Genomic DNA, 114,115 nt, shown 5'->3' with positions numbered 1-114,115 from the left:
CTGACGGGCTCACCCGTCTGGTCCATCGCGGCGCAGGTGATCCTCGTCGCGGGGCTCGTGGCCTGGACCCGCGGCGGCGCGCGACGCGTCGGGCTGCCCACGCGGGCGCCGCGCGGGGACGAGGAGGCTGCCGCCGCGCGGGCGCCGGGGACCACGGCGCTTCGTCGCTGGCGTCTCACGACCGCCGCCCTCGTGGCTCCGACGCTGCTGCTCGCGATCCTGACCGCCGGTGCCCTGGTCGATCGCGGCGCCGCACCCCACGGCGTCCTCCCCGCCGTGGTCGGCCTCCTCGTGGCCATCGCGGCCCTCCTCGCCTACCGACACGCGTCCCGGGCGCTGCGCGTCGCCCTCGACGTCGGCTCGGCCGCGGTGTCGACCGGGGCTCTGCTCGTCGCCGCCTCCTCGGACCCGACGCGCGAGGGGCGTGAGCTCCTGTGGATCCCGCTGCTCCTGCTCTCCGCAACGGCGCTCGTCCTCTCGGTCGCCCGCGACGGGCTGCTCCTGTCCCGGAGCGCCCGCCGTGCCTGGGGCTGGACGGCGCTCGCCACGGGGATCGCGGCGGTGTGGTCGCGGCTGCTGGCCACCGGGAACTCCTCGTCGGAGGCGTACTGGCTGCCGGTCGCGGGTGCGCTGCTCCTCCTCGCCGCGCTCATCCACCGAGCGGCGGTGCGCGCCGACGGAGACGGGACGGGGTCGTCGCTCGGGCCACGGGTGCGCAGGGGCGTCACGGCGCTGACGCTCGCGGGCATCCTCACGGCCGTCCTCCCCCTCGCCGCCGTCGGTCGTCCCGACGACGTGCTCCGTCCCTACCTCCTGACCGCCATCTGCGCAGCCCTGGCCCTGGGCGGCGCTGCGGTGCTGCGTCGCGCGGCGTCCCCCGTCCGTCCGCTGCTGCACGCCGTCGTGATCGGCGGGGGAATCGGCCTCCTGGTCGTCGGCGGCACGCGCGCGCTGCGCCTGGCCGGGGGCGACGTCGGCCGCCAGCCGGCCGTCGACCTCCAGCTGACGATCACGGCGGTGCTGCTCGTCGCGATCGGCGCGCTCGTCCTCCGCGGCGCGCGGGGCCCCGCGGATGCGCGCATCGCCGGATCCGCGTGGGCGGGTACGACCGCGCTCGTCGCAATCGTGCTGTCCGCGTCCGTCGGCTCCGGCGATGGCGTCGTCCGTCCGCTCGTCGCGAGCGTCGCCCTCGTGGCGGGAGCCGGTGCGCTGCTCGTGCTCCGATCCGTGCACCGGGGCGTGCTCGCCGCCTCCGCTGCGGGAGCGCTGCTCGGAGCGGTGGTGGTGGCGTTCCTCGCCTGGCGCGGCGGGTACGTGTCCGTCGACGCCGCCGCACTGGCCGTCCCGGCCATCGTCGCCGTGCTCGTCGCGGGGGTGGGTTCCGCCGACCGCCTCCGGAATCGGGCGGCGGTCCCCGCAGGCTCGTCCTGGCCGGGCGCCGGGCTCCTCCGACACTCCGCCGACGTGGCGACGGGCGTGCTCGTGGCCGGGACCGTCGCGGTCGGCGCGGCCGCCGATGCCGCGGGGCTCCCCGTCGCCCTGCTCCTCTCCGGGGTGGCCGTGCTCATCGCGTCGATGACGCCGGGGCAGCGCCAGAGGCGCCAGGTGGGCTGGATCGCCCTCGTCCTCGGCTCCGCGGCGCTGTGGCTGACGCTCGGCCGCGGTCGTGTCGACGCCGTCGAGCCCTACGTCCTGCCTCCGGCCGGCGTGATGCTCGTGGTGGCCGCGCTCCTCCAGAGGGGGATCCCCGGCCACCGTCGCGACGCGTCGCCGCTCCCCGCCGGGGCGTCCGGGGCGGCGCCCGTCCTCCTCGGCGCCCTTCTCCTGGCCGCCCTGCCGACGTCCGTCGCCTCGTGGACGGGGACGCCCGTCCGTCCGCTCGTCCTGGGGATCGCGGCCGCCGTCGTGTTGCTCCTCTGCGCCGCCGGCCTCCGCGGCGCCAGCTCGGCGTCGCCGACACGACCCCTCCTCCTGGCGACCGCGGCGGCGTCCGGGCTCACGGTGCCGCTCGTCGGCTTCGGGAGGGCCGTCGCCCAGCTGGACGCCTCCGAGCCAGCCTCCTTCGTGAGAACCGACCTCGGGACGCTCGTGACCGCCGCGATCCTCGTGCTCGCCGTCGGCCTCCTGCCCGCACTCCCGCAGGCGTTGCCCGGCACCCGCACGGACGCGCGACGAGAGACGACCCACCCGGCCGAGCCCGCCGCGGACCGAGCCGCACCCGCGAGCGAACCCCTCGGCGCGCGTGCCACCGAGGACGCCCTGCTCCGAGCGGCGTCCCGAGCCGCCGTGCTGGTCGCGCTGCTCGGGGCGGGAGCCGTGGGCACCGCGGGGATCCTCCGTGCCCATGCCGAGCGGATGCCCGATGCCGGACCGCGCGCCGCCCTCGTCGTGGGCCTGATCGCCGCCCTCCACGTCGTCTGCTCGGGATCGGCGCGCATGACGGCGCGCGTTCCGGCGGAGACGGAGGTGGACTCGTCGAGGAGCCGCCTCCCCGCCGCTCCCCTGCTGCAGGACCGCGTCCTCGCGATCGCGGCACTGGTCGTCGGCGGGCTGGTCGCCGCGGTGCTGATCGCGACCGGCGCCGCGGATCCGGTGGAGACCGTCACGGTGCCCATCGCCGCGGGGCTCCTCGTGGTCGGAGGTCGACGCCTGATCCGCGACGCGTCCGCCGGGAGCATGCGCCACCTGGCTCCGGGGCTCCTCGTCCTGCTCCTCCCGCCGCTCCTCGCCGACCTCGGCCCCAGCCCGGCGTGGCGCATCGTGAGCCTCGGCGTCCTCGCGCTGGCGACGCTGCTGATGGGAGCGCGCCTGAAGCTCCGGGCGCCCTTCCTCATCGGCGGCGGCGTCCTCCTCGTGCACGCGATCGCCCAGCTCTGGCCGTGGATCCGCGAGGCCTCGGTGACCGTCCCCTGGTGGGCGTGGGCGGGCATCGGCGGCGTCACCCTCATCGCGGTCGCGGCCCGCTACGAGCGCCGGATCCGGGACGTGAAGGAGGTGGCCGCACGCGTCTCCGCGCTCCGCTGACCGAGGATCGAGCCGGCTCCGGGGCCCGGATGCGACCCGGTAAGCCATGCCTCAGCTTGCTTGCGGGCAGCCGCGGGATGCGCGAGATTGGCGGCATCGTCCGCAGCCCGCAGACCCGTCCAGCCGCTCGAGGAGAGAACCCATGACCGACACCGTCCACGTCCCCACCAGCTCCGCATCGGCCGACGTCGCCGCCGGCGTCGCGCAGTTCCTCAGCCCCGTCGTCGTCAACCTCCAGGCCCTCGCCGTCAACGGCAAGCAGGCGCACTGGCACGTCCGCGGCGCGAACTTCATCGGCGTGCACGAGTTCCTCGACGTCCTCGTCTCCCACGCGCAGGGGTGGGCCGACACCGCCGCCGAGCGCGTCGTCGCCCTCGGCCTCCCTATCGACGCGCGCATCGAGACCGTCGCCGCGTCCACCACGACCGCGGCCCTCACGCCCGGCTTCCGCCCGTCGAGCGCCACCATCGCGGAGGTCATCGCGCAGATCGACGCCACGATGGAGCTCGTCAACCGCGCCGTGCAGGAGCTCGGCGAGATCGACGTCAACAGCCAGGACGTCGCCATCGAGATCGCCCGCGGGCTCGAGAAGGACCGCTGGTTCCTCTTCGCCCACATCAGCGAGTAGATCCCGGCAGCCGCCGCGACGGTCGAGGGGCCCGGATCCGATCGGATCCGGGCCCCTTCGTCGTGCGGTCGCCTGGCCAGTCCGCGTCGCGCGTCACGCCTGGCAGTACGGGCACCAGTACAGCTTCCGACCGGCGGCCTCCTCCATGACGATGTTCGTGCCGCACACCCGGCACGGCAGACCCTCGCGGTGGTAGACCCAGTGCCGGTCCGCGCGGTGGCGGAGCGCGGCGTCGAGCTTCTTGCCTCGCAGGCCGTCCATGGTCATCATCTGGCCGACCTCGACGCCCTTGCGCAGGAGCTTCGACCAGTCCTTCCACAGCCCGCGGACGACGTCCTCGGGCACGTCGCGTCCCGGCGTGTGCGGGTTCTGCCGTGCGCGGAACAGCAGCTCGGCGCGGTAGACGTTGCCGATCCCGCTGACCACGGACTGGTCCATGAGCAGCAGGCCGATCGCCGTCGGCTTCTTCCGCACCGTCGCCGTGAAGCGGTCCTCGGAGCGCTTGCCGCCGTCGACGAGGGGATCCGGTCCCAGCTTGTCGATGGCCTGCCGCACCTCCTCGGGGCTCGCGACGACGCACGCGGTGGGGCCGCGCAGATCCGCTACGGCGTGCTCGGTGAGGAGCCGCACGCGCACCTGGCCCACGGGCTCCGGCGGCCACGCGTCGGAGGAGAACGGGTCGTGCACCTTCTCCTGCTCGGCCATGCGGAGGCGCGCGCGCCGGGGCGCCCCGATGCTCGCGAGGGAGTCCTCCGCGTCGGCGTCGACGGGAGCGTCGTCGACGCGGTCGTCGACGGGTACATCGCCGCGCATCCCGTTCTGCCCCATCCGGTTGAGCGTCGAGACATCGCCCGCGAAGTCCCACGCACCGTAGAGGCCGAGGTGCACGCGCAGCCAGACGTCGCCGTCGAACTCGAGGAACATCTGCTTGCCCACGGCCTTCGCGGCGAGGAGCCGGCGGCCATCGAGGACGGGCGCGCCCTCCGCGAAGCGACCCTGCGGGGAGGACGCCTGCACGACGTCGCCCACGAAGTGCGCCTCGAACTGCTTCGCGATCCGGTGGATCGAATGCCCCTCGGGCACGGCGGCCTAGTCGGTGACGGGGTGACCGGCGATGGCCCCCGTCGTCTCGTACTCGGCGAGCTGCGCGATGCGGCGCGCGTGTCGCTCCTCTGCGGAGAACGGCTCCGCGATGAACGCGTCGATGAAGGCCGTGGCCTCCTCGACGGTGTGCTGGCGGGCGCCGATGGAGATCACGTTGGCGTCGTTGTGCTGGCGGGCGAGCACGGCCGTCGAGAGGTTCCAGACGAGCGCCGCGCGCACGCCATCGACCTTGTTCGCGGCGATCTGCTCGCCGTTGCCGGATCCGCCGAACACCACGCCGAGCGCGGCCGTGCCCGCGCGCTGGTCGGCGACGACGGCACGCGCAGCGCGGATGCAGAACGAGGGGTAGTCGTCGAGCGGGTCGTACGAGGTGGGCCCGTGGTCGACGACGTCGTGCCCCGCGGCGCCCAGGTGCTCGGCGAGGAACCTCGAGAAGTCGAGTCCCGCGTGGTCGGTCGCGATGTGGATGCGCATCGTGCACTCCTCCTGCCGCGCAGGCGGCGTCGTGCCCGCGGCGCGGGCGGTGCCGGGCGCGCCGCGGCCGGGCATCCGCGGACGCCCGGCCGCCGCGCACGCGACGGGAAAGGGTCAGTCGAAGATCGGGCCCACGGTGCGCGAGCGCTTGATCTCGAAGAAGCCCGGGTAGGCGGCGACGGCGACGACGCCGTCCCACAGCTTGACGGCCTCCTCGCCCTTCGGCGCCGGCGAGATGACGGGACCGAAGAACGCGACGCCGTCGACCGCGATGACGGGCGTGCCGACGTCCTGGCCGACGCGCTCGATGCCGTCGAAGTGGCTGGCGCGCATGGGCTCGTCGTAGCGGTCGGTGCGGCTCGTCTCGGCGAGCTCCGCGGGGAGGCCGAGCTCCGCGAGCACCTCGGGGATCACGACGTCGGCGTCCTTCTGGTCGCGGAGGTGGATCCGCGTGCCGAGGGCGTCGTAGAGCGGCTTGACGTGCTCGGCGCCGTGCTCGGCCTCGACCGCGGCGACGAGGCGCGTGAACCGGAGGGCGCGCGGGAGGAAGGCGGCGAAGTTCGGGTCGTCGGCCTTGTCCTCGTTGAGGACGGCGAGGCTCATGACGCGCCAGGTGATGTCGAGGTCGCGGTGGCGGGCGACCTCGTCGACCCAGCGGGAGGTCATCCACGCCCAGGGGCAGGACGGGTCGAACCAGAACTCGACGGCGGTGGTGCGGGGGGTGCTCTGAACGTCGGACATGCCGCAAGCCTAGGTCAGCCGACGCAATAGGATCGGCTCCGGAAGCGGCGCCGCTCCGCCCATGCACCCGCGGTCCCGACCGCCTGGGGCATCGTCACGCGAAGCGCGTCCGCACGCACGGCCCACCCACCTCACGGACGAGCAGGAGCAGCATGCCAGGAGAGAACCTCACCCGCGTCGAGGCCGAGGAGCGCGCCGCGCTGCTGGCCGTGTCCGAGTACGACGTGGCGCTCGACCTCACCCGCGGTGCGGAGGTGTTCGGATCCACCACGACCGTGCGCTTCACCGCCACGGCCGGGGCGTCCACGTTCATCGACGCGATCACCCGCACGGTGCATTCCGTGACGCTGAACGGCCGCGAGCTCGACCCGGCCGACGTCAGCGACGGCGTCCGCATCCGCCTCGACGACCTCGCGCAGGAGAACGAGCTCACGGTCGTCGCCGACGCCATGTACACGAACACGGGCGAGGGGCTGCACCGCTTCGTGGATCCCGTCGACGACGAGGTCTACCTCTACTCCCAGTTCGAGGTGCCGGACTCCCGCCGCATGTTCGCGGTGTTCGAGCAGCCCGACCTCAAGGCGGTCTTCCGCTTCACCGTCACCGCGCCCTCGCACTGGGAGGTCGTGTCCAACTCCCCCACGCCCGAGCCCACGGCCGCCGCCGACGGCGCCTCCACGTGGACCTTCGAGCCGACGCTGCGCATGTCGAGCTACATCACGGCGCTCATCGCGGGCCCCTACGGCGCCGTCCGCAGCGAGCTCACCTCGAGCGACGGCCGCACGATCCCGCTCGGCGTCTTCGCCCGCAAGTCGCTCATGGAGCACCTCGACGCCGACTACGTCTTCGAGAAGACCCGCGAGGGCTTCGCGTTCTTCGAGGAGCGCTTCGAGTACCCCTACCCGTTCCCCAAGTACGACCAGCTCTTCGTCCCCGAGTTCAACGCCGGCGCGATGGAGAACGCGGGCGCCGTCACGTTCGTGGAGAGCTACGTCTTCCGCTCCAAGGTCACCGACGCGGTGAAGGAGCGCCGGGTCACGACGATCCTGCACGAGCTCGCGCACATGTGGTTCGGCGACCTCGTCACCATGAAGTGGTGGGACGACCTGTGGCTCAACGAGTCCTTCGCCACGTACATCTCGACCCTGGCCACGGCCGAGGGCACCGAGTGGACGGGCGCGTGGACCACGTTCAACGCCGGCGAGAAGTCCTGGGCCTACAACCAGGACCAGCTCCCGAGCACGCACCCCGTCTACGCGACCATCAACGACCTGGAGGACGTGCAGGTCAACTTCGACGGCATCACGTACGCCAAGGGCGCGTCGGTGCTGCGCCAGCTCGTCGCCTACGTCGGCCAGGAGGAGTTCCTCGCGGGCGTGGCCGCGTACTTCCAGCGCCACGCGTTCGGCAACTCGACCCTCCGCGACTTCACGTCGGAGCTCGAGGGCACGAGCGGGCGCGACCTCGAGCGCTGGACCGACCTGTGGCTCAAGACCTCGGGCGTGAACACGCTGCGTCCCGAGATCGAGACCGACGAGGACGGCGTCATCACGTCGTTCGCCGTGCTGCAGGAGGCCGCGGAGGACTACCCGACGCTCCGCCCGCACCGCCTGGCGATCGGCTTCTACGAGCTGCGCGACGCGAAGCTGGTCCGCACCGACCGGTTCGAGCTGGACGTCGACGGCGACCGCACCGAGGTCGCCGAGCTCGTCGGCCGCCAGCGCCCCGCGCTCGTGCTGCTGAACGACGACGACCTCACCTACGCGAAGGTCCGCCTGGATCCCGCGTCGCTCGAGGTCGCGATGCGCCACCTCGCCGCGTTCGAGGACTCGCTCGCCCGCTCGCTCGTCTTCGCCTCGGTGTGGGACGCGACGCGCGACGGCGAGATCCGCGCCCGCGACTACGCCCGCCTCGTGCTCGACAACGTCGCCACCGAGGACGAGTCGACGGCCCTCCGCTACGCGCTCGCGCAGCTCACCACGGCCGCCGCGTCGTACTCGGCTCCGGATCACCGCGACGAGCTGCTGGCGACGGTCGCCACCGAGCTGTGGGCGCTCACGGCGCAGGCGGCGCCCGGATCCGACAACCAGTTCCAGTTCCTGCGCACCTTCGCGCAGGTGGCGGCCGAGCCCGCGCAGCTGGATCACGTGCAGGCGCTGCTCGACGGGACCGAGACGCTCGAGGGCGTCGAGATCGACGCCGACCTCCGCTGGGAGCTGCTGACCGCGCTCGTCGCGGGCGGTCGCGCCGGCACCGCCGAGATCGACGCGGCGCTCGCGGCCGACCGCACGGCGACGGGTGCGCAGTCGGCGGCCCAGGCCCGCGCGGCGCTCCCCACGGCGGAGGGCAAGAAGGCGGCGTGGGCGTCCGTGTGGGAGGCCGACACCGAGCCGAACACGATCGTGCGCACCACGGGGCTCGGCTTCCGTCGCGCGGCGGACACCGAGCTGCTGCGCCCGTATGTGGGCGCGTACTTCGACGCGCTGCAGGGCGTGTGGGAGTCCCGCAGCTACGCCATCGCGGCGGCGCTCATCGGCGGCTTCTACCCGTCGCCGCTCGCCGACGCGGAGCTGCGCGACGCGACCGTCGCCTGGCTCGACGCGAACCCGGAGCCGCCGGCGCTCCGCCGCCTCGTCAGCGAGCTGCTGTCGGGCGTCGAGCGGGCGCTCCGGGCGCAGGCGAAGGACGCCGAGTAGCCGGAGCTCCACCCGAGGGGGACGGTCGCGCACGCGGCCGTCCCCCTCGTCGTCCACCCCGCTCCTGCGGACGGACCCAGGGCCGGCCGGGGAGGTCGCCGGTACACTCGGCCGGATGACCTCCCCTCTCCTCATCCCCGTCGGAAGCGCGTCGCGATGGACCTGAGCATGGTGTGCTGCGGCGACGGCTCGTTCTTCTCCACCTGGGGCGTGCTGATCAGAGTCATCTCCTACGTCCTCGGCGGCATACTCCTGCGCTGGATCCTGCTGGTCGTCATCCGCCACACCGTCGACCAGATCGTCACGGGCGTGAAGAAGCGGCAGAACGTCGACGACACGCAGTCGATCCAGGCATCGCCGCTCACGGCCGTCCGCGTCGTGCAGCGCACCCGGACCCTCGGCAGCGTGCTGAGCAACATCACCACCGTCGTGATCGTGGTCATCGTGCTCGCGAGCGTGCTCTCCGAGGTGGCCCCCAACGTCACCAGCTCCCTCGCCCTCCTCACCGCCGCCCTCGGCGCGGGCCTCGGCTTCGGCGCGCAGAACATCGTCAAGGACATCCTCAACGGCCTGTTCATGGTCGTGGAGGACCAGCTCGGCGTGGGCGACGTCGTCGACGTGGGGCCCGCGACGGGCGTCGTCGAGACCGTCGGCATCCGCATCACGACCCTCCGCGACGTCAACGGCACGCTCTGGTTCGTGCGGAACGGAGAGATTCTCCGCGTCGGCAACATGTCGCAGGGCTGGGCCCGCGTGGTCATCGACCTCGCCGTGCCCTACGACACCGACGTGCAGGCCGTGCAGGAGCGCATGCTCGCGACCGCCACCGAGCTCGCGTCCACCCCGAAGTGGCGTTCGCGCATCGTCGAGAAGCCCGAGCTCTGGGGCATCGAGTCGATCTCCGAGTCGGCGGTCGTGATCCGGATCGTCGTCAAGACGCGCAGCAACGCGCGCGACGACGTCTCCCGCGAGCTCCGTGCACGGCTCAAGGCGGCCCTCGACGCGATGGGCGTCACCCTGCCCTCCCTCACCGCCGTCGTCCTCACGGGCTTCGACAGCGCGGCCAGCGTGGGCGGCGCGCACCCGCCGCGCACCGCGTCGACGCCCGTGCAGCAGCCCGAGCAGCCGGCTCCCCGCAAGCGCGCCGCCCGCAAGGTCGCCCCGCGCCAGCCCGGATCCCCGGCGGCCGGATCCGCCTCCCCCGTCGTCCGCGGCGCCGCCGGCTCCCGCCCCGACCCGCGCTCGACGCAGATGATCCCCGCCCAGGGCCCGGCGCCCGCGCAGGATCCCGACGAGGACGAGATCACCGCGACCTGGACCGTGCTCCCCGAGGACCCCGCGTCCACGGAGTCGACCCTGGACCCGGACAGCGGGTCCCAGGAGGCGGCTCCCCCGAAGCCCCCGCGCGCGCCGCGCCAGCCGCGGAAGCCCGCCACGCCGCCCGAGGAGTCCTGATGGCCGACCTGCTCGCGAGCTCGTTCTACGACGACGTGGGCGGCCGCCCCACCTTCGAGAGGCTCGTCCGGGAGTTCTACCGCGGCGTCGCCGAGGACCCCGTGCTCGTCGCGATGTACCCCGAGGAGGACCTCGAGGGCGCGATCCAGCGCCTCACCGGCTTCCTCGAGCAGTACTGGGGCGGCCCCACGACCTACAGCGACGAGCGGGGCCACCCGCGCCTGCGGATGCGGCACATGCCGTTCCGCGTCAACCCCGACGCCCGCGACCGCTGGCTCGCGCACATGCGCGTGGCCGTCGACTCGCTCGACCTGGCCCCGATGCACGAGGCGCAGCTCTGGGACTACCTGGAGCGCGCCGCCCACGCGATGGTCAACACGTTCGACGAGTCCTGAGCACGGCGGCACCGGGACGCGCCGGGGCTGGAGGGCGCGTTAGAGCCGCCGCACGAGCACGTGCCCGCGCGCCATGGTGAGTCGCGTCCAGGGTCCGGTGCGGAACACCGCGACGGGCGCCTCCGCGTCATCCGGCGCCGCGTCGGGCGCGGGATCCGGCCCGAGGAACCCGAGGCTGTAGGCCGCGAAGGCCCCGCCGGCCACCACGTCGGGCGCGCCCTCCACGGCGCGGCCCCACACCTCGCCGCGCACGCGCGACACGATCTGCTCGCCGATGCCCGACGGCACGGCGGCGGCGACCTCGTCGATCCCGGCCCGCGCGGCTGCGCGGAGGGAGGCGGCGGGCACGTCGACGACGCGCTCCCACCCGGCCCGCGGCGGCGAGATCCCCGCCCAGGGCGCGGTAGCCGTGTCCGGCGGCACGAGCACGCCAACGGGCTCGCCCGGGGATCCGGTGGCCGGCCCCTCGAGGCGCGCGAGCCGGTCGAGGAGCGCGCGGATCGGCACCACGCTGTCGACGGGCCCCTGCGTCTCGGCCGCGAACGTGCGGAGGCCGAGCACGGTGGGCGACCGGTCGAGGAGGCCGGCGGGCTGCAGCACCGAGGTGTAGACGGCGAGGACACCGCCGGATCCGATGAGGCGCACGGCACCGTCGTCGACGCGGGCGGAGCGCCCGAGGAAGGTCTGCAGATCGCCGAGGGCGAGGGCGTCCCGGAGGGCGAAGGAGGGCGTCATGGCGTGTCTAAGCTACTGGATGCGCCCGTGCGATCCGCCGGGCGCCCGGCCACCCGAGGCCGGCCCGCCAGGCGGAGGACCCATGACCGACCACGCATCCGACATCCCGGACGACGGCCCGCTCGCCGGCCTCCTCACCGCCCTCGACCTCACCGACACGGGCGCGCGCACGAGCGAGGACATCTCCACCGGTCCGTCGCAGTGGATGCCCATGGGCCGCGTCTTCGGCGGCCAGGTGCTCGCGCAGTCCCTCGTCGCGGCCATGCGCACCACGGACGCCGACCGCCGGCCGCACAGCATGCACGGCTACTTCCTGCGGCCCGGCGACGTCACCAAGCCCATCACCTTCTCGGTCGACCGGATCCACGACGGCCGCTCGTTCTCGACCCGCCGCACGCAGGCGTACCAGGACGGCCGTCCCATACTCTCGATGATCGCGTCGTTCCAGGACGCGGACGAGGGCCTCGAGCACCAGGCGCCGATGCCCGAGGGGATCCCCGAGCCGGAGTCCCTGCCGAGCGCGCGCGACGTGCTGTCGCGCATCGACCACCCTGTCGCCGCGCACTGGGCGAACGACCGCCCCTTCGACATGCGCCACGTCGAGCAGCCCGTCTACTTCGGCGCCGCGCCCGACCGCGTCGCGCACCAGGCCGTGTGGATCCGCGCCATCGGCCGCCTCCCCGACGACCCGGCCGTGCACCTGGCCTCCCTCGCCTACGCGAGCGACTACTCGATCCTCGAGTCCATCTACCGCCGGCACGGCCTCTCGTGGGCGACCCCCGGCATCAAGGCCGCGAGCCTCGACCACGCCATGTGGTTCCACCGCTTCGGACGCGCGGACGAGTGGATGCTCTACGTGCAGGAGTCGACCAGCGCGCAGGGCGGCCGCGGCCTCTCGCTCGGGCGGATCTACTCGCGCGACGGCGTGCTGCTCGCGAGCGTGGCCCAGGAGGGCATGGTCCGGGTCCCCCTCGGGGACCGCGCCTGACCGGCCTCCCTCAGCCGCGGCGGCTGAACGCCACCGGCTCCTCGAGGTAAGTCGACCAGGCGGCGCGCTCGTCCTCGGTGATCCGCCGCGGGCGCCCCATGGCGGCGTCGACGAGCACGATCGTCGTGGAGGCGCGCGCGTACAGCACGGCCGGTTCGACGCCCGCGGGCGACCGCAGCTCGTAGCACGCCTCGAAGCTGGACCCGCCGAGCCGCCCCAGCCACACCTGCACGTCGAGCGGACGCCGCCCGTAGGAGATGGGGAGCAGGTACTCGACCTCCTGCCGGGCGATCAGGGTCATGGTCGCCGCGCCCGCGGACGCGTCGATGAGCGCGAGCCCCGCGTCCTCGCCGTCGTCCTCGCCCTGCCAGAAGGCGCGCACGCGCGCCTCCTCCAGCAGCCGGAGGACCTCCACGTTGTTCACATGGTCGTAGGCGTCGAGGTCCGCCCACCTCAGGTGGATCGGGACGTGGACCCGGGTCACCGGATCAGTCCCGGGTCAGCTTGCGGTACGCCGAGCGGTGCGGCTTCGCGGCGTCCGCGCCCAGGCGCTCGATCTTGTTCTGCTCGTACGACTCGAAGTTGCCCTCGAACCAGTACCAGTTCGCCGGGTCCTCCTCCGTGCCCTCGTAGGAGAGGATGTGGGTCGCGATCCGGTCGAGGAACCACCGGTCGTGGGTGATGACCACGGCGCAGCCGGGGAACTCGAGCAGGGCGTTCTCGAGGCTGCCGAGCGTCTCGACGTCCAGGTCGTTGGTGGGCTCGTCGAGCAGCAGCAGGTTGCCGCCCTGCTTGAGCGTGAGCGCGAGGTTGAGGCGGTTGCGCTCGCCACCGGAGAGGATGCCGGCCTTCTTCTGCTGGTCGGGGCCCTTGAACCCGAAGGTCGAGACGTAGGCGCGCGCGGGCACCTCCTGCTTGCCGACCTGGATGTAGTCCTGGCCGTCGGAGACGACCTCGAACAGCGACTTCTCGGGGTCGATGCCGCCGCGGCTCTGGTCGACGTAGGAGATGTCGACGGTGTCGCCGACCTTGAGCTCGCCGGAGTCGAGCGGCTCGAAGCCGACGATGGTCTTGAACAGCGTGGTCTTGCCGACGCCGTTCGGGCCGATGACGCCGACGATGCCGTTGCGCGGCAGGGTGAAGGAGAGGTCGTCGATGAGGACCCGCTCGCCGAACTGCTTGTGCAGCTTCGTCGCGTCGATGACCTGCGAGCCGAGGCGCGGGCCGACGGGGATCTGGATCTCCTCGAAGTCCAGCTTCCTCGTGCGCTCCGCCTCGGTCACCATCTCCTCGTAGCGGGCGAGGCGCGCCTTCGACTTCGCCTGGCGGCCCTTCGCGTTGCTGCGCACCCAGTCGAGCTCCTCGGCGAGGCGCTTGGAGAGCTTGGCGTCCTTCTTGCCCTGGACGCTCAGGCGCTCCTGCTTCTTCTCGAGGTAGGTCGAGTAGTTGCCCTCGTACGGGTAGAGGCGTCCGCGGTCGACCTCGGCGATCCACTCGGCCACGTGGTCGAGGAAGTACCGGTCGTGGGTCACGGCGAGGACGGCGCCCGGGTACTTGGAGAGGTGCTGCTCGAGCCAGAGCACGCTCTCGGCGTCGAGGTGGTTGGTGGGCTCGTCGAGGAGCAGCAGGTCGGGCTTCTGGAGCAGGAGCTTGCAGAGCGCGACGCGGCGCTTCTCGCCGCCCGAGAGGTTCGCGACCGAGGCGTCGCCCGGCGGGGTGCGGAGCGCGTCCATCGCCTGCTCGAGCTGCGAGTCGAGCTCCCAGCCGTCGGCGGCGTCGATGGCCTCCTGCAGCGTTCCCATCTCGGCGAGCAGGGTGTCGAAGTCGGCGTCGGGCTCGGCCATGGCCGCGGCGATCTCGTTGTAGCGGTCGACCTGCGCCTTCAGCGGGCCGACGCCCTCCTGGACGTTCTCGAGCACGGTCTTCGACTCGTCGAGCTCGGGCTCCTGCATGAGGATGCCGACCGAGTAGCCGGGTGAGAGCTTCGCCTCGCCGTTGCTCGGGGTGTCGAGGCCCGCCATGATCTTCAGGATCGTCGACTTGCCCGCGCCGTTCGGCCCGACGACGCCGATCTTGGCGCCGGGGATGAACGACATGGTGACGTCGTCGAGGATCAGCTTGTCGCCGACCGACTTCCGGGCGCGGACCATCGAGTAGATGTATTCAGCCATGGGCACGAGTCTATTCAGTGCCGCGGGTGCCGGACGCCGCGCGTGGAGGCACCGGGACCGGGGTCACCAGTCGATCGCGCGGGTCTGGCCGACCAGGCAGCGGCCGGAGGAGAGCGTCGGCTCGACGTGGGCGGTGAAGCCGTCCTGCGCCCGCTGCCCGATGAGGCACGCGTCGGGCATGTGCACGGCGACGAGGATCGAGTCGACGGAGTTGCCGAGCGGCGTCGCGTCAGCGGTGACCTCCATGCGGTCCTTCGGGAAGCCGGCTGCCACGAGCGCGTCCACGAGGGCGCGACCCTGCGCGTTGGGGTCCGCGGCGACGACCGCTCCCGCCGTCGCCTCGAAGGCGGGCAGGTTGCCCTCGGCCGTGCCGTCCGGGTCGACGGGCGCGACGGTGGGTGTGGCGGGCGCGGCAGGCGAGGCGCCGGGCTCGGCGCTGCCGGTGACGGCGGTCGGGGTCGGCTCGGGCGACGCGGGCGTCTGCGTGCAGGCCGACAGGAGCAGGGCGCCGAGGAGCGCCGGCGCCAGGAGGGCGCGGGGAGCGCGGATCACGCGGCGGACTCGTCGGCGCAGGCCGTGTCGTCGTCGCGGTCGGGTGCCGCGGGGATGGCGAGGTCGTCGCCGCGGGCGCTCCCCTGGCCGTCGTCGAGGGAGGATGCGCTCATGCTGGCGAGGATATCCCGCGCGATGGCCTCGAGCTGCGCGGTCTGATCCGCGGTCAGCGGGTCGAACACCGTGCGGAGCACCTCCTCGGCGTGGCCGGGGGCCGCCGCCTCGAGGGTCGCGCGGCCCTCGTCGGTGAGCTCGGCGAGCAGGCTCCGGCCGTCGTGGGGCGAGCGCGAGCGGCGGACCCAGCCGAGCTGCTCCAGCCGGGTGACGGCGTGCGAGGTGCGGCTCGCCGAGGCCTGCAGCGCCCGGGCGAGGACGCTCATGGGGAGCGCGCCGCCCTCGGCCTCCGACAGCCGGACGAGGATCATGTAGTAGGCGTGCGGCATGCCCGCGTCGCGGAGGAGCTGCCGCTCGATGCGCTCGCTGACGTGGTTCAGCGCGACGATGACCGTCCGCCAGGCGCGCTGCTGATCCGGCTCGAGCCACCGGGGGGATCCGCTCATGGTGCGATCCTAGGCTCCGTCGCCGTGGTGACCTCCCCTGCCCGGCGTCGGGCCAGCACCGCATCGGCCACGAGCTCGATCACGTCGTGCTCCGGACGGGCGGCGCGTCGCGGGACGAGGCGGCCGAGGACGATCACCTCCTCCCCCGCCGCGAGGCGCGTCACGGCGCCCGCCGATCCGACGCCCGAGCACACGACGAGGACGGCACCGCCCTCCGGCACGCCGACGCCGACGTCGCCGGGCCCGAGGACGAGGCTCGCGACCTCCCAGCCCTCGACCGTGGAGATGCACCGCGGCCGCCGCGCGACCGCTCCGTGGACCACGACGGACACACCGTTCTCGCGCTCGTCGCCGTCGTGCTCCTCGCACCGATCCCGCACCGACGCTCCCCTTCCCGCGACCGCGTGACCGCCGGCCCAGGATGGACGGCCGCGGGCATCGAGCGGGACGCTCGAGCGGATCCCGCGCGCGACGCGACGGATGCGGGCCTGGGGAGGGGGGCGCGGAATCAGTGCTCGGTGAAGCGGAGCTCGTCGCCCCGGACCGCCCGGAGCGCGGCCTTCGCGATCTCCAGGGTGGGGTAGGTGCCGGCCAACACGCCGCGGCGCAGCGGCCGCACCTCGTAGCCGTCGTCATGGGAGTGGATGGAGGCGAGCGCCCCCGTGGCCCCGAAGGCCACCCAGGTCTTGCCCGCGATGCGCGGGAGGCCGGTCGTGCTCGTGCTGGTGGTCATCGACATCGTCGTCGCCTCTCCTCGCCGGGCTCCGTCGCCCGGACGTGCCGATGGTACGCCGACGCCCCGCGGCCGTACAGGCCGCGGGGCGTCGATGAGGGGTGGATCAGGCGGCGCGCACGTACTGCGCGAACGACTTCCGCACCTTGTTGACCTTGGGCACGGCGACCGCGTTGCAGTAGCCCTGACCGGGGTTCTTCGCGAAGAAGTCCTGGTGGTAGTCCTCCGCGTCGTACCAGGTGCCGACCGGCTCGATCGTGGTGACGGCAGTGCCGTCCCACAGCTCGCCCGCGCGGGAGATGGCGTCCCGGAACAGCTGCTCCTGCTCCGCGTCCGCGGGGAACATCGCCGAGCGGTACTGGGTGCCGACGTCGGCGCCCTGGCGGTTGAGCTGGCGCGGGTCGTGCAGCGTGAAGAACACGTCGAGGATGACGTCGGCGGGGATGACCTCCTCGTCGAAGACCACCTTCACCGCCTCGGCGTGCCCGGTCGCGCCCGTGCACACGGCGTCGTAGGACGGGTGGGCGGTGTGTCCGCCGATGTAGCCGGAGATGACGTCCTGGACGCCGTCGAGCGTGCGGTAGACCGCATCGAGGCACCAGAAGCAGCCGCCGGCGAGGATGAATGTCTGCATGAGAGATGAACCTACTTCCCGTCGATGCGCGCGAGGTCCGCGGCGGTCGACATGGGAGGGAACCGTCATCGGGCACCGCCCATTCCTGCCGGGCGCGATGTCGGTGGTCCCCCGTAGCTTCGGGGACATCGAGACACCGCCGGGCCGGCGGCACGCGGACGGAGGACACCATGCCCAGCATCACCTACACCCCCCTGTCGCGCTCGGCCGCCCAGGTGCGCGAGCTGCACGACGGGCTCCTGCGCGTCACCCGGCCCGACGGCGCCGTGCTCGGCTACGTGGAGCGCATGCACGAGCCGCAGGGCGAGCGCTTCCGCGCCAAGCGCCTCCGCCGTGACGCCCAGGGGTTCGTCCCCCTCGGCGACTTCTGGTCGCTGCAGGACGCGGTCGACTGCCTCCGGTTCTGACCGGCGGCCACCCCTGAGCGGGCGTCGCGACGCGCCCGCGCGACCTCCCGGATCGCGCCCGATGCCCGGGGTACGGTCGCCGCATGCAGTGGTGGAATGATCTCCTCGATGCCCTCGCGTCCGAGCGGGGCACGCAGCTCCTCTCCGGCGTCGTCGTCCCCTTCGTCGCCATCGTGGTGGCCGGCGTACTCGCGGCGTTCATCGCACGCGGTGCCACGCAGCGGATCCTCACCCGGCACGACCGCGAGGTGAAGGCGGCCGCCATCGGCGTGCTCGTCGACGCGGCGCGCCAGGCCTCGGTGTGGGACGGCCTCACGGCGCAGGAGCGCGTGCTCGCCGACCGCGCCGCGGGCGAGGCCGACATCCGGATCCGCCTCCTGCCGGTCAAGGGCGCGGCGACCGCCGCCACCTGGGCGGCCCACGAGATCACCGAGTTCAAGCGCGGCAGCGGCAGCTTCGGCTTCCAGTTCGACGCGCAGCTGGCCGAGTTCCGCGACCGCATGGTCGAGTGGCAGCACCACCCCGGTCGCGCTCGCAAGATCTTCCAGGGCGACATCTCCCGCTGGCAGTTCGAGGACGACCAGCCGGCCACCGACACGGCCGCCGCGAGCAGGCCGCAGGCCCGCCCGGACGAGGCGACCGCCGTCGCTCCCGTCCCGGTGCCGTGGCGCAGCGGATCCGACGACCAGCCCGCCGCGGAGCGCCGCGTCGAGTCACCGGACGAGCAGTACAGCCCGCCCGTTCCCTCGTCGTCCGCCGCGAACTCGCGCGCCGCGGAGGCCGAGCGGCGCTGATCGCCCTCTCCGACACGTGACGACGCCCCGCACCTCGACCGAGGTGCGGGGCGTCGTCACGTGGGTCAGGCGGGGATCACTTCCACCAGTCGTCGAACATGCTGGCGGGCACGCGCCGCTTGTGCTCCGTGCTCCGGTATCGCGCCTCGATCGCCTCGGCCACCTCGTCGGCGACGTCCCGTCCCTCGAGGAAGTCGTCGATGTCGGCGTAGGTGAGACCGAGGTTGGCCTCGTCGGTCTGGCCGGGGGTGTCGTCGAGGAGGTCCGCGGTGGGGGCCTTGAGGTACAGCCGCTCGGGGGCGCCCAGGTGCTCGAGCAGCGCCCGGCCCTGGCGCTTCGTGAGACCCGTCAGCGGCAGCACGTCCGCTCCGCCGTCGCCGTACTTCGTGAAGAAGCCCGTGACGGCCTCGGCCGCGTGGTCGGTGCCGATCACCAGCAGGCGGGCCTGCCCGGCCAGCGCGTACTGGGCGACCATGCGCGAGCGCGCCTTGACGTTGCCCTTGGTGAAGTCCGTCATCGCGTGCCCGGCGGCGTCGGCGTACTCCGCCTGGAAGCCGTCGACCGCGCGCTTGATGTCGAAGACGACGCTCGACTTCGGCTGGATGAAGGAGAGCGCGAGCTGCGCGTCCTCCTCGTCCGCCTGCACGCCGTACGGCAGGCGCACGGCGATGAACTCGGCGAGGAGCCCCTCCGCGGCGAGCTCCTCGATCGCGAGCTGGGCGAGTCGCCCGGCCAGGGACGAGTCCTGCCCGCCGCTCACGCCGAGGACGAAGCCCTCGGCGCCGGTGGACCGGAGGTAGGCCTTGAGGAAGTCGACGCGCTTCCGGACCTCGTCGGCGGGATCGATGGTCGGACGCACCTCGAGGGCGGCGATGATCTGTGACTGGATGTCGCGCATGTGCCCAAATCTACGGCCGATCCCGCGCGTCCGACAGTCGGTCCCCCCGGCGCGACTCGAACGCGCAACCGTCGGATTAGAAGGCCGATGCTCTATCCATTGAGCTACAGGGGGTCGTGACGAGGGTACTACGCGGGATCCGGGCGCCCCGAGGAGACCGCCGGTCCGGCGGGGGCCGTGCCGTCCATGGCCCGCACGACCGCCTGCAGCACCTGGGGCGCGGTCGGCACGCCCTCCGCGCGGAGCACCTCGCGGTCCCCGGCGCGCACGACGATCGTCGGCGTCGACCGGATGCGCTCCGCCTCGGCCAGGTCGGGGTGGGCCGCGACGTCGAGCTCCTCCACCGGGAGCCAGGGCAGCAGCCGCTGCACCTCCTCGAGCGTGCGCCGGGTGGCCTGGCACGGCACGCAGAAGAGCGAGGAGAACAGGAGGACGCGCACGCCCTCGGATCCCGCGGGCACGGAGTCCCCCGCCGGCCCGCCCTCTCCCGGGATCAGGAGGCGAACGCCGCGACGGCGGCGATGATCGAGACGAGGGCCAGGAGGAGCGAGACCGACACCAGCACGAGGTGCACGGTGAAGAAGGGCGTGCGGGACCCGTCGGCGGCGCGGGCGCGGGGATCCTTCGCCACGCGCTTGAGGAACTGCGGCCAGACGACGACGTTCCAGACGCCGTTGACGATGAGGAGGACGGCGAGGAGGGTGATCACTCCCCCATGGTAGGCGGCGCATCGGGGCGGCCCGGGCCCGCCGATAGGATCGGGGGATGGGCAACAACGCGGACCGGCTGGTGTGGATCGACTGCGAGATGACGGGGCTCGACCTCGCGATCGACGAGCTGGTGGAGGTCGCGGTGGTCGTCACCGACTTCGACCTCGTGCCCGTGGACGACGGCTTCACGATCGTCATCAACCCCGACCCCGCGGCGCTCGCCAACATGGGCGATTTCGTCACCGACATGCACCGGTCCTCGGGGCTGCTCGACGAGATCCCCGCCGGCGTCAGCCTCGCCGACGCGGAGTTCGCGGTGCTGGAGTACCTGCTGCAGCACGTGCCCAACGGCGGCAAGGCGCCCATCGCGGGCAACACGATCGGCACCGACCGCGCGTTCCTCGCGAAGTACATGCCCCGCGTGGACGCGCATCTCCACTACCGCAGCGTCGACGTCTCCTCCATCAAGGTGCTGGCGAAGGAGTGGTTCCCCCGGATCTACTTCAACTCCCCCGCGAAGAACGGCGGACACCGGGCCCTCGCGGACATCCTCGAGTCGATCCGGGAGCTCGAGTACTACCGCCGCGCGGCCTTCGTGCCGGCGCCGGGACCCGCGACCGAGGACGTGCAGGCCATCTCCGCGGACGTGACGTCCGCCTGGGCCCCGCGGCTGTAGTATCCTCGTCATGGCCGTCCGCGAGAGCGGGATCGGCCGCATGGTGGGCGTAGCTCAGTTGGCAGAGCGCTGGCTTGTGGAGCCGGAAGTCGCGGGTTCGAGCCCCGTCGTCCACCCCATCGGGAAGGGCCGGGATCCGAGAGGGTCCCGGCCCTTCCGCATTTCCCGGGCGTCTCCGACGCCCGTCGCCTGTGCGAGGCTGGATCCGTGCTGCACCTCGACCCCGACGACTTCGAGCGACTGGTGGTCGACGAGCTCGACGAGCTGCCGGACGAGATGGTGGACGGCCTCGACAACGTCGTGTTCGTGGTGGAGGACCGGCCCGAGGACGGGTCGCTCGACCTGCTCGGCCTCTACGACGGCGTCGCCATGACCGAGCGCGGGCAGTACGGCTTCGGCGAGATGCCGGACCGGATCGTCGTCTACCGCGAGCCGCACCTGCACGAGGCGGAGGACATGGACGCGCTGCGGGACCTCGTCCACGTCACGCTCGTGCACGAGATCGCGCACTTCCACGGCATCGACGACGACCGGCTGCACGAGCTCGGCTGGGCCTGAGGCCCGAGCGGCCGGACGCACGACGACCCCGGCAGCCGCGTGGCGGGCCGGGGTCGTGGAGGGGCGCTCAGGCGCCGGGCGCGCCGGGGATCAGAGCTCGAGGGACTCGTCGTCGCCCTCGCCGAGGACGTCGTCGCTGCCGTCCGCCACGTACGAGTAGGTGACGCGCTGCTCGCCCGCGACCTCGGACACCTCGCCGGCGCGGTACTGGAAGAGCGACTCCTTGCCCTCCACGGCCGACATGGTGCTGATGGTCTCGTCGTGCTCGCCGTCGACGAGGACGCGGGTCTCGGTGGTGCCCTCGAGGGGGCCGTCGGCGAAGACGGCGAGGTAGCGGACGTCGGACGGTGCGGAATCGGTCATGGCCTCAGGCTACCCGGCCGCCGCGACGGCGTCCGTGCGGACGACGACGTCGGCCAGGGCCCGCGGATCCTCGCGGGCGACGTGCGCGCGCCACTGCGCGTCCCAGCGCTCCCACTCCACGGCGAAGGACTCGCCGTCGCGGGCGATGGCGCGGGCCCGGCGCACGGCGTCGTCGGCCTCCACCCAGATGCGGCGGGTGGCGAGGCGCGCGGCGACCCGGGTCAGGGATCCGCAGCCCTCGACCACGAGCGGGCGCGCGGGATCCACGTCGTGCCACTCGGCGGGCGCGTCGGCGACCCAGTCCCAGCGGCGCCACCGCGGGGCGCCGCCCGGGCGCATCTCGGCGAGGACGAGGCGCTCGAGGTGCCGGGACGCCGCCTCGAGGCCGTCCCAGCCGGGGTAGACGTCGTCGAGCCGCAGGAGCTGCGCTCCCGGCGGCAGCCCCGCGTCCGGGTCGCCATCGCGCACGAGGGCGTCCGCGAGGGTCGACTTGCCGGAGCCCGATGGCCCGTCGACGAGGACCAGCGCCGGGCGCCGCTCCCCCGCATCAGGCCGCAACGAAGTCCCACGTCCCGGCGACGACGGCCGCCGACACCGCGCAGGCGGGGACGAGCACCGCGACGACGACGACGAGCGCCTCGCGGCGACCGACGACGCTGGGCCGGGCCCACGTGCGCGCGGTGGCGCCGCCGAAGCCGCGCGCCTCCATCGCGGTGGCCAGCTTGCTGCCGCGCCGGATCGAGAGCACGAGGAGCGCGAAGGCCTGGCCGGCGAACCGCCGGATCCGGCCGCGGTCGGCGACGCCGCGCGCGCGGCGGGCCAGCTCGAGCGAGCGCCAGTCGTCGAGGAGCAGGCCGACGAGCCGGACGCCCGCGAGCGCCCCGAGGACGAAGCGGGACGGCAGGCGCCAGACCTGGGCGAGGCCGTCGGCGAGGTCCGTGGGATCCACGTTCGAGAACAGGACGAGGGAGGCGACGCCGATGGCCAGCACGCGCAGCGTCGTCGCGACCGCGAGCAGCACGGACCCCTCGCTGACGACGACGAGCAGGAACTGGGCGTACACGTCGCCGGACGTGCGGCCGTAGAGCAGGATCGTGAGGCCGGCGCCGGGCGCCGCGATCCAGATGGGGATGCCCCGGACGAGGAACGCCCGCGGACGGATCCCCGCGACGGGCAGGAGCAGCAGCTCGAGCGCGAGCGCCGCACCCGCGGACACGACGTCGAGGCTCAGCACGAGCACGAGCGTCAGCACGAGGGCGGCCGCGAGGCGGGCCACGGGGTTGACGGCGGCGAGCCCGGTGGCGCGGGCGGCGGGCACGACGGCGGACGGCGCGGCGCTCATCGCACGACCTCCAGTCGCGCAGCCGAGCCCGGGACGGCGTCGAGACGGAGGACGTCGTCCGCCAGCGCGCGCACGAGGTCGGCGTCGTGGGTGACGGCGAGGACGCCGACGCCCTCGCGGTCGACGAGGTCGGCGAGGAGCGCGACGAGCTCGGCCCAGGTGCGGGCGTCCTGCCCGAACGTCGGCTCGTCGAGGACGAGCAGACGCGGCGCGGTCGCGAGGGCGGTCGCCACGGAGAGGCGCCGCTTCTCGCCGCCCGAGAGGGTGAAGGGGTTCGCCTGCGCGAGGCCGTCGAGGCGCAGGCGCGCGAGCAGCTCGTCGACGCGGCGGGCGGCGTCGGCGGGATCCATGCCCACGGCGCGTGGGCCGACCTCGAGCTCGGCGCGCACCGTGCCGGCGAGGAACTGGTGCTCCGGGTCCTGGAAGACGGTGCCGATGCGCGCCGCGAGCTCGCGCGAGCGCCAGGCGGCGGGATCCGCGCCGAGGCCGTCGGCCAGGCCCGCCTCCGCGACGACCCGGCCGGACAGCGCGGGCAGGAGGCCCCCGAGCGTGAGCGCGAGCGTGCTCTTGCCGCCGCCGTTCGGTCCGGTGAGGGCGGTCACGCGACCCGAGGCGAGCGTGACGCCGACGCGGTCCGCCACCGCGGTGCCGCGCGCGCCGCCCCGCCCGACGGCGAGGCCGTCCGCACGGAGGAGCGCCGCGGGTTCGGCTCGTTCGCGCACCGGCGCGGCCGGCTCGCGGCCCGGCACCCAGACGCCCGCGGCCGCGAGGGACGCGCCCTGGTCGCGGAGGACGTCGTCGGGCGCGCCGTCGGCCAGGATCCCGCCGTCGGCCCCGAGCACGACGACCCGGTCGACGAGGTCCTGCCAGACGGCGACCCGGTGCTCGATGACGACCAGGGTGGCCCCGCTCTGCTCGACCACGGACTCGACGGCGCGCCGGACCTCGCCGACGCCCTCGGGGTCGAGGTTCGCGGTCGGCTCGTCGAGCAGCAGGAGCCCGGGCCGCATCGCGAGCACGCCGGCGAGGGCGAGGCGCTGCTTCTGGCCGCCGGAGAGCGCGGTCGTGGACCGGTCGAGGGCCGCGTCGAGGCCCACCGCGTCGAGCGCATCGCGCACGCGGAGCCAGATCTCCTCGCGCGGGACGCCGAGGTTCTCGCAGCCGAACGCGACGTCGTCGCCGACGCGGGACAGGATCACCTGCGCGTCCGGATCCTGCAGCACGAGCCCGGCGCGACCACGGCGCGCGGCCGGATCCTGCCCGTCGACGAGCAGCGTCCCGCGGCTCTCCCCCTCGTCGTCGTCGCCGAGGACGCCGGCGAGGGCGTGCATGAGCGTGGTCTTGCCCGCGCCGGACGCGCCGAGCAGGAGGACCCGCTCGCCCGGCTCGACGACGAGGTCGACGTCGCGGACCGCCCAGGCGCTCCGGCCGGCATGCCGCCAGCCCCAGCCGGCGGCCCGGACGGATGCGCCGCCCGCGACGTCGGCCGCCGCCTCGGGCCCGGCGAGCGGCGCGCGCGACGCGCGCGGCGCGCGGGCATCCGCCGGTCGACGGCCCGGCCGCCGCACGGTCAGACGCGGGCCGCGGTGTCGCGGCCCGAGGCGAAGCGCGCGAGCGCGCCGGTGCGGGCGAGCGCCCGGGCGACGAGCCACGAGAGCAGCCCCGCGACGACCGCGCCCGAGACGAGCGCCGCGACCGTGTAGATCGTCGCGAACAGCGGGGTGGATCCCGGGTAGTAGGTGATGAGGTCGGTGATCGCCATGCCGAGCCCCGCCCCCATGCCCGCGAGCACGGCGACGTAGGCGCGCCAGTTCGCGTACAGGAAGACGAGGAGCACGAGCTCGGCACCGAGGCCCTGCGTGAGTCCGGAGAGCAGCGTGCCGACGCCCCAGACGTTGCCCACGAGCATCGAGACGAACGCCGCGAGCAGCTCGCCGTAGAGGGCGGCGCCGGGCTTGCGGATCACGATGCCGGTGAGCACGCCGGCGAACAGCCAGCCGCCTCCCGCGAGCGCCTGGAGGCCGGGGAGCAGCGGCTCGAAGAAGCCGCCGACGGGGACGGATGCCGTGTTCCAGATGACGAAGACGAGGCCGGAGGCGACGCCGAGGACGCTCGCGACGACGATGTCGATGACCCGCCAGCGGGCGCGGAGGCCCGAGCGGGGCGTGCGGGCGCCGGTGTCGACGCTCGAGGCGGATGCGGTGGACGTGGGTGATGCGGTCATTGGACGTGCCCTTCGGATGAGTGGAAGAGGGCACGGGTGCGAGATGGAAGCCTCCCTGCGCTGGCATGATCCAGATCAGGTACGACGGTCGAAGACTGGGTGTCTTCCTCTCAGCCCGGCTCACCGGACTCCCGTGTTCGAGGCGATCCTAGCGCGCGGTCGGGCTCCCGGCGCGCCCGGGATGCGCGGCCGGCCGGACGCACGGGAGCGCGGGTGCCCGAGGGCACCCGCGCTCCGCGGTGGTCGTGCGCGTCCGGGGACGCGCTGCGCTACTTGAGCGTCTTGATGAGCTTGACGAGGACCTTGCCGGAGATCCAGATGACGGGCGTGGCCACGGCGAGCAGCGCGATCACGTTGGGCTGGAACCGCACCTCGCCGTCGGTGGCGATGTACGCGCCGATCGGCCACGTGGCGCCGCCGCCCCCGCCGCCGCCCGCGACGTTGCCGTCGGAGTCGGGGAGGTCGCTGCCTCCGCCGAAGCCGTACCAGGCGAAGGCCACCGGCACGATGGTCGAGCCGTCGATGTCGAGGGGGTCGCCGTAGACCGTCCCCACTCCGGCGTTCTTCACGTTCTCTGCGAGCTGTGCGACGAGGTTGGTCATGCGTCCCACCGTACCCCGCGAGGCCCGGAGGATGCGGGCCGATCCGGGCGCCCACGGTAGCCTCGCCCGTGGTGCGTCGCTGCGTCGCATCCGGCCCCCCTGCCGCTGCGGCCCACGCGGATCCACCGCCTGCCCCGCCCCCGACGGACCCCGCGCGCACGACTGCGCGCCGCCGGCGGACGAGTCGACCCAACTGGAGGACCACTTGAAGACCTGGCCCGGAAACCCCTACCCGCTCGGCGCGACCTTCGACGGGAGCGGCACGAACTTCGCGCTCTTCAGCGAGGTCGCGGAGTCGGTGCAGCTGTGCCTCTTCGAGGAGGACGGCACCGAGACCCGCGTGGACGTGACCGAGGTCGACGCGCACGTCTGGCACTGCTACCTCCCGCACGTGCAGCCGGGCCAGCGCTACGGCTACCGCGTCACCGGGCCGTACGAGCCCGAGGACGGGCACCGGTCCAACCCCGCGAAGCTGCTGCTGGATCCGTACGCCAAGGCCACCTGCGGCGAGTTCGACTGGCACCCGTCGCTGTTCGCCTACGAGTTCGGCGACCCGGCGAGCCGCAACGACGAGGACTCGGGCCCGCACATGATGCTGGGCGTGGTGGTCAACCCGTTCTTCGACTGGGACGGCGACCGCCTCCCCCGCACGCCCTACAGCGAGACCGTCGTCTACGAGGCGCACGTGAAGGGGCTCACGCAGCTGAACCCCCGGGTCCCGGAGGAGCTGCGCGGCACCTACGCCGGCATCGCACACCCCGCCGTCATCGACCACCTGCAGAAGCTCGGCGTCACCGCCATCGAGCTCATGCCCGTGCACCAGTTCGTGCAGGACAACACGCTGCTCGAGAAGGGCCTCCGCAACTACTGGGGCTACAACACCATCGGGTTCTTCGCGCCGCACAACGCCTACTCGTCCACGGGCGAGCTCGGGCAGCAGGTGCAGGAGTTCAAGTCCATGGTGCGCGCGCTGCACGCCGCCGGCATCGAGGTCATCCTCGACGTGGTCTACAACCACACGGCCGAGGGCAACCACCTCGGGCCGACGCTCTCGTTCAAGGGCATCGACAACCAGGCCTACTACCGGCTCATGGAGGACGACCCCACCTACTACATGGACTACACGGGCACCGGGAACTCGCTCAACGTGCGCCACCCGCACGCGCTGCAGCTGATCATGGACTCGCTGCGCTACTGGGTCACCGAGATGCACGTGGACGGGTTCCGCTTCGACCTGGCTTCCGCGCTCGCGCGCGAGTTCTACGACGTCGACAAGCTCGCGACCTTCTTCGAGCTCGTGCAGCAGGATCCCGTGGTGTCGCAGGTCAAGCTCATCGCCGAGCCCTGGGACGTGGGCCCCGGCGGCTACCAGGTGGGCAACTTCCCGCCGCAGTGGACCGAGTGGAACGGCAAGTACCGCGACACCGTGCGCGACTTCTGGCGCGGCGAGGCCTCCTCGCTCGGCGAGTTCGCGGCGCGCATCACGGGATCGGCCGACCTCTACGAGCACTCGGGGCGCCGACCGGTGGCGTCGATCAACTTCATCACCGCGCACGACGGCTTCACCATCGCCGACCTCGTCTCGTACAACGAGAAGCACAACGAGGCGAACGGCGAGGACAACAACGACGGCGAGAGCCACAACCGCTCCTGGAACATGGGCGTGGAGGGGCCGACGGACGATCCGGCGATCCTCACGCTCCGCGGCCGCCAGCAGCGCAACATGCTCGCGACCATGATCCTGTCGCAGGGCGTGCCGATGATCCTGCACGGCGACGAGCTCGGCCGTACGCAGCACGGCAACAACAACACGTACGCGCAGGACAACGAGATCAGCTGGGTGCACTGGGACCAGGCCGACCAGCCGCTCGTGGAGTTCACGGCGTCCGTCGTGCGGCTCCGCAAGGAGCACCCGACCTTCCGCCGCGGGCGCTTCTTCGACGGGCGACCCGTGCGCCGCGGCGAGGGCGAGCCGCTGCCCGACATCGTGTGGCTCGACGCCGACGCGACCCCGATGGTCGACGACGACTGGGAGTCGGGCCTCCGCGCCATCGGGATGTTCCTCAACGGCAACGGGATCCGCGGGCGCGACCGCCGCGGCGAGGACATCTACGACACCCACTTCCTCCTCTACTTCAACGCGCACGACGAGCCGGTGTCCTTCACGCTCCCGTCGGACGAGTACGCGGACGCGTGGGAGACCGTGATCGACACCGCGGGCGTCGGAGCCGACTCGACGGCCCTCCGCGCGAGTAGCGTCGTGGACGTGGCGGCCAAGGCGCTCGTGGTGCTGCGCGCCTACACCGAGCCCGAGGTGGAGCCCGACCACTCGGTCGCGGCGAGCCTCGCCGTCCTCACCCACGCGCAGGCCGACCGGCCAGCCGCAGACCCAAGGAGCGACATCAGTTGAGAACCCCCATCTCCACCTACCGGTTCCAGGTGCGGGAGTCGTTCGACCTCGCCGCCGTGGCCGAGCAGCTGCCGTACGTGAAGGACCTCGGCGCGGACTGGGTGTACCTCAGCCCGATCCTCGCGGCCGAGCCCGGATCCGACCACGGCTACGACGTCGTCGACCACTCGCAGGTCGACCCGGCGCGCGGCGGCGCCTCGGGCCTGAAGCAGGTCGCGGACCGCGCGCACGAGCTGGGCCTCGGCGTGCTGGTGGACATCGTCCCGAACCACGTCGGCGTCGCGACGCCCGTGGAGAGCCTCTGGTGGTGGGACCTCCTCACGCACGGCACCGCGAGCCGCTACGCCGACGCGTTCGACGTCGACTGGGACTTCGGGCAGGGCAAGGTGCGGATCCCCGTGCTCGGCGACGGCGAATCCGAGCTCGAGGAGCTGAAGCTGGTGCGCGGCGACGACGGCACCGTCGAGCTCCGCTACTACGACCAGCGGTTCCCCGTGGCGCCGGGCACGGCCGAGGACGACGCGGACGCCCGCACCGTGCACGAGCGCCAGTCCTACGAGCTGATCAACTGGCGACGAGCCGACGCCGAGCTCAACTACCGCCGCTTCTTCGCGGTCAACACGCTCGCGGGCATCCGCGTCGAGCTGCCGCGGGTCTTCGAGGAGTCGCACGCGGAGATCTCGCGCTGGTTCCGCGAGGGCCTCGCCGACGGGCTCCGGGTCGACCACCCGGACGGCCTGCTCGACCCGAAGGGCTACCTCGACGACCTCGCGCGGATCACGGGCGGCGCGTACGTGCTGGTGGAGAAGATCCTCGAGCCCGGCGAGACGCTCCCCACCGACTGGGCGACGGCCGGCACCACCGGGTACGACGCGCTCGCCGAGATCGACCGCGTGCTCGTCGACCCCGACGGCCAGGTCGAGCTCGACCATCTCGAGGCGTCGCTCCGCGGCCTGCCGCAGGGCGAGCTCACCAGCTGGGCCGACATGATCCGCGGCACGAAGCGCGGCATCGCCGACGGGATCCTCCGCAGCGAGGTCCTGCGCCTCGAGCGCCTGGTGGACGACGCGCCGGCCGACGCCGCGGACGCGCTCGCGGAGCTCCTCGCGACCTTCCCCGTCTACCGCAGCTACCTGCCCGGCGGGCTCCACCACCTCGAGGAGGCCGCCGAGGCCGCGCGCGCGAGCCGCCCCGACCTCGTCGCCACGATCGACGCGCTCCTGCCGCAGCTGTCCGACCCGTCCACCGCGGTCGCGCAGCGCTTCCAGCAGACGAGCGGCATGGTCATGGCCAAGGGCGTCGAGGACACCGCGTTCTACCGCTACTCGCGCCTCGTCTCCCTCAACGAGGTCGGCGCCGACCCGTCGATCTTCGCGATCGACGTCGACGACTTCCACGCGCGCCAGCGGGAGCGGCACCGCGTCGCGCCGCACGCGATGACGACGCTCTCCACGCACGACACGAAGCGCGGCGAGGACGTGCGCGCCCGCATCGACGTGCTGTCCGAGACGCCCGAGGCCTGGCGCGACGCGCTCGGCCAGCTCCGCGAGGTCGCCCCGACCGGCGACGGGCCGTTCGAGAACCTGCTCTGGCAGACGCTCGTCGGCACCTGGCCCGCCTCGCGCGAGCGCCTGCACGCCTACGCCGAGAAGGCGTCGCGCGAGGCCGGCGACTCGACCACGTGGACCGCGCCCGACGAGGCCTTCGAGGAGCGCATGCACGCGCTCGTCGACGCGGCCTTCGACGACCCGCGCGCCCGCACGATCGTCGCCGGGCTCTACGACCGGCTCTCCGGCCCCGGGTGGTCGAACTCCCTGGCGGCCAAGGCCATCCAGCTCACGGCCCCCGGCATGCCCGACGTCTACCAGGGCAGCGAGCTGTGGGAGACGAGCCTCGTGGATCCCGACAACCGCCGCGAGGTCGACTTCGGCATGCGCCGCGCCGCCCTCGACGCCGTGCTCAAGGGCGCCGAGCCCGCCATCGACGAGACGGGGGCCGCCAAGCTCCTCGTCACGGCGCGCGCGCTCCGCCTCCGTCGCGAGCACCCGGAGCTCTTCACGGGCTACGAGCCCGTGCGCGCCACCGGCGACGCCGCGGCCCACGTGATCGCGTTCGACCGCGGCGGGGCGATCACGGTCGCCACCCGCCTGCCGGTCGGGCTCGAGTCCGGCGGCGGATGGGGATCCACCTCGATCACGCTGCCCGAGGGCGAGCTCGTCGACCACATCAGCGGCCGCCGCCTCGACGGCGGACGCGTGTCCGTCGCCGCGCTCCTCGCCGACTACCCGGTCGCGATCCTCGCGCCCGCATCCACCGCCGCCGACCTCACCCCCGGGAGCCGAGCATGACCGACGACCGCTTCGACATCTGGGCCCCGAAGGCCCGCACCCTCGCCCTCGCCGTGGGCGACGAGCGCCTGCCGCTCTCGCCTGTGGGCGACGGCTGGTGGACCCTCGACGCCGACCGCGCCGAGGCCCTGCCCTCCGGCGACCTCGACTACGGCTACCTCGTGGACGACGCCGACACCCCGCTCCCCGACCCGCGCTCGCGCCGCCAGCCCGAGGGCGTCCACGGCCGCTCGCGCACGTACGACCCGTCGTCGTTCGCGTGGACCGACCAGGCGTGGACCGGGCGCCAGCTCGCCGGCGCCGTGATCTACGAGATGCACATCGGGACCTTCACGCCCGACGGCACGCTCGACTCCGCCATCGACCGGCTCGACCACCTCGTGGCGCTCGGCGTGGACCTCGTCGAGGTGCTGCCGGTCAACGGCTTCAACGGCACGCACAACTGGGGCTACGACGGGGTCCTCTGGTACACGGTGCAGGAGACGTACGGCGGACCCGAGGCGTACCAGCGCTTCGTCGACGCGTGCCACGCCCGCGGCCTCGGTGTCGTGCAGGACGTCGTCTACAACCACCTCGGCCCGTCCGGCAACTACCTGCCCGAGTTCGGCCCGTACCTGCACGAGGCCTCGGCCAACACGTGGGGATCCAGCCTCAACCTCGACGGCGAGGACTCCGGTCCGGTCCGCGAGTACATCATCGACAACGCGCTCATGTGGCTGGGCGACTACCACGTCGACGCGCTGCGCCTCGACGCCGTGCACGCGCTCGTCGACGACACCGCGACGCACCTGCTCGAGGAGCTCGCGGTGCAGGTGGACGTCCTGTCCGCGCACGTCGGCCGGCCGCTCACGCTCATCGCGGAGTCCGACCTCAACGACCCGAAGCTGATCACCTCCCGCGAGGCGCACGGCTACGGGCTCGACGCGCAGTGGAGCGACGACTTCCATCACGCCGTCCACGTCGCGCTCACGGGCGAGACGACCGGCTACTACGAGGACTTCGCGTCGCTCGGGGCGCTCGCCAAGGTGATCACGCGCGGCTTCTTCCACGACGGCACGTGGTCGTCCTTCCGCGGCCGCGTGCACGGCCGGCCGCTCGACACCGAGCGGATCCCCGCGCACCGCCTCGTGGTCGCGAACCAGAACCACGACCAGATCGGCAACCGCGCCACGGGCGACCGCCTCACGGCGACGCTCGACGAGGGCGGGCTCGCGCTGGCCGCGGTCCTCACTCTGACGTCGCCCTTCACCCCGATGCTCTTCATGGGCGAGGAGTGGGGCGCGACGACGCCGTGGCAGTTCTTCACGTCGCACCCGGAGCACGACCTCGGCGAGGCGACCGCGAAGGGCCGCATCGCGGAGTTCGCGAAGATGGGCTGGGACGAGTCGGTCGTGCCGAACCCGCAGGACCTCTCGACGTTCCAGGACTCGAAGCTCGACTGGTCGGAGCTCTACGGCGCCGAGGCCGCCGACTCGCAGCACGCCCGCCTGTTCGCGCTGTACGGCGAGCTGATCCGACTGCGTCGCGCCCACCCCGACCTCACCGACCCCCGGTTCGCCGAGGTCGAGGTCGAGGTGCACGAGGAGGCGCGCCTGCTCGTGATGGACCGCGGCGAGCTGTCCATCGTCGTCAACCTGTCCGACGAGGAGCGACGCGTGCCCGTCGTGGGCGAGCGTCCCGCGCTGCTGCTCGCGACGGCGCCGGGCGTGACGCTCGGCGACGACGAGGTCGTGCTGCCCGCGCGCTCGGCCGCGATCCTCGGCCCGGTGGCGGACTCCGCGGAGGCCCTGCTGGCCTGATCGACCGCACCCGGGGCGGGGACCGACGCGGCGCAGGAGCGCGCGCCGGGCCCCGCCCCTGGCGCGTCACGTCACCGTGATACGGTGCCGACGCCGCGGCCCGACGACCGCATCGCCGGTCGCCCGGCGTCCGACCGGCGGCCCTCCCCACGACGCGAAGGACTCCCCCGTGCGCATCTCCGTCATCGGCTGCGGCTACCTCGGCACGGTCCACGCGGCGTGCATGAGCCGCCTCGGGCACGACGTCGTCGCGATCGACGTGGACGCCGCCAAGATCGCCTCGCTGCAGACCGGCGTCGCCCCGTTCTTCGAGCCCGGCCTGCCGGATCTCCTCACGGAGCAGCTCGCGACCGGCCGCCTCCGCTTCACCACCGACACGGCCGAGGCCGCCGGATCCCGCGTGCACTTCATCGCGGTCGGCACGCCGCAGAAGCGCGGCGAGAACGCCGCCGACATGACGTACGTCGACGCCGCGGTGGATGCGCTGATCCCCCACCTCGCGCCGGGCGACGTGGTCGCCGGCAAGTCCACCGTGCCCGTCGGCACGGCGCGTCGGCTCGCGGAGCGGATCGACGCCCGCGTCCCCGGCGCGACCCTGGTGTGGAACCCCGAGTTCCTGCGCGAGGGCTTCGCGGTCGAGGACACGCTCACGCCTGACCGCTTCGTCTACGGCCTGCCCGCGGGCGACGCCGGCGAGACCGCGCGCGCGGCCCTCGACGAGGTCTACGCCGCCGCGATCGGCACCGGCACCGCGCGCGTCACGACCGACTACGAGACCGCCGAGCTCGTCAAGGTGTCCGCCAACGCGTTCCTCGCGACCAAGATCTCGTTCATCAACGCCATGGCGGAGGTGTGCGAGGCCACCGGCGCCGACGTCACCCAGCTCGCGGACGCCATCGGCTACGACGACCGCATCGGCCGCCGATTCCTCAACGCGGGCATCGGCTTCGGCGGCGGCTGCCTCCCGAAGGACATCCGGGCGTTCATGGCGCGCGCGGGCGAGCTCGGCGCGGACCAGGCGCTCACGTTCCTGCGCGAGGTCGACTCCATCAACATGCGGCGCCGCGTCCGGGCGGTCGACGTGGCGCGCGAGGTGTGCGGCGGATCCCTGCTCGGCCGCAACATCGCCGTGCTCGGCCTCGCCTTCAAGCCCGAGTCGGACGACGTGCGCGACTCCCCCGCGCTCAGCATCTCCGCGCAGCTGCAGCTGCAGGGCGCGCGCGTGCTCGCGACGGATCCGTACGCGAACGAGAACTCGCGCCGCCGCTTCCCGGAGCTCACCTACGTCGACACCTGGCAGGAGGCGGCGCGCGACGCCGACGCCGTCATGGTGCTCACCGAGTGGAAGCAGTACCGGGCCATCGACCCCGCGGAGCTCAAGGCCATCGTGACGACGCCGGTGATCGTCGACGGCCGCAACTGCCTGGATCCCGTCGCGTGGCGCGCCGCGGGCTGGCGCTACCGCGGCATGGGCCGGCCCTAGCCGACCTGCACGACGCCGCCCGGCTGCGTGACGCGAACGGGGCGGCGTCGGCCCGGGTCAGCGCGGCGTGGTGGCCGCGATGCCGAAGAGCGTGCCGCCCGCGACGATGATCGAGAGCGCGATCGCGACGGGGATGAGCAGCAGCAGGCCGTTGAGGATGAGGCCCGTGATGGCGAAGCCGCGGCCGGCCGGCTCCTTGCGGATCCCGATGATGCCGAACACGAGCCCGATGAGCGGGCAGAGGAACGTCCAGAAGAAGAAGACCGAGACGAGCCCGAGGATCATCGACGTGAGGCTGAGGCCCTTGGGCGGCGCGACCGCGTAGACCGGCTGGCCCCACGCGACCGCCGCCGGGGAGGGCGGGACCGGCGCGGGCGCGAGGCCGTACGGCGCGGCGGCGGACGCCGACGGATGCCCGGACGGCCCGACAGGAGATGCCGGCGCGGCGGGAGGTGCCGCGGCCGTGGGCGGAGCGGGCGGTACGGGCGGGGTGACCGGGGCCGGGGCCGCTGCCTCCTGCCCTGCCGGGGCGTGGTCGTCGGGGGCGGGCGCGGCGGGATCGGTCATGGTGGTCCTCGTCAGTCGGGCGGGTGTCCGGGGAGGGTACCGCGCGCGGCCGCCTCCGTGCGCGGATCCGACACGGTGGCCCCCTTCGCCCCGGGCTTCCGCAGGAGCGACGCCGGGCCGATGGCGCCGCGGCCGAACCGCGCGGCCGCCTGGTCGACCGTCCGCTCGGCCTCGCGCCAGCCCTCGTCCGCGTCCCACAGGGCGACGGCGCGGTTGTCGGCGTCGTCGAGCTGCTCGGCGCGAACGCCCACCAGACGGATCCGGTCGCCGGGTCGCGCGACCTGCTCGTAGACGTCGCGGATCTCGTCGTAGATGCGGCGCGCGACGTCGGTGGGATCCGACAGCGTGCGGGACCGCGTGATGGTGCGGAAGTCGGAGTAGCGGAGCTTGAGCGAGACGGTGCGCGCGGTGAGGCCCGCGCGCCGCAGCCGCTCGGCGACGCGCGTGGCCTGGCCGAGGAGCTCGCGGCGCACGACGTCCGGATCCGTCACGTCGTCGTGGAACGTGTTCTCGTGCCCCATGCTCTTCTCCTCCCGGTGCGTGCTGACGCGCCGCGGATCCCGCCCCCAGGAGAGGTCGTGCAGCCGGGCGCCCGCGGACTCGCCGAGCATCGACTGCAGCGTGGGCAGCGGGGTGTCCGCGATGTCGGCGACCGTGCGGAGGCCGCGGCGGAGCAGCGCCTCCTCGGTCGTCTTGCCCACTCCCCAGAGCGCGCCGACCGGCAGCGCGTGCAGGAACGGCAGCGTCTCGGCCGCGGGGATGACGAGCAGGCCGTCGGGCTTGCAGCGGGTGCTCGCGAGCTTGGCGACGAACTTGGTGGAGGCCGCGCCGACCGAGCAGGTGAGGCCGGTCTCGGCATGCACGCGGCGGCGGATCATCGCGCCGATCTCGGCGGGCGAGCCGAAGAGGCCGCGGGCGCCCGCCACGTCGAGGAACGCCTCGTCGATGCTGAGCGGCTCCACGAGCGGGGTGACGTCGCGGAAGATGCCCATGACGACCCGGGACCAGTGCGCGTACTTCTCCATGTGGCCGCCGATGACCGTGGCCTGCGGGCAGAGGCGCAGCGCCTGGGCCATGGGCATGGCCGAGCGGACGCCGAAGCGACGCGCCTCGTAGGTGGCGCTCGTGACCACGCCGCGACCCGACGATCCGCCGACGATGACGGGGGTGCCGCGCAGCTCCGGCCGCTCGAGCAGCTCGACGGCGGCGAAGAACGCGTCCATGTCGATGTGCAGGATCGTCGCCTCGGAGTCGTCCGCGCTCGCGTCGGACGTGCGCCTGGTCGATCCGTCCTGCCTGCTCATGTCCTCCTCACGCTAGCCCGGGCCGCCGACATCGGCCGCTCGGGCGCCCGCCGACGGGTCGGCGGGATCAGGCCGCGGGCTGCGCGCGGTGCCCGGCGTCGTCGCCGCGTCCGGGGCACGGCTCCGCTGCGGTGTCGGAGGGCCGCGCGCTCGACCCGCCCTCCAGCCGCGCGATGCGCTTGAGCGCGGCCTCGTGGCTCGTGGACTGCTCGCCCATCACGCGCCCGGCGACGCCGAGCATCACGCGGGTCGAGGCGAGCGCCGGCAGCGGGAAGGGGCCGAACGACGCCTTGTCGAGCCCGAGGAGCTCCCGGTACCGCGGCTCGAGGGACGCGACGGCCCCGGCGAAGAGGACGCGGTAGGCCGGCAGCATGGAGGGCCGCAGCGGCGGCTCGCGGAGGAAGGAGATCGTCTCGCGCGTGCGCTCGTCGGCGCGGAGGAGGCCCTGGTCGTGGAACGCGTCGATCTGCGCGTGCAGCTCGGCGTGCGAGCGCGGCGGCGCCTCGACGCCCATGAGCTCGCCCGCCTTGGCCCACTCGGCCACGTACCGGTCGGGCCCGCCCGGGATCGGGGGCCCCCACTGCATGTGGGTGCTGAGGAACGCGTCGGTGAAGACCATGTGCACCCAGGCGAGGAGGTCCGGGTCGTTCGCGCTGTAGGGGCGCTCGACCCCGTGGCCGTCGACGAACGTGCCCTGCACCTTGCGGTGGTAGCCGCGGACGCGCCGGCTGACGTCGACCGCGGTGTCCCGGTCGCCGAAGGACGTGGTGATGACCCAGCGCACGGTGCCGGCGAGACGTCCGAGCGGATCCTCGCGGTAGCGCGACCAGTCGTGGACGCCGGCCATGGCGCCCGGGTGCAGCGTCTGCATGAGGAGGGCGCGGATCCCCGCCACGAGCGTCGGCATGCCGCCGTGCACGGCCCACACCGCGGAGCCGGGGCCGAACCAGCCGGCGTCGTCGCCGTGCTCGAGGTCCTGGATCCACTGGGGTCGCCCCTCGGAGTCCGCGGAGAACGTCTCCAGGATGTGGGACTTCCAGCGGTCCGCGAATCTGCTCACGTGCACGAACCTATCCCTCTCACCGCGTCACGAGGAGGCCCCCGCGCGCCCGACCCGGAACGGGGGCGCGACGGCTCCCCGCGATCACCCCCGTGCGGGGGACGCGCCGGGCGGGGATCGCGGTCAGGCGTCGAGGAGCGCGACGAGGGCGGCCACGGTGCGGGCGTTCCTGGCCGTGACGGAGGCCCCGAGGCCGCGCCAGAACGCCGGCGGCACGCGCGACGCCGACACGCCGTCGGGGTGCCAGGAGTAGACGGCGTCGCGCGCCACCTCGACCAGGTCGGGGGCGATCGCGGCGGCCGGCGGGGGCGCGGGCGGCGGATCCAGCGGGCGGTCGAGGAACGAGACGAGGAGGCGGGACGGATCGTCGGCGACGGCGCCGAAGGGCATGCCGGCGGCGATGCGGCGGAAGTCGGCGGCGGGGACGAGGTGGACGTCCGCGGTCACGCCCGTGGCGAGCCGCACGGCGTCCTCGATCGCCACCGCGGCACCCCGGCCGCTCGGGCGCTCGTGGTCGACGACGGCGTTCCCGCTGCGCAGGTGGGTGCGCACGCCGACGTAGCCGAGGCCCGTGAGCGCCGCGGAGAGCTCCGCCATGGGGACCTGCTTGGCGCGCCCCACGTTGATCCCGCGCAGCAGCACGACCGATCGCTCCATGCGGCACCCGCTCCCGGCGGCTCCGTCGCCGTCCGCCCCAGTGTGGCCCGCGGGGCGGCCGGCGTCACTCCCCCGACGGGCCGAACTGCTCGATGCGGATCGCGTCGCGGCCGACCCCGGCGTCGAGCAGCAGGCGCGTCGCCCCGCCCGCGAAGGCGGTGGATCCGCACACGAGGGCCACCTGCGCGCCCTCGGCGAGCCCCGCCACCTCGTCGGCGCGGAGGCGCCCGAAGCCGCGCGCGCCGTGCCGCTCCCGGGTCGTCACGACGAGCGCGCCCGCGTCCTCGAGCTCCGCGCGGCACGGGACGTCGGCCGCCGTGCGCCCCGAGACGGCCACGCGGACGAGGTGCGGGACGCCGAGGTGCCGCGCATGGCGGACCATCGCCACGAGCGGCACCGCGCCCGTGCCACCGCCGAGCGCGACCGCCGGGGTCGCGCCGTCCCAGACGAAGAAGCCGCCGATGGGCAGGCGCATCTCGATCGCGTCGCCGACCCGGGCGACGTCGGCGAAGAAGCCGCTCACCTCGCCGTCCTCGTAGCGCTCCATCAGCAGCTCGACGCCGTCCTCGTGCGGCGCGGACAGGATCGAGTACGAGCGCTGGGCCGTGTACCCGTCCTCCGCGCGCAGCCGGACGACGCAGTGCTGGCCGGGCAGGTGCGGGATCCGGTCGGGCACGTCGAAGCGCAGCAGGACCGTCGCGTGCGTCGGGTGCTCGAGCGCCGTGATCGTCGCCGTCCGCCACTCGCCGCCGACGGAGGCGGGGACCGCGGGCTCTCGAGCGGATCCCGGTCCGGGCGCGGGCGCGGGCGCCGACACCGGCGCGCTCAGCGGTCGCCCTGGTAGCGCTGCTCGCGCCACGGGTCGCCGCGGTCGTGGTAGCCGTTGCGCTCCCAGAAGCCCTGCTGGTCGCGGTCGAGGAGGGTGAGCCGGGCGATCCACTTCGCGCTCTTCCAGAAGTAGAGGTGCGGCACGAGGAGGCGCGCGGGTCCGCCGTGGTCGGGCGTGAGCGGGCGGCCGTCGGCCTCCCACGCGATCCATGCGCGCCCGCCGCGGAGGTCATCCAGCGGGAGGTTGGTCGTGTAGCCGGAGTGCGAGGTCGCGAGGACGAAGCGCGCCTCCGGGAGCGGGCCCGCCGCGTCGAGCAGCGTGTCGACGCTGACGCCCGCGAAGCGCGTGTCGAGCCGGGTCCACGTGGTCACGCAGTGGATGTCGCCCGCGTACTCGGATCGCGGCAGCGCGTGCGCCTCGTCCCAGTCCCACGAGGTCGGGCGCTCGACCAGTCCGTCGACGGCGATCGACCAGCGCGACTCCGGCAGGTTCGGGACGGCCTCGGCGGTGAGGACGGGCCAGCCGCCCTGGGTGTCGTACTGGCCGGGAGGGAGGCGGTCGGCCGGGCCCTTCCGCGGGCGGCCGACGAAGCCGCGGGTGATGCCGGTCATGGGCGCCTCCTTCAGGGGCGGGCGGTGGACGGGGTCCCGTCCATCATGGCGCGCCGGATCAGCGCGCGGCCGCGTCGGACGGATCCGGATCCACGGGAGCGGACAGCATGGCGACCGCATGGAGCCCGTCGGGGTCGACGACCTCGGCGAGGCGGACGAAGCCGAGCCGACCGTGGAAGGCGAGCGACCCGGGGTTCGGCGGCAGCGTGTTGACCTCGCACGTGACGGCCGGGCGCCCGGTCCGCCGGGCCTCGTCGAAGACGCGCGCGTAGAGGACCTGGCCGAGCCGGCTCCCCCGGTGGCCGTCGGCGACCACGATCCGGTCGACGTAGAGGCCGTCGACGCCGTGCTCCGCGAACCAGCGGTAGTTCGGGCTGTCGTAGGCGCCGCCGGGCTGCATCGCGAGGAGCATGCCGACCGGCGTCGCACCGGCCGCGTCGGCGTCGAGCACGGCGATCGCGAGGTCGGCGTGGCCCAGCACCTCGCCGAGGGACGCGGCGTCCATGGGCGGGACCGCGGGCACGGCCGCGTTGTTGAGGGGCACCATCCAGGCGAGGTCGGCGGACACGAGGTCGCGGGTGGCGGGGGTCACGCCTCGAGGGTACGGGAGCCGGGCGGCGGGTCCCGGCGCGGGGCCCGCGTACCGTTGCCCGGGTGACCGCATCGCTCGTGCTCCTCAGCGACACCCACCTCCCGAAGCGCGCGAAGGACCTGCCGCCGGCGCTGTGGCGAGCCATCGACGCCGCCGACGTCGTGGTGCACGCGGGCGACTGGGTCGACGAGCCCGCTCTCGACGCGCTCGAGGCGAGACCCGCCCGGCTCCTCGCCTGCTGGGGCAACAACGACCCGGCGGGGCTGCGGGCGCGGCTGCCGGAGACGGCACGGGCGGTGATCGAGGGGATCCGGTTCGCCGTCACGCACGAGACCGGAGCGTCGACGGGCCGCGAGCGGCGGATGGACGCGGCGTTCCCGGAGACCGACGTGCTCGTCTTCGGCCACAGCCACATCCCGTGGGACACCGTGACGCCCTCGGGCCTCCGCCTCCTCAACCCCGGCTCGCCCACCGACCGCCGCCGCCAGCCGGACTTCACGTGGATGACGGCGATCGCCGACGCGGGACGGCTCGACGTGGAGCTGCACCGGTCGGCGACGCGCGACTGACGCTCAGCCCTCGGGCGTCGCCCCGGCGCTCCCGCAGAAGTCGAGGATCGCGCCCTCGAGCACGTCCGCGAGCCGGCGGATCGAGTCGACCTCGGCCCACTCCTCGTCCGCGTGCGCGCCGCCACCGGTGACGCCCAGGAGGATGCACGGGATCCCGGCCTCGTGCACGAGCCCGGCGTCGGTCCAGAAGGGCTCGCCGCGATGCGGGACGGGCGAACCGATGACGCGCGCGCCGCTGTCGAGCACGGCGCGCGCGAGCGGCCCGTCGACGTCCGCCTCGAAGGCCGCGCGGGCGACGAGCACGACGAGCTCCGCGTCCATCGACGGCGTGCGGGCGGCGACCGCGTCGAGCGCCGCGCGCAGCTCGGCCTCCACATCCGCCGTCGACTGGCCGGGGAGGAAGCGGCGCTCGATCGTGAGGACGCACGAGTCGGCGACCGTGGCCGCGTCCGAGCCGCCCTGGATCCGGGAGACGCGCACCGCGCCCGTCCCGAGGAGCGGGTGGCGGGGTCCCGCGGCGAGGCGGTCGGCCAGCGCGTCGAGCTCGCGGAGCACGAGCCCGGCGTGCGCGATCGCGTCGACGCCCTGCTCCGGCATCGAGCCGTGCGCCGCGCGCCCGCGCAGCCGGATCTCGTACCAGCCGAAGCCGCGGTGGGCGACGATCGCCTCGGACTGGCTGGGCTCGGAGATCACGGCGCCGTCGATGCGCGTGCCTGAGTTGGCCAGCGCACGGAGCGCCTCCTCGGTGCCGATGCTGCCGAACTCCTCGTCGGCGACGAGCGCGAGCACGACGTCGCCGCGCGTCCCGAGCCGGCGGGCGCGGTCGGCCGCGACCATCATCGCGGCGAGGCCCGCCTTCATGTCGAACGCGCCGCGGCCGAGGAGGCGACCGTCCTCGACGCGCGCGAGCAGCCCGCCGCGCGCGGGGTCGCCGGGCGGCACGGTGTCGAGGTGCCCATCGAGGAGGATCGTCCGGCCGCCGCCCGTGCCGCGCGCGGTCGCGAGGACCGTCGGCCGGCCCGGCGCCTCCTCGAGGACGCGCACGTCGAAGCCGCGGGCGCGCAGCCACGCGGCGGCATGGGCGGCGACCGCGGTCTCGCCCGCGGCGCCCGGCACGAGGTCGGGGTTGGTCGAGTCGATGCGGATCAGCTCCGCGGCGAGGTCGACCGGATCCACGAGGCCCGCGGCGCCGGCGACGGCACCCGGCACGACGCCGCTCACGCGCGCGGCGGCAGGTCGTCGGCGGGCAGCGCCGAGACCGTCTCGTCGGCGTCGTCCACGAGGCGCAGGGCGCTCTGCGGCACGACGACCCGGCGGCCGGCCGTGCCGTTGTCGTCGGATCCGAGCTCCACGACCCAGGCGCGGCCGCGCGCGGTCGGCACGGGGCTGACGCTGCGCAGGCCGTCGGAGGCGGAGGCGACCACGAGGCCGACGGGCTCGCCGTCGAGCGCGGGATCGCCCGTGGCGGCCGCGCCGTCGAGGATCACGACCACGGCGCCGACCCCGATCGCGTGCGACCCGTCGCTCCCCCGCTCATCCTCGGTTCCGTCCCGGCCGCGTCTCATCCACATGTCCCGATCCTCCCATCGGCGGCCCGGGGAGGCCGTCCGGCGCGCGGCCCCTCGTCGCCCGCACGGGCGACGCCCGGCCGACGTCGCTAGCGTGGGGATCCCACCCGCAAGAGGAGTCCGCGTGCCCCGTCCCACCGACATCATCATCAGCCCGCTCGACGGGAAGCGCGCCGTCGTCACCGGCGGCAACAGCGGCCTCGGCCTCGAGACCGCGCGCCGGCTCGCCGCGGCCGGCGCCTCCGTCGTGCTCACGTCGCGCGATCCGGAGCGCGGCGAGGACGCGGCCGGCTCCATCCGCGACCGCCACCCGGGCGTCCACGTGGAGGTCGGATCCCTCGACCTCGCCGACCTCGCCTCGGTGCGCGCCTTCGCCGACCGCGAGATCGAGCGCGGGCCGATCGACATCCTCGTCGACAACGCCGGCGTCATGGCCCCGCCGGACCGGCGCGAGACGCGCGACGGCTTCGAGATCCAGCTCGGCACGAACCACCTCGGCCACTTCGCGCTGACCGGTCTGCTCCTGCCCGCGCTCCAGGCGGCCGACGCGCCCCGCGTGGTCGTCGTCTCGAGCCTCGCGCACTGGATGGGCCGCATCGCGTTCGGCGACCTGCAGTCCGAGCGGCGCTACAGCCCCTGGGCGGCGTACGGCCAGGCCAAGCTCGCGAACCTGCTCTTCATGCGCCGGCTGCAGGCGCTGTCCGAGGAGCGCGGCTGGGGCCTCACGGCCGTCGCCGCCCACCCCGGCGTCACCTCCACGAACCTCGCGAAGAACGGTCCGGGATCCGGACCCCAGGGCGTCATGAGCGACCTGGCGGCGAAGTTCGGGCCGGCGGCGATGGGCCAGGACGTGCGCGTGGGCGCCCTCCCGCAGATCCAGGCCGCGACGGGCCTCGGCGTGCACCCGGGCGACTACTACGGACCCGCGGGCGCAGGCGGGATGAGCGGCATGCCGCACCTGGCGGCGTCCAGCCCGTGGTCGAAGGACCCCGAGCTCGCCCGCCGCCTGTGGGACGCGTCCGAGCAGCTGACCGGGGTCGTCTACCCCGCGTAGCCCGCGACCGCCGCACGGCCGATGCGCCCGGGATCTCCCCGGGCGCATTCCCTATCGTGGGGACATGAGCATCGACGCCGACCGCCCCTGGGTACGCAGCTACGCGGACGGGGTGTCGGCCGACATCCCCCCGGTCATCGGATCCCTGGTCGACATGGTCGAGCGCTCCATCCAGCGGCACGCCAAGGCCGTCGCGCTCGAGTTCTTCGGCCGCGAGACGACGTACCGCGAGATGGGCGACCAGATCTCCCGCGCCGCCGAGGGCCTGCGCCGCCTCGGCGTGCGGAAGGGCGACCGCGTCGCGCTCGTGCTGCCGAACTGCCCGCAGCACGTCGTGGCCTTCTACGCGGTGCTCCGGCTCGGCGCGATCGTCGTCGAGCACAACCCGCTGTACACGCCGCGCGAGCTGCGGCACCAGTTCGAGGACCACGGCGCGCGCGTGGCCATCGCCTGGAACACGGTCGTCGGCACGATCCAGGACATGCCGCGCGACGTCCCCGTCGACACGATCGTCTCGGTGGACCTGCCCGCCGCCATGCCGCTCGCGACCCGCCTCAAGCTCCGCCTGCCCGTGCCCGCCGCCCGCCGCGCCCGCGCCGCGATCACCGCGCCCGTGAAGGACACCGTCACCTGGGAGGAGCTGGTCGACCACCGCCGCATCGCCGCGTCCCGCCCCAAGCCCGAGCTCGACGACGTCGCGATCCTGCAGTACACGAGCGGCACGACCGCGAGCCCCAAGGGCGCGATCCTCACCCACCGCAACCTGCACGCGAACGCCATGCAGGGCCGTGCCTGGGTGCCCGGCCTCGCCGACGGCGGCGAGACCGTCTACGGCGTGCTGCCCATGTTCCACGCCTACGGCCTCACGCTCTGCCTCACGTTCGCCATGGCCATCGGCGCCCGCCTCGTGCTCTTCCCGAAGTTCGACGTGGACCTCGTGCTCGCCGCCGCGCGGAAGCACCCGCCGACGTTCCTGCCCGCCGTCCCGCCCATCTACGAGCGGCTGGCGCGCGGCGCGAAGGAGAAGCGCGTCGACCTCACGGGCGTGCGGTTCGCGATCTCCGGCGCCATGAACCTGCCGGTCTCCACGGTGGAGCTGTGGGAGGGCCTCACGGGCGGCTACCTCGTCGAGGGCTACGGCCTCACCGAGACGTCTCCCGTCGCGCTCGGCAACCCCATCGGCCCGTCGCGGCGGCCCGGAACCGTGGGCGTCCCGTTCCCGAGCACCGAGGTGCGCGTCGTGGATCCCGAGGACCCGACCGTCGACCGGGCGCCCGGCGAGGAGGGCGAGCTGCTCATCCGCGGCCCGCAGGTCTTCCAGGGCTACTGGCGCCGCCCCGACGAGACGCGCGCCGCGCTCCTCGACGGCGGCTGGTTCCGCACGGGCGACATCGTGCGCGTCGACGCGGACGGCTTCACGACCATCGTCGACCGGATGAAGGAGCTCATCATCACGGGCGGCTTCAACGTCTCCCCCAGCGAGGTCGAGGACGTCGTGCGCGGCGCGCCGGGCGTGCAGGGCGTGGCCGTCGTCGGGCTGCCGTCGAAGGACGGCGGCGAGGACGTCACGGCCGCGGTCGTGCTGGATCCGGGCGCCCAGCTCGACGAGGCGGCCATCCGCGCCTACTGCCGCGCGCACCTCACCGCGTACAAGGTCCCCCGCCGCGTGGTGCGGGTGGATGCGCTGCCCACCTCCCTCATCGGGAAGGTGCTCCGCCGCCAGGTGCGCGAGGACCTGCAGCGCGAAGGCTGACCGCCGCCTGGCAGGACGGGCCGCGGGCACGGTCGGCGGGACACGACGGTCCTACGGTGGATGAGCACGCTTCGTGCACCAACCATCGAAGGAGCCACATGACTCGAGGCATCGCCGTCGTCACCGGAGGATCGGCCGGACTGGGCCGAGCGACCGTACGGGAGCTCGCGGACCGCGGCTGGGACGTCGCCGTCCTCGCGCGCGGCGAGGACGGTCTCGCGGGCGCCGTCGCCGACATCGAGGCACGCGGTCGCCGCGGCCTCGGCATCTCCACCGACGTCGCCGACCGCCTGGCCGTCGAGGCCGCCGCCGACCGCGTCGAGGACGAGCTCGGCCCCATCGACCTGTGGGTCAACGACGCCATGGTCGGCGTCTTCGGCGAGTTCCTCACCACGGATCCGGCCGACTTCGAGCGCGCCACCGCGGTCAACTACTTCGGCTTCGTCAACGGCACGCGCGCCGCGCTCAGCCGCATGGTGCCGCGCGACCGGGGCCACGTGATCCAGGTGGGCTCGGCGCTCGCCCACCGCGGCATCCCGCTGCAGGCCGCGTACTGCGCCGCCAAGCACGCCGTGCAGGGCTTCACCGAGTCGGTGACGACCGAGCTGATCCACAACGAGAGCAAGGTCACGATCTCCACGGTCGACATGCCCGCGCTCAACACGATCCAGTTCAACTGGGTCAAGTCGCAGCTGCCGCACCACCCGCAGCCCGTGCCGCCGATCTTCGAGCCCGAGGTGGGCGCGCAGGCGATCGCCGCCGTGGCGGAGAAGCCGAAGCGCCGCAACTGGGTGGGCGAGCCGACCGTCATGACGGTGCTCGGCAACCGCTTCGTCGCCAACTGGCTCGACGGCTACCTCGCGAAGACCGGCTACACGGGACAGCAGGCCGCGGACAAGACGCAGCCGATGCTCCCGACCAACCTCTACACGCCCACCGCGGGCGACCAGGGCGCGCGCGGCATCTTCAGCGACCGCGCCCGCATGATGAGCCCGCAGGTCTGGATCGTCCGCAACCGCGCGAAGGCCGTCGCCCTCGGCGCGGGGGCGCTCCTCTCGGGCGTCGTCGCCGGCACCGCCGCCCTGCGTCGCCGATAGCCTCGACGCATGGGTGACATCGACGCGATCGTGGTCGGCTCCGGGCCGAACGGGCTGGCCGCGGCCGTGACGATGGCCCGTGCGGGCCTCCGGGTCGAGGTGCACGAGCGGGCCGACACGATCGGCGGCGGCAGCAGGACGGCCGAGCTCACGCTCCCCGGCTTCCACCACGACATCTGCTCCGCCGTGCACCCGATGGCGCTCGCGTCCGGGTTCTTCCGGGCATTCCAGCTCGACCGGCGCATCGAGCTCGTCGTCCCGGAGATCTCCTACGGGCACCCGCTGGACGGCGGCGTCTCGGGCATCGCGTACCGCGACATCGACCGCACGGCCGACGCGCTCGGCGTGGACGGCCGGGCGTGGAGGCAGCTCATGGGGCCGCTGGCCGCGACCGCGGACCGCGTCGCCCAGTTCACGAACGGCCCGCTGCTGCAGGTGCCGCGGCATCCGCCGACCGCGATCCGCCTCGGCCTCCGCGCCCTCGAGCAGGGCTCGCCCGCCTGGAACGCGCGCTTCCGCGGCGACGTCGCGCCCGCGATGTTCACGGGCGTCGCCGCCCATGCGATCCAGACCATGCCGAGCGTCTCCACCGCCGCGGCCGCGCTCTCCCTCGGCGCGTACGCCCACGCCCGCGGCTGGCCGGTCCCCATCGGCGGCAGCCAGTCCATCGTCGACGCGATGGTCGCCGACCTGCGGGCCCACGGCGGCGAGGTCGTCACGGGATCCGAGGTGCGCACGCTCCGCGAGCTGCCCGCCGCCCGCGCCGTGCTGCTCGACACCAGCGCCCGGGCGCTCTCGCGCATCGCGAGCGACCGCCTGCCCGCCCGCTACCTCCGCGCCCTCCGCCGCTTCCGCTACGGCAACGCCGCCTCCAAGGTCGACTTCGCGCTCTCGGGCCCCGTGCCCTGGACGGATCCCGAGCTCCGGAGGGCGGGCACGCTGCACGTGGGCGGCACCCGGGCCGAGATCCAGCGCGCCGAGCGGGACGTGGCCGCCGGCCGGCACAGCGACGACCCGTACGTGCTCGTGGCGCAGCCCTCCATCGACGATCCCGGCCGCGCACCCGAGGGGAAGCACGTGCTCTGGGCCTACACGCACGTGCCCGCGGGATCCACGGTCGACCAGACCGAGGCGATCACGCGGCAGATCGAGCGCTTCGCCCCGGGCTTCCGCGACCTGATCCTCGCCTCGTCGAGCATCGACGCCGTGGGCATGGAGGAGCACGACCCCAACTACATCGGCGGCGACATCGCCGCGGGCGCCGCGAGCGTCTGGCAGCTGCTCGCGCGTCCCGTGCTCTCGCCGGATCCGTGGCGCACGCCCGCCGCGGGCGTCTACCTCGCGTCGAGCTCCGCGACCCCAGGACCCGGCGTCCATGGCATGGCCGGGTACCAGGCCGCCCGGAGCGCGCTGCGGCACGAGTTCGGGATCGACCGGGGGCCCGACCTCTCGCTGTAGCAGGGCGCCCCCGCGGGCGTCGAGCCCCGCCGATCGATTACGCGAGCCTGGACACGCGCACCAGACTGGACCCATGTCCGTCACCCGCCGCCGCATGCAGTGCTCGCCCGCCGACGTCGCCGAGGTGGTCGCCGACGGCTGGCTCTTCCCCGCCTGGGTCGTCGGCGCCTCCCGGATGCGGGCCGTCGACGACGCCTGGCCCGCGGCCGGCGCGCAGCTGCACCACTCCTTCGGCTCCTGGCCGGTCCTCATCGACGACGAGACCACGATGCTCGAGTGGGATCCGCCGCGCCGCATGGTCATGCAGCCGAAGGGCTGGCCGCTCGGCGAGGCGCGCGTGACCCTCGAGGTGCGCACGCTCCCCGACGGCTGCGAGGTGCGCATGGCCGAGGAGGCCGTGCGCGGGCCGGGCCGCTTCGTGCCGGCGCCGCTGATGGACCTGCTCCTGCACGCGCGCAACGTCGAGACGCTGCACCGGCTCGCGTACCTGGCCGAGGGGCGGCGCGCGGGTCGCGACTGAGCCCCGCAGAGCGCCGCACGCCTCACGCGGCCGCCGCCTCCCCGTGCCGTCGCCTCCGCGTCACCGGCCCGGACACGCCCGCGGCCTAGGGTGGGAGGGGTGACCACCCCCACCGACCGGCCCTGGCTGGCCAGCTATGCGCCCGACGTCCCGCACGAGATCGACCTGCCGCAGGGATCGCTCGTCGACATCGTCGACCAGTCCGTGCTCCGGTTCCCGGGAGGCACCGCGCTCGACTTCCTCGGGGCGGAGACCAGCTACCGCGAGCTCGGCGAGCAGATCGCCCGCGCGGCCCAGGGCCTGCACGACGCGGGCGTCCGGGCGGGCGACCCGGTCGCCATCGTGCTGCCGAACTGCCCGCAGCACGTCGTGGCGTTCTACGCCGTGCTGCGCCTCGGCGCCGTGGTCGTGGAGCACAACCCGCTCTACACGCCGCGCGAGCTGCAGCACCAGTTCGAGGACCACGGCGCCCGCACCGTGATCGCCTGGGACAAGACGGTCGCCACGGTCCAGGCGCTCCCCGACGGCGTGCGGCCCGAGCGCATCGTGTCCGTCGACGTGACGCGCGCCATGCCGCGCCGCACGCGCCTCCTCCTGCGTCTCCCCGTCCCGAAGGCGCGCGCGGCGCGCGCCGCGATCGCCGCGAAGGTCACCGGCACGATCACCTGGGAGCGGATCTCCGCCGCCGCGCCCCTGCCCGTCGACCACCCGCGTCCCGAGGCGACGGACCTCGCGGTGATCCAGTACACGAGCGGGACCACGGGCGCGCCCAAGGGCGCCGAGCTCACGCACCTCAACCTCAGCGCGAACGCCGCCCAGTCCCGCGCCTGGGTGCCGACGGTGTCGCGCGGCACGAGCGTCGTGTACGCCGTGCTGCCGATGTTCCACGCCTACGGGCTGACCCTCTGCCTCACCTTCGCGATGAGCATGGGCTCGCGCCTCGTCCTCTTCCCCCGCTTCGAGCCCGACCTCGTGCTGCAGGCGATCCGCCGCCACCCGCCGACGTTCCTGCCCGCCGTGCCGCCCATCTACACGCGGCTGCGCGAGGCCGCCGAGGCGGAGGGCGTGTCGCTCGACGGCATCTCGATCTCCATCTCCGGTGCCATGGCGCTGCCCGAGTCGGTCGTCGTGCCGTGGGAGGAGCGGACCGGCGGCTGGCTCGTCGAGGGCTACGGGCTCTCGGAGTGCTCGCCCGTGCTGATGGCCAACCCCGTCGGCGACACGCGGCGCGCCGGGACGGTCGGCCTGCCGCTGCCGAACACGGAGGTGCGCGTCGTGGATCCCGAGGACCCGACCGTCGACCGGCCCGCGGGCGAGCCCGGCGAGCTCCTCGTGCGCGGTCCGCAGGTGTTCCGCGGCTACCACGGCCGCCCGGACGAGACGGCCGCCGTGCTGCTCGAGGGCGGCTGGTTCCGCACGGGAGACGTGGTCACGATCGACGAGGACGGCTTCGTGCGCATCGCCGACCGGATTAAGGAGCTCATCATCACGGGCGGGTTCAACGTCTCGCCGTCCGAGGTCGAGGACGCGGTGCGCGAGCTCCCGGGCGTGCGGGACGCCGCGGTCGTCGGGATCCCGCGCGACGGCGGCGACGAGGAGGTCGTGGCGGCGGTGGTGCTCGAGGACGGCGCGACGCTCGACGGGCAGGCCGCTCGGACGACGCTGCGCGGCGAGCTCGCCGCCTACAAGGTGCCGCGCCGGATCGTGGTGCTCGACGAGCTGCCGACGTCGCTCCTCGGCAAGGTGCTGCGCCGGAAGGTGCGCGAGGGGATCGTCGACGCGGGCTAGGCGCGCGGGGACCTGCCCGGGCGCCCCGGTGCGCTAGAAGAAGTCGCTGCCGCCGAAGTCGCCGCCGCCCATGTCGGCGCCTCCGCCGAAGTCGCCGGACCCGAAGTCCCCGCTGTCGAAGTCGCCGCTGCCGAAGTCGCCGGCACCCGCGTCGGCGCCGCCCGCGTCCGCCGCGCCCGCGTCGGCTGCGCCATCGGCACCCGTGTCGGCGCCGCCGTCCGCGCCCGCCTGGTCCTGCCCGACCGCGTCGGGGATGAGGGCTTGCGCGATGGCCGAGCCGACCACGACGCCCGCGATGGTGCCGAGCATGGATCCGGCGATCATGCCGCTCATGCCCATCCCGGCGCCTCCGCCGCCCGCGAGTCCGCCGCGCGGGCCGAGCGTGCGCTCGAGCGTGCCGGGCGCGCGCATCTCCGAGCGGGTGGCGGAGCGGGCGAGCGACTCGGGGCGGTCGTCCACGGGCGCGTCGCCCTCGGCGGCGTCCGAGCTGAGCTGGCGGAAGAGGATCTCGCGCTGCTCCGGGGTGAGCTTCCGGAACGCCTCGAGGTGCACCTCCTCGATCCTCTCCGGCGGCGCGGTGCGGAGGAGGTAGCGGTAGCGCTCGACGGCGACCTCGTCGGCGCTGCGCTCGCGCGGGGCACCGCCGGATCGACGGTCACGTCGTCCGTCGGGCTGCTCGTCGCGGCCCAGGAGCCTGTCCAGGAATCCCATGGTGGTGCCTCTCGCCGGGGCCGGATCGGCGTGCGTCGCCGACCTCGTCGGCCTGCGGCCACCGTACGCGGCGGGCCCGGGAGCCCCGTGGGAGGCGGGTGCGCGTCGCCCGCACGCGAGCGCGACCCGGCCACGCGTCAGCGGTCGCGCGCGGCCCGGCCCCGCTGCGCTCGGCGGCGGAGGGCGCGCCCGACCAGCAGGAGCAGGAGGATCCCGAGCACGCCGTACACCGCGTAGTCGAGGTACTGCGCGTACCGGTCGATCAGCTCGTACTGGCTGCCGAGGGCCGCGCCCAGCCCGATGAGGGCGCCGTTCCAGAGGCCGCTGCCCGCGATCGTGTACGAGCTGAACGTGCCGAGGTGCATGCCCGCCGCGCCCGCGGGCAGGGAGATCAGGCTGCGGACGCCCGGCACGAGACGGCCGAAGAACACCGCCGAGCGGCCGTGGCGGTGGAACCAGGCGGCGGCCACCTCGAAGTCGTGGCGCTCCACGAGCGGCAGCCTCGCGAGCACGCGGATCGTCCGCTCCTCGCCCGCCTTCCGGCCGAGCCAGTAGAGGAGCAGGGCTCCGAGGTAGGCGCCGAGCGTGCTGGCGACGATGACGAGCACCAGGTTCATGCGACCGGTCGCCGCGACGAAGCCGGCCAGCGGCAGCACCACCTCGCTCGGGATGGGCGGGAACACCGTCTCGATGAACGTCATGGCGCCCACGCCCACCTCGCCGAGCGCCTCGATCACACGGGCGGCGGCGCCCACGAGGCCGTCGAGGCCCTGGAGCGGGTCCTCGGCGCCGGCGGCGGGGCGGACCCCGGCGATCGTCGTCGTCGGCAGGAGGGTCGTCGGCAGGAGAGCGGTCACCCGACCACGGTACCGGGCGGCTCCGGGGGCGCCCGCGGCGATGACGGCCCGCGGATGTCGCCGTCCCGGGTGAGGCGGCGGTGCGTCCGCCCGCCCCCGCCGGGGGTCGCGTAGCGTGGTCGGGTGCCGTCCCCCCTCCGCCTCCCCCGGTCCCTCCGCGCCTCCGTCTCCCTCCTCGCCGCCCTCGGCCTCGTCGCGGGCCTCGGCGCGTGCACCCCGCAGGACCAGGCGCCGGAGCGACTCCGACCGGTGACCGCCGCGCCCGAAGCGCCGCTCACCGTCGTGGGCCAGGCCGACGACTCGGACGCGTCCGTCGCGATGAGCGCGAGCCTCTTCCGCCAGGCGCCCGTCGCCGTGCTGACGCCCGCGGGCGACCTCGCCGCCCAGGAGCTCGGGGCCGAGGCCGCCGTCGCGCTCGGGGCGCCGCTCCTCGTCCAGGGCTCGGGTGCGGAGTCCGAGATCCAGCGCCTGGGATCCTCGGGCGTGCTCGCCGTCGGCGACCTCGGGGACGACGCCACGGCTTCCCTCGCCGCGTCGACGACGGTGGTGCGCGCCGACCACGCCGCCGACGTGGCCCGCGCGACCGGGGCCGACGTCGCGGACGTTCCCGACGAGGATCCGTCCGCCGCCGTCTCGCGCGTGGCCGAGCTCGCCGCGCCCGACGGCGACGTCTCCGCCGCGTCGGCCCCCACCGCCGGGTCGGGCGACGTTGCCCTCCCCGCCACCGCGCCGGCCGCCGCCCTCAGCGGGGCGCACGCCCTCGCCACCGACGCCGCCTCTTCCCTCGCCGCGGTCGCGACGGCCCGCGCGGCCGGCGTCGGCGTGACCGTCGTCCCCGAGGCGTCCCCGGATCCGCGCGCCTCCGCCGACGCGATCGCCGCCCTGCACGACGCCGGCGCGACGAGCACCATCGCCGTCGGCGCCGCCTACGCGGACGACGCGTCGCTCGAGGGCCGGATCCGCACCGCGTCCACGGGCGACCAGCTGCCGGGCGGCGGGCAGCTCGTCCTCCCCGGCAAGCGGTACGTCGCGCTCTACGGCGCCGCCGGCACGGGCGCGCTCGGCGTGCTGGGCGAGCAGGGGCCCGCGGACGCCGTCGCGCGCGCGAAGGCCCAGGCCGCCGAGTACCAGCCCTACTCGGACGAGCCAGTGATCCCCATGTTCGAGCTCATCGCCACGGTGGCCGCGGGCGCGGCGGGACCGGACGGCGACTACTCCTCCGAGGTCCCCGTCGAGACGCTGCAGCCGTGGATCCACGCCGCCCGGGACGCGGGCGTGTACGTCGTCATCGACCTCCAGCCCGGCCGCACCGACTTCCTCACGCAGGCGAAGCGCTACGAGTCGGTGCTCGCGCAGCCGGGCGTGGGCCTCGCGCTCGACCCCGAGTGGCGGCTCGGCCCCGACCAGGTGCCGCTGAAGCAGATCGGCAGCGTGTCCGCGGCCGAGGTCGACGCCACGACCGACTGGCTCGCGGGCGTCGTCCGCGAGAAGGGCCTGCCGCAGAAGATGCTCGTGCTGCACCAGTTCCGGCTGAGCATGATCCAGGACCGCGCCTCGCTCGACATGGACCACCCGGAGCTCGCCATGCTCGTCCACGCCGACGGGCAGGGCGGCCAGCCCGACAAGCAGGCGACCTGGCGGGCCCTGCACGCCGACGCGCCGGCCGGGATGGCGTGGGGCTGGAAGAACTTCATCGACGAGGACAAGCCGATGCTGTCCCCCGAGCAGACCATGCGCGAGGTGTCCCCCGTGCCGGACCTCGTCACCTACCAGTAGCGGCGCGGGCCGCGGGCGTCAGGACTCGGTGACGACGCCCGCGTCCACGTGCCAGTGCCGGTCGAGGCGCACGGCGTCGAGCATCCGCCGGTCGTGCGTCACGAGGAGCAGCGTGCCGTCGTAGCTCTCCAGCGCCTGCTCGAGCTGCTCGATGGCGGGCAGGTCGAGGTGGTTGGTCGGCTCGTCGAGCACCAGGAGGTTCACCCCGCGCGCCTGCAGCAGCGCGAGACCGGCGCGCGTCCGCTCGCCGGGCGAGAGGCCGTCGACGGGACGCGTGACGTGGTCGGCGCGCAGGCCGAACTTCGCGAGGAGCGTGCGGACCTCGGCGGGCGAGAGATCCGGCACCTGCTCCGCGAACGACTCGGCGAGGGGCAGCTCGCCGCGCAGCGACTGGCGGGCCTGGTCGATCTCCCCGACCTGCACGGTGCGGCCGGGCGACGCGTCACCGGTGTCGGGGGCGATGCGGCCGAGGATCAGGCCGAGCAGCGTGGACTTCCCGGCGCCGTTCGGCCCCGTGATCCCGATGCGGTCGCCGCCGTCGACCTGGAGCGACACGGGACCGAGGGTGAAGCCGCCGCGCGTGACGGTCGCCTCCCGCAGCGTCGCGACGACCGCGCTCGACCGGGGCGCCTGCCCGATGGTGAAGGCGAGCTCCCACTCCTTGCGCGGCTCCTCGACCTCCTCGAGGCGCGCGATGCGGCTCTCCATCTGGCGGACCTTTTGGCCCTGCTTCTCGCTCGACTCGGCCGCGGCCTTGCGGCGGATCTTGTCGTTGTCGGGCGACTTGCGCATGGCGTTCCGGACGCCCTGCGACGACCACTCGCGCTGCGTGCGGGCGCGGGACACGAGGTCCGCCTTCGTGTCGGCGAACTGCTCGTACGCCTCGCGCGCGTGCCGGCGGGCGACCTGGCGCTCCTCGAGGAACGCGTCGTAGCCGCCCTCGTAGACGCGGACGCTGTCCTGCGCGAGGTCGAGCTCGACCACCGTGGTGACGCAGCGCGCGAGGAACTCGCGGTCGTGCGAGACGAGCACGACGCCGCCGCGGAGGCCGCGGACGAAGGACTCCAGGCGCGCGAGACCGTCCAGATCGAGGTCGTTGGTGGGCTCGTCGAGGAGCACGACATCGAAGCGGCTGAGCAGGAGCGCGGCGAGGGCGACGCGGGCCGCCTGTCCGCCGGAGAGGCCGGCGGTGGGGAGCGCGGGGTCGAGGTCGAGCCCGAGCTCGGCGAGGGTCACGGGGAGGCGCTCGTCGAGGTCGGCGGCGCCGCTCGCCATCCAGCGGTCGAGCGCGGTGCCGTACGCGTCGTCGGCGCCGGGCAGGCCCTCGCCGAGCGCGACGGCCGTGCGATCCAGCTCGGCGGACGCCTCGGCGCACCCCGTGCGGCGGGCGACGTAGCCCGCGACGGTCTCGCCCGGGATCCTCTCGTGCTCTTGCGGCAGCCAGCCGATGAACGCGTCGGCGGGCGACAGCAGCACGCGGCCGTCCTGCGGCGCGTCGACGCCCGCGAGGAGCCGGAGCAGCGTGCTCTTCCCGGCGCCGTTCGCGCCGACGAGGCCGACGACGTCCCCGGGCGCGACCGTGAGGTCGAGCCCCGAGAACAGCGTGCGGTGCCCGTGTCCTCCGGCGAGGCCGCGGGCGACGAGGGTCGCGGTCACGAGGCCTGCGCGCGCTCCAGCACGAGCTCGCGGACGCGGGCCGCGTCCGCCTGGCCGCGCATGGCCTTCATCACGGCGCCGATGACGGCGCCGGCGGCCTGCACCTTGCCGTCGCGGATCTTCGCGAGCACGTCGGGCTGCGCCTGCAGCGCCTCGTCGATGGCCTGGATGAGCGGCCCGTCGTCGGACACGACCGCGAGGCCGCGGGCGTCCACGACCTCCTGCGCCGTGCCCTCGCCGTCGATGACGCCCTCGATCACGTCGCGCGCGAGGCGGTTCGTCAGCGTGCCGGCCTCGACCAGCTCGATGACGGACGCGACCTGCGCGGGGCTGATGAGCGTCGCCGCGTCCACGCCGCGAGCGTTGGCGATGCGAGCGATCTCGCCCGTCCACCACTTGCGCGCCGCCTGCGGGGCGGCCCCGGCCTCGACCGTGTCGACGAGCTCGGTGAGGAGCCCGGAGTTCACGACGTCCTGGAACTCCAGGTCGGTGAAGCCCCACTCGGCCTTGAGCCGGCGGCGGCGGATCGCGGGCGCCTCGGGCAGGGCCGCCCGCAGCTCCTCGATCAGCTCCGCGCTCGGCTGCACGGGCAGCAGGTCGGGCTCCGGGAAGTAGCGGTAGTCGTCGGCGTCGCTCTTGGGCCGGCCGGCCGAGGTGCGGCCGGTGTCCTCGTGCCAGTGCCGCGTCTCCTGCGTGATCGTGCCGCCCGCGGCGAGGATGGCCGCCTGGCGCTGGATCTCGTAGCGGATGGCGCGCTCGACCGAGCGGAGCGAGTTGACGTTCTTCGTCTCCGTGCGGGTGCCGAGCTTCCCGGATCCGCGCGGGCTCAGCGAGATGTTCGCGTCGCAGCGGAGGTTGCCGCGCTCCATCTTCGCGTCGGAGATGCCGAGCGCCACGACGATGTCGCGGATGGTCGACACGTACGCCTTCGCGAGCTCGGGGGCCTCGGCCTCGGCACCGTAGATGATGTCCGTGACGATCTCCACGAGCGGCACGCCGGCGCGGTTGTAGTCCACGAGCGAGTGGTCGGCGCCCTGGATGCGGCCCGTCGCGCCGCCCACGTGCGTGAGCTTCCCGGCGTCCTCCTCCATGTGCGCGCGCTCGATCGGCACCGTGACGATGCGGCCGTCGGGCATCTCCACCTCGACCGAGCCGCGGAACGCGATGGGCTCGTCGAACTGGCTGATCTGGTAGTTCTTCGCGAGGTCCGGGTAGAAGTAGTTCTTCCGGGCGAAGCGGGAGCTCGGCGCGATCTCGCAGCCGAGCGCGAGGCCCAGGCTGATCGAGTGCTTGACCGCCTGCTCGTTCACCACGGGCAGCGAGCCCGGGAGGCCCAGGTCCACGGGCGTGATGTTGGTGTTGGGCTCGCCGCCGAAGAAGTTCGGGGCGTCGGAGAACATCTTCGTGCGCGTGTTGAGCTCCACGTGCACCTCGAACCCGAGCACGGGCTCGAACATCTCGATGGCCTCGTCGTAGTCCATCAGCTCTGCCTTGGCCATCAGTGCGTGTCTCCGTCCGTGGTGCGCGATGCGGCGCGCGCGAGCTCGGGTGCCTGGGCGAGCAGGGGCCCGCCCCACCGCCGCTCGAGGATCCCCTCGAGCGCGGCGCCGACCGTGTAGAGGCGCGCGTCCTCGCGGGCGGGCGCCATGAACTGGATCCCGACGGGCAGGCCGTCCTCGGGCGCGAGCCCGATGGGGAGGCCGATGCCGGGGACGCCCGCGAGGTTCGCGGGGATCGTCGTGAGGTCGTTGAGGTACATCGCCAGCGGGTCGTCGAGCTTCTCGCCGAGCTTGAACGCCGTGGTGGGCGCCGACGGCGTGACGAGCACGTCGACCTGCTGGAACGCGGCGTCGAAGTCGCGCTGGATGAGCGTGCGGACCTTCTGCGCGCTGCCGTAGTAGGCGTCGTAGTAGCCGGCGCTCAGCGCGTAGGTGCCGAGGATGATGCGGCGCTTGACCTCGGGGCCGAAGCCGGCCTCGCGGGTCGCCGCCATGACGTCCTCGACCGTGCCGCCGCCGGGCGGGTTGACGCGGAGGCCGAAGCGCACCGAGTCGAACTTGGCGAGGTTGCTCGACGCCTCCGCGGGGAGGATCAGGTAGTACGCCGCGATGGCGTGCTCGAAGTTCGGGGCGGAGACCTCGACGATCTCGGCGCCCGCCTGCTCGAGGAGGTCGAGCGCCTCGCGGAAGCGCTGCGTGACGCCGGCCTGGAAGCCCTCGCCGTCGAGCTGCTTCACGACGCCGATGCGGAGGCCCTTCACGGACCCCTCGCGCTGCCCGGCGCGCGCGGCCTCGGCGAACGAGGGCCACCGGTCGGTGAGCGAGGTGGAGTCGCGCGGGTCGTGCCCGCCGATGACGTCGTGCACGAGCGCCGAGTCGAGCACCGTGCGGGAGACGGGGCCGACCTGGTCGAGGCTGGAGGCGAGCGCGATGGCGCCGTAGCGGCTGACGCCGCCGTAGGTGGGCTTGACGCCGACCGATCCGGTGACGGCCGCGGGCTGGCGGATGGAGCCGCCGGTGTCGGAGCCGAGGGCGACGGGCGCCTCGAACGCGGCGACCGCGGCCGCGGATCCGCCGCCCGAGCCGCCGGGGATGCGGTCGAGGTCCCACGGGTTGTGCGTGGCGCCGAAGGCCGAGTGCTCGGTGGAGGATCCCATCGCGAACTCGTCCATGTTGGTCTTGCCGAGCGGCACGAGGCCCGCGGCGCGCAGGCGCTGGACCACCGTGGCGTCGTAGGGCGGGGTCCAGCCCTCGAGCATGCGCGAGCCCGCGGTGGACGGCATGTCGATGGTGCAGAGCACGTCCTTGATGGCGATGGGCACGCCCGCGAGCGGCCCGAGGGCGGCGCCGTCGGCACGCTGCGCGTCGATCTCGGCGGCGAGCCCGAGCGCCCGCTCACCGGAGACGTGGAGGAACGCGTGGACGTCGCCGTCCACGTGGTCGATGCGGTCGAGGTGCGCGCGCACGGCGTCGACGCTCGAGACCTCGCGGGAGGCGAGGCGGTCGGCGAGGTCGGCGGCGCTGAGGCGCGTGAGGTCGTCGGTCATGGTGCTCCTACTGCTCTTCGCCGAGGATCGCCGACACCTTGAAGCGGGATCCGTCGTGCTCGGGTGCGCCCGCGAGCGCCTGGGCGGTGGTCAGCGTCTCGCCGGGGACATCGGGCCGGTAGACGTTGACCAGCGGGATGGGGTGGCTCGTGGCCGGGACGTCGGGGCCGGCGACCGCGGTAACCTTGGCGACCGACTCGACGATGAGGCCGAGCTCGGTCGTGAGCGTGTCGATCTCCTCCGCGCTCAGGCGGATGCGCGCGAGGCCGGCGAGGTGCTCCACCTGCTCCCGGCTGATCTGCTCCGTGGGGGTCGGCGCCTGGGGGGTCTCGTCCCCGCTGGTCGCGTCGGCGGGCTCGGGCCGGGTGTCGGGCATGCGTCTCCAAAGGACTGTGTGCGGGGGTACCGGGAGATTCTATTAGCGTGACCCCATGCCCACCGCCGCCCGGATCCCCGCCCGCCGCCGATCCGGGGGCCCTCGCGCTGCCGCGGTCGCCGTCGCCGCCGCGCTGGCCCTCGCGCCGCTGGCCGGATGCGCGCCCGTCAGCGACGTGCGCGGCAACTGGCACCTCGTGGCCGGATCGGACGCCGCGGGCGACCTCGGCGTCGGCGACACGCTCATCACGATGCGGGTCGGCGGCGGCGAGATCAGCGGACGCGGCCCCTGCAACGACTACTCCGGGCGGATGGCCGAGCGGGGCGACGGGATGCTCGGCGCGGTGGCCCCGGGCACGCTCCCGTGCGAGGACGGCGGCCTCGAGGCCCGCTACTTCCAGGACCTCGCGCAGGTGTCGTCGCTCGAGGTGGACGACGGCCACCTCGTCGCCACGGGTCCCGACGACGTGCGGCTGGAGTACGCCGAGCGCAGCCGCGGCTGACCGCGGCGCCCGCTACCCGGCCCTCGCGTCGGCGACGGTGTCGCGCGCGACCGGGCGGTCGATGCCGATGAGCGCGAGGTTCCGGAAGGACTCCGTGCCGCGGTCGAAGTAGCTGTTGTGCCCGGCGACGCCCGCGAGGGATCCGTCGGCCGAGACGCCCGAGGCCGCGCCCGTGCCGGCGACCCCGAAGTGCTCGGCACCGAACGACGCGCTGCCCGGGTCGGAGCCGAAGTACGACGAGCCGATCACGGGATCCCACGGCGCCTCGCCCACGAACACGTGGCCGGCGGGCACGTCCAGCTCCGCCGCGTCGCGGACGGCGCCGCCCGGGGATCCCACCATGGCCAGGGCGTCGACGGAGGCCCGCCCGCTCGAGAGCGCGAGCAGCGCCGCCGTCGACCCGTAGGAGTGCGCGATGACGGTGAGGTACGGCGGGTCGTCGCGACGCAGGCCCTGGATCCCCTGGATCGCGTCCTCCAGGTACTGCGCGCCCTCGTGCGCGAGGTCGAGGGATCCGATCCCCAGGAGGTCGGGCGTGCGGTAGCCAATCCAGGCGATGGTGGCGACGCCGCCCGCGCCCGCTCCGGCTCCCGCTCCCGCTCCCGCTCCGAGCAGCGTCGTCTGCTGCTGCTGGAGGCGCGCGGCGACGTCCGTCCAGTCGACCAGGCGGTCGGACACGGAGTAGTACATGCCGGGCACCACGATGGAGACGTACTCCGCCGTGTCGAGGTCGCCCATCACCACCGCGGCGCGTCCCGGCCAGGTCGTGTCGAGCGTCAGCAGCGATCGCGCGGCGCCGCCCGCCGCGGGCTCCAGCGCGCGACGCACCTCGGCGATCATGGCCATGTCGCGTCCGATCGACTGCTGCGCGCCGCGCCCCGGCGTCGTCGTGGCGCTCGCGTGCAGCTCGCGCTCGCGCTGGTCGAGGAGGCGGCGGTTGGCGGCGTCGCGCTCGACCACGGGGATCCCCTCGAGGTTGCCGACGAGCTCGGGGATCCCCTCGGCCAGGTCGCGGCGCTCGGCCTGCGCGAGGCCCGACCACCAGGCGGCCACGCCCGACACGGACGGCGGGCGGCGGACGAGCTCCCGGATCGTGGCCGGGATGCCGAGCGCGAGCCGCCGGAGCTCCGGCACGTCGAGGGCCGGCAGCGCGCCCAGGAGCGCGACGGGGGCCGTGTCGCGGAGCGCGCGGTCGGAGACGTCCTGGTCGCGGAGCTGCTGGACGATGCGCGCGGGGCTCGGCAGGTGCGCGCCCGTGGCGGGATCCGCCGCGTCCGGCCCGGCGAGCACGGCCGGCGGGAGCGTCGCCGCGACGGACGGCGCCGCGGGTGCCAGGAGCGCCCCGACCAGCGCGCAGGCGAGACTGGAGACGGTGAGGAGCGCACGGAGGCGAGTCGTCACGGTTCGAGATCCCCCAGAATCCGGCGTGGGAGGGCCGGCGCCTGTGGATGGCGCGCCCCGCGCCGACGCGTGGCTTCATGGTATCGGCGCGGGACGTCGAGCGGGAGGCCCGATCAGGGGGTGATCGCGGGATCTCCCGGCTCGACGACGGCCTCGGTCGCGGCCTCGGGATCCGCCTCGGGCAGCGCGATGGCGTCGGGCCCCTGCTCCACGAGCAGGCGGAACTCGGCCGCGTCGATGATCCGCACGCCGAGCGCCTCCGCCTTGCCGAGCTTGGAGCCCGCGCCGGGACCGGCCGCGACGTAATGGGTCTTCTTGCTCACGCTGGATCCGGCCTTGCCGCCCGCCGCCATGATCGCCTCGAGCGCGCCCTCGCGCGTGTAGCCCTCGAGCGATCCGGTGGCCACGACCGTGAGGCCGGCGAGCACGCCCCCCGCGGCGGCCGCCGCGCCCGGACCCGGGTGGCCGGGCACGGCAGTGACGACGCCCGCACGCTCCCAGCGGTCGATGATCTCGCGGTGCCAGTCGACCTCGAACCAGTCGAGGAGCGCGTCGGCGATGATGCCGCCCACGCCGTCGACCGCGGCCAGCTCCTCGCGTCTGGCGGAGCGGATGGCGTCGAGCGAGCCGAACCAGCCGGCCAGGGCGCGCGCGGCGACCGGGCCGACGTGCCGGATGCTGAGGGCCACGAGGATGCGCCACAGGTCCTGGGTCTTCGCCTTCTCCAGGTTCTCGAGCAGCACCTCGGCGGACTTGGACGGGACGCTGGTCTCGTCGCCCCACGGCGCCGCCGGGTCGAAGGCGCCGTCGCGCTTCGGGACGCGCTTGCGGCGGAACGGCGTGACGCGCTTGGCCTCGCCCGTCCTCTCGTCGACCTTGACCATGCCGGTCTCGGCGTCGCGCACGACCACCGTGATGGGCACGAGGTCCGCCATCGTCAGCTCGAACAGGCCCGCCTCGGTCTCGAGCGGCGGGTCCTCGGGCTCGAGCGGCTGCGTGAGCGCGGCCGCCGCGACCTCGCCGAGGCCCTCGATGTCGAGCGCGCCGCGTGACGCGACGTGCTCGACGCGACCGCGCACCTGCGCCGGGCAGCTGCGCGCGTTCGGGCAGCGGAGGTCGATGTCGCCCTCCTTGGCGGGCCTCAGCGGCGTCTGGCACTCGGGGCAGAGCGCGGGCATGACGAACTCGCGCTCGGTGCCGTCGCGCAGCTCGACGACCGGGCCGAGCACCTCGGGGATGACGTCGCCGGCCTTGCGCAGCACGACCGTGTCGCCGATGAGCACGCCCTTGGCCTTCACGACCTGCTGGTTGTGCAGCGTGGCCTGGCGCACCTCGGATCCGGCGACCTCGACCTTCTCCATGACCGCGAAGGGCGTGGCCCGGCCGGTGCGGCCGACGCTCACGACGATGTCGAGGAGGGTCGTGTTGACCTCCTCGGGCGGGTACTTGTAGGCGGTCGCCCAGCGCGGCGCGCGGCTCGTGGCGCCGAGCTCCTCGTGGAGCCCCAGGTCGTCGACCTTGACGACGATGCCGTCGATCTGGTGCTCGACCGCGGCGCGATCCGCCCCCTGGTGGCGCACGAACTCCGCGACCTCGGCGATGTCGTCGAACACGCGGAAGTGCGTGGAGATGGGCAGGCCCCACGTCTCGAGCAGCCCGTAGACCTCCGACTGCGCGGACACGTGCGCGTCGCGCTCGAGCTCGCGGACGGGCCACGCGCCGATGCCGTGCACGAGCATGCGGAGGCGGCGGATGCGCGCGTGCATGAGCTCGAGGCGGGCGGCGCTCTTGCCCTCCTCCTTCTGCCGGAGCGAACCGGCGGCGGCGTTGCGCGGGTTCGCGAAGACGCGCTCCCCCACCTCCAGCTGCCGGGCGTTCAGCTCGTCGAACTCGGCGACGGGGAAGAAGATCTCGCCGCGCACCTCGACGAGCGGCGGGTGGCCGGTGCCGGACAGCCGCTCGGGGACGGTGCCCATGGTGAGGACGTTCTGCGTGACGTCCTCGCCGACCACGCCGTCGCCGCGCGTGGCGGCCGTGACGAGCACGCCGTGCTCGTAGCGGAGGTTGATGGCGAGCCCGTCGATCTTGAGCTCGGAGAGGTATCGGACCCGGCCGCTGCCGGCGTCGCGCTCGACCTTGGCGGCCCACTCGGCCAGCTCCTCCTCGCTGAAGACGTTGTCGAGGCTGAGCATGCGCTCGGCGTGCGTGACGGGCGCGAAGAGCGTGGTCTCCGCGCGTCCGCCGACGGTCTGCGTGGGGCTGTCCTGGCTGCGGAGCGCGGGGTGCGCCTCCTCGAGCGCCTCGAGCTCGTGCACGAGCGCGTCGTACTCGGCGTCGCTGAGCGTGCTGGCGTCCGCCCCGTAGTACTCGTCGCGGTGGCGCTCGATCTCCGTGCGCAGCGCGTCCACCCGGGCAGCGTCGGCCTCGAGGTCGGCCGGGGTGGTGGCGGGGACGGCCTCGGCGGCCTGGTCGGATCCCGTCGTCGTGTCGCTCATCGGACGCTCACTCCCCCGCGGCGGCCGCGCCGACGAGGGCGGCGTCGCGCAGCGGCGGCCGGGCGTCGTCCACGGCGCTCACGGTGCGGTCGATGGTGACCTGGCCGAGCACGCGCGTGCCGGCGTAGACGACGGCGGTCTGCCCGGGGGCGACGCCGATGAGGGGGTCTCGCGGGGTGATCACGAGCTCGATCATGCCGTCGACCTCCGACACCCGGGCGCGCGCGGGCACGGGGTCGGCGTGGGCGCGGATCTGCACGTCGCAATCGAACGGCTGGTCCGGTCGCGTGGGCGGCGTCCCGGCCCAGGTGTACGAGGACCCGGCGATCTCGCGGATGGCGAGAGCCTCCTGCGGGCCGACGACCACGGTGTTGTCCTTGGGACGGATCTCCAGCACGAAGCGCGGCCGGCCGTCGGGCGCCGGCGTGCCGATCGCGAGGCCCTTGCGCTGCCCGACCGTGAATGCCGCGGCGCCCTGGTGCGTGCCGATCGCGTTGCCCTCGCCGTCGAGGATGTCGCCGGGCTCCGCTCCCACGCGATCGGCGAGCCAGCCGCGCGTGTCGCCGTCGGGGATGAAGCAGATGTCATGGCTGTCGGGCTTCTGCGCGACCTGGATCCCGCGGGCTGCCGCCTCCGCGCGCACCTCGGCCTTGGAGGGCGTGGATCCGAGCGGGAAGTACGAGTGCGCGATCTGCTCCGCGGTGAGCACGCCCAGGACGTACGACTGGTCCTTCGCCCACGCGGCCGCGCGGTGCAGCTCGGGCTCGCCGTCGGGGCCCGGGATGACGTCGGCGTAGTGGCCCGTGCAGACGGCGTCGAAGCCGAGGTCGAGGGCCTTCTCGAGCAGCGCGGCGAACTTGATCCGCTCGTTGCAGCGCATGCAGGGGTTGGGGGTGCGGCCGGCCTGGTACTCGGCGACGAAGTCGTCGACGACGTCGGCCGCGAAGCGCTCGGAGAAGTCCCACACGTAGAACGGGATGCCGAGGAGGTCGGCGGTGCGACGCGCGTCCATCGAGTCCTCGATGGTGCAGCAGCCGCGGGATCCCGTGCGGAGCGTGCCCGGCATGCGGCTGAGCGCGAGGTGCACGCCCGTCACGTCGTGCCCGGCCTCCACGGCGCGGGCGGCGGCCACGGCGGAGTCGACTCCGCCACTCATCGCTGCGAGGATCTTCACCCCGTGAGCCTACGCGCCGCGCGGCCCGCGAGGCCCGCCCGGGAGGCCCGCGCGACGGCGTCGGGCAGCGCCTGGAGGAGCGTGTCGACGTCGGCGTCGGTGGTCGTGCGGCCGAGCGTGAAGCGGAGCGCGCCGCGGGCCTCGTCCTCCGGGATCCCCATGCCGAGGAGCACGTGCGAGACCTCGGGCACGCCGGCCTGGCACGCGGATCCCGTCGAGACGGAGACGCCGGCCATGTCGAGCAGGAGCAGGAGCGAGTCGCCCTGGCAGCCGGCGAAGGTGAGGTGCGCGTTGCCGGGGAGGCGGCCGGCGGGATCCGGATCGCCGCGGAGCACCGCGCCGGGGACGTCGCGGAGCACGGACTCGAGGAGGCGGTCGCGGAGGCGCGCCACGCGCACCGCCTCGGCGTCGAGCTCCGCGACGGCGAGGGTGACGGCCGTGGCGAATGCGACGGCGGAGGCGGCGTCCTGCGTGCCCGAGCGCACCTGCCGCTGCTGGCCGCCGCCGTGTATCTGCGGATCCACCGTCGACTGCCGCGCGAGCACGAGCGCGCCGCTGCCGACCGGGCCGCCGACCTTGTGCGCCGAGACGCTGACCGCGTGCACCCCGGCGTCGCGCCAGCGCCGGAACGGCACCGGCATGTGCCCGAGGGCGGCGACCGCGTCGACGTGCACCGGCACGCCGTGCGCACGGGCGAGGGCGGCGAGCTCCTCGACGGGCTGGATCGTGCCGACCTCGTTGCTCGCGGCGAGGAAGGTGAGCAGGGAGACGGATCCGGGATCCGCGGCGAGCGCGGCGGCGACCCGGTCGACCCGGATGCGCCCGACAGCGTCGATGGGCAGCCGCTCCACGACGGCGCCGCGCCGCTCGAGCCACTCGACCGTGTCGACCGTGGCGTGGTGCTCGCCGTCGGGCACGAGGATGCGCGTGCGCCGGGGGCCGGCCGCGACGCGCGCGCCGTGCAGCCCCTTGATCCCGAGGTTCACCGACTCGGTGCCGCCGGACGTGAGCACGACCTCGACCGGGTCCGCGTCGAGCGCCCGCGCGATCGCCTCGCGCGCCTCCTCCAGCACGCGCCGGGCCTCCTGGCCGTGCGAGTGGATGGAGGACGGGTTCCCCACCAGGGTGAGCGCCCCGGCGAGCGCCGCGATCGCCTCCGGCCGCATGGGCGTAGTCGCCGCGTGGTCCAGGTAGACCGTCATGCCCCCTACCCTAGGTCGCATGCCGCGCCCCGGACCGCCCGTGCCCCTGGGGCTGACGCTCCACGACCAGGGCGGGACGCTGCGCGTCGTGAGCCACGGCGCGTCCGCCGTGGAGCTCACCGTCTCGGCCGTCGACGACCCCCGCCGCGTGGTGGAGGTCGTGGCGATGGAGGGGGGCGACGCGGGCGTGTGGACGGGATCCAGCGCGCGGTTCGTGCCCGGCACCGCGTATTCGGTGCGCGTCGACGGCGACCCCGCCCCCGGCGACTCCTTCGACCCGACGCGCCACCTGCTCGATCCCTACGCCCGCGGCCTCGTGCAGGTGGGCCCCGCCGCGTGGCGCTCGGTCGTCACGAGCGACGTGCCCGCCGAGGAGCGCGCCGCCCGCCGCGCCGCGCGTCCCGTCGTGCCGCGCGACCGCCAGGTCGTCTACGAGCTGCACGTCCGCGGCTTCACGAAGACCGACGAGCGGCTGCCCGAGGAGCTCCGCGGCACCTACGCGGGCCTCGGGCACCCGACGACGGTGGAGCGCCTGGTCGACCTCGGGATCACGACGGTCGAGCTCCTGCCCGTGCACGCGTCCACGAGCGAGGAGCGGCTGCGGGCGCAGGGCCGCATCAACCACTGGGGCTACAACACGCTCGCCTACCTCGCGCCGCACGCGCCCTACGCCACGCGGCGGGCGCGCGACGCGGGAGCCGACCAGGTCGCGGCGGAGTTCCGGGGCATGGTCGACGCGCTGCACGCCGCGGGGATCCAGGTCGTGCTCGACGTCGTCTACAACCACACCGCCGAGGAGGGCGCCGACGGGCCGATCACGAGCCTGCGCGGCATCGACGGCTCCCGCTACTACCGGCACACGCCGGACGGCACGCCCATCGACGTGACGGGATGCGGGAACACGGTCGACCTGTCGCGGCCCGACGCGCAGCGCCTCGTGCTCGACTCGCTCGAGCACTGGTCCGACGTGATGGGCGTCGACGGCTTCCGCTTCGACCTCGCCGTCACGCTCGGCCGCGACGAGCGCGTGGACTTCGACCCGGCGCACCCGCTGCTGCGCGCCATCGTGGAGGACGAGGCGCTCGACGGCCTCCTCATGATCGCCGAGCCGTGGGACGTGGGCATGGGCGGCTGGCGCACGGGCGGGTTCGGATCCGGCTGGAGCGAGTGGAACGACGGCTACCGCGACGTCGTGCGCGACTTCTGGCTCACCGACGTGGCCGAGTCCCGCCGCACGGGCCGCGCGCCGAACGGCGTGGGGGCGCTCGCCTCCTGCCTCGCGGGATCCTCCGGCACGTTCGCCGCCGACCGCGGCCCGCTCGCCTCCGTCTCGTTCGTCACCGCGCACGACGGCTTCACGCTCGCGGACCTCACCTCCTACGACCGCAAGCACAACAGCGGCAACGGCGAGTCCAACCGCGACGGCACGGACGCGAACCGCTCCTGGAACCACGGCGTGGAGGGACCGACGCGCGACGCCGCGATCCTCGCTGCCCGCCGCCGCACCTCCCGCAACCTGCTCGGCACGCTGCTCGTCTCCGCGGGGATCCCCATGATCACGATGGGCGACGAACGGGGCCGCACGCAGCGCGGCAACAACAACGGCTACTGCCTCGACAACGCGGCGACGTGGATGCGCTGGGACGAGGACGCGTGGCGGATGGACCTGGAGGCGACCACGCGCCACCTGCTCCGCATCCGGCGGGAGAACCCGGCGCTCCGGCCCGTGCGCTACGCGGAGCCCGACGCGCGCGTGCCGAGCGCCTCGGTCCTCGCCTGGCGCGACGCGGACGGCGCCCCCATGACGGAGGCGGCCTGGGAGTCGGCGGGCACGCGCACGCTGCAGTGGATCACGACGTCGACCCCCGAGACCGAGGACCCGAGCTGCGTGCTCGTCGTCGTCCACGGGCAGGAGTCCCGCGCGACCGTGACGCTGCCGGAGCACGACGGCGTGACGTGCTGGCGCCTGCTGTGGTCGAGCGAGTGGGAGCGGCCCGAGGTCGTGGCGACGGACGACGCGCCCGGCGACCGCGTCGAGGTCGACGGGCCGGCGCTGCGGATCTACCGGGCCTGCTGAGCGGCGCCCCGCCCGGCTTCCGCCTCCCGTCCCGGACGGGGGCCGCAGAGGGTTCGCGCCCGGGCGGGCTCGTGTGCTCTCCTGGAGGCGCCCGCACAATCCGCCGCGCACCGCCGCGCCCCAGAACCACGAGGACGCCGCACATGACCGACGACTCCCCCGCGCCGCCCGGCGACCGCCCGACCGTCGGTCCGACCGACCGGCGCCGCACCCTCACCCGCCGCGCCCTCGTCGCGGGTGGCGGCCTCGCCGCGCTGTCCGCGGTGGCCGCCGTCGCGGGCTGCACCACGACGCCCCGCCCGGCCCCTCCCACGGGCGGCGCCACCCCGACGACGGATCCCGGGGATCCGCCTGCGCCCGCCGTCACCGCATCCGGCGGCCCGCCGATCGAGCCCATGACCTACGCCCCCGACGACGCGCTCGCCGGCTTCTACGCCCTCCGGGACCAGGTCCGCGAGCGCCGCCTCACGATCGGCGTCCTCGGCGACAGCATCACCGAGGGCCAGGGCGCGACGACCCTCCAGCACGCCTACCCCGCGCAGCTGCGCGACCGGCTGCGTGGCGCGTACCCGTCGGGCGCGCGCGGCGGCCTCGACTACATCGCGTCGCGGCACCAGATCACCGTGCCCGCCGACCAGGGCTTCGCGTTCGCCGGGACCCCCACCGCGGGCGGACGGCACGGCTGGGGGCGCCGCGTCGTCGCGCTCACCGAGGCCGCGGGTCCCGGCACGTACACCGCGCGCATGACCTCGGCGCGCGTGTGCTGGTGGGCGCCCGGACTCGACGCGGCCATCACCGTGCGGGTCGACGACGGCGCGCCCGAGACCGTCCGCGCGGACGTCGGCGGGTCGCTCACCTGGACGAGCCCGCAGCTGGAGTCGGCGGAGCACACGATCACCGTGGCCTGGGCCGGCGGGAAGCCCGAGCTCGAGGGCGCCTGGCTCTTCGACGGCGACGAGGACCGCGGGATCCACGTCATCGAGGGCGGCAACTCCGGCTCGCAGCTCTGGCAGCTCTCGGAGAAGGCGCGTCCCGACGGCGTGAGCACGTGGATCCGCTCGGCCCCGCGCTTCGAGCTCGACCTCTGGATGCCCGAGCACCTCATCAACGACGTGGTCGTCCGCACTCCCGAGGAGGTGCGCGCGGACGCGGCCGTGCTCATCGAGCTGATCCGCTCCACGAGCGAGGCGCCCATCCTCTTCACGCCGCCCTACGAGCGCACGACGCTGCCGATCCGCGGCACGACGTGGGCCGACTACATCGGCGCGCTCCGGGATGCGGCCTCGGCGGATCCGCTCGCGGACGTCTTCGAGATCGGCGCGTACGTCCCCCGCATGGTCGGCGAGGGCGCGTCCGACCCGTACGGCTGGATGGGCCCGGACAACCACCCGAACGACCTCGGGTACGCCCGCTTCGCCGAGGTGCTCGCCGCGAAGCTCTCCGCAACCCCGGCCTGACGCGCGGACGGCGCGCCCCGGGTATCCGGGGCGCGCCGTCCTCCGTCAGACCGCGACCGCGACCAGCCCCGGCTCCGCGCTGGAGGCCAGCAGCTCGTGCCGCGGCACGACCCGCACGGTGTACCCGAACGGCCCCGCGCTCGCGAGCCGCACCGCGCCCGCGTACTCCTGCTGCCCGCCGGATCCGCCGACGGGCTCGAGCGCCTGCCGCACCACGTCCTGGAGCACGTCGCCCTCGCCCGTGCGCCCGTGCACCACCTCGACCGTCACGTCGCCCGCGCCGAGGCCGCCGAGCGCCACCCACGCGCGCACCCGCAGCTCGTCGCCGACCTGCGCCTGGTGCTCGACGCCCTCCGACTCGACGTGCGCGACCTGCACCGACGGCCACGCGGCCGCGACGCGTCCGCGCCAGGCCGCCAGCTCGCGCGCGCGGGCCGAGCCGTCCGCCGCGACGACGGCCTGCGCCCGGCCGGCGGGGACGTACAGCCGCTCGACGTACTGCCGCACCATCCGGTCCGCGCTGAGCTCGGGCGAGAGCGTCCGGAGCGTGTGGCGGATGTCGTGCACCCAGCCCGCGGGGACGCCGTCGCCGTCGCGCTCGTAGAAGCGCGGCGCGATGCGGTTCTCGATGAGGTCGTACAGCGCGGTCGCCTCCATGGCGTCGCGCTCGGCGCCGTCGTGCGCGCCGTCGGCCGACGGGATCGCCCAGCCGTTGCCGCCGTCGAAGTACTCGTTCCACCAGCCGTCGAGGATGGAGAGGTTGAGCGCGCCGTTGAGCGCCGCCTTCATGCCGGACGTCCCGCACGCCTCGAGCGGGCGCAGCGGGTTGTTCAGCCACACGTCGGTGCCCGGGTAGAGCAGCTGCGCCATGCCGATGTCGTAGTCGGGCAGGAACACGAGCCGCCCGCGGATCCCGGGCTCGGCCGCGAAGCGCACGAGCTCCTGGATGAGGCGCTTGCCCTCGTCGTCCGCCGGGTGCGACTTGCCCGCGACCACGATCTGCACGGGCCGGTCCGGGTCGGTGAGGATCCGGCGGAGGCGCTCCCGGTCGTGGAGCATCAGCGTCAGCCGCTTGTAGGTCGGCACGCGCCGGGCGAACCCGATCGTGAGCACCTCGGGGTCGAGCACGTCCTCGAGCCACGCGGGCTCCACCGCGCCCGGGTTCTGCTCGCGCCAGGCGCGCACGACGCGGCGGCGGGCGTCCTCCACGAGCTGGCGGCGCATCCGGCCGCGCACGTCCCAGAGGTCGCCGTCGGTCACGGCAGGAGACGACCAGTCGGCCGCGGTGGTGTCCCACGTGCCGAGGCGCTCGCGCGCGAGCGACATGAGCATCGGATCCGTCCACGTCGGCGCGTGCACGCCGTTCGTCACGCTCGTGATCGGCACCTCGTCGGCGTCGAACCCCGGCCAGAGCCCCGCGAACATCCCGCGGCTGACCTCGCCGTGCAGCTGGGAGACGCCGTTGGCGCGCTGCGCGAGGCGGAGGCCCATGAGGGCCATGTTGAAGACGTCGGCCGATCCGCCGTCGTGCGACTCCGCGCCGAGCCCGAGCACGCGCTCCGGCGGCACGCCGGGCAGCAGGCGCTCCGTCACGTGCTGGCGGACGAGGCCGACGTCGAAGCGGTCGATCCCCGCGGGCACGGGCGTGTGCGTCGTGAACACCGTGCCCGCGCGCACCACCTGCAGCGCCTCGTCGAAGTCGAGGCCGTCGGCCATGAGCGTGGAGATCCGCTCGACGCCGAGGAAGCCCGCGTGGCCCTCGTTGGTGTGGAAGACGCGCGGCACGGGGGCACCCGAGACGCGCGCGTGCGCCGCGATGGCGCGCACCCCGCCGATGCCGAGGAGCAGCTCCTGATGCAGCCGGTGCTCGCCGCCGCCGCCGTAGAGCCGGTCGGTGACGCGGCGGAGGTCGTCGTCGTTCTCGGGCACGTCGGTGTCGAGGAGGAGGAGCGGGATCCGTCCCACGCGTGCCACCCAGATGCGCGCGTGCAGCGTCCGGTCGGCGGGCAGCTCGAGGGACACGTGGACGGGCGCGCCGTCGGCGTCGCGCAGCACCTGGAGCGGCAGGCCGTCGGGGTCGAAGACGGGGTAGGTCTCCTGCTGCCAGCCGTCGGAGGAGATCCCCTGGCGGAAGTAGCCGGAGCGGTAGAAGAGGCCGACGCCCACGAGCGGGACGCCGAGGTCGGAGGCGCTCTTCAGATGGTCGCCCGCGAGGATCCCGAGGCCGCCCGAGTACTGCGGGAGCGCGGCGGCGATGCCGAACTCGGGCGAGAAGTAGCCGATCGCCTCGGGCACGTCGCCCTCCAGCTGCTGGTACCAGCGGGGCTCGCGCACGTACGCGCGGAGGTCCGCGCGCTGCTCCTCCGCCCACGCCACGAATCCCTCGTCGGCCGCGAGCTCGCGCAGCCGCTCTTGGTCGACCGCGCCGAGCAGCGCGACCGGATCGTGGCCCGTGCCCTCCCACAGCTCGGGGCTCACGTGCGCGAACACGCGGCGGGTGGGCTCGTACCACGACCATCGGAGGTTCCCGGCGAGCTCGTCCAGCGCGGACAGCTCCTCCGGGAGGACGGCACGGACGGTGAATCTGCGGATGGCCTTCACGGGACTCCCTCGGACCGGACGGCGGCGGGTGGACCCGCGCGGATGGCTCCCGAGCCTACGGGCGCGGGGTGGCACGGCACCAGGGTCCGGCCCGCGCGTGGAGGGCCCGTGGCCGCCGGGCGCACGGGCGGTGACGCACGGGCATCGGGCATCCGCACGGCGTCCGCCACCGCCGCGGCGAGCGACAGCCGGACGGCGCACGGGCTACGGTCGAACAGTGACCACACCCCAGGACGGACCCGATCCCCTCCCCCGCCCGGTGCGCGGCCGTGCAGCCCGCAAGGCCGCCAAGGCCCAGAAGCTCCAGGACGCTCAGAAGCCGCCCGAGCCGCGGCCCCCGCTGATCCCCGAGGCGCCCGCGCAGGCTCCCGTGCCCGCGGCGCCGGAACCCCAGCCGCCCGTGCTCCCCGTGGCACCCGCCGCCCCGGAAACCGTTCCCGCCGCCCCGGAGCCCGCTCCCGCCGCGGCCGCCGAGCCGGTGTCAGCCGCCTCGGAGCCCACGCCGACGCAGGATCCGGCGCCCGCTGCCCCCGCAGAGCCCGCCCCGGCGGTCGCATCCGTGCCGGAGCCGGTCGCGTCCGCGCCGTCCGCTCCCCGCCATGCCGCGCCGGTCGCCGAGCCGACGCCCGCCGCGGCGCCGACGTCCGCCGCCGACGACGACCACGTCCCCGTCATCGGCCGCATCCCGATCCTGTCGCTCACCCCGCAGATCGAGGACGACCTCTGGCCCGCCAAGAGCTTCGTCCACGACGTGGTTCCGTTCGGCGCGACGATCTTCCGCGAGGGCCACGACCTCATCGGCGCCGACGTCCTCCTCACCGACCCGACGGGCGCCGAGACCGCGCACCGCATGTCCCTCGACGCCACGAAGCCCGGCCTCGACCGCTGGATCACGACGGCCCAGCTCGAGACGCAGGGCGTCTGGACCTGGCGCGTGAGCGCGTGGTCCGACGACTTCGGCACCTGGCTGCACAACGCGGAGATCAAGGTCCCCGCCGGCCTCGACGTCGACGTGATGCTCGCCCTCGGCGCCGAGGCGCTCGAGCGCGCCGCCGCCGACGCGACCCGGGACGCCGCCGGCCGCGAGGTGCTCCGCGCCGCCCTGGCCGGCATCGCCGACGCCGACGCCGCACCCGACGCGCGCCTCGCCGCCGCCACGACCCCCGGGGTCCTCGCGGCGATCGACCGCGTCCCGCTCCGCAGCCTCGTCACGCTCTCCCCCGAGCGCACGATCGTGGTCGAGCGCGAGCGCGCCGCCGTCGGATCCTGGTACGAGTTCTTCCCCCGCTCCGAGGGCGCAGTCCAGCACCAGGACGGCTCCTGGACGAGCGGCACCTTCCGGACCGCGGCCGAGCGCCTCCCCGCGATCCGCGACATGGGCTTCGACGTCGTCTACATCCCGCCGGTGCACCCCATCGGCCGCACCAACCGCAAGGGCCCGAACAACACGCTCACCGCGGGCCCGCACGACCCGGGCTCGCCCTACGGCATCGGCTCCGAGGACGGCGGTCACGACTCCATCCACCCCGAGCTCGGCACGGTCGAGGACTTCCGCGCCTTCGTCCAGGCGGTCGCGGACCACGGCATGGAGCTCGCGATCGACATCGCGCTCCAGGCCTCGCCCGACCACCCCTGGGTCACGACCCACCCGGAGCTCTTCACGACGCTGCCCGACGGCTCGATCGCGTACGCGGAGAACCCGCCGAAGAAGTACCAGGACATCTACCCGCTGAACTTCGACAACGACCCCGAAGGGTCGTACCGCGAGATGCTCCGCGTCATGCGCGTGTGGCTGGGCCTCGGCGTCAAGATCTTCCGCGTCGACAACCCGCACACCAAGCCGCTCGTGTTCTGGGAGCGCCTCATCCACCAGGTGATGCGCGACGAGCCCGACGCGATCTTCCTCAGCGAGGCGTTCACGCGCCCCGCGATGATGCGCACGCTCGCGAAGATCGGGTTCCAGCAGTCGTACACGTACTTCACCTGGCGCAACACGAAGAAGGAGCTCGAGGAGTACCTCACCGAGGTCAGCCACGAGACGAGCGACTACCTGCGCCCGAACTTCTTCGCGAACACGCACGACATCCTCACGCCCTACCTGCAGTTCGGCGGGCGGGCCGCGTACCGGATCCGCGCCGCGATCGCGGCGACCGCGTCGCCGTCGTGGGGCATCTACTCGGGCTACGAGCTGATCGAGAACGTCGCGCGCCCCGGCGCCGAGGAGAACATCGACAACGAGAAGTACGAGTACAAGCCGCGCGACTGGCAGCGCCAGGAGGAGCTCGGCGGATCCATCGCGCCGGAGATCACGCGCCTCAACGAGATCCGCCGCGAGCACCCCGCGCTCCGCCAGCTGCGGAACCTCGACGTGCACTGGAGCGACGACGACTCGATCCTCGTCTACTCCAAGCACCTCGCGGCCGAGCACACCGGCACGGGCGAGGCCGACACGATCCTCGTGGTCGCCAACGTCGACCCGCACTCCGCGCGCGAGACCCAGGTGTACCTCGACCCCACCCGCTTCGGCCTCGCCGAGGACGCCGTGTTCGAGGTCGAGGACCTCCTCACGGGCGACGTCTACACGTGGTCCACCTCCAACTTCGTCCGGCTCGACGCGTTCACGCACCCCGTGCACGTGTTCCGGGTCACCCCGACCGCATCGAAGGGATGACGGACATGACAGACACCACCCCCCAGCAGGACCCCCAGGACCCCCGAGACCCCCGGGACGGGATGCCCGGCGCCGACGTCGTCGTGCCGCCCGCCGCCGACGCCGACCGCGAGCAGGGTGCCGACGTCGTCGTGCCCGCGGCCGCCGACGGCGCCGCCGAGGAGGCACCCGCCTCCGCCGCCGACCCCATCCGCCTCCCCGAGGTCGCCGACCACGACCTGCGCGCCGTCGCCGAGGGCGTCCACTCCGGACCGCACTCGGTCCTCGGCCAGCACCCGGTCGCGATCGACGGCGTCGGCGACGACCTCGTCGTCGTCCGCGCCCTGCGTCCGCTCGCCGAGGCAGTCTCGGTGATCCTCTCGACGGGCGCCCGCGTCGCCCTCGCCCACGTGGGCCACGGCGTCTGGCAGGGCGCGCACGTGCTCGGCCTCCAGGACTACGAGGTCGAGGCGCGCTACTCCGACGGCGGCACCTGGACGAGCGACGACCCCTACCGCTTCCTCCCCACCGTGGGCGACCTCGACCTCTACCTCTTCGGCGAGGGCCGCCACGAGCGCCTCTGGGACGTCCTCGGCGCCCACCACCGCGAGCACTGGGGCGTCGCGCGCACCTACTGGGGCGTCTCCTTCTCCGTGTGGGCGCCGCACGCCCGTGCCGTCCGCGTCATCGGCGGGTTCAACGGCTGGGACGGCGTGCAGCACGCGATGCGCCGCCTCGACGGCAACGGCGTCTGGGAGCTGTTCGTCCCCGGCGTCGAGCCCGGCGTCTCGTACAAGTTCGAGATCCTCACGCAGGCCGGGCAGTGGATCGAGAAGGCCGACCCGATGGCGCGCATGACCGAGGTCCCGCCGGCCACCGCCTCGCGCGTCGAGACGAGCGGCTACCAGTGGGACGACGCCGCCTGGCTCGAGGAGCGGGCCGCGCGCGACCCGCACGACTCCCCCATGAGCGTGTACGAGATGCACCTCGGATCCTGGCGCCCCGGCCTCGGCTACCGCGAGGTCGCCGGTGAGCTGGTCGCCTACCTGCAGGAGCTGCGGTACACGCACGTCGAGTTCCTGCCGCTCGCGGAGCACCCGTTCGGCGGATCCTGGGGCTACCAGGTCTCCGGCTACTACGCGCCCACCTCGCGCTTCGGCTCCCCGGACGACCTCAAGTTCCTCATCGACTCCCTGCACCGCGCCGGCATCGGCGTCATCGTGGACTGGGTCCCGGCCCACTTCCCGAAGGACGCCTTCGCGCTCGCGCAGTTCGACGGCCAGCCGCTCTACGAGCACACCGACCCGCGCCGCGGCGAGCAGCAGGACTGGGGCACCCTCGTCTTCGACTTCGGCCACTCGCAGGTCCGCAACTTCCTCGTCGCGAACGCGCTGTACTGGTTCGAGGAGTTCCACATCGACGGCCTCCGGGTCGACGCCGTGGCCTCGATGCTCTACCTCGACTACTCGCGCGAGGAGGGCCAGTGGCTGCCGAACGTGCACGGCGGCCGCGAGAACCTCGAGGCGATCTCGTTCCTGCAGGAGGTCAACGCCACCGCGTACCGCACCCACCCCGGCATCGTGATGATCGCGGAGGAGTCCACGAGCTTCCCCGGCGTCACGCGCCCCACGAGCGACGGCGGCCTCGGCTTCGGCCTCAAGTGGAACATGGGCTGGATGCACGACACGCTCGACTACACGGCCGTCGACCCGATGTACCGCGCGTACCACCACGGCCAGATCACGTTCTCGATGGTCTACGCGTACACGGAGAACTTCCTCCTCCCCATCAGCCACGACGAGGTCGTGCACGGGAAGGGCTCGCTCGTCGGCAAGATGCCGGGCGACCACTGGCAGAAGCTCGCCAACGTGCGCGCCTACCTGAGCTTCATGTGGTCGCACCCCGGCAAGCAGCTGCTCTTCATGGGCCAGGAGTTCGGGCAGCCGTCCGAGTGGAGCGAGGAGCGCGGGCTCGACTGGTGGATCCTCGACCAGCCCGTGCACCGCGCCCTGTTCGACCTCGTCGGGTCGCTCAACCGCACGTACATCGACACGCCCGCGCTGTGGGCGCTCGACAACGACCCGGCCGGCTTCGAGTGGATCGACGCGGGCGACGCCGGGCGCAACGTGCTCGCGTTCCTCCGCCGCGACCGCGAGGGCAACCAGGTCGCCGTCGTGCACAACTTCTCCGGCGCGCCCATCTCGGGCTACCGGCTGGGGCTGCCGCAGGCGGGCGTGTGGGAGGAGATCCTCAACACCGACGCCGAGCAGTTCGGCGGATCCGGCGTCGGGAACCTCGGCGCCGTGCACGCGGGCGACGAGGGCTGGCACGGCCGTCCGGCGTCGGCGGAGCTGACGCTGCCGCCGCTCGCCGGCCTCTGGCTGCGGTTGAAGCAGGATCCGGCCGACCTCCACCCCGTCGAGGCGCCCGCGCACGCGGCCCCCGACGCGGACGAGTCGCGCGCCGACGGCACGCCGTTCGCCGAGGCGACCGCGGCGCCCGTGCTGCCGCAGTCCCGCGACGCGCAGCCGCCCGTCGAGGGGCTGTCCGCCACGGACGACGCCCCGGGATCCGACGACGGCACCCCGCGGGTGCCCACGGTCTGATCCCGTCCGACACGACGACGGCGCCGCAACCCGAGGGGGTGCGGCGCCGTCGTCGTCCGTGGGGACGCGCGTCAGTAGAGCAGGCGCGTGAGCTGGCGTCGTGCCACGGCGACCCGCGGATCCTCCAGACCCACCACCTCGAAGTGCTCGAGCAGGCGCTGGCGGATCGCGTCGCGGCCGGCGGCGTCGGCCGACGGGAACAGCTCGAGCAGGCGCGTGAACGCATCCTCGACGTGCCCGCCGGAGAGGTCGAGGTCGGCGACGAGCAGCTGCGCGTCCACGTCCTCGGGAGCGGACGCGGCGGCGCCGCGGATCTCGTCGGCCGCCTTCCCGTCGAGCCGGTGCAGGAGGCTGACCTGCGCGAGGCCGGCGACCGCGAGGGCGTCGCGCGGGTTCTGCGCGATGGCGGTGCGGTACTCGGCGGCAGCTGACGCGTAGTCGCCCTGCTCGATGAAGGCGTAGGCCTCCGCGTGGTGCGGGGGCAGCGGCTCCTCGACCGTGGCGGCCGGAGCGGCGGAGGCATCCGGGGCGACGGCCCGGCCGGTCACGCCGTTCTGCTGCGCCAGCTCCAGCACCTGCTGGATGACGTCGAGCACCTGGTCCTCGGGGATCACGCCGGCGAAGAGGCCGACGGGACGGCCGCCGATGAGCGCCGCGACCGTCGGGACGGTCTGCGCCTGGAACGCCTGGCCGAGCTGCGGGCTCTGGTCCGCGTCGATGCGCACGAGGAGCACGCGGCCCGCCTGCGCGGTGACGACGCGCTCGAGCACGGGCGAGAGCTCGCGGCTGGAGGCGAGCCCCGTCGAGACGAGCTCGACGATCACGGGCACCACGGACGAGATGTCGAGGAACTGCGTGAACGAGGCGTCGTCGGCCGCGAGCACGAGGCCGGGGACGTCGACCGTCTGCGGGGCGCCGGCCGCATCGGCAGGCGCACCGGGGGCTCCGGGCGCGCCGGCTGCGGCCGACCCGCCCGCGGGCGCGGCCGGCGCCTGCGCACGGTTCACGAGCGAGGACAGGTCGACGGCGCCGCGCAGGCTGGCGGCGGAGGGGGGCACGTTCGTCATGGGAGCTCCTTGGCCGAGGTGATGTGGGTGCTGGACGCGTAGAGGCGGATCTTCTCCCCCGAGTTCACGGGAGGCACGTACATGAGCATCTGCGCCGTGCGGACGGTGTCGAAGCCCTTCGCCGAGTCCGTGAGCCCGGTGATGGCCTGCACCTCCGGGTTGGCGTTCACCTTCGCGCCCTCGGCGGTCGGCTTCGCGACGATGCCCAGCTGCACGGTGACGCTCACGAGCGCCCCGGACTCCACGGTCGACATCGCCACGGGCGTCGCCGTGTCCGCCGATGCCTGGAACTCGACCGTGCCCGTCTCGCCGATCGACGCCGGGAAGTCGACCTTGCGCTTGGCGTCCTGCGCGCGCACGCCGTCGTCGGTCGCGTCGAAGAGGTCGGCGTACTGGCTCGCGTCGCCCTTGTTGAGCACGTCCGCGTAGGCCGCGGAGAGCTGATCCGGCTGCACGGCCAGGAGCTTCACGTCCGCCGCGAGCCGCGCCGCGCCGATGGCCGCGGGGGCCACGTCGGGGAGCGCCGCCGTGGTGGAGATGGGCATGGCGTAGAGCACACGGTAGTTGTCGCGCGGGCTGTCCTGCACGAGCGTGAGGGACAGCGTGGGCGCGTCCTGGGTGTCGGGGTCCTTGACGACCGCCGCGACCGTGCGCGGCCAGGCCAGCGTCGCCTGCGGCAGCGTCAGCTGGAGGTCGCCGGCGGGGATCGCGGGCACGGGGGTGGCGTCCGGCTTGGCCTTCCGCACCTGGTAGTCGGACGTGCGCTCCTGCAGCGCCGGTCCGGCGAACCGCGGCGTGAGGGTGGCCGCGTCGAGCGACTGGTCGGCCGCGGTCGCGACCTCGGAGACGCGGGAGACGATGCGCTCGGCCTGGTCCTGGGTGACGACGGGCGGATCGGCGTCCTCCGCCTCGCGCGCGGCGTCGAGCGACGACGTCGGGGTGGGCGTCGCGGTGGATCCCACGCCCGCGGCGAGGTCGGCCGGCGCGCCCTGCGCGGTGCAGCCGCTGAGCGCGAGGCCGGTGACGACGAGGACGGGCAGCGCGATGAGACCGCGACGACCACGGCCCTTGGGGCTCACGGGAGCTGCCCCGGTGCCGGCGGTGAGGGCAGCTCGACGGGCGGCCGGCCCGATGCGCGGGATGCGCGGGCCGCCGCGCGGCGGGAGGTTGCGGCGCGGGCCGCGGCTGCGGCGCAGGTGGCGGAGCGCGAGGAGGTAGAGGACGAGCCCGACGACGAGAAGCACGATGCCGCCGACCACGAGCGGGACGACCCAGGGCGACTCGCCCTCGGACGGCCAGGAGAGCTCGACGTCCGCCGGCGCGGCCGCCTGGCCGTCGGTGGCGAGGATGAGGCTCACGTCGTCCGGGAGCCGGGTGCTGAGCTCGACCTGGCCCTGGCCGGTCTGCTCGGAGAGCCAGAGGTCGGATCCGCGGGGGTCGGTGACGGTGGGCGTCGCCTCGGCGGCGCTGCCCGACGCGTCGGCGCCCGAGGCCGCGGCCGTCGGGCTCGGCGTCGGCGCGGTCGCCTCGGGCTGGACGACCTGGCTGGTCAGCGCGCCCTCGTCGTCCATGGCGATGCGCGTGTACGGGCTGCTGCCGACCCACGCCTCCACGTCGGGCGAGGGGCCGTAGGCCGCGAAGACCTCGCCGTCGCCGCGGACGACCGTGTCCTGCAGGCCGGGGTGCGCGTTGAGCGTCTTCCCGTCGACGATCGTGTACGCGGCGCCGCCGGCGGAGGACGTGGCCGCGGTGATGCGGTCCGGTCCCGCCAGGAACGTGTGCTGGGCGATCCCCAGCCCGATCATGAGGGCCGCGACCACGAAGGTCGCGATCGCCAGGACGAATCGCACGGGTGTCTCCTCTCGTGTCGTCGCGGGAGGCGGCCGCATGTTCAGCGATCGGATGACGACCGCGGCGGCCGACGAGCACGGGTGCTCTCGCGACGCTCCGCCGTGCTGCAGGCGGACCGGCGGCGGACGACGACATCGAAGGATACCGGACGACCCTGGGAGCGCCTCCCCGCGGGCCGGCCGACGCCGGGACACGGGCCGGGTCGCGCGCCGTCGACTCGGTAGGATCGGCACCTGCTGCGCCCCGCCCGGCGTCCGCGAGCCGCCCGCGAAGGAGTATCCCCGTGCCCCACGACGACACGCCGTTCAGCCCCGCCATGCGCGGCTACAACCGCGACGAGGTCGACCGGGCCGTCGCCGACCTGCGCCGTGAGCTCATCCGCTCGAACCAGCAGGGCGCCGAGCTCCGGGCCGAGGCCGAGCGCCTCCGCCGCAGCGAGCAGGAGCTGCGCGACGAGCTGGAGGAGGTCGGCAGCCCCACGTTCGCGGGCCTCGGCAGCCGGCTCGAGGCCACCCTCCGAGTCGCCGAGGAGCAGTCCACGCGGCTCGTCGCGCAGGCCGACGCGGACGCCGCCCGGCTCCGCCGCGCCACGCAGGAGGAGACGGACGCGCAGCGCGCCGAGGCCGAGGCGACCGCCCGCCACCTCGTGGACAGCGCGCGGGCGCAGGCCGCGCAGATCCTCGACGCCGCGCGCCGCGAGGCGGACGACCTGCACGAACGCGCGGACGACCGCGCTGAGGGCCTCCGCAGCGACGCCGAGCGCGAGGCCGCCGCCCTCCTCCTCCGCACGCGCACCGAGGTGGCCGACCTCCGCGCCACCGCGGAGCGCGACACCGACGCCCAGCGCGCCGAGGCGGCCCGCGAGGTCGCAGAGCTCCGCGCGCGGGTCGACCGCGAGACCGACGAGGCCCGCCGCGACGCCGCCGACCTCGCCCGCGACACCGTCCTCGCCCGCGGCGCGCTCGAGCGCGAGCTCGCCGACGCGCGGGCCCGCCACGACGAGTCCGTCGCCGAGGAGCGCGCCGACCTCGACCGCGAGGTCCGGGAGACCGAGGAGCGGCTGCGGCTCGACGAGGAGACCCGGCGCATCGCCCTCGCCCAGCTCGACGAGCAGACGCGCGCCGACCTCGACCGCGAGATCGAGCAGGCGCGCACCGACTGGGACCGCGAGCTCCAGGCGTCGCGCGACGACTTCGACCGCCGGATCCACGCCGAGCGCACCGCGTTCGACCGCGACGTGGAGGAGACCCGCGCCGCCCTCGAGCGGGAGATCGCCGAGACGCGCGAGTCGCTCGAGCTCGAGCTGGCGACCGCGCGGGCGGACCTCGCCCGCGACGTCGACGAGGCCCGCACCGACCTCGCCCGCGACATCGCCCAGGGCACCGAGCGGCTGGAGCGCGAGACCCGGGCGACGCGCGCCCAGCTCGAGCTCGAGGCCGTCACCGCCCGAGCCGCCCTCGAGCGGGAGATCGCCGAGGCCGAGGCCCTGGAGGCCGACCGTCGGGAGGCCGAGCGCCTCCGCCTCGAGCGCGAGGCCGCCGAGACCCGGCGCGAGATCGCCGCCGAGGCCGAGGAGGCGCGCCTCCTGCTCAGCCGGGAGATCGAGCAGGGCCACCTCGACCTCGACGCCGAGATCACCGCCCGCCGCGACCACGACTCCCGCGACGCCGCCGAGCGCCAGCGCGAGGCAGCCGAGCGCACCGCCGCGTACCTCGGCGAGGCGGAGGCGCGGCTGCAGGAGGTCACGGCGCTGCTCGCCTCCACGCGCGAGGAGGCGGAGGCGCTCGCGAAGGAGAGCCGCGACTCCGCGCGCAAGGTGCGGGAGGACGCCGACCACGACGCAGGCGCCGCCATCGCCGACGCCGAGCGCCGCGCGCGCGAGACGGTCGCGGACGCGGACCGCCGTGCGCGCGAGACGGTCGCGGACGCGGAGGAGCGCCTCGACCGCATTAGGATCGAGCGCGAGGCGGTGGCCGCGTACCTCGAGAACGTCCGCGGCGTGCTGACCCAGGCGGACGACTCCTCCTCCGACGACGAACCCCGCACCGCGCGCTGAGCGCGCGCCGACTCGGAAGCCACGAGACGTGAAGATCCAGAACCCCTACCGCCTCGGCCTCCTGGCGGGTCTCGGCGTGCTCACCGCGCTCGTCATCGGCGGCGCGCTCGTCTCCCTCGGCACCGTCCTCACCTACGTGGGCACGGCGATCTTCCTGGCCCTCGGCATCGACCCGCTCGTGACGTTCCTCGAGCGCAAGGGCGTCCCGCGGCCGGTCGCCATCCTCGTGATCTTCCTGGTGCTGCTCGGCTCGCTCGCGGGCGTGCTGCTCGCGGTGATCCCCGTCGTCGTGAACCAGGCGAGCGCCCTCGTCACGCAGATCGTGCGGTACGCGCAGAGCGTGAGCGGCGACCAGTTCATCGAGAACCTGCAGTCCTTCGTGCCCCGCGAGGTCTTCGACGTGCAGACCGGCGCCGACCAGCTCGTCCAGTACCTCTCGAACGCCTCGAACGTCGCCACCATCACGGGCAACGTCATCACCGTCGCCTTCACGATCGGCAACTTCCTCTTCGGCCTGGTGATCGTCGTGATCCTCACCATGTACTTCACGGCCTCGCTCAACTCGTTCAAGAGCGGCCTGTACAAGCTCGTGCCGGCCACGCGTCGGGCGCGCTTCGCCGACATCGCGGAGCAGATCACGCAGTCGGTCGGCCGCTACGTCATGGGCCAGGTCGGGCTCGCGCTCTGCAACGGCGTGCTCAGCTTCGTCTACCTCAGCATCGTCGGCGCGGCGCTGCCGGCGGTCTGGGCGTTCATCGCGTTCCTGTTCTCGCTGCTGCCGCTCGTCGGCACCATCACCGGCTCGGCGCTCATCGTGCTCGGCCAGATCGTGCTGCTGCCGGAGTCGATGAACACGTGGATCGCCGTGGCCGTCTACTACCTCGTCTACATGCAGATCGAGGCGTACGTGCTGAGCCCGAACATCATGAACCGCGCGGTCAAGGTGCCCGGCGTCGTGGTCGTCATCGCGGCGCTCACGGGCGGCACGCTGCTCGGGGTGCTCGGCGCGCTCATCGCGGTGCCGGTGGCCGCCGCCGTGCTGCTGATCATCCGCCAGGTGGCGGTCCCGCTGCAGAACGAGCGCTGACCGCGCAGTCGATCAGCGCGCTGCCGGCCACTCGGTCGGCAGCGGCAGCGCCTCGGGGGCGACCGTGCGCACGATCTCGGTGAGGACGCGCGAGACCTGCGACTCCCCCACCCACAGGTGCTTGGCGCCGTCCACGGCGATCAGCTCCGCCTCCGGCACGGACGCGAACCGCTCGCGCGCCTCGGCCGGCTGCAGGAAGTCGTCGTGCTCGGGCACGAGGATCACGAGGCGGCGCGGGTCGCCGTGCCACGCGGCCACCTCGTCGGCGGTGGCTCGGTGCAGCGGCGGCGACAGCAGGATGGCGCCCTCGACGGGGTGCTGGCGACCGTGCTTGAGGGCGATCTCCGTGCCGAACGACCAGCCGATGATCCAGGGCGCGGGCAGGCCGCGCTCCGCGACGAGGTCCATGGCGGCGGCGAGGTCGAGCCGCTCCGCGTCCCCGCCGTCGAAGGCGCCCTCGCTCGTGCCGCGTGCGGACGTCGTGCCGCGCGTGTTGAAGCGCAGGACCGCGAGGTCGGCCATCGCGGGCAGACGGAGGGCCGCCTTGCGGAGGACGTGCGAGTCCATGAAGCCGCCGGCCGTGGGCAGCGGGTGCAGCGTCACGAGCGTGGCCACCGGATCCCGGTCGGCGGGCAGCGCCAGCTCCCCCACGAGGCGGAGGCCGTCGGCGGTCGTGAGCTCGACGTCCTCGCGACGCGCGGGCAGCTCGGTGGAGCTCGTGATGGGGCGGGGTGCGGTGTCCGTCATGAGACCTTCCAGCAGTGGGTGTGCCAGTGGCGGCGGGCGGCGAGGTCGCTCTGCTCGCCCATCATGCCGTCGGCGCGCCAGGCGACGACGTGCGCGTGGCCGGGCTCGATGTCGAGGGTGCAACCGGGGCAGCGGTAGACCTTGAGGGCACGCGCCGCGGAGACGGGCTGCACGTTCCAGACGCGGCCCCGCCTCGTCTCGGTGTGCTGCGAGCCGCTGAGGAGCCGCGTGAGCACGTCCTCGTCGTCCTCCTCACGCGCGCGTCTCCCCCGGGGTCGATTGCTGCGCGGCATGTTCCGATCCTAGGCGGCGTCGCGCACGCGCCAGGTCAGCCCGCGTCCGCCTGCCGGCCGAGACGCGCCTCCTCCTGGTCGAGCATGCGCTGGGCCCGGGCCAGGACGCGCGACGGGTGCTCCCCTGTGCCGCGGGCCTCGAGCAGGGCCGCGCGCTCGGCGTCGAGGACGTGCCGCCGGAGCAGCAGGTACGCGGCGCGCGGGCTGAGTGGCGCGTCGTCCTCCGCCGCCATCGCGTCCGCGCGCTCCGTCACCCACTCCGCCTTCAGCGCCGTGTCGCGGCGCACGCGCTCGACGATCTCGTCGTCCACGACCGTCCCCTCGGGCAGCTGCCGCACGCCCTCGTCGACGGCGCGGATCCCCGCCTCGGCCAGCTCGGAGACGAGCTCCGCGAGCTGGCGCTGGTCCTCGACGGCATCGCTGCCGCGGATCCCGCTCAACCGGATGACGGCGGGCAGCGTGCCGCCGTTGACGAGCAGCGAGACGATCGCGACCGTGAAGGCGATGAGCACGAGCTGCGCGCGGTACGGCGTCCCCGACGGGAGCGACTGCGCCGCCGCGAGCGTCACCACGCCGCGCATGCCCGCCCAGCCGAGCACCAGGCCGCCGCGCCATCCGAGCCCCTGCGAGCGGAGGGCCTGCAGGTCGGCGCGGCGACGCCGCAGGATCCGCGCGGCGGCGCGCTCCCGCCGCGACGGGCGGTCGTCACCCCGCTCCCGGCGGAGCCGCTCGAGCCCCCGCCGCACCCGGCGCGTGCGGGCAGCGACGTGCTCCTCGTGGCGTCGCAGTCCCAGCAGCAGCGGCACCAGGAACCCGAAGCGGATGAGCGTCAGCACGACCAGGGTGAGGACACCGTAGGCCACCGCCCTGCCCACGCCGAGGTCGGCCTCGTGCACCTCGTCGATGATGTCGCGGAGCTCCAGCCCCATCACGAGGAAGACGCCGTTCTCCAGCAGGAAGAGGACGGTGCGCCAGTTCAGGCGCTCGTTGATGCGCGACTGCGCGGACAGGGTCGACGCGCTCCGATGGCCCGACCAGATGCCGGCCGCCACCACCGCGAGCACGCCGGACGCCCCGACCTCCTCCGCGGGGATGAAGGCCACGAACGGCACGGCGAAGGAGATCGCGGTGTCGAGCACCGGATCGTCGAGCCGACGCCGCACCTCGGTGGTGACGATGCCGACCACGACACCGATGGCGAGGGCGCCCACCGCCGAGAGCACGAAGCCCCCGGCGGCCTGCCACAGGTCGACGGATGCGCCGACGGCCGCGATCGAGGTGCGCAGCAGCACGAGCGCCGTCGCGTCGTTGACGAGGCCCTCCCCCTCGAGGACGGTCACGAGGCGGGGCGGGAGGCCGAGCCGACGCGCGATGCTCGTGGCCGCCACGGCATCGGGCGGGCTGACCACGGCGCCGAGGGCCAGCGCGCCGGCGAAGGATAGGTTCGGGAAGAGCGCGTAGAGCAGCAGGCCGATCCCGAAGGCGGACACGAGCACCAGGACGACCGAGAGGCTGACGATCGTGCGGAGGTTCCGCCTCAGGTCCACGAGCGGGACGGTCACGGCCGCGCCGTACAGCAGCGGCGGGAGGACGCCCGCCAGGATCAGCTCGGGCGGCACCTCGACGGGCGGCACGCCCGGGAGATAGGAGATCCCGACCCCGACGAGCACGAGGACCAGCGGCGTGGCCACTCCGATGCGGCGCGCAAGGAGCGTGACTGCCACCAGGGTCGCGATCCCGGCGACGCCGAGAGCCGCGTAGTCCATGGTCCGAGGCTAGCCGGGTGGAGCGGGCACCCGGCACGGCCTCACCCGGCGGCCGGGGCCAGCCTCGGGATCAGTACCAGTTCTTGAGGACGCTGTGCGCCTTCGCGCCGCAGGGTGAGCCGTAGCGCGACTCGATGTAGCCGAGGCCCCAGGTGATCTGCGTCGCCGGGTTCGTCTGCCAGTCGGCGCCCGCCGACGCCATCTTGCTGCCGGGCAGGGCCTGCGGGATGCCGTACGCACCGCTGGGGTTGTAGGCGTTGACCCGCCAGCCGGACTCCTTGGTCCAGAGGTAGTCGAGGCACGCGTACTCGTCGTCCCCCATGCCCTGCGACGCGAGGATGCTGCGGGCGATGCCCTTGGCGCTGCCGGGATCCGGGATCGCGATGGCCCCGCCCCCACCGCTGGAGCCCGACGACTTCGCTCCGGAACCGGTCGACGGCGGGGACTCCACGACGGGAGGCGGGGGCGGCGGGGCCGCCACGGACTGGAAGCCGGGCTCGATCTCGACCGCGGTGTCGGCCGTGGCGACCGTGAGCGTCTGGGCATCGGCGCGGGCCAGCTGCGCGACGGTGGCCTGGTACTCCTGGTACTGCGGGTTCGCGACCGCGCCGGACGTGGGATCCACGACGTTGACGAGCATGAACGCGGCAGCGGCACCGAACGCGATGGTGGGGGCGGCCACTCGCGAGAACGCGGAGCGCCGTCGCGGGACGGCCCTCGGAGCGGTCGTGAGCGGCTGGCGAGGAGCGAGTGCGTTCGTGTGTCTACCCATGGCTCCGCACGACTTTACCCAACCGTTACCCGGATGGCGACTCCCGGACCGGATCGGGGGCGTCCTGCCAGGCAGACGGGATGGGGAGGACCGGCTGGGCGAGGGATCAGCGGACGGCGTTCATGACGTCGATCACGGCGTCCAGCAGCAGGTCGACCTGCGCCTCGCGGTAGCCGCCGCGGCGCGGGTGGAAGGCCACGGTGCGCACGTCGTCGACGCTCATGGGCTTCGTGCCGCGGAAGTACTTCGCCACGCGGTCCGCGAAGCGGTCGACCTCGCGGCGGTCGTACCCGGTGGTCAGGAACCCGGCGCGGTCGAAGCGCTCCCCCGTGGGCCGGCTGACCCGGTCGAGGATCTCCTGCGCCGCGCGCCGTGCCTCGGCGTTCCAGGCGTCGGCGCCGACGCGGGCGACCGTGCGGTCGCGCTCCCGCACGGCGAACGCGTCCTCCAGGCGCTCGAGCACCCGGTCCACCGCGGCGGCCGAGTAGCCCCCGCGGCGCATGTCGAAGGACACCCGGCGGATGGTCTCGGAGGTCAGCGAGCGGTCGGCCTCGTCGTCGTAGCAGCGGCGCGCGTCGCGCAGGAAGGCGTCTACCTGGTCCGGGTCGTAGCCGCGCTCGCGGCGCCCGGCGCTCGGGAAGGTGGTGGTCATCCGGGACATCCTATGAGGAAGCGCCCGTGACGATGAGGAACAGCGCATAGGCCACGGCCGCGGACGGCAGCACCGAGTCGAGGCGGTCGAGGAACCCGCCGTGGCCCGGCAGCCAGGAGCTGATGTCCTTGACGCCGAGGTCCCGCTTGATGAGCGACTCGGCCAGGTCGCCGAGGGTCGCGGTCACCACGATCACGAGGCCGAGCACCACGCCGAACCACCACTCCTGCTGGATCATGAACAGCGAGAGCAGGATCCCGGCGAGCACCGCGGCGCCGACCGCGCCGGCGAACCCCTCCCACGTCTTCTTCGGGCTGATGGTGGGCGCCATGGGGTGCTTGCCGAAGTTGAGCCCCGCGACGTAGGCGCCCGTGTCGGAGCACACGACGAGGATGAGGAACGCGAGGGTCCACCACTCCCCGCCCTCGCCGGCGGTGAGCAGCACGGCGAACGAGCCGAGGAGCCCGACGTAGGCGAGCAGGAAGACGCTCGAGCCGATGTCGCCGACGACCGCGCGCGCGGAGGTCCGCCGGGTGGGCACCACCTGCTCCCCGAGACGCCAGAGCACGACGAAGGCCATGGCCCCGAGGAGCCCGAGCCACTGCCCGTCGGGCCGGCCGTAGTACGTGATGGGCATGAGCGCGACGACCGCGATCACCGAGCCCACGCGCGGGACGCGACGACCCGCCTGCCGCAGAGCCGTCGCGAGCTCGTACGCGGTGAACGCCACGAGCGCGACGGCGATCAGGAGGAACAGCTGCTTCACCACGACGAGGCTGACGAGGACGACGCCGCCGAGGAGGAGACCGACCGTCACCGCGAAGAGCAGGTTGCGGCCCGTGCGGGCGTTAATGCGGTCGTTCGTCGCCTCGAGCGACGCACGCGTCGCCCGGACCTGCGCGGTCAGGTCGGCGCGCGTCGCCTGGACCTGGGCCTCGAACTCGGCGCGCGTCACGCGGCCGCGGTGCCGGCGGATCCGCGGAGCGCCGTCGGGACCCGACGCGGGCGGCACGACGGGCGCCCGCTCGACGGGATCCTCGGGGCTGGCCACCTAGACCTCGAGGAGTTCGGTCTCTTTGCGCTTCAGCGCGTCGTCGACCTGGTCGGTGTGCGTCTTGGTGAGGGCCTCGAGCTCCTTCTCTCCGCGCGCGACCTCGTCGTCGCCGACCTCGCCCTTGAGAGCGTCCAGCTCGTCCTTGGAGCGGCGGCGGATGTTCCGGACGCTGACGCGCCCCTCCTCCGCCTTGCCGCGGACGATCTTGACGAACTCCTTGCGGCGGTCCTCCGTGAGCTCGGGGAGGGTGAGGCGCACCATCTCGCCGTCGTTGCCGACCGTGGCGCTGAGGTTCGGGACGTTGACGAGGGCCTTCTCGATCTCCTTGAGGGCCGTCTTGTCGTAGGGCGTGACGATGAGCGTGCGCGCCTCGGGGTTGTTCATGCTCGCGAGCTGGCCGAGCGGCGTGGGGCTGCCGTAGTACTCGACCATGACCTTCTGGAAGAGGGCGGGGTTCGCGCGGCCCGTGCGCACGCTCCCGAAGTCCTCCTTCACGGCCTCGACGGCCTTGCCCATCCGGTCTCGGGCATCTGCGAGGACTTCGGCGACGGTCACGGGATCTCCTTCGGTAGCGCGGGCGCGGTGAGCGCCCGGTCGATCTTAACGCGGATGGGGAGGCGCTCCGTCCGCGACGCGACCCGTCGGGTGCGGCGGCGGAGCGCCGATCGTCAGTTGGAGACGATGGTGCCGATGCGCTCGCCCCGGATGGCGCGGGTGACGTTGCCGCCCGGCTCCATGCCGAAGACGACCATCTTCATGTCGTTGTCCATGCAGAGGCTGAAGGCGGTCGAGTCGACGACCTTGAGGCCGCGCTGCAGGGCGTCCTGGTAGGTGACGGTGTCGAGGAGAGTGGCCGACGAGTCCGTGCGGGGGTCGCCGGTGTAGACGCCGTCGACGCCGTTCTTGGCGACGAGCACCTCGGTGGCCGAGATCTCGAGGGCGCGCTGCGCGGCGACCGTGTCGGTCGAGAAGTAGGGCAGGCCGGCGCCGGCGCCGAAGATCACGATGCGGCCCTTCTCCAGGTGGCGCACGGCGCGGCGCGGGATGTACGGCTCGGCGACCTGGGTCATGGAGATGGCCGACTGCACGCGCGTGGCGGCGCCGGCCTGCTCGAGGAAGTCCTGCAGGGCGAGGGCGTTCATCACGGTGCCGAGCATGCCCATGTAGTCGGCGCGGCCGCGGTCCATGCCGCGCTGCGAGAGCTGGGCGCCGCGGAAGAAGTTGCCGCCTCCGACCACGATGGCGACCTCGACGGTCTTCGCGGCCTCGGCGATCTCGCGGGCGAGGGCGCTGACGACGTCCGGGTCGACGCCCATCTGGCCGCCGCCGAAGGACTCCCCGGAGAGCTTGAGGAGGACGCGGCGGGTGGTGGTCTGATCGGTCATAGGTGCTGTTCCCGTCCTCGCGTTCCGGTCGCCGGATCCGGCCCCGGTCCAATCTACTGTGACGTCCGGCGGGGGCGGCGGCGCCTCGCGGCCGCCCTCCCCGGACATGGAGAAGGGAGCCCGGGTCGCATGCGACCCGGGCTCCCCGTGGTGGTGCTAGGCGCCGACCTTGAAGCGGGCGAAGCCCGTGACCGTGAGGCCCGCGGCCTCGACGACCTTCTTCACGGACTGCTTGTTGTCCTTCGCGTAGTCCTGCTCCAGGAGCGCGACCTGCTTGAAGAAGCCGGTGAGGCGACCCTCGATGATCTTCGGCAGGGCGGCCTCGGGCTTGCCCTCGTTGCGCGAGATCTCGGTGACGATCGCGCGCTCGGCCTCGACCTTGTCCGCCGGGACGTCCTCGCGGGCGAGGTACTCCGGGTTGGCGAACGCGATGTGCTGCGCGATGCTGCGCGCGGTCTCCGCGTCCGTGCCCGAGTAGTCGACGACGACGCCGACCTGGGGCGGGAGGTCCTTCGACGTGCGGTGGAGGTAGACCTCCTGGTGCTCGCCGGCGAGGCGGGCGACGCGACGGAGCGCGATCTTCTCGCCGAGGATCGCGGCCTGGTCGCTGATCAGCTGGTCGACGGTCTGCTCGCCGGCGGGGGCCTGGAGGGCCTCCTCGACGGTGGACGCGCCGGCAGCGACGACGGCGGCCAGGACGGACTCGGACAGCGCGATGAACTTGTCGTTCTTCGCGACGAAGTCGGTCTCGCACGCGAGCTCGATGAGGGTGGCGGCGCCGTCCTGCGTGGACGCGGCGACGAGGCCCTCGGCGGTGGAGCGGTCGCCGCGCTTGGCGTTGCCCTTCTGGCCCTTGAGGCGCAGGATCTCGATGGCCTTCTCGATGTCGCCGTCAGCCTCGACCAGCGCGTTCTTGCTGTCCATCATGCCGGCGCCGAGGCGGTCGCGCAGCTCCTTGACGTCAGCGGCAGTGAAGTTCGCCATGCTCGTGGACTCCTTCTGTAGGTGGTGATCCGGGGGTCTCCCGGAGGTGAGTGCCCGACGGGCGGACGCGGTTGCCCGCGCCCGCCCGTCGGGATGGTGCGTGCGGTCGGACTACTCGGAGACCGGAGCCTTCTCGGCCTCCGAAGCCTCGGCCTCGATCTTCGCCTCGGTGGCGTCGTCGGACTCGGGGGCGTGCACGGGCGCGGCGACCTCGTCCTCGGACTTCGCCTCGTTCTTGGCGGAGACTTCGGCGTCGACGTCGTTCTCCTCGACGGGCAGCTCGGCCTTGGCGGCGTCGCCCTGCTCGAGCAGCTCGCGCTCCCAGTCGGCCAGCGGCTCGGCGGGCGCGGAGCCCTCGGCGTCGGGCTTCTGGTGGCGCTGGATGAGGCCCTCTGCGGCAGCGTCGGCGATGATGCGCGTCAGCAGCGCGACGGAGCGGATCGCGTCGTCGTTGCCCGGGATCGGGTACTGGACCTCGTCCGGGTCGCAGTTGGTGTCGAGGATGCCGATGACGGGGATGCCGAGCTTGCGCGCCTCGTCGATGGCGAGGTGCTCCTTCTTGGTGTCCACGACCCACATCGCCGAGGGCGTCTTGGTGAGGTTGCGGATTCCGCCGAGGCTCTTCTCCAGCTTGTCGCGCTCGCGACGCTGGATGAGGAGCTCCTTCTTGGTGAAGCCGCGCGTCGTGTCGTCGAAGTCGACGAGGTCGAGCTCCTTGAGGCGGTTGAGGCGCTTGTGCACCGTCTGGAAGTTGGTCAGCAGACCACCCAGCCAGCGCTGGTTCACGTAGGGCTGGCCGACGCGCTGCGCCTGCTCCGCGATGGACTCCTGCGCCTGCTTCTTGGTGCCGACGAAGAGGATGGTGCCGCCGTGGGCGACCGTCTCCTTGACGAAGTCGTACGCCTTGTCGATGAGGGCCAACGACTGCTGCAGGTCGATGATGTAGATGCCGGAGCGCTCGGTGAAGATGAAGCGCTTCATCTTCGGGTTCCAGCGCGTCTTCGGGTGACCGAAGTGGACGCCGCAGTCGAGCAGCTGGCGGATGGTGACGACGGCCATGGCCGTACTCCTGTTCCGGCGCGCGCTGTCGCGGCGCGCCTCGTCGGTTCGCTCGGCGGTCGGGACGACCGCTGATCCTGGTGCCCGGCGCGCATCCGCTCCTCGAGCGACAGGGATCATCGCCACGAGGAGACCGAGTGGATGCGGCGGCCTGATGGGCACGCGTAGTCACCCGACCTGGATCGGGTGCTGGTCGATGCTACCACCCGCCGGACGACCGGCGGGGCGGCACGGCGGATCAGGCGCGCGCGGCCTTCGTGCGCTTCTTGGGCTTGTCGACGAAGAGCGTCTCGGCCTCCTCGAGGGACATGCCGTTCGTCTCCGGGATCTTCGTGAGCACGAAGACGAAGGAGAGCGCGGCGAAGGCCGCGTACATGCCGTAGGTGAAGGGCAGCGAGAAGGCGGAGAGCGCGGGGAACGACACGGTGATGGCGAAGTTCGCGATCCACTGGGCCATGGCCGCGACGCCGAGGGCCTTGGCGCGGATGCGGTTCGGGAAGATCTCGCCGAGGAGCACCCAGACGAGCGGGCCCCAGGAGGCGCCGAAGCCGATGACGAAGACGTTGGCCGCGATGATCGCGATGACGCCGAAGGGCTGCGGGAGGGCGACCTCGCCGTCGACGGTCGAGGACTGGCTGAAGCAGATCGCCATCACGGCGAGGGACACGGCCATGGCGAGCGAGCCCGACAGGAGGATCGGGCGGCGGCCGATGCGGTCGACGAGCGCGATGGCGATGAAGGTGACGGCGACGTTCGTGACCGCGGTGATGACCGAGGTGAGCAGCGACTGCGACTCGTCGAAGCCGACGGCCTGCCAGAGCGTCGTGGAGTAGTAGAAGATCACATTGATGCCGACGAACTGCTGGAACACGGACAGGATGATGCCGATCCAGACGATGCCCTGGAGGCCCAGCTTGTTGCCGCGGAGGGTGCCCGTGCGCTTGGCGACGCGGTCCTCCTCGATCTGGCGCTCGAGGTCGCGGCTCGCGCGGTCGATGTCCTCCTGCTTCCAGACGCTCGCGAGGATCTCCTGCGCCTCGTCCTTGCGGCCCTTCTCGACCAGGAAGCGCGGCGACTCGGGCAGGCGGTAGGCGAGGAAGCCGTAGATCACGGCCGGGATCGCGCAGACGAGGAGCATCCAGCGCCAGGCCTCGAGCCCGAGCCAGAAGCCCTCCGACGCGCCGCCAGCGGCTCCCGCGAAGACGGCGTCCGAGAGGAGCGCGGTGAAGATGCCGAGCGTGATGGCGAGCTGCTGCAGCGACGCGAGGCGGCCGCGGAGGAGCTTGGGAGAGATCTCCGCGATGTACGCGGGGGCGACGACGGAGGCGATGCCGATGCCGAGGCCGCCGACGATGCGCCAGATGGTGAGGTCCCAGACGCTGAACGCGTACCCGGACCCGAAGGCGCTGATGAAGAAGAAGCCGGCGCCGATGATCATCGTCCAGCGGCGTCCGATGCGGTCGGCGATGCGGCCCGCCAGGTAGGCGCCGAGCGCGCAGCCGAGCAGCGCGCTGGCCACCGCGAAGCCGATGAGCGTCTCGCTCAGCTCGAAGCGGCCCTGGATCGCGGAGACCGCGCCGTTGATCACGGAGGAGTCGAACCCGAAGAGGAAGCCCCCCACCGCGGCCGAGACGGCCAGGCCGATCGCGCGTCGCTGGAGCTTCTTGTCATCCCGGGGGGTCGTCGTCTCGTTCACAGGGGACCACTCTGCCACTTCTCCGACGGGGCGATCACCCGGCGGGCATCCGACGCCGCAGGGGGCATGATGCGGCCGACCGGGGGTCGGGACGCGTCCGTCGGGGAGGGAGGGCGCATGCGCGGCGGGTCCGGATGGCGGAGGGCGGGCGCGGCAGCGCTCGCGGTGGGGCTGCTCGTCGGGGCGACGGCGTCGTCCCCACCGGGGCGGGCTGCGGCGGATGCGCTGACCATGGAGGATCGCCCGGCGGCGGCGGCGCGGTGGCGGTGGCCGGTCGACCCGCCCCACACGGTCACGCGGCCGTTCCAGGCGCCGACCACGGCGTACGGACCCGGTCACCGGGGCATCGACATCGCGATCGACCCCGGCGCGGAGGTCCGCGCTCCGGCGGATGGGACCGTCTCCTTCGCCGGCGTGGTCGTCGACCGCCCGGTCGTGAGCATCCGGCACGCGGACGGGCTCGTGTCCTCCGTCGAGCCGGTCGCGCCGCTGGTCGCCGCGGGTGACGTCGTCGTCGCCGGTCAGGTCGTCGGCACCCTCGCAGCGGAGCCCCGCCACGAGCCCGACGGAGGGCTGCACCTCGGGGCGCGCCTGCACGGCGAGTACGTGGACCCGGCCCTGCTGCTCACCGCCCTGCAGCACGCGGTGCTGCTGCCGCTGGATCCGTGACCACCCGTCACGGGCCCGGTCGCATCCCCGGCGCAGGACCTGCGCGCGGGACGGGTCGCCCCCTCCGATGCCCGGGGTCAGGCGCGCGGGTGGGCGCCCTCGTAGCTGCGCCGCAGCCGATCGATCGACACGTGCGTGTAGATCTGCGTCGTCCCGAGGCTCGCATGGCCGAGCATCTCCTGCACGGTGCGCAGGTCCGCTCCCCCGTCGAGCAGGTGCGTCGCCGCCGTGTGCCGGAGGGCGTGCGGTCCCTGCGGTCCCGACCCGGGGATGTCCGCCAGCAGCGAGGCGACGAGGCCGTAGACGGCGCGGGATCCCAACCGCCCTCCACGCGCGCCGAGGAACAGCGCCGTCCCGGTGCGCGGGGTGACGAGCGCCGGACGACCGCGTGAGACGTAGGCGTCGAGGGCATCCGCGGCGGGGACGCCGAACGGCACGACGCGCTCGCGGTCGCCCTTCCCGATCACGCGCACGGTCAGACGGTTGGCGTCGATGTCGCCGATGTCGAGGCCCGCGAGCTCGGAGACGCGCAGGGCGGAGGCGTAGAGCAGCTCGATGGCGGCGAGATCTCGGAGCGCGGCGGGGTCGTCCTCCTCCGCCTGCGCGGCCAGGGCGGCGAGGAGGGCGGACATCTGCTCGCGCGCCAGCACACGCGGCAGATGCGATCCCGCCCTCGGGGCCTTCAGCCGCACGGCGGGGTCGGCGTCGACCCGGCCCGTGCGGACGAGCCACGCGCCGAAGCCCCGCACGGCGGCCGACCGTCGCGCGAGCGTCGCGGGAGCCAGCCGCGCCTGGGACCCCCGCCACAGCCAGTCGCGCAGGACCTCCAGGTCGAGGCCGGCGGACGTCGTGATGCCCTGTCGTGCGGCGTGCGCCGCGAGGTCCCTGAGGTCGGCCGAGTACGCCCGCACGGTGTGGGACGCGCTCCCCCGCTCCCGGTCCAGGAAGGTCTCGAACGCGACGATGTCCGCCTCGAGCGCCGAGGCGCCCGGTCCGACGCGCGGAGCAGGCGGGCGCCCGGCCCCGCGTTCGACGCGGCCCTCGCCGCCCCGCACCGTGTCCATCCCGGAAGGCTACGCGGACCCGGACCCGGTTCGAGCCGACGCGCGGATGGGGACGGGACAGCACGGGGATCGGCCGGGACCGGACGCGCGGAACCGGCGGGCCCGTCGAGCCCGGCCGGCCCGCGCCGATGGACCTCGGCCGGCCGGGCTCATCGGGCTCCGGCCTTGCCGCCCCCGCCCGCACGCGCTCCCCGAGGGACAGGGCATCGGCACCGGGCGCATCAGCGCGATCCCGTTCGCCGCACCCATCCGCCGTCCGGCCGGGCGACCTGCCCCTCGAGCTCGAGCATGCCCAGCACGGACGACGTCTCGGCGACGCCGAGGCCCGCGCGCGCGGCGACGTCGGCGGTGTCGCGGCCGCGCCGCACGGCGAGGGCGTCGAGCACGCGCACGATGCGCGGGTCGGACGGCCCGGCAGGAGCCTGCTCGGCCACGACATCGCGGCCGGGCACGGGCCGGCCCGGCCCGGCCCGGAGGGGCGCGCCCCGGGGATCCGACCCCGGGACGTGCGACCGCGCTCCGACCCAGCCCGGCAGGAGCTCCATCACGTCGTCCGCGGAGGTGATGCAGACCGCCTGGGACTCGCGGAGCAGACGGTGGCACCCCGACGACGAGACGCTCGTCACCGGACCCGGTACGGCGCCGAGCGGCCGCTCCAGGGCGACCGCGTGGTTGGCCGTGTTCAGCGACCCGCTGCGCGCACCCGCCTCGACCACGACCGTGGCCGCGCTGACCGCCGCGATGAGGCGATTGCGCAGCAGGAACCGCCACCGCGTCGGGGACGCCCCGCAGGGAAGCTCCGACACCACGGCCCCATCCCGGCGCATCCGGGCGAAGAGGTCCGCGTGGCCGGATGGGTAGAGGCGGTCGACCCCGCCCGCGAGGAACGCGACCGTCCGTCCCGCGGATCCGATGGCCGCGCGGTGCGCCGCCCCGTCGATGCCGTAGGCGCCGCCCGAGACCACCGCGACGCCGCGGTCGACGAGGCCCGCCGCCAACTCGGCCGTGACGTGCTCGCCGTACCCCGTGGCGGCGCGTGCTCCCACGATCGCCACGGACCCCTCGAGCGCGGCGACCGCGTCCGGCGCGCCGGTGCACCACAGGACGAGCGGCGCATGCGATCCCAGGTCGTCCGCGCCGACCGGCCACCGCGGATCCCCCGGCAGCAGGACATGTGCGCCCACCGCGCGAGCGGCATGCAGCCGCGCCAGCGCCTCCGTCCGCACGACGCGAGGCCGCCAGCGTTCCAGAGCCCCCTCCACCTCGTCGACGAGCGCGGCGCGGCCGTCCTCCTGCAGGTCCAGTCCCGCCTCGAGCATCGCCCCGACGACCCTCTCGGCCGAGCAGCCGTCGACCACCGAGGCCAGCGACGCGCATGCGCCCAGGACGCCGATCACCGCTCCGGCGACGCGATCGCCGGGCTCCGCGATCCCGGACCACGTGCACCGCGCCGCGACCTCCTCGGCGTCCGCGTCACCCGCCTCCTCGCCAGGGTGTCCCGCATCGGGGCGGAGCGGAGCGATGAGCGCGTCCAGCTCGCGCGAGTGCAGGCCGAGTCGGGCGACGGCGCGCGCGCGTGCCGAGTCCGGTCCCCGGACATGGCTCCGACGTGCGTCGGCGGGACGCGCCCGGCGTCCGGCCGGCGACGGCGAGGGGTGGTCCGCATCGTCGGGTGCGGGAGGCGCGTCCCCGACGCCGCCCGCCTCACCGCCGATCACGAAGCACCTCGCAGCAGGAGGGCCCGGCCCAGGTGATCCGCATCGGGGCTCGACGCGCCCTCCAGGTCCGCGAGCGTCCACCCGATCCGGAGGACCCGGTCGTAGCCGCGCATGGTGAGCAGCCCGCGATCCAACGCGCGGTCCAGGGAGACGGTCGCCCCTCGGGCGATGCGCGCCTCGCGCCGGAGCCAGGTGCCGGAGACATGGGCATTGGTGCGCCACGGCGTCATCGCCCATCGCTCCGCAGCGGCCGCTCGAGCGGCGGCGACGCGCACCCGCGCCGTGGCTGTCGTGACGCGGGGACCATCCCCCGCGGCCAGGTGCACGGCCGTCGTGACCCGGCGCACGCCGAGCCGGATGTCCATGCGGTCCATGAGGGGCCCCGAGAGACGGGCCAGGTAGCGTCGGCGTGCCTGGGGCGGGCACGAGCAGTCGGAGCCCGCGACGCCGTACGACCCGCACGGGCAGGGGTTGGCCGCCATCACGAGCTGGAAGCGCCCGGGGAAGTGGGCGACGCCGTTAGCCCGATGGATGCTGATGACCCCGGACTCGAGCGGCTGCCGCAGGCAGTCGAGCACCGCGCCGGCGAACTCCGGCGCCTCGTCGAGGAAGAGCACTCCCCCGCTGGCGCGCACAGCCGCACCGGGACGGATGCGCCCGCTGCCGCCGCCGACGATGCCGGCGGCGCTCGCCGTGTGATGCGGCGCCTCCAGGGGCGGTCGCACGGGCAGCTCGGGACCCAGCCGCTCCCCGCAGAGCGACCGGATGCAGCCGACCTCCAGCGCGGCCTCCTCGTCCAGGTCGGGCAGGAGACCGGGCAGCCGCTGCGCGAGCATCGTCTTCCCCGCGCCGGGTGGACCGAGCAGGAACATGTGGTGCCCGCCGGCCGCGGCGACCACGAGCGCCTCCACGGCCTCCTCGTTGCCGACGACGTCGCCGAGGCAGGGCTCCACCGGCTCCATGCCGCCGACGGCCTGCGTCGATCCGCTCCCCGTCGGCGTGGAAGGGCGGGCGTCGTCCTCCTCCGGCTCCGGCTCGAGCTCGGCGCCGTGGTGGATGGCCGCGTCCCGCAACCCCGCCACGGCGATGACGCGCATGTCGGGCACGAGGGACGCCTCGTCCGCGTGGCAGCGCGGCACCATGACCCGGCGGACTCCCGCTCGACGCGCGGCGAGCACCGCGGGCAGGATGCCGTGCGTCGGGCGCAGCCTCCCGTCGAGGCCGAGCTCACCGAGGTGGACCGTGCCGGCCACCGACTCGGCCGACACCGAGCCGCCCGCCGCGAGGACCGCCAGGGCGATCGCGAGGTCGAAGCCGGAGCCGTGCTTCGGCAGGACGGCCGGCGAGAGGTTGACGGTGACCCGGCGGACCGGGAACTCGCATCCCGCGTTGCCGGTCGCGGCGCGGACCCGCTCGCGGGCCTGGCTGAGCGCGGCGTCCGGAAGGCCGATGAGCACGAACCCGGGGAGCTGGCTCGTGATGTCCGCCTCCACGTCGACGAGAGCCCCGTCGAGGCCCGAGAGGGCGACGGCGAGCGTACGACCGACGGCCATCAGCAGGCGCTCCGCACGACCTCGACGGACGGCTGCCCGCCCCGGGGCCAGACCACTCCCACCACATCGATCCGCACGGGCCCGCGCCGCTCCGGATGCGCCTGGCACCAGAGGCCCGCGAGGACCCGCAGCCGCGCGGCCTTGGCGCGCGTGACCGCTTCCAGCGGATGCCCGTACCCGAGCCCCGCGCGCGTCTTGACCTCCACGAGGACGGTCGTGCCGGCGTGGGTCATCACGAGGTCGATCTCGCCCTCGCGGCACCGCCAGTTGCGTTCGACGAGCGCGTAGCCGCGCCCGATCAGATGCCGTGCCGCGAGATCCTCGCCGCGCCGTCCCAGGTCCTGCTCGCGTGTCATGCGCACCTCCGCGAGGAGGATGCGCGACCGGAGGGTCCGGGAACGCGAGGCGCGAGCGGGCCGTGCGGTGGGCCCGCGGCGCGTGCCTGGGGAGGGACCCTGCGGGGAGTCCTACTCGTCGATCGCGAGCTCCTTGGGGAGCTCGAACTCCTTCGCCGACAGCTCCTCGACGTTGACGTCCTTGAACGTGAGCACGCGCACGGACTTCACGAACCGATCCGAGCGGTAGACGTCCCACACCCACACGTCGGTCATGGTCAGCTCGAAGTAGAAGTCGTGCTCCGTGTCGCGCCGCACGAGCTCGACCTCGTTGGCGAGGTAGAAGCGCCGCTCGGTCTCGACCACGTACTTGAACTGGGACACGATGTCCCGGTACTCCCGGTAGAGCGCGAGCTCCACCTCGCGGTCGTAGTCCTCGAACTCGTCGTCATCCATGGTCCGTCGATCCTAACCGCCCGCGCAGCCGCCGCCCGCGCAGCCGCCGCCTGCCGACCGGCGCCGCCGCCCGACCCCGCGAGCACGTCGGGCGGGCCGGGGATCCGACGGCGGACGTGCGTCACGTGCCCGGGGAATCCAGCACGCCGGTGAGCCAGGTGCGGCGATGGAGGTGCGATGCGCCGCGTGCCCGGATCGCGTCGAGGTGCGCAGGGCTGCCGTAGCCCTTGTTCCCGGCCCAGCCGTACTCGGGCGACTCCTCGTGCCACGTCGCCATCAGGCGGTCGCGGTGCACCTTGGCGAGCACGGACGCCGCCGCGACGGATGCGCAGTCCCGGTCGGCCTTCACGCGCACCCGCACGGGAACCGGATGCGCGAGGACGGGCGTGAGCCAGTCGTGGGATCCGTCGAGCAGGACGACGCTGTCGAGGAGCGGGGCGCCGAGGTGGTGCAGCTCCACGAGCGCGCGCCGCCCGGCGAGGCCGAGGCACGCCGTGATCCCGAGCGCATCCACCTCCTCGGCGGACGCCATGCCGACCGCGGAGTGGCGCACCCAGGAGGACACCAGGGGGTGGAGGGCCTCCCGGCGCTTCTCGCTGAGCATCTTCGAGTCGCGCAGTCCCGTCGGGAACTGACCGGGATCGGGACCGAGGGCCGCCATGCCCACCGCGACGGGTCCGGCGAGGGCGCCGCGCCCGACCTCGTCGCAGCCGATGACGAGGGCCGCGCCAGCGCCGAGGAGCTCGTGCTCCAGATCGAGGGTCGGATCCGCGACCGGCATCAGCCGGCGGGGACCGCGTCGGGCACGTCGCCGAACGTCTCGGGGTGGTCGCTGAGGATCGACCAGCGGTCGATGGGCCAGGTGATGACGAACGCACGGCCGACCACGTGGTCGATCGGGACGAAGCCCTTGGTGGGGCCGTCGACGTTGTAGCGCGAGTCCGCGGAGTTGCCGCGGTTGTCTCCCATGACCCAGAGGGAGTCCGCGGGGACCGTGACGTCGAAGTCGACGTCGGAGGCGCGCGTGTCGCCGGGGACGAGCTTGATGTACGGCTCGTCCAGCGGCACGTCGTTGACGCTCATCTGGCCGAGGGAGTTGCAGCAGACGACGTGGTCGCCCGGCAGGCCGATGAGGCGCTTGATCAGGTGGTCGTTGCTGTCGGACGCCGACAGGCCCACCGTGGTGAGCGCCCAGTCGACGGCGGCGGCGATGGGCGGCTTGTCGACCTCGGGCGACGGCGTCAGCCACCCGCCCGGATCGCGGAAGACCACGACGTCGCCGTGCTGCAGCGGCATGAGCCGCGGCGTGAGCTGGTTGACGACGATGCGGTCGTTGACCTGCAGCGTGTCCTCCATGGACTCGGAGGGGATGTAGAACGACCGGATCAGGAACGCCTTGATCAGGATCGAGACGAGGAGGGCCACCACGAAGATGACGAGGACGTCCCGCAGGAACGTCTTCCATCCACGCGACCCGCTGCCGCTGTGCCTGCCCGAGGATCTCGTCTCCACGGGCGCCGTGCTGTCTGTCATTTAACCGCCTGAGCTCCCGGCAAGCATATGCGCCGGGAGCTCAGTGGGATGACAGGTGGGGAAGCGCTAGGAGCGCTTCTCCTTGATCTTCGCCTTCTTGCCGCGGAGGTCGCGGAGGAAGTACAGCTTGGCGCGGCGCACGTCTCCGCGCGTCACGACCTCGATGTGGTCGATGACCGGGGAGTGCACCGGGAAGGTGCGCTCGACGCCGACCTGGAAGCTGACCTTGCGGACGCAGAACGTCTCGCGGACGCCCTCGCCCTGACGGCCGATGACGATGCCCTGGAACACCTGGATGCGCGAGCGGCTGCCCTCGACGATGTTGACGTGGACCTTGACCGTGTCGCCGGCGCGGAAGTCGGGGATGTCCGACCGCAGCGACGCCTTGTCGACGGAATCGAGGATGTGCATGGTGTACCGCTCTCTGCAACCGCCACGGGTCGACTGCGCATCAATGTCTGGAAGGGGAACGGCCCGCATGAGTGGCCGACTCCCCCGTGGCAGGGTCGACGGCAGGCACGATGGCCTATTGTGTCACCTCGGGCGCGTCGAGCGCAAAGCGCGGGATCCCGGCGCCGCCGATCAGTCCAGCCGGATGGTGCGCCCGGCGTCGGGGCCCTCGGCGGCCTTCCACTCGGGCGGTCGCGGCTGGGCGTCGCGCTCGATGACGGCGATGACCTCCTGCATCCGCTCCCGCGTCTCCGCGAGCAGCTGCCGGATGCCGAGCGCGACGAGGGCGACGGCCGCGAGGACCGCGACGACCGCGCACCACGTGCTGACGACGGAGTAGGTGCCCGTGCCGATGACGGCGAGGGTGAGCACGCCCATCGCGGCGGCGTCCGTCGGCGAGACGGCCCGGGCCGTGCGCACGCTCCGTCGGGCGAGCACGAGGCCGAGGGCGGCGAGCACCGCGATCCCGAGCGCGGCCGCCGCGAGCATCACGAGGAGGAGCTCCCATCCGCCGGAGCCGAAGGCCGCCCAGCCCACGAGGAGCCAGGCGGGGAGCACGACGACCGCGGCGAACTGCCAGCGGTAGAGCGCGCGGCGGAGGCCGAGGAGCGGGGACTGCTGCATGGGGCGATGGTACGGGCGGATCCTGGGCGCCACAGGGGCGCCGCAGCCCGTCTCCCGTAGGATCCTCCGCGTGATGGAACTGCGAACGCCCGCCGAGATGGACCAGATGCGACCCGCCGGGGAGTTCGTGGCCTCCGTGCTCACCGCCCTCGCCGCGCAGGCCGACGTCGGCGTCAACCTGCTCGACCTCGACCGCCAGGCGCACAGGATGATCCGCGAGCGCGGCGCCGAGTCCTGCTACATCGACTACCACCCGTCGTTCGGCGCCATGCCGTTCGGCAAGGTGCTCTGCACGTCCGTCAACGACGGCGTGCTGCACGGCCTCCCCCACGACTACCGCCTGCAGGACGGCGACCTCCTGAGCCTCGACTTCGCCGCGTCCGTCGACGGGTGGGTCAGCGACTCGGCCGTCAGCGTCATCGTGGGCACGCCCCGCGACGAGGACGTCCGCCTCATCGAGGTGACGACCGCCGCGCTCGAGGCCGGGATCCGTGCCGCCCAGCCGGGCGGGCGCACGGGCGACATCTCGGCGGCCATCGGCGCCGTCGCGACCGAGGCCGGCTACTCGGTCAACACCGACTTCGGCGGCCACGGCGTCGGGCGCACCATGCACGGCGACCCGCACATCGCGAACCAGGGCCGTCCGAACCGCGGAGTGCCGCTGCGCCCGGGTCTCGTCATCGCGATCGAGCCGTGGTTCCTGCAGAGCACCGACGAGATCTACACCGACAAGGACGGCTGGACCCTCCGCAGCGCCGACGGCTCGCGCGGCGCGCACATGGAGCACACGGTCGCGATCACCGAGTCCGGCCCGCTGATCCTCACCGCCCGCTCCTGAGAGCCGGCGCGGCCGGCGCCGAGTCGGGCTACTCGGGCAGCAGGTCCGGGCGGACGCGGCGGGTGCGCTCGAGCTGCTGTTCGCGCCGCCACGCCGCGATGGCGCCGTGGTTGCCGCTGCGCAGCACGTCGGGCACGGCGAGCCCGCGCCACTCGGGCGGCTTCGTGTAGCTCGGGTGCTCGAGCAGGCCGTCGGAGTGGCTCTCCTCCACCAGGCTCGCGGGGTTGCCGACGACACCGGGCACGAGCCGGCCGATGGCCTCGATCATGGCCATGACGGCGACCTCGCCGCCGTTCAGCACGTAGTCGCCGAGGCTCACGAGACGGACCCGGGCCCGCGTGGCGGTGTGGTCGACCACGCGCTGGTCGATGCCCTCGTAGCGGCCGCAGCCGAACGCGAGGTGCGGCTCGGCGGAGAGCTCCTGCGCCATGGCCTGCGTGAAGACCTCGCCTGCGGGCGACGGGAAGATGACGACGGGATCCGCGTCGTCGGCGAGCACCTCGTCCATGGCCTCGCCCCAGGGCTCCGGCCGCATGACCATGCCGGCGCCTCCGCCGTACGGCGTGTCGTCGACGGTGCGGTGGCGGTCGTGCGTGAACGCGCGCAGGTCGTGGACGCGGAGGTCGATGAGGCCGGACTGACGCGCGCGTCCGAGGAGGGAGATGTCGAGCACCCCGAAGAACTCGGGGAAGATCGAGACGATGTCGATCCGCATGTCAGCGGGCGTCGTCGCCCTCGGGGGCGGGATCGGGCTCGGCGTCGGACGTCGCGGCCGCGTCGGGCGTCGGCGGCTCGTCCGGGATCTCCTCGAACAGGCCGAGCGGCGGCGTGACGACGAGCGTGCCGGCCTCCACGTCGACCGACGGGACGATGGCCTGCACGAACGGGACGAGCACGGTGCCCGAGGGCGTGTCGACGTGCAGCAGGTCCTGCGCCGGGAAGTGGTCGACCAGCGAGACGGTGCCGACCTCGACGCCGTCGCGGAGGACCTTGAGGCCCACGAGCTGGTGGTCGTACCAGGCGTCGGGCTCGGCGGGCTCGTCGGCCGGGGGCGTCATCCAGAGGATGGCCTTGGCGAGCGACTCGGCGGCCGTGCGGTCGGCGACGCCCTCGAAGAAGCCGACGGGGTGGCTGTTGTACCAGCGGAGCTCGGTGAGCGTGAGGGTGCGTCCGTGCCACGGGGACGAGTCGGGCACCTGGAGCGAGAACTCGGCGCCCGGGACGAAGCGCTTGTCGGGGTCGTCCGTGAACAGCTCGAGCTTGACGGCGCCCTTGAGCCCGTGCGCCTTGGTCAGCCGGCCCACGCGGAACGCCGCGGGGTCACGGACGATGTCCTCAGGAATCGGTGTCCACCACATCGACGCGGACGCGCTGGCCGTCGGAGAGAGCCGAGACGAGCGTCCGGAGGGCCTTCGCGGTGCGACCCGCTCGGCCGATGACCCGGCCGAGGTCCTCGGGGTGCACGCGCACCTCGAGGACCTCGCCGCGGGGGGATCCCTTGCTCGTCACGGAGACGTCGTCCGGGTGCTCGACGATGCCCTTGACCAGATGAGCGAGCGCGGGAGCGAGCATGGGCTAGGCCTGCTCCTCGGTCGACTCGGCCTCGGGCGCGGCGGCCTCGGGCGCGGGTGCGGCCTTCTCGGTCTTCGGCTTGAGGACCGGCTTCTTCTTCTCGTCCGCGACGTAGGCGGGCTTCGCCTCGCGGGTGCGGACGGTGGAGACGGCGTCCTTGTCGCCCTTGAAGCGACCCCAGTCGCCCGTGAGCTTGAGGAGGGCCTCGACCTGCTCGGTGGGCTGGGCGCCCACGGAGAGCCAGTACTGCGCCCGCTCCGACTGGACCTCGATGAACGAGGGCTCCTCGGTGGGGTGGTACTTGCCGATCTCCTCGATGACGCGGCCGTCGCGCTTGGTGCGCGAGTCGGCGACGACGATGCGGTAGTACGGCGCGCGGATCTTGCCCAGGCGCTTCAGACGGATCTTGACAGCCACAATTCTCCTGAATTTCTTTTGTGTGGGGTGAACTGACGGCCGTGAGCGTGGGGGCACACTCGGCATTGGTTCGATGGGGTCTCGCGGCGCCTGATTAGAGGGTCGGACGATCGCGGACTCGACAGATCATTATGGCAGACGCCGGGCCGGGCCGGGACCCCTCCCGTCGGCGCGCCGCACGGCGTCATCGCCCGACCGCCCCGCGGGGTGCGTGGCATGATCGGACGACACCCGGCGCATGCGCCCCGAGACCCCGTGGACGGCAGGACCCGCATGCAGATCGACTTCGCCCACCGGCCCCCGTCCCGCGTCGGGATCGAGTGGGAGCTCGCGTGCGTCGACCGCGGCTCCGGCGAGCTCGCCGGCGTCGCTCCCGAGATCCTCCGCTCGTTCCCCCACGACGACGCGCACCCGCACGTGACCGGGGAGTTCCTCACCAACACGGTCGAGGTGGTCAGCGCGCCGCATGCCCGCGTCGGGCACGCCGTGGACGACCTGGCGCGGCTCATCGAGCGGGTGGTGGAAGTCGCGGATCCGCTCGGCATCGACCTCATGTGCGCGGGCACCCACCCGTTCAGCTCGTGGCCCGACCAGGACGTCACCCCGGACAACGAGCGCTACGCGACCCTGCTCGACCGCACCAGGTGGTGGGGGCGGCAGATGATGATCTGGGGCGTGCACGTGCACGTCGGGATCGACGACGGGTCGAAGGCGCTCCCGATCCTCAACGCGCTCCTCGTGCACCTCCCCCGGTTCCAGGCCCTCAGCGCGTCGAGCCCGTACTGGTCCGGGCAGGAGACGGGCTACGCGTCGAACCGGGCGCTCATGTTCCAGCAGCTGCCGACCGCGGGACTGCCGCCCGACCTCACGACGTGGGCCGACTACGAGCGGCTCGTCGGCGACATGACCCACGTCGGCGTCATCGACCACCACAGCGAGCTGCGCTGGGACATCCGGCCGGCGCCGAAGTGGGGCACCCTCGAGACGCGCGTGTTCGACGGCGTGTCGACGCTCGGGGAGATCGCGTCGCTCGCGGCGCTCGTGCAGTGCCTGGTGCACGACATGTCGGCCGCGCTCGACCGCGGCGAGGAGCTCCCGCGGATGCAGCCCTGGTACGTGCGCGAGAACAAGTGGCGCGCGGCGCGCTACGGGATGGACGCCATCATCATCCAGGACGCCGCGGGCGAGGAGGCCCTCGTCGGCGACGACACCCGGGCGCTCGTCGAGCGCCTCTCCCCCACCGCGGACGCGCTCGGCTGCGAGGCGGAGCTGCGCGGGATCCTCGACATCGTCGACCGCGGCGCGAGCTACCAGCGGCAGCTGCGGGTGGCCGAGGAGAACGACGGCGCGCTCGCCCCCGTGGTCACGCACCTCGTCGAGGAGCTGCGCTCAGGATTGGGCCGGTGACGCGGGGCAGACTGTGCAGGTGAGCCCCGCCGTCGACATCGTCATCCTCGTCGTCGCCGTGCTCGCCGCCCTCGCCGGCTGGCGTCGCGGGGCCATCGTGACGGTCGCCGGGCTCGCGGGCATCATGCTGGGCGTCCTGCTCGCGCTGTGGATCACGCCGGCCTTCCTCGCGCTGCTCGACCAGTTCGGCGTCGCCACCGGGATCGCCCGCACCCTCGCCGCGGCCCTGCTCATGCTCGTCACGACCTCGCTCGTCAGCGGGATCCTCGCGCAGGTCGCCAGCGTCCTCACGCGCCTCCTCCGCCCGCGCGGCGCCGCGCGCGGCCTCGACCGCGGGATCGGCGCCGTCGCGGGCCTCGCGGCCTGGGCGGTCTCGGTCTGGTTCATCGGCGGCTTCCTCGGCTCCAGCGGCGTGATCCCGGCGGTGCAGCTCGCGTCGTCGTCGCGCATCGTCGCGGCGCTCGACCGGGTCAGCCCCATCTCGAGCGGCACCGCCCTCGCGGCCCTCGACGACGCGCTCCACGACGTCGGCTACCCGCGCGTGTTCGCCAACGGCGAGGAGGCGATCGCCGACACGGCCGCGCCCGACGCCGAAGTCCCCGATGCCGTGCGCCGCTCCGCGTCGAGCGTGGTGAAGGTCCTCTCGTCGGCGCCCGCCTGCGGCACGTCCTCCTCCGGCAGCGGCTGGGTCGTGCAGGGCGACCGCATCGTGACGAACGCGCACGTCGTGACCGGGTCCGACCAGGTCTACGTGCAGCAGGGCGGGACGGGCCAGCTCCTCGAGGCGGACCTCGTGGTGTTCGACCCCGCGCGCGACGTCGCGATCCTCGCGGTGCCCGGCCTCACCGCGGCGCCGCTCGCGCTCGGCGACGAGCTCACCGCCTCCGACGAGGCCGTCGTCGCGGGCTACCCGGGCGGCGGGCCGTACCAGGCCACCGGCGCACGCATCCGCGAGGTGGTCGAGGCTCTCGGGACCGACATCCAGCACGAGCAGCCCGTCACGCGCGAGGTGTACTCCGTGCGCGGCACCGTCCGGCCCGGCGACTCGGGCGGCGCGCTGTTCGACGCGCAGGGGCGCGTGGTCGGACTCGTGTTCGCGACCTCGACGGTGGACTCCCAGACGGGCTACGCCATGACGCTCGACGAGATCGCGCCCGTGCTGCAGCAGGCGAGCGCGACGACCCCGGTGGACTCCGGGCGCTGCTCCCGCTGACCGGGCGTCAGGTCGCGACGACGGAGAGCACGTTGCCGGCCGGATCGCGGAACCACGCGATGTCGGGGCCGTGGCCGCGCATGATGCCGCGCGCGTCCGTGGGCATCCCGGCGAAGATCGCCGTCTCGACGCCGCGCGCGTTCAGCTCGACGACCGCGTGCTCGACGTCGTCGACCTGGAGGTTCAGGACCGTGAAGGTCGCGGGCTCGTGGCCGGGCTTGGGGTACACGAGGACGCGCGCGCCGGATCCGGGGAGCACGAGCCGGAGCATGCCCATCTCGGGCACCTCCTCGACCTCGAGGCCGAGCGTGTCCCGGTAGAAGGCGAGCGCGGCGGGGACGTCGTCGACGCTGAACCCGCTGAATGCGGTGACGGGTGCGAACACGGGGAGCTCCTGACGCGCGGACCGCGACGGGCGCGCGATGCTGCCTCCACGCTGGCACGCCGGGAGGCGCACGTCGAGGGAGACGACGACGGCGTCCTCCCGATCGGGGAGGACGCCGACGTGGACCGTGCGGGTCGACCGGGTCAGCGGCCGAGGAACTTCTGCAGCGAGGCGAGCTCCTCCTCGCTCGGAGCGCCGTTGGCGCCGCCCTTCGCCGCCCCGGCGAGGCCGAAGCCCGATCCCGCGGGGGCCGTCGGTCCGCCGATGCGCTGGCCCGACGCGAGCGCCGCGTTCTCCTGCGCGCGCTTGGCCGGGTTGCCCGACTTCGAGCCCTTCTTCTTCTGCTGCACGGGCTTGCGGCTCGAGTGCGCGCCGGGCATCGGGCCCATGCCGGGGATCTGCGGCATGCCGCCGCGCGCGACCGTGCGCATCATCTTCGAGGCCTGCTCGAAGCGCTGCACGAGGCCGTTGACGTCCGTGACGGTCATGCCGGATCCGCGCGCGATGCGGAGGCGGCGCGATCCGTTGAGGAGCTTCGGGTTCTGGCGCTCGGCCTTGGTCATCGACTGGATGATCGCCTCGGTGCGGACGATCTCCTTCTCGTCGAAGTTCTCCAGCTGGTCCTTCATGGCGCCCATGCCGGGGAGCATCCCCATCATCTTCTTGAGGGAGCCCTTGCCGCGCAGCTGCTGCATCTGCTTGAGGAAGTCGTCGAGCGTGAAGGTGTCGCTCGCGAGCTTCTGGGCGACCTCCATCGCCTCCTCCTCGTCGAAGGCCTGCTGGGCCTGCTCGATGAGGGTGAGGATGTCGCCGAGGTCGAGGATGCGGCTCGCCATGCGGTCGGGGTGGAAGGGCTCGAAGTCGTCGAGGCCCTCGCCCGTGGAGGCGAACATGATCGGGCGGCCGGTGACGGAGGCGACCGAGAGGGCCGCTCCTCCGCGCGCGTCGCCGTCGAGCTTGGAGAGCACGACGCCCGTGAAGTCGACGCCGTCCTGGAACGCCTTCGCGGTGGCGACCGCATCCTGGCCGATCATGGCGTCGATGACGAAGAGGACCTCGTCCGGGTCGGTGGCCTTGCGGATGTCGGAGGCCTGCTTCATCAGCTCCTGGTCGACGCCGAGCCGGCCGGCCGTGTCGATGATGACGACGCTGTACTGCTTGTCGACCGCGTGCTTCATCGCGTCCTTGGCGACGCGGACGGGGTTTCCCTTGCCGTTGCCGGGCTCGGGCGCGAAGACGGGGACGCCCGCCTGCTCGCCGACGACCTGCAGCTGCTGCACGGCGTTCGGGCGCTGGAGGTCGGCGGCGACGAGCATGGGCGTGTGCCCGTCCTTGGCGAGCCACTTGCCGAGCTTGCCCGCGAGGGTCGTCTTGCCCGCGCCCTGGAGGCCGGCGAGCATGATGACGGTCGGCGGCCTCTTGGCGAACTGGATGCGGCGCTGCTGGCCGCCGAGGATCCCGACGAGCTCCTCGTTGACGATCTGCACGACCTGCTGGGCGGGGTTCAGCGCCTGGCTGACCTCGCCGCCGAGCGCGCGCTCGCGGACGGACGCGGTGAACGCCTTGACGACGTCGAGCGCGACATCGGCCTCGAGCAGCGCGCGGCGGATCTCGCGGACGGTGCCGTCGACGTCCGCGGCGCTGAGCTTGCCCTTGCCGCGCAGGTTCTTGAAGGTCTCGGCGAGGCGGTCCGAGAGTGTTCCGAAGGTAGCCATGGTGGGTCCAGCTTAACCGGCGTCGGAGGTCGCCCGAGCCGGGGCGCGGGTCAGCCGACCAGGTTCTGCGCGAACACGTGGGGCGTGAAGCCCGTGAGGTCGCCGATGCCCTCGCCCTGGCCGATGAGCTTGATGGGGATGCCCGTGCGCTCCTGGACGTTGAGGATGAAGCCGCCCTTCGCGGATCCGTCGAGCTTCGTGATGACGAGGCCCGTGACGCCGCCGTGCTCGATGAAGGCCTGCGCCTGCGCGAGCCCGTTCTGCCCGGTCGTCGCGTCGAGCACGAGGAGCACCTCGGCGATGGGCGACTGCTTCTCCACCACGCGGCGGATCTTCGACAGCTCGTCCATGAGCCCGCCCTTGGTGTGCAGGCGGCCGGCCGTGTCGATGATGACCATCTCGGTACCCGTGCGCATCGCGTGCTCGACGGTCTGGAAGGCGACGCTCGCGGGATCCTGGCCGGGCTGCTGCGGGCGCACGATCTCGGCGCCCGCGCGCTCGGCCCAGGTCGCGAGCTGGTCCACCGCGGCCGCGCGGAAGGTGTCGGCCGCGCCCACGACGACCGTGCGGCCGTAGTTGCGGAGGAACTTCGCGAACTTGCCGATGGTGGTGGTCTTGCCGACGCCGTTGACGCCGACCACGAGGACCACGGCGGGGCGGGCGCTGAGCTTGAGCGTCGGGTCGTGCTTCGCCAGGCGCTCCTCGATGCTCTCGCGGAGCATGCGTTGGAGGTCGCGGGGGTCGGTCGTGCGGTAGCGCTCGACCTTCTGGCGGAGGTCGTCGATGGTGGCCTCGGTGACGTCGGGGCCGAAGTCCGCGGTGATGAGGGCGGTCTCGAGGTCGTCCCACGTGGTCTCGTCGATCGTCGGCTTGGCGAACATCCCGCGGAGCGCGCCGGAGAGGGACCAGGGGGTGCGGGCTGCCATGTGCCCAGCGTAGCCGCGGGTCAGGAGGCGGCCTGCTCCTCGGGGGCGGGATCGGGCACTCCGTCGGGCTCGTCCTCGCCCGCGGATCCGGGTGCCGGGTCGGGGCGGGCGTCGCGGCTCACGCGCTGGCCGACGACCGCGCTCACGCCGTCCTGGCGCATCGAGACGCCGTAGAGCGCGTCGGCGATCTCCATGGTGCGCTTCTGGTGGGTGATCACGATGAGCTGCGAGGTGTCGCGGAGCTGCTCGAGGATCGTCAGCAGGCGGCCGAGGTTGGCGTCGTCGAGGGCAGCCTCCACCTCGTCCATGATGTAGAACGGGCTGGGCCTCGCGGTGAAGATCGCGATGAGCAGGGCCACGGCCGCGAGCGAGCGCTCCCCGCCGGAGAGCAGCGACAGGCGCTCGATCCGCTTTCCGGCCGGGCGCACACTGACCTCGATGCCCGTCGTGAGCAGCTGCTCGGGATCGGTGAGGTGGATGCTGCCGGTGCCGCCCGGGAAGAGGATCGGGAAGACGCGGTCGAAGGCCTGACGGGTGTCCTCGAACGCGGCCGCGAACACGCCCTGCATGGTGCGGTCGATGTCGTCGATGATCGTGAGCAGGTCCTTGCGCGTCGCGGTCAGGTCGGCGAGCTGCTCGGTGAGGAAGAGGTGGCGCTGCTCGAGCGCGGCGAACTCCTCGAGGGCGAGCGGGTTCACGCGGCCGAGCTGCGCGAGCTTCCGCTCCGCCTGCTGGAGGCGGGCGCGCTGCTCCTCGCGGTCGAAGGGGCGGGTGGGGACGGGCGGGGCGTCCGCATCGTCGTCGTCGGCCTGATCCGCGGGAGCGGCAGCGGCAGCGGCAGCGGCAGCGGCAGCGGCAGCGTCGTCCTCCGTGGAGGCGCCGTCGGGCAGCTCCTCCTCCACGGGATCCGCGTCCGAGTCCTCCGCGGCGGCCCGCGGGCGCTGCCGCGGCGGCAGCGGCGCCTCCTCGGGGACGGGCACGTCGGGCCCGTACTCGGCGACGAGCACCTCCTCCCCCAGGCCGAGCTCGCTCGCGGCGCGCTCGAGGAGCTGGGAGACCTGCAGGCGCTTCTCGTAGATCTGCAACTCCAAGCCGTGCACGTCCTCCGTGATGCCGTGCAGGCGCGTGCGCAGCTCGGCCTCCTCGCGGCGGAGCGCCACCAGCTCGGCGTTGCGGCCGGCCCTCGCCTCCTCCGCGCGGGCGAGCACGAGACGCGCCTCGGCGGTGCTGCGGTCGGCGGCGCGCACCACGGCGGGCAGGGCGTCGGCGACGGACGCGGCGCGGGCGATCTGCCGGCGGCGGATCACCTGGCGGCGGGCGGCCTCCTCCGCCGCGGCGCGCTCCGCGGCGAGGCGGCGCTCGAGCGCGACCGTGCGCTCCTGCTCCGCCCGCACGCGCTCGCGGGCCGTCTCGACCTGAAGGCGCGCCTCGATCTCGGCCTCGCGCGCCGCCTCCCACTCGGCCACCAGCGCGTCGCGGCCGCTCGCGTCGAGCACGGGCCGGGGGCGGGAGCGCGCCTCGTCGAGCGCGCGGCGGGCGGCGTCGTTCGCGGCGACGGCCTCCTCCACGGACGCGCTCGCGAGATCCAGGCCGCGCTGCACGCGCGCCAGCTCGGCGGCGGCCGACTCGGCCTGCGCGCGGGAGCGGCTGAGGCGCTCGGCGTGGGCGGCGAGGCGCGCATCGGCCTCGCGGAGGCCCCCGAGCGCGGCGGAGGCGCGCTCGCGGGCGGCGCGGAGGCGCTCGCGGCCGGCCGCGAGGTCCACCTGGAGGTCGTCGATGCGGGCGCGGACGCCGGTGAGGGTGGCCGCGGCGGCCTCGCGCGCGGCGACGAGCTCGAGCTTGGAGCGCGTGGCGCCGGATCCGCCGCGCAGCACGTGCGCGGAGACGACCTCGCCCGCGCGGGTGATCGCCGTGGCGGGCGCGTCGGGTACGTCGAGGAGAGCGACCGCCTGCGCGAGGTCGTCGACGAACACGACGCCCGCGAGGATCCGCCGCACGCCGTCGGGCGCGTCGACCACGGAGGACGCGGCGATCGGGCCGGCGGTCGACGGCTCGGCGACCTGTCCGTCGGCGGATCCCGCGACGACCACCTCGACGCGCCCCAGGTCGTCGTCGACCGCCCGGCGGAGCGCGGCCACGGCGTCGTCGTGCGTCTCGGCGAGCACGGCGTCGGCGAGGGACCCGAGCGCCGCCGCGACCGCGGCCTCGTAGCCGGCCTGCACGTGCACGTGCTCGGCGAGGAGGCCGCGGATGCCGGTGAGGCCCGCGGCGACGAGGTCGCTGGATCCGTCGCGCTGGTCGAGCGCGCTCGCGAGGGCCTGCTCGCGCGCGGCGAGGGCGTCGCGCTCGCGCTCCTTCGCGTGCAGCTCCTCGCGCACGGCCTCGATGGCCGACTCCTCGCTCGCGACGTCCGCCTGCGCGTCCTCGTAGGCGCGGGTGAGCTCCGATCCGCCCTGCTCGTCGGCCTCGCCCTCCGCCTCGCCGCGCTCCCGCTCCGCCTCCGCGGCGACCAGCCGGGCCCGCGCCGCGTCGAGCGCGTTCTGCTGCCGGAGCACCTCGCCGCGCACGGCTGCGAGCCGGGATCCCGCGGTCTCCGCCCGGCCTGTGAGGCCCGCGATCTCGAGGTCGTGCCGGGAGACGAGCGCGCTCTGGGCCTGGATCTCCTCGTCGAGCGCGTCGAGCGCCTGCCGCGCCGCCGCGGTCGCCTGGCGCGCGGCCGCCCAACCCGCCTCGGCCTCGGCGATGAGCGTCACGAGGCGCGCGGCCTCGTCGCGGGACTCCTGCACCTGCGCGGGCGTGGTGCCGGTCGCGGCCTCGGGCGCGTCGTCGGCGGATCCGAGGAGCGCGAGCCGCTGCTGCGCGAGCGAGAGCAGGTTCCGCAGGCGCTCCTGCACCTGCTCGAGGGCGAACGCCGTGCGGCGGGCGCCGTCGACCTCGTCGCCCTCCTGCTCCTCGACGATGCGCTCCGACCGGATCACCGCGCGGTCGAGCTTCTCCTGCAGCACCATGCGCTCGGTCGTGCGCTCCTCCTCGGTGCGCGTGTGCTCCGCGAGCGCGCGCCGGAGGGTCACGACCTCGTCGGCCACGAGCCGCGCGCGGGCGTCGCGGACGACGGCGGCGACGGTCTGCGCCTGCCGCGCGACCTCCGCCTGCCGGCCGAGCGGCTTCAGCTGGCGGCGGATCTCCCCCGCCAGGTCGTTGAGGCGCGTGAGGTTCGCCTGCATGCCCTCGAGCTTGCGGAGGGTGCGCTCCTTGCGGCGCCGGTGCTTGAGGATCCCGGCCGCCTCCTCGATGAAGCCGCGCCGCTCCTCGGGCGTCGCGCGCAGGACGTTGTCGAGGCGGCCCTGGCCGACGATGACGTGCATCTCGCGGCCGAGGCCGGAGTCGCTCAGCAGCTCCTGCACGTCGAGCAGGCGGCAGGACGTGCCGTTGATCGCGTACTCGCTGCCGCCGTTGCGGAAGAGCGTGCGGCGGATCGCGACCTCGGTGTAGTCGATGGGCAGCGCGCCGTCGGCGTTGTCGATGGTGAGCGTGACCTCCGCGCGGCCGAGCGGCCCGCGCGTGGAGGTGCCGGCGAAGATGACGTCCTCCATCTTGCCGCCGCGGAGGGTCTTGGCGCCCTGCTCGCCCATCACCCAGGCGAGGGCGTCGACCACGTTCGACTTGCCGGATCCGTTCGGCCCGACGACGCAGGTCACGCCCGTCTCGAACTGGAACGTGGTCGGCTGCGCGAACGACTTGAACCCCTTGAGGGTCAGGCTCTTCAGGTGCACGCCCGTCGCCCTCCTCGCGTGATGGTCTCGATCACGGTACCGGACGGGCGGGCCCGGGCCGGAAGCCGCGCGCGAGCGGATCCCGGCCCGACGTGACGCCGCTACCGTGGACGCGCGCCGACCGACGACGGCCGCGCACGCCGACGAGGGAGCCGACCATGCCGCACGACGCCGACGCCCTGCCCGTGGTCGTCGAGGAGGTCGTCCCGCCGACCGCACCGGGCGCGCACGGCTGGGACGACTTCGTGGCGCTCACCGACGTCGTCAACCGGGCGCAGTCGCACGACCTCGGGCACGACGCGTTCGTCTGGCTCCCGCAGGAGCTGATCCCCGACTACGCCGACGTGGCGCACGTGCGGAAGCGCCTGTTCGCCGCGCGCGTGGACGGCCGGATCGCCGGCCGGGGGCTCCTCACGACGTGGCTCAACGACCCGACGACGTCCGACGTGGCGGTGTCCGTGCTCCCCGAGCACCGGCGTCGCGGGATCGGTCGGGCGCTGCGGGAGCGCGTGGAGCGGATCGCCCTCGACGAGGGCTGCCGGACGCTCATGGGCTTCACGATGCACCGCGCCGAGGCGAACGGCACTCCCATCCCCTCGCCCACGGGCATCGGCGCGGTCGGGGCGGACGACCCGTCCTCCCGCTTCGTCGTCGACGCCGGCTACCGCCTCGGCCAGACCGCGCGCACGAGCGTGCTCGACACCGTCGCCGCCGCCCCGACCCTCGCCGCGCACCTGGCCGACGCGCGCCGCGCCGCCGGGGACGCCTACCGCGTCGTCTCGTGGGTCGACGCCACGCCGGAGCACCTGCTCGACGACCTCGCCGTGCTGCACACGCGCATGTCGACCGACGCGCCGCCCGGCGACCTCCCGCAGGTCGAGGACGCGTGGGACGCCGGCCGGATCCGCGACGCCGAGGCCCGCCGCGCATCCGCGGGTCGCACGGGGCTCACCACCGCCGCCCTGCACGTGGGGACGGGTCGGCTCGTGGGCTTCACGGAGATCGCCGTCTCCCCCAGCGGCCGCCGCTCCGACGGCCACGCGTACACCTACCAGCAGGACACGCTCGTGCTCGCCGAGCACCGCGGCCACCGCCTGGGCATGCTCCTCAAGGCCGAGAACCTGCTGCTCCTGGCGCGCGAGGCACCCGAGGCGGACCGCGTCGTCACCTGGAACGCCGACGAGAACCGGCCGATGCTCGCGGTCAACGAGGCGCTCGGCTTCCGGCACGTCGCCACGAGCGGGAGCTGGCTGCGGGAGGTCGACGCGGGCGATGTCGGCTGAGCGACTCGTTCCTCAGGACCGCTTGCCGCGCAGTTCCGCGCGGATGTCTGCGCTCCAGACCAATGCTCCACCCGAATGACTAGCACCACACCAATCGAGCCGCTGCCCACGCCAATCATCGATGGGCTGATCGGTGACGAACATCCAGCTGTTCGCGTCCCTGCGCCATTGCTCCTCAGTCAATGTCCATGCGCCCA

The 114,115-nt window shown here is 73.9% G+C and carries 105 protein-coding genes, 2 tRNA genes and 1 riboswitch (2 of these 108 cut by a window edge); of the genes, 35 read left to right on the top strand and 72 right to left on the bottom strand.

Annotation, left to right across the window (positions count from 1 at the left end; genetic code table 11):
- Positions 1–3,024: the 3' portion of an SCO7613 C-terminal domain-containing membrane protein gene (locus tag JOE38_RS02335; protein ID WP_204574689.1), read on the top strand. The gene continues 2,397 nt to the left of window position 1, outside the view; the window shows 3,024 of its 5,421 coding nt (coding positions 2,398–5,421); its start codon lies beyond the left edge, outside the window; its stop codon occupies positions 3,022–3,024.
- A 142-nt stretch (positions 3,025–3,166) separates the two neighbouring features.
- Complete coding sequence (locus JOE38_RS02330) at positions 3,167–3,652, top strand: Dps family protein (protein WP_012298871.1); 486 nt, start codon at positions 3,167–3,169, stop codon at positions 3,650–3,652.
- Positions 3,653–3,745: 93 nt separating this feature from the next.
- On the opposite strand, the gene JOE38_RS02325 is transcribed toward JOE38_RS02330, so the two are convergent.
- The 3 genes from JOE38_RS02325 to JOE38_RS02315 form a co-directional block, all read right to left on the bottom strand.
- Positions 3,746–4,735, bottom strand: coding sequence for an Fpg/Nei family DNA glycosylase (locus JOE38_RS02325; RefSeq protein ID WP_204574688.1), 990 nt, complete (start codon positions 4,733–4,735; stop codon positions 3,746–3,748).
- 6 nt (positions 4,736–4,741) lie between these two features.
- The gene (locus JOE38_RS02320; RefSeq protein WP_204574687.1) at positions 4,742–5,230 is read right to left on the bottom strand and encodes a ribose-5-phosphate isomerase; all 489 of its coding nucleotides are present in this window, start codon (positions 5,228–5,230) and stop codon (positions 4,742–4,744) included.
- Between the two features lie 114 nt (positions 5,231–5,344).
- Entirely contained in the window at positions 5,345–5,971 is a 627-nt protein-coding gene (locus JOE38_RS02315) for a mycothiol-dependent nitroreductase Rv2466c family protein (protein ID WP_204574686.1), read from the bottom strand.
- A gap of 152 nt (positions 5,972–6,123) precedes the next feature.
- On the opposite strand from JOE38_RS02315, the gene pepN reads away from it, so the two are divergent.
- The 3 genes from pepN to JOE38_RS02300 all read left to right on the top strand — a co-directional run bounded on the left by pepN (position 6,124) and on the right by JOE38_RS02300 (position 10,517).
- Positions 6,124–8,667 (top strand): aminopeptidase N, encoded by a 2,544-nt coding sequence (gene pepN / locus JOE38_RS02310; RefSeq protein WP_204574685.1) that lies wholly within the window; start codon positions 6,124–6,126, stop codon positions 8,665–8,667.
- Between the two features lie 156 nt (positions 8,668–8,823).
- On the top strand, positions 8,824–10,122 hold the full coding sequence (locus JOE38_RS02305; protein WP_204574684.1) for a mechanosensitive ion channel family protein: 1,299 nt from the start codon (positions 8,824–8,826) through the stop codon (positions 10,120–10,122).
- Entirely contained in the window at positions 10,122–10,517 is a 396-nt protein-coding gene (locus tag JOE38_RS02300) for a globin (protein ID WP_204574683.1), read from the top strand. The genes JOE38_RS02305 and JOE38_RS02300 overlap by 1 nt, the downstream gene beginning before the upstream one ends.
- A gap of 39 nt (positions 10,518–10,556) precedes the next feature.
- On the opposite strand, the gene JOE38_RS02295 is transcribed toward JOE38_RS02300, so the two are convergent.
- The gene (locus JOE38_RS02295) at positions 10,557–11,252 is read right to left on the bottom strand and encodes a hypothetical protein (protein WP_204574682.1); all 696 of its coding nucleotides are present in this window, start codon (positions 11,250–11,252) and stop codon (positions 10,557–10,559) included.
- A gap of 82 nt (positions 11,253–11,334) precedes the next feature.
- Here JOE38_RS02295 and JOE38_RS02290 point away from each other — a divergent pair, with 82 nt between their 5' ends.
- Complete coding sequence (locus JOE38_RS02290) at positions 11,335–12,240, top strand: acyl-CoA thioesterase (protein ID WP_204574681.1); 906 nt, start codon at positions 11,335–11,337, stop codon at positions 12,238–12,240.
- A 10-nt stretch (positions 12,241–12,250) separates the two neighbouring features.
- Here JOE38_RS02290 and JOE38_RS02285 read toward each other — a convergent pair whose 3' ends face one another.
- The 7 genes from JOE38_RS02285 to msrA all read right to left on the bottom strand — a co-directional run bounded on the left by JOE38_RS02285 (position 12,251) and on the right by msrA (position 16,890).
- On the bottom strand, positions 12,251–12,724 hold the full coding sequence (locus JOE38_RS02285) for an acyl-CoA thioesterase (protein ID WP_204574680.1): 474 nt from the start codon (positions 12,722–12,724) through the stop codon (positions 12,251–12,253).
- A 4-nt stretch (positions 12,725–12,728) separates the two neighbouring features.
- Positions 12,729–14,411 carry an energy-dependent translational throttle protein EttA gene (gene ettA, locus JOE38_RS02280; RefSeq protein ID WP_204574679.1) on the bottom strand — a complete coding sequence of 561 codons (1,683 nt, stop codon included), beginning with the start codon at positions 14,409–14,411 and terminating at the stop codon, positions 12,729–12,731.
- 63 nt (positions 14,412–14,474) lie between these two features.
- Positions 14,475–14,963 carry a DUF6993 domain-containing protein gene (locus JOE38_RS02275; protein WP_204574678.1) on the bottom strand — a complete coding sequence of 163 codons (489 nt, stop codon included), beginning with the start codon at positions 14,961–14,963 and terminating at the stop codon, positions 14,475–14,477.
- Entirely contained in the window at positions 14,960–15,523 is a 564-nt protein-coding gene (locus JOE38_RS02270; protein WP_204574677.1) for a MarR family winged helix-turn-helix transcriptional regulator, read from the bottom strand. Before JOE38_RS02270 ends, JOE38_RS02275 begins: the two co-directional genes overlap by 4 nt.
- Positions 15,520–15,903: a hypothetical protein gene (locus tag JOE38_RS02265; protein ID WP_204574676.1), complete on the bottom strand. Its 384-nt coding sequence runs from the start codon at positions 15,901–15,903 to the stop codon at positions 15,520–15,522. The genes JOE38_RS02270 and JOE38_RS02265 overlap by 4 nt, the downstream gene beginning before the upstream one ends.
- 128 nt (positions 15,904–16,031) lie before the next feature.
- A complete protein-coding gene (locus JOE38_RS02260) occupies positions 16,032–16,256 on the bottom strand; it encodes a hypothetical protein (RefSeq protein WP_239544731.1) in 225 nt (74 codons plus the stop codon).
- Between the two features lie 106 nt (positions 16,257–16,362).
- On the bottom strand, positions 16,363–16,890 hold the full coding sequence (gene msrA / locus JOE38_RS02255; protein WP_043587182.1) for a peptide-methionine (S)-S-oxide reductase MsrA: 528 nt from the start codon (positions 16,888–16,890) through the stop codon (positions 16,363–16,365).
- Between the two features lie 170 nt (positions 16,891–17,060).
- Here msrA and JOE38_RS02250 point away from each other — a divergent pair, with 170 nt between their 5' ends.
- Both JOE38_RS02250 and JOE38_RS02245 read left to right on the top strand, forming a co-directional pair.
- Positions 17,061–17,297 (top strand): hypothetical protein, encoded by a 237-nt coding sequence (locus JOE38_RS02250; protein WP_119435392.1) that lies wholly within the window; start codon positions 17,061–17,063, stop codon positions 17,295–17,297.
- Between the two features lie 83 nt (positions 17,298–17,380).
- Positions 17,381–18,091, top strand: a complete 711-nt coding sequence (locus tag JOE38_RS02245; protein ID WP_204574674.1) for a hypothetical protein — start codon at positions 17,381–17,383, stop codon at positions 18,089–18,091.
- 76 nt (positions 18,092–18,167) lie between these two features.
- Here the strand turns inward: JOE38_RS02245 and nadE are convergent, their stop codons facing one another.
- From nadE to JOE38_RS02225, 4 genes are all read right to left on the bottom strand, one after another.
- Complete coding sequence (gene nadE, locus JOE38_RS02240; protein WP_204574673.1) at positions 18,168–18,989, bottom strand: ammonia-dependent NAD(+) synthetase; 822 nt, start codon at positions 18,987–18,989, stop codon at positions 18,168–18,170.
- A 41-nt stretch (positions 18,990–19,030) separates the two neighbouring features.
- Positions 19,031–19,103 (bottom strand) — tRNA-Arg (locus JOE38_RS02235).
- Positions 19,104–19,117: 14 nt separating this feature from the next.
- Positions 19,118–19,450 (bottom strand): thioredoxin family protein, encoded by a 333-nt coding sequence (locus JOE38_RS02230; protein WP_307838823.1) that lies wholly within the window; start codon positions 19,448–19,450, stop codon positions 19,118–19,120.
- 32 nt (positions 19,451–19,482) lie between these two features.
- Positions 19,483–19,698 (bottom strand): SCO4848 family membrane protein, encoded by a 216-nt coding sequence (locus tag JOE38_RS02225; protein ID WP_204574672.1) that lies wholly within the window; start codon positions 19,696–19,698, stop codon positions 19,483–19,485.
- A 56-nt stretch (positions 19,699–19,754) separates the two neighbouring features.
- Between JOE38_RS02225 and orn the strand changes: the two genes are divergently transcribed.
- The 3 genes from orn to JOE38_RS02210 all read left to right on the top strand — a co-directional run bounded on the left by orn (position 19,755) and on the right by JOE38_RS02210 (position 20,933).
- Positions 19,755–20,375 (top strand): oligoribonuclease, encoded by a 621-nt coding sequence (gene orn / locus JOE38_RS02220; protein WP_204574671.1) that lies wholly within the window; start codon positions 19,755–19,757, stop codon positions 20,373–20,375.
- Between the two features lie 43 nt (positions 20,376–20,418).
- Positions 20,419–20,494, top strand: a tRNA-His gene (locus JOE38_RS02215).
- An 88-nt stretch (positions 20,495–20,582) separates the two neighbouring features.
- Positions 20,583–20,933 (top strand): metallopeptidase family protein, encoded by a 351-nt coding sequence (locus tag JOE38_RS02210; protein WP_204574670.1) that lies wholly within the window; start codon positions 20,583–20,585, stop codon positions 20,931–20,933.
- Positions 20,934–21,023: 90 nt separating this feature from the next.
- On the opposite strand, the gene JOE38_RS02205 is transcribed toward JOE38_RS02210, so the two are convergent.
- The 6 genes from JOE38_RS02205 to JOE38_RS02180 form a co-directional block, all read right to left on the bottom strand.
- Positions 21,024–21,296, bottom strand: a complete 273-nt coding sequence (locus JOE38_RS02205; RefSeq protein WP_204574669.1) for a hypothetical protein — start codon at positions 21,294–21,296, stop codon at positions 21,024–21,026.
- Positions 21,297–21,305: 9 nt separating this feature from the next.
- Entirely contained in the window at positions 21,306–21,854 is a 549-nt protein-coding gene (locus tag JOE38_RS02200; RefSeq protein WP_204574668.1) for an ATP-binding protein, read from the bottom strand.
- Positions 21,844–22,638 carry an energy-coupling factor transporter transmembrane component T family protein gene (locus tag JOE38_RS02195; RefSeq protein WP_204574667.1) on the bottom strand — a complete coding sequence of 265 codons (795 nt, stop codon included), beginning with the start codon at positions 22,636–22,638 and terminating at the stop codon, positions 21,844–21,846. The genes JOE38_RS02200 and JOE38_RS02195 overlap by 11 nt, the downstream gene beginning before the upstream one ends.
- Complete coding sequence (locus tag JOE38_RS02190; protein WP_204574666.1) at positions 22,635–24,206, bottom strand: ABC transporter ATP-binding protein; 1,572 nt, start codon at positions 24,204–24,206, stop codon at positions 22,635–22,637. Before JOE38_RS02190 ends, JOE38_RS02195 begins: the two co-directional genes overlap by 4 nt.
- 2 nt (positions 24,207–24,208) lie before the next feature.
- The gene (locus JOE38_RS02185; protein ID WP_204574665.1) at positions 24,209–24,862 is read right to left on the bottom strand and encodes an ECF transporter S component; all 654 of its coding nucleotides are present in this window, start codon (positions 24,860–24,862) and stop codon (positions 24,209–24,211) included.
- 35 nt (positions 24,863–24,897) lie between these two features.
- A riboswitch (TPP riboswitch) is annotated at positions 24,898–24,998 on the bottom strand.
- A 133-nt stretch (positions 24,999–25,131) separates the two neighbouring features.
- Positions 25,132–25,464 (bottom strand): hypothetical protein, encoded by a 333-nt coding sequence (locus tag JOE38_RS02180; RefSeq protein WP_012038119.1) that lies wholly within the window; start codon positions 25,462–25,464, stop codon positions 25,132–25,134.
- Positions 25,465–25,669: 205 nt separating this feature from the next.
- On the opposite strand from JOE38_RS02180, the gene glgX reads away from it, so the two are divergent.
- The 4 genes from glgX (at position 25,670) to JOE38_RS02160 (ending at position 33,504) form a co-directional block, all read left to right on the top strand.
- On the top strand, positions 25,670–27,874 hold the full coding sequence (gene glgX, locus JOE38_RS02175; RefSeq protein ID WP_204574664.1) for a glycogen debranching protein GlgX: 2,205 nt from the start codon (positions 25,670–25,672) through the stop codon (positions 27,872–27,874).
- On the top strand, positions 27,871–30,222 hold the full coding sequence (gene treY / locus JOE38_RS02170; RefSeq protein WP_204574663.1) for a malto-oligosyltrehalose synthase: 2,352 nt from the start codon (positions 27,871–27,873) through the stop codon (positions 30,220–30,222). Before glgX ends, treY begins: the two co-directional genes overlap by 4 nt.
- Positions 30,219–32,021: a malto-oligosyltrehalose trehalohydrolase gene (treZ, locus tag JOE38_RS02165; RefSeq protein ID WP_204574662.1), complete on the top strand. Its 1,803-nt coding sequence runs from the start codon at positions 30,219–30,221 to the stop codon at positions 32,019–32,021. The genes treY and treZ overlap by 4 nt, the downstream gene beginning before the upstream one ends.
- 169 nt (positions 32,022–32,190) lie before the next feature.
- Positions 32,191–33,504 carry a UDP-glucose dehydrogenase family protein gene (locus JOE38_RS02160; protein WP_204574661.1) on the top strand — a complete coding sequence of 438 codons (1,314 nt, stop codon included), beginning with the start codon at positions 32,191–32,193 and terminating at the stop codon, positions 33,502–33,504.
- Positions 33,505–33,561: 57 nt separating this feature from the next.
- Here the strand turns inward: JOE38_RS02160 and JOE38_RS02155 are convergent, their stop codons facing one another.
- The 7 genes from JOE38_RS02155 to JOE38_RS02125 form a co-directional block, all read right to left on the bottom strand.
- A complete protein-coding gene (locus tag JOE38_RS02155; RefSeq protein ID WP_204574660.1) occupies positions 33,562–34,071 on the bottom strand; it encodes a hypothetical protein in 510 nt (169 codons plus the stop codon).
- Between the two features lie 11 nt (positions 34,072–34,082).
- Positions 34,083–35,375: a DNA polymerase IV gene (locus tag JOE38_RS02150; RefSeq protein ID WP_204574659.1), complete on the bottom strand. Its 1,293-nt coding sequence runs from the start codon at positions 35,373–35,375 to the stop codon at positions 34,083–34,085.
- A gap of 67 nt (positions 35,376–35,442) precedes the next feature.
- On the bottom strand, positions 35,443–36,441 hold the full coding sequence (locus JOE38_RS02145) for an oxygenase MpaB family protein (protein WP_204574658.1): 999 nt from the start codon (positions 36,439–36,441) through the stop codon (positions 35,443–35,445).
- 117 nt (positions 36,442–36,558) lie between these two features.
- Complete coding sequence (locus tag JOE38_RS02140) at positions 36,559–37,092, bottom strand: DUF1697 domain-containing protein (RefSeq protein WP_204574657.1); 534 nt, start codon at positions 37,090–37,092, stop codon at positions 36,559–36,561.
- Between the two features lie 64 nt (positions 37,093–37,156).
- Complete coding sequence (locus tag JOE38_RS02135; protein ID WP_307838822.1) at positions 37,157–37,909, bottom strand: FAD-binding oxidoreductase; 753 nt, start codon at positions 37,907–37,909, stop codon at positions 37,157–37,159.
- An 8-nt stretch (positions 37,910–37,917) separates the two neighbouring features.
- Positions 37,918–38,532: a sulfite oxidase-like oxidoreductase gene (locus JOE38_RS02130; RefSeq protein ID WP_204574655.1), complete on the bottom strand. Its 615-nt coding sequence runs from the start codon at positions 38,530–38,532 to the stop codon at positions 37,918–37,920.
- A 58-nt stretch (positions 38,533–38,590) separates the two neighbouring features.
- Positions 38,591–39,124: a GNAT family N-acetyltransferase gene (locus tag JOE38_RS02125; protein ID WP_204574654.1), complete on the bottom strand. Its 534-nt coding sequence runs from the start codon at positions 39,122–39,124 to the stop codon at positions 38,591–38,593.
- Between the two features lie 62 nt (positions 39,125–39,186).
- On the opposite strand from JOE38_RS02125, the gene JOE38_RS02120 reads away from it, so the two are divergent.
- Positions 39,187–39,693 carry a metallophosphoesterase family protein gene (locus JOE38_RS02120; protein WP_204574653.1) on the top strand — a complete coding sequence of 169 codons (507 nt, stop codon included), beginning with the start codon at positions 39,187–39,189 and terminating at the stop codon, positions 39,691–39,693.
- Positions 39,694–39,696: 3 nt separating this feature from the next.
- On the opposite strand, the gene JOE38_RS02115 is transcribed toward JOE38_RS02120, so the two are convergent.
- Both JOE38_RS02115 and JOE38_RS02110 read right to left on the bottom strand, forming a co-directional pair.
- Positions 39,697–40,914: a M20/M25/M40 family metallo-hydrolase gene (locus JOE38_RS02115; protein ID WP_307838821.1), complete on the bottom strand. Its 1,218-nt coding sequence runs from the start codon at positions 40,912–40,914 to the stop codon at positions 39,697–39,699.
- A complete protein-coding gene (locus JOE38_RS02110) occupies positions 40,911–41,264 on the bottom strand; it encodes a hypothetical protein (RefSeq protein WP_204574652.1) in 354 nt (117 codons plus the stop codon). The genes JOE38_RS02115 and JOE38_RS02110 overlap by 4 nt, the downstream gene beginning before the upstream one ends.
- A gap of 121 nt (positions 41,265–41,385) precedes the next feature.
- Here JOE38_RS02110 and JOE38_RS02105 point away from each other — a divergent pair, with 121 nt between their 5' ends.
- The 6 genes from JOE38_RS02105 to JOE38_RS02080 all read left to right on the top strand — a co-directional run bounded on the left by JOE38_RS02105 (position 41,386) and on the right by JOE38_RS02080 (position 48,931).
- On the top strand, positions 41,386–42,315 hold the full coding sequence (locus JOE38_RS02105; RefSeq protein ID WP_204574651.1) for an oxidoreductase: 930 nt from the start codon (positions 41,386–41,388) through the stop codon (positions 42,313–42,315).
- 64 nt (positions 42,316–42,379) lie between these two features.
- Entirely contained in the window at positions 42,380–44,068 is a 1,689-nt protein-coding gene (locus JOE38_RS02100; RefSeq protein ID WP_204574650.1) for a long-chain-fatty-acid--CoA ligase, read from the top strand.
- A gap of 98 nt (positions 44,069–44,166) precedes the next feature.
- Complete coding sequence (locus JOE38_RS02095; protein WP_204574649.1) at positions 44,167–45,165, top strand: SDR family oxidoreductase; 999 nt, start codon at positions 44,167–44,169, stop codon at positions 45,163–45,165.
- A gap of 9 nt (positions 45,166–45,174) precedes the next feature.
- On the top strand, positions 45,175–46,623 hold the full coding sequence (locus tag JOE38_RS02090) for a phytoene desaturase family protein (protein WP_204574648.1): 1,449 nt from the start codon (positions 45,175–45,177) through the stop codon (positions 46,621–46,623).
- Between the two features lie 73 nt (positions 46,624–46,696).
- Positions 46,697–47,143 carry an SRPBCC family protein gene (locus JOE38_RS02085; RefSeq protein WP_204574647.1) on the top strand — a complete coding sequence of 149 codons (447 nt, stop codon included), beginning with the start codon at positions 46,697–46,699 and terminating at the stop codon, positions 47,141–47,143.
- Positions 47,144–47,242: 99 nt separating this feature from the next.
- The gene (locus JOE38_RS02080) at positions 47,243–48,931 is read left to right on the top strand and encodes a long-chain-fatty-acid--CoA ligase (RefSeq protein ID WP_204574646.1); all 1,689 of its coding nucleotides are present in this window, start codon (positions 47,243–47,245) and stop codon (positions 48,929–48,931) included.
- 33 nt (positions 48,932–48,964) lie between these two features.
- Here JOE38_RS02080 and JOE38_RS02075 read toward each other — a convergent pair whose 3' ends face one another.
- Positions 48,965–49,642, bottom strand: a complete 678-nt coding sequence (locus JOE38_RS02075; RefSeq protein WP_204574645.1) for a hypothetical protein — start codon at positions 49,640–49,642, stop codon at positions 48,965–48,967.
- Between the two features lie 137 nt (positions 49,643–49,779).
- A complete protein-coding gene (locus tag JOE38_RS02070) occupies positions 49,780–50,499 on the bottom strand; it encodes a DedA family protein (protein ID WP_374191152.1) in 720 nt (239 codons plus the stop codon).
- 123 nt (positions 50,500–50,622) lie between these two features.
- Between JOE38_RS02070 and JOE38_RS02065 the strand changes: the two genes are divergently transcribed.
- Positions 50,623–52,275: a hypothetical protein gene (locus JOE38_RS02065; protein WP_204574644.1), complete on the top strand. Its 1,653-nt coding sequence runs from the start codon at positions 50,623–50,625 to the stop codon at positions 52,273–52,275.
- Positions 52,276–52,293: 18 nt separating this feature from the next.
- Here the strand turns inward: JOE38_RS02065 and JOE38_RS02060 are convergent, their stop codons facing one another.
- Genes JOE38_RS02060 through gatC form a run of 4 tightly spaced genes read right to left on the bottom strand, consistent with a single transcriptional unit; the run spans position 52,294 to position 57,353 of the window.
- The gene (locus JOE38_RS02060) at positions 52,294–53,931 is read right to left on the bottom strand and encodes an ABC-F family ATP-binding cassette domain-containing protein (protein WP_204574643.1); all 1,638 of its coding nucleotides are present in this window, start codon (positions 53,929–53,931) and stop codon (positions 52,294–52,296) included.
- Positions 53,928–55,430, bottom strand: coding sequence for an Asp-tRNA(Asn)/Glu-tRNA(Gln) amidotransferase subunit GatB (gatB, locus tag JOE38_RS02055; RefSeq protein WP_204574642.1), 1,503 nt, complete (start codon positions 55,428–55,430; stop codon positions 53,928–53,930). The genes JOE38_RS02060 and gatB overlap by 4 nt, the downstream gene beginning before the upstream one ends.
- Positions 55,430–56,977 carry an Asp-tRNA(Asn)/Glu-tRNA(Gln) amidotransferase subunit GatA gene (gene gatA, locus JOE38_RS02050; protein ID WP_204574641.1) on the bottom strand — a complete coding sequence of 516 codons (1,548 nt, stop codon included), beginning with the start codon at positions 56,975–56,977 and terminating at the stop codon, positions 55,430–55,432. Before gatA ends, gatB begins: the two co-directional genes overlap by 1 nt.
- Positions 56,978–56,984: 7 nt before the next feature.
- On the bottom strand, positions 56,985–57,353 hold the full coding sequence (gene gatC / locus JOE38_RS02045) for an Asp-tRNA(Asn)/Glu-tRNA(Gln) amidotransferase subunit GatC (protein ID WP_204574640.1): 369 nt from the start codon (positions 57,351–57,353) through the stop codon (positions 56,985–56,987).
- A 55-nt stretch (positions 57,354–57,408) separates the two neighbouring features.
- Between gatC and JOE38_RS02040 the strand changes: the two genes are divergently transcribed.
- Positions 57,409–57,855, top strand: a complete 447-nt coding sequence (locus JOE38_RS02040) for an META domain-containing protein (RefSeq protein ID WP_204574639.1) — start codon at positions 57,409–57,411, stop codon at positions 57,853–57,855.
- Between the two features lie 12 nt (positions 57,856–57,867).
- On the opposite strand, the gene JOE38_RS02035 is transcribed toward JOE38_RS02040, so the two are convergent.
- From JOE38_RS02035 to JOE38_RS02020, 4 genes are all read right to left on the bottom strand, one after another.
- Positions 57,868–59,256 carry an alpha/beta hydrolase gene (locus JOE38_RS02035; protein ID WP_204574638.1) on the bottom strand — a complete coding sequence of 463 codons (1,389 nt, stop codon included), beginning with the start codon at positions 59,254–59,256 and terminating at the stop codon, positions 57,868–57,870.
- Positions 59,257–59,369: 113 nt separating this feature from the next.
- The gene (gene ligA, locus JOE38_RS02030; protein ID WP_204574637.1) at positions 59,370–61,751 is read right to left on the bottom strand and encodes an NAD-dependent DNA ligase LigA; all 2,382 of its coding nucleotides are present in this window, start codon (positions 61,749–61,751) and stop codon (positions 59,370–59,372) included.
- Positions 61,752–61,758: 7 nt separating this feature from the next.
- Positions 61,759–62,925: a tRNA 2-thiouridine(34) synthase MnmA gene (mnmA, locus tag JOE38_RS02025; protein WP_204574636.1), complete on the bottom strand. Its 1,167-nt coding sequence runs from the start codon at positions 62,923–62,925 to the stop codon at positions 61,759–61,761.
- Positions 62,922–64,127: a cysteine desulfurase family protein gene (locus tag JOE38_RS02020; RefSeq protein WP_204574635.1), complete on the bottom strand. Its 1,206-nt coding sequence runs from the start codon at positions 64,125–64,127 to the stop codon at positions 62,922–62,924. Before JOE38_RS02020 ends, mnmA begins: the two co-directional genes overlap by 4 nt.
- Before the next feature lie 19 nt (positions 64,128–64,146).
- Between JOE38_RS02020 and JOE38_RS02015 the strand changes: the two genes are divergently transcribed.
- Positions 64,147–66,204: a glycogen debranching protein gene (locus JOE38_RS02015; protein ID WP_239544729.1), complete on the top strand. Its 2,058-nt coding sequence runs from the start codon at positions 64,147–64,149 to the stop codon at positions 66,202–66,204.
- Positions 66,205–66,347: 143 nt separating this feature from the next.
- A complete protein-coding gene (locus JOE38_RS02010) occupies positions 66,348–67,661 on the top strand; it encodes a hypothetical protein (RefSeq protein WP_204574633.1) in 1,314 nt (437 codons plus the stop codon).
- Positions 67,662–67,706: 45 nt separating this feature from the next.
- Here the strand turns inward: JOE38_RS02010 and glgP are convergent, their stop codons facing one another.
- Positions 67,707–70,262: an alpha-glucan family phosphorylase gene (gene glgP, locus JOE38_RS02005; protein WP_204574632.1), complete on the bottom strand. Its 2,556-nt coding sequence runs from the start codon at positions 70,260–70,262 to the stop codon at positions 67,707–67,709.
- A 559-nt stretch (positions 70,263–70,821) separates the two neighbouring features.
- Here glgP and JOE38_RS02000 point away from each other — a divergent pair.
- Positions 70,822–72,933, top strand: a complete 2,112-nt coding sequence (locus JOE38_RS02000; RefSeq protein WP_204577109.1) for an alpha-1,4-glucan--maltose-1-phosphate maltosyltransferase — start codon at positions 70,822–70,824, stop codon at positions 72,931–72,933.
- The gene (gene glgB / locus JOE38_RS01995) at positions 72,930–75,518 is read left to right on the top strand and encodes a 1,4-alpha-glucan branching protein GlgB (protein WP_204574631.1); all 2,589 of its coding nucleotides are present in this window, start codon (positions 72,930–72,932) and stop codon (positions 75,516–75,518) included. Before JOE38_RS02000 ends, glgB begins: the two co-directional genes overlap by 4 nt.
- A gap of 71 nt (positions 75,519–75,589) precedes the next feature.
- Here glgB and JOE38_RS01990 read toward each other — a convergent pair whose 3' ends face one another.
- On the bottom strand, positions 75,590–76,585 hold the full coding sequence (locus JOE38_RS01990) for a tetratricopeptide repeat protein (protein ID WP_204574630.1): 996 nt from the start codon (positions 76,583–76,585) through the stop codon (positions 75,590–75,592).
- Complete coding sequence (locus JOE38_RS01985) at positions 76,582–78,435, bottom strand: hypothetical protein (RefSeq protein ID WP_204574629.1); 1,854 nt, start codon at positions 78,433–78,435, stop codon at positions 76,582–76,584. The genes JOE38_RS01990 and JOE38_RS01985 overlap by 4 nt, the downstream gene beginning before the upstream one ends.
- A 284-nt stretch (positions 78,436–78,719) precedes the next feature.
- On the opposite strand from JOE38_RS01985, the gene JOE38_RS01980 reads away from it, so the two are divergent.
- Both JOE38_RS01980 and JOE38_RS01975 read left to right on the top strand, forming a co-directional pair.
- A complete protein-coding gene (locus JOE38_RS01980) occupies positions 78,720–80,492 on the top strand; it encodes a hypothetical protein (RefSeq protein ID WP_204574628.1) in 1,773 nt (590 codons plus the stop codon).
- Between the two features lie 28 nt (positions 80,493–80,520).
- Complete coding sequence (locus tag JOE38_RS01975) at positions 80,521–81,579, top strand: AI-2E family transporter (protein ID WP_204574627.1); 1,059 nt, start codon at positions 80,521–80,523, stop codon at positions 81,577–81,579.
- Positions 81,580–81,591: 12 nt separating this feature from the next.
- Here JOE38_RS01975 and JOE38_RS01970 read toward each other — a convergent pair whose 3' ends face one another.
- The 11 genes from JOE38_RS01970 to JOE38_RS01920 form a co-directional block, all read right to left on the bottom strand.
- Complete coding sequence (locus tag JOE38_RS01970) at positions 81,592–82,326, bottom strand: alpha/beta hydrolase (protein WP_204574626.1); 735 nt, start codon at positions 82,324–82,326, stop codon at positions 81,592–81,594.
- Positions 82,323–82,619 (bottom strand): hypothetical protein, encoded by a 297-nt coding sequence (locus JOE38_RS01965; protein ID WP_043587267.1) that lies wholly within the window; start codon positions 82,617–82,619, stop codon positions 82,323–82,325. Before JOE38_RS01965 ends, JOE38_RS01970 begins: the two co-directional genes overlap by 4 nt.
- 35 nt (positions 82,620–82,654) lie before the next feature.
- On the bottom strand, positions 82,655–84,385 hold the full coding sequence (locus JOE38_RS01960) for a cation:proton antiporter (protein ID WP_204574625.1): 1,731 nt from the start codon (positions 84,383–84,385) through the stop codon (positions 82,655–82,657).
- 70 nt (positions 84,386–84,455) lie between these two features.
- Complete coding sequence (locus JOE38_RS01955) at positions 84,456–85,067, bottom strand: hypothetical protein (protein WP_374191151.1); 612 nt, start codon at positions 85,065–85,067, stop codon at positions 84,456–84,458.
- A gap of 196 nt (positions 85,068–85,263) precedes the next feature.
- A complete protein-coding gene (locus JOE38_RS01950; RefSeq protein ID WP_086506111.1) occupies positions 85,264–85,809 on the bottom strand; it encodes a DivIVA domain-containing protein in 546 nt (181 codons plus the stop codon).
- 10 nt (positions 85,810–85,819) lie between these two features.
- A complete protein-coding gene (locus JOE38_RS01945; protein WP_204574623.1) occupies positions 85,820–86,860 on the bottom strand; it encodes a phosphatidate cytidylyltransferase in 1,041 nt (346 codons plus the stop codon).
- Positions 86,861–87,379: a ribosome recycling factor gene (gene frr / locus JOE38_RS01940; protein WP_045929184.1), complete on the bottom strand. Its 519-nt coding sequence runs from the start codon at positions 87,377–87,379 to the stop codon at positions 86,861–86,863.
- A 152-nt stretch (positions 87,380–87,531) separates the two neighbouring features.
- Positions 87,532–88,248 carry a UMP kinase gene (gene pyrH, locus JOE38_RS01935; protein WP_043672556.1) on the bottom strand — a complete coding sequence of 239 codons (717 nt, stop codon included), beginning with the start codon at positions 88,246–88,248 and terminating at the stop codon, positions 87,532–87,534.
- Positions 88,249–88,404: 156 nt separating this feature from the next.
- Entirely contained in the window at positions 88,405–89,232 is an 828-nt protein-coding gene (tsf, locus tag JOE38_RS01930; RefSeq protein ID WP_012038070.1) for a translation elongation factor Ts, read from the bottom strand.
- 111 nt (positions 89,233–89,343) lie between these two features.
- Entirely contained in the window at positions 89,344–90,291 is a 948-nt protein-coding gene (gene rpsB / locus JOE38_RS01925; protein ID WP_204574622.1) for a 30S ribosomal protein S2, read from the bottom strand.
- 238 nt (positions 90,292–90,529) lie between these two features.
- Positions 90,530–91,987 carry a sugar porter family MFS transporter gene (locus JOE38_RS01920; protein WP_307838820.1) on the bottom strand — a complete coding sequence of 486 codons (1,458 nt, stop codon included), beginning with the start codon at positions 91,985–91,987 and terminating at the stop codon, positions 90,530–90,532.
- A 231-nt stretch (positions 91,988–92,218) separates the two neighbouring features.
- On the opposite strand from JOE38_RS01920, the gene JOE38_RS01915 reads away from it, so the two are divergent.
- A complete protein-coding gene (locus JOE38_RS01915; RefSeq protein WP_239544728.1) occupies positions 92,219–92,656 on the top strand; it encodes a murein hydrolase activator EnvC family protein in 438 nt (145 codons plus the stop codon).
- Between the two features lie 77 nt (positions 92,657–92,733).
- Here JOE38_RS01915 and JOE38_RS01910 read toward each other — a convergent pair whose 3' ends face one another.
- The 9 genes from JOE38_RS01910 to JOE38_RS01870 form a co-directional block, all read right to left on the bottom strand.
- Positions 92,734–93,720: a tyrosine recombinase XerC gene (locus JOE38_RS01910; RefSeq protein ID WP_239544727.1), complete on the bottom strand. Its 987-nt coding sequence runs from the start codon at positions 93,718–93,720 to the stop codon at positions 92,734–92,736.
- Positions 93,721–93,941: 221 nt separating this feature from the next.
- Positions 93,942–95,243, bottom strand: a complete 1,302-nt coding sequence (gene dprA, locus JOE38_RS01905) for a DNA-processing protein DprA (protein ID WP_204577107.1) — start codon at positions 95,241–95,243, stop codon at positions 93,942–93,944.
- 191 nt (positions 95,244–95,434) lie between these two features.
- Positions 95,435–96,991: a YifB family Mg chelatase-like AAA ATPase gene (locus JOE38_RS01900; RefSeq protein WP_204574619.1), complete on the bottom strand. Its 1,557-nt coding sequence runs from the start codon at positions 96,989–96,991 to the stop codon at positions 95,435–95,437.
- Positions 96,991–97,347 carry a YraN family protein gene (locus tag JOE38_RS01895; protein ID WP_204574618.1) on the bottom strand — a complete coding sequence of 119 codons (357 nt, stop codon included), beginning with the start codon at positions 97,345–97,347 and terminating at the stop codon, positions 96,991–96,993. Before JOE38_RS01895 ends, JOE38_RS01900 begins: the two co-directional genes overlap by 1 nt.
- 111 nt (positions 97,348–97,458) lie before the next feature.
- Entirely contained in the window at positions 97,459–97,782 is a 324-nt protein-coding gene (locus tag JOE38_RS01890) for a DUF2469 family protein (protein WP_012038062.1), read from the bottom strand.
- Positions 97,783–97,903: 121 nt separating this feature from the next.
- A complete protein-coding gene (locus JOE38_RS01885; protein WP_204574617.1) occupies positions 97,904–98,563 on the bottom strand; it encodes a ribonuclease HII in 660 nt (219 codons plus the stop codon).
- Positions 98,563–99,315 (bottom strand): signal peptidase I, encoded by a 753-nt coding sequence (gene lepB / locus JOE38_RS01880; protein ID WP_204574616.1) that lies wholly within the window; start codon positions 99,313–99,315, stop codon positions 98,563–98,565. The genes JOE38_RS01885 and lepB overlap by 1 nt, the downstream gene beginning before the upstream one ends.
- 66 nt (positions 99,316–99,381) lie before the next feature.
- Entirely contained in the window at positions 99,382–99,726 is a 345-nt protein-coding gene (gene rplS / locus JOE38_RS01875; RefSeq protein WP_012298189.1) for a 50S ribosomal protein L19, read from the bottom strand.
- 171 nt (positions 99,727–99,897) lie between these two features.
- The gene (locus JOE38_RS01870) at positions 99,898–100,389 is read right to left on the bottom strand and encodes a hypothetical protein (protein WP_204574615.1); all 492 of its coding nucleotides are present in this window, start codon (positions 100,387–100,389) and stop codon (positions 99,898–99,900) included.
- Positions 100,390–100,459: 70 nt separating this feature from the next.
- Between JOE38_RS01870 and map the strand changes: the two genes are divergently transcribed.
- The gene (gene map / locus JOE38_RS01865) at positions 100,460–101,227 is read left to right on the top strand and encodes a type I methionyl aminopeptidase (protein ID WP_204574614.1); all 768 of its coding nucleotides are present in this window, start codon (positions 100,460–100,462) and stop codon (positions 101,225–101,227) included.
- 28 nt (positions 101,228–101,255) lie between these two features.
- Here the strand turns inward: map and trmD are convergent, their stop codons facing one another.
- Genes trmD through rpsP form a run of 4 tightly spaced genes read right to left on the bottom strand, consistent with a single transcriptional unit; the run spans position 101,256 to position 103,216 of the window.
- Positions 101,256–101,942 carry a tRNA (guanosine(37)-N1)-methyltransferase TrmD gene (gene trmD, locus JOE38_RS01860; RefSeq protein WP_204574613.1) on the bottom strand — a complete coding sequence of 229 codons (687 nt, stop codon included), beginning with the start codon at positions 101,940–101,942 and terminating at the stop codon, positions 101,256–101,258.
- 1 nt (position 101,943) lies between these two features.
- Positions 101,944–102,585, bottom strand: coding sequence for a ribosome maturation factor RimM (gene rimM / locus JOE38_RS01855; RefSeq protein ID WP_204574612.1), 642 nt, complete (start codon positions 102,583–102,585; stop codon positions 101,944–101,946).
- A complete protein-coding gene (locus tag JOE38_RS01850; RefSeq protein WP_204574611.1) occupies positions 102,563–102,799 on the bottom strand; it encodes an RNA-binding protein in 237 nt (78 codons plus the stop codon). Before JOE38_RS01850 ends, rimM begins: the two co-directional genes overlap by 23 nt.
- Positions 102,800–102,802: 3 nt before the next feature.
- On the bottom strand, positions 102,803–103,216 hold the full coding sequence (rpsP, locus tag JOE38_RS01845) for a 30S ribosomal protein S16 (protein WP_015490055.1): 414 nt from the start codon (positions 103,214–103,216) through the stop codon (positions 102,803–102,805).
- A gap of 273 nt (positions 103,217–103,489) precedes the next feature.
- Between rpsP and JOE38_RS01840 the strand changes: the two genes are divergently transcribed.
- Together JOE38_RS01840 and JOE38_RS01835 are read left to right on the top strand one after the other, a co-directional pair.
- The gene (locus JOE38_RS01840) at positions 103,490–104,623 is read left to right on the top strand and encodes a glutamate--cysteine ligase (RefSeq protein ID WP_204574610.1); all 1,134 of its coding nucleotides are present in this window, start codon (positions 103,490–103,492) and stop codon (positions 104,621–104,623) included.
- Between the two features lie 19 nt (positions 104,624–104,642).
- Positions 104,643–105,836, top strand: coding sequence for a MarP family serine protease (locus JOE38_RS01835; RefSeq protein ID WP_307838818.1), 1,194 nt, complete (start codon positions 104,643–104,645; stop codon positions 105,834–105,836).
- 7 nt (positions 105,837–105,843) lie between these two features.
- On the opposite strand, the gene JOE38_RS01830 is transcribed toward JOE38_RS01835, so the two are convergent.
- From JOE38_RS01830 to JOE38_RS01815, 4 genes are all read right to left on the bottom strand, one after another.
- A complete protein-coding gene (locus JOE38_RS01830) occupies positions 105,844–106,221 on the bottom strand; it encodes a VOC family protein (RefSeq protein WP_204574608.1) in 378 nt (125 codons plus the stop codon).
- Between the two features lie 143 nt (positions 106,222–106,364).
- Positions 106,365–107,936, bottom strand: coding sequence for a signal recognition particle protein (gene ffh / locus JOE38_RS01825; protein WP_204574607.1), 1,572 nt, complete (start codon positions 107,934–107,936; stop codon positions 106,365–106,367).
- 50 nt (positions 107,937–107,986) lie between these two features.
- Positions 107,987–108,862: a signal recognition particle-docking protein FtsY gene (ftsY, locus tag JOE38_RS01820; RefSeq protein ID WP_204574606.1), complete on the bottom strand. Its 876-nt coding sequence runs from the start codon at positions 108,860–108,862 to the stop codon at positions 107,987–107,989.
- A gap of 20 nt (positions 108,863–108,882) precedes the next feature.
- On the bottom strand, positions 108,883–112,635 hold the full coding sequence (locus JOE38_RS01815) for a chromosome segregation SMC family protein (RefSeq protein ID WP_204574605.1): 3,753 nt from the start codon (positions 112,633–112,635) through the stop codon (positions 108,883–108,885).
- Positions 112,636–112,793: 158 nt separating this feature from the next.
- Between JOE38_RS01815 and JOE38_RS01810 the strand changes: the two genes are divergently transcribed.
- Positions 112,794–113,918 (top strand): GNAT family N-acetyltransferase, encoded by a 1,125-nt coding sequence (locus tag JOE38_RS01810; protein WP_204574604.1) that lies wholly within the window; start codon positions 112,794–112,796, stop codon positions 113,916–113,918.
- A gap of 12 nt (positions 113,919–113,930) precedes the next feature.
- Here JOE38_RS01810 and JOE38_RS01805 read toward each other — a convergent pair whose 3' ends face one another.
- Positions 113,931–114,115, bottom strand: the end of a protein-coding gene (locus JOE38_RS01805; RefSeq protein ID WP_204574603.1) for a hypothetical protein. The gene runs 640 nt beyond the window's last position; 185 of the gene's 825 nt are visible here — the last part of the coding sequence; the start codon falls outside the window, past its right edge; the stop codon is at positions 113,931–113,933.

The sequence above is a fragment of the Clavibacter michiganensis genome (assembly GCF_016907085.1).
GTDB classification, from domain to species: Bacteria; Actinomycetota; Actinomycetes; order Actinomycetales; family Microbacteriaceae; genus Clavibacter; species Clavibacter michiganensis_O.
The sequence above is the reverse complement of the archived record's forward strand: the minus strand, read 5'-3'. Positions and strand labels throughout refer to the sequence as shown.

Excerpts from the sequence above, each read along its gene's own strand:
- JOE38_RS02330 (WP_012298871.1), top strand. The coding sequence starts at position 3,167 with ATGACCGACACCGTCCACGTCCCCACCAGCTCCGCATCGGCCGACGTC.
- JOE38_RS02320 (WP_204574687.1), bottom strand. The coding sequence starts at position 5,230 with ATGCGCATCCACATCGCGACCGACCACGCGGGACTCGACTTCTCGAGG.
- JOE38_RS02315 (WP_204574686.1), bottom strand. The coding sequence starts at position 5,971 with ATGTCCGACGTTCAGAGCACCCCCCGCACCACCGCCGTCGAGTTCTGG.
- pepN (WP_204574685.1), top strand. The coding sequence starts at position 6,124 with ATGCCAGGAGAGAACCTCACCCGCGTCGAGGCCGAGGAGCGCGCCGCG.
- JOE38_RS02305 (WP_204574684.1), top strand. The coding sequence starts at position 8,824 with ATGGACCTGAGCATGGTGTGCTGCGGCGACGGCTCGTTCTTCTCCACC.
- JOE38_RS02300 (WP_204574683.1), top strand. The coding sequence starts at position 10,122 with ATGGCCGACCTGCTCGCGAGCTCGTTCTACGACGACGTGGGCGGCCGC.
- JOE38_RS02295 (WP_204574682.1), bottom strand. The coding sequence starts at position 11,252 with ATGACGCCCTCCTTCGCCCTCCGGGACGCCCTCGCCCTCGGCGATCTG.
- JOE38_RS02290 (WP_204574681.1), top strand. The coding sequence starts at position 11,335 with ATGACCGACCACGCATCCGACATCCCGGACGACGGCCCGCTCGCCGGC.
- ettA (WP_204574679.1), bottom strand. The coding sequence starts at position 14,411 with ATGGCTGAATACATCTACTCGATGGTCCGCGCCCGGAAGTCGGTCGGC.
- JOE38_RS02270 (WP_204574677.1), bottom strand. The coding sequence starts at position 15,523 with ATGAGCGGATCCCCCCGGTGGCTCGAGCCGGATCAGCAGCGCGCCTGG.
- JOE38_RS02260 (WP_239544731.1), bottom strand. The coding sequence starts at position 16,256 with ATGACCACCAGCACGAGCACGACCGGCCTCCCGCGCATCGCGGGCAAG.
- msrA (WP_043587182.1), bottom strand. The coding sequence starts at position 16,890 with ATGCAGACATTCATCCTCGCCGGCGGCTGCTTCTGGTGCCTCGATGCG.
- JOE38_RS02250 (WP_119435392.1), top strand. The coding sequence starts at position 17,061 with ATGCCCAGCATCACCTACACCCCCCTGTCGCGCTCGGCCGCCCAGGTG.
- JOE38_RS02245 (WP_204574674.1), top strand. The coding sequence starts at position 17,381 with ATGCAGTGGTGGAATGATCTCCTCGATGCCCTCGCGTCCGAGCGGGGC.
- nadE (WP_204574673.1), bottom strand. The coding sequence starts at position 18,989 with ATGCGCGACATCCAGTCACAGATCATCGCCGCCCTCGAGGTGCGTCCG.
- orn (WP_204574671.1), top strand. The coding sequence starts at position 19,755 with ATGGGCAACAACGCGGACCGGCTGGTGTGGATCGACTGCGAGATGACG.
- JOE38_RS02205 (WP_204574669.1), bottom strand. The coding sequence starts at position 21,296 with ATGACCGATTCCGCACCGTCCGACGTCCGCTACCTCGCCGTCTTCGCC.
- JOE38_RS02195 (WP_204574667.1), bottom strand. The coding sequence starts at position 22,638 with ATGAGCGCCGCGCCGTCCGCCGTCGTGCCCGCCGCCCGCGCCACCGGG.
- JOE38_RS02185 (WP_204574665.1), bottom strand. The coding sequence starts at position 24,862 with ATGACCGCATCACCCACGTCCACCGCATCCGCCTCGAGCGTCGACACC.
- JOE38_RS02180 (WP_012038119.1), bottom strand. The coding sequence starts at position 25,464 with ATGACCAACCTCGTCGCACAGCTCGCAGAGAACGTGAAGAACGCCGGA.
- treZ (WP_204574662.1), top strand. The coding sequence starts at position 30,219 with ATGACCGACGACCGCTTCGACATCTGGGCCCCGAAGGCCCGCACCCTC.
- JOE38_RS02155 (WP_204574660.1), bottom strand. The coding sequence starts at position 34,071 with ATGACCGATCCCGCCGCGCCCGCCCCCGACGACCACGCCCCGGCAGGG.
- JOE38_RS02150 (WP_204574659.1), bottom strand. The coding sequence starts at position 35,375 with ATGAGCAGGCAGGACGGATCGACCAGGCGCACGTCCGACGCGAGCGCG.
- JOE38_RS02140 (WP_204574657.1), bottom strand. The coding sequence starts at position 37,092 with ATGGAGCGATCGGTCGTGCTGCTGCGCGGGATCAACGTGGGGCGCGCC.
- JOE38_RS02130 (WP_204574655.1), bottom strand. The coding sequence starts at position 38,532 with ATGACCGGCATCACCCGCGGCTTCGTCGGCCGCCCGCGGAAGGGCCCG.
- JOE38_RS02110 (WP_204574652.1), bottom strand. The coding sequence starts at position 41,264 with ATGTGGATGAGACGCGGCCGGGACGGAACCGAGGATGAGCGGGGGAGC.
- JOE38_RS02100 (WP_204574650.1), top strand. The coding sequence starts at position 42,380 with ATGAGCATCGACGCCGACCGCCCCTGGGTACGCAGCTACGCGGACGGG.
- JOE38_RS02095 (WP_204574649.1), top strand. The coding sequence starts at position 44,167 with ATGACTCGAGGCATCGCCGTCGTCACCGGAGGATCGGCCGGACTGGGC.
- JOE38_RS02090 (WP_204574648.1), top strand. The coding sequence starts at position 45,175 with ATGGGTGACATCGACGCGATCGTGGTCGGCTCCGGGCCGAACGGGCTG.
- JOE38_RS02085 (WP_204574647.1), top strand. The coding sequence starts at position 46,697 with ATGTCCGTCACCCGCCGCCGCATGCAGTGCTCGCCCGCCGACGTCGCC.
- JOE38_RS02075 (WP_204574645.1), bottom strand. The coding sequence starts at position 49,642 with ATGGGATTCCTGGACAGGCTCCTGGGCCGCGACGAGCAGCCCGACGGA.
- gatB (WP_204574642.1), bottom strand. The coding sequence starts at position 55,430 with ATGGCCAAGGCAGAGCTGATGGACTACGACGAGGCCATCGAGATGTTC.
- gatA (WP_204574641.1), bottom strand. The coding sequence starts at position 56,977 with ATGACCGACGACCTCACGCGCCTCAGCGCCGCCGACCTCGCCGACCGC.
- gatC (WP_204574640.1), bottom strand. The coding sequence starts at position 57,353 with ATGCCCGACACCCGGCCCGAGCCCGCCGACGCGACCAGCGGGGACGAG.
- JOE38_RS02040 (WP_204574639.1), top strand. The coding sequence starts at position 57,409 with ATGCCCACCGCCGCCCGGATCCCCGCCCGCCGCCGATCCGGGGGCCCT.
- ligA (WP_204574637.1), bottom strand. The coding sequence starts at position 61,751 with ATGAGCGACACGACGACGGGATCCGACCAGGCCGCCGAGGCCGTCCCC.
- JOE38_RS02020 (WP_204574635.1), bottom strand. The coding sequence starts at position 64,127 with ATGACGGTCTACCTGGACCACGCGGCGACTACGCCCATGCGGCCGGAG.
- JOE38_RS02015 (WP_239544729.1), top strand. The coding sequence starts at position 64,147 with ATGCCGCGCCCCGGACCGCCCGTGCCCCTGGGGCTGACGCTCCACGAC.
- JOE38_RS02010 (WP_204574633.1), top strand. The coding sequence starts at position 66,348 with ATGACCGACGACTCCCCCGCGCCGCCCGGCGACCGCCCGACCGTCGGT.
- glgB (WP_204574631.1), top strand. The coding sequence starts at position 72,930 with ATGACGGACATGACAGACACCACCCCCCAGCAGGACCCCCAGGACCCC.
- JOE38_RS01990 (WP_204574630.1), bottom strand. The coding sequence starts at position 76,585 with ATGACGAACGTGCCCCCCTCCGCCGCCAGCCTGCGCGGCGCCGTCGAC.
- JOE38_RS01970 (WP_204574626.1), bottom strand. The coding sequence starts at position 82,326 with ATGACGGACACCGCACCCCGCCCCATCACGAGCTCCACCGAGCTGCCC.
- JOE38_RS01965 (WP_043587267.1), bottom strand. The coding sequence starts at position 82,619 with ATGCCGCGCAGCAATCGACCCCGGGGGAGACGCGCGCGTGAGGAGGAC.
- JOE38_RS01960 (WP_204574625.1), bottom strand. The coding sequence starts at position 84,385 with ATGGACTACGCGGCTCTCGGCGTCGCCGGGATCGCGACCCTGGTGGCA.
- JOE38_RS01950 (WP_086506111.1), bottom strand. The coding sequence starts at position 85,809 with ATGACCACCACCTTCCCGAGCGCCGGGCGCCGCGAGCGCGGCTACGAC.
- frr (WP_045929184.1), bottom strand. The coding sequence starts at position 87,379 with ATGGGCAAGGCCGTCGAGGCCGTGAAGGAGGACTTCGGGAGCGTGCGC.
- pyrH (WP_043672556.1), bottom strand. The coding sequence starts at position 88,248 with ATGACCGATCAGACCACCACCCGCCGCGTCCTCCTCAAGCTCTCCGGG.
- tsf (WP_012038070.1), bottom strand. The coding sequence starts at position 89,232 with ATGGCGAACTTCACTGCCGCTGACGTCAAGGAGCTGCGCGACCGCCTC.
- rpsB (WP_204574622.1), bottom strand. The coding sequence starts at position 90,291 with ATGGCCGTCGTCACCATCCGCCAGCTGCTCGACTGCGGCGTCCACTTC.
- JOE38_RS01915 (WP_239544728.1), top strand. The coding sequence starts at position 92,219 with ATGGAGGATCGCCCGGCGGCGGCGGCGCGGTGGCGGTGGCCGGTCGAC.
- JOE38_RS01910 (WP_239544727.1), bottom strand. The coding sequence starts at position 93,720 with ATGGACACGGTGCGGGGCGGCGAGGGCCGCGTCGAACGCGGGGCCGGG.
- JOE38_RS01900 (WP_204574619.1), bottom strand. The coding sequence starts at position 96,991 with ATGGCCGTCGGTCGTACGCTCGCCGTCGCCCTCTCGGGCCTCGACGGG.
- JOE38_RS01895 (WP_204574618.1), bottom strand. The coding sequence starts at position 97,347 with ATGACACGCGAGCAGGACCTGGGACGGCGCGGCGAGGATCTCGCGGCA.
- JOE38_RS01890 (WP_012038062.1), bottom strand. The coding sequence starts at position 97,782 with ATGGATGACGACGAGTTCGAGGACTACGACCGCGAGGTGGAGCTCGCG.
- JOE38_RS01885 (WP_204574617.1), bottom strand. The coding sequence starts at position 98,563 with ATGCCGGTCGCGGATCCGACCCTCGATCTGGAGCACGAGCTCCTCGGC.
- lepB (WP_204574616.1), bottom strand. The coding sequence starts at position 99,315 with ATGACAGACAGCACGGCGCCCGTGGAGACGAGATCCTCGGGCAGGCAC.
- rplS (WP_012298189.1), bottom strand. The coding sequence starts at position 99,726 with ATGCACATCCTCGATTCCGTCGACAAGGCGTCGCTGCGGTCGGACATC.
- JOE38_RS01870 (WP_204574615.1), bottom strand. The coding sequence starts at position 100,389 with ATGCAGCAGTCCCCGCTCCTCGGCCTCCGCCGCGCGCTCTACCGCTGG.
- trmD (WP_204574613.1), bottom strand. The coding sequence starts at position 101,942 with ATGCGGATCGACATCGTCTCGATCTTCCCCGAGTTCTTCGGGGTGCTC.
- rimM (WP_204574612.1), bottom strand. The coding sequence starts at position 102,585 with ATGTGGTGGACACCGATTCCTGAGGACATCGTCCGTGACCCCGCGGCG.
- JOE38_RS01850 (WP_204574611.1), bottom strand. The coding sequence starts at position 102,799 with ATGCTCGCTCCCGCGCTCGCTCATCTGGTCAAGGGCATCGTCGAGCAC.
- JOE38_RS01840 (WP_204574610.1), top strand. The coding sequence starts at position 103,490 with ATGCAGATCGACTTCGCCCACCGGCCCCCGTCCCGCGTCGGGATCGAG.
- ffh (WP_204574607.1), bottom strand. The coding sequence starts at position 107,936 with ATGGCTACCTTCGGAACACTCTCGGACCGCCTCGCCGAGACCTTCAAG.
- ftsY (WP_204574606.1), bottom strand. The coding sequence starts at position 108,862 with ATGGCAGCCCGCACCCCCTGGTCCCTCTCCGGCGCGCTCCGCGGGATG.
- JOE38_RS01810 (WP_204574604.1), top strand. The coding sequence starts at position 112,794 with ATGCCGCACGACGCCGACGCCCTGCCCGTGGTCGTCGAGGAGGTCGTC.